The 85,491-nt window shown below is 69.2% G+C and carries 75 protein-coding genes, 1 tRNA gene, 3 rRNA genes and 3 pseudogenes; 58 read left to right on the forward strand and 24 right to left on the reverse strand.

Annotated elements, in window-relative coordinates; genetic code table 11:
- The 4 genes from KY462_09300 to KY462_09315 all read left to right on the forward strand — a co-directional run.
- Positions 1–1,028 (forward strand): 16S ribosomal RNA (locus KY462_09300); the annotation flags it as partial.
- Positions 1,029–1,408: 380 nt separating this feature from the next.
- A 23S ribosomal RNA gene (locus tag KY462_09305) occupies positions 1,409–6,043 on the forward strand.
- 109 nt (positions 6,044–6,152) lie between these two features.
- A 5S ribosomal RNA gene (gene rrf / locus KY462_09310) occupies positions 6,153–6,269 on the forward strand.
- A 410-nt stretch (positions 6,270–6,679) separates the two neighbouring features.
- Positions 6,680–7,420, forward strand: a complete 741-nt coding sequence (locus tag KY462_09315) for a tetratricopeptide repeat protein (protein ID MBW3577916.1) — start codon at positions 6,680–6,682, stop codon at positions 7,418–7,420.
- Positions 7,421–7,451: 31 nt separating this feature from the next.
- Here the strand turns inward: KY462_09315 and KY462_09320 are convergent, their stop codons facing one another.
- The gene (locus KY462_09320) at positions 7,452–8,423 is read right to left on the reverse strand and encodes an MBL fold metallo-hydrolase (GenBank protein ID MBW3577917.1); all 972 of its coding nucleotides are present in this window, start codon (positions 8,421–8,423) and stop codon (positions 7,452–7,454) included.
- Between the two features lie 185 nt (positions 8,424–8,608).
- On the opposite strand from KY462_09320, the gene KY462_09325 reads away from it, so the two are divergent.
- Positions 8,609–9,538 carry a cation diffusion facilitator family transporter gene (locus KY462_09325; GenBank protein ID MBW3577918.1) on the forward strand — a complete coding sequence of 310 codons (930 nt, stop codon included), beginning with the start codon at positions 8,609–8,611 and terminating at the stop codon, positions 9,536–9,538.
- Between the two features lie 30 nt (positions 9,539–9,568).
- On the opposite strand, the gene KY462_09330 is transcribed toward KY462_09325, so the two are convergent.
- From KY462_09330 to KY462_09345, 4 genes are all read right to left on the reverse strand, one after another.
- Complete coding sequence (locus KY462_09330) at positions 9,569–10,516, reverse strand: succinylglutamate desuccinylase/aspartoacylase family protein (protein ID MBW3577919.1); 948 nt, start codon at positions 10,514–10,516, stop codon at positions 9,569–9,571.
- A 65-nt stretch (positions 10,517–10,581) separates the two neighbouring features.
- The gene (gene rimK, locus KY462_09335; protein ID MBW3577920.1) at positions 10,582–11,568 is read right to left on the reverse strand and encodes a 30S ribosomal protein S6--L-glutamate ligase; all 987 of its coding nucleotides are present in this window, start codon (positions 11,566–11,568) and stop codon (positions 10,582–10,584) included.
- Positions 11,565–12,134, reverse strand: a complete 570-nt coding sequence (locus KY462_09340; GenBank protein MBW3577921.1) for a RimK/LysX family protein — start codon at positions 12,132–12,134, stop codon at positions 11,565–11,567. The genes rimK and KY462_09340 overlap by 4 nt, the downstream gene beginning before the upstream one ends.
- 89 nt (positions 12,135–12,223) lie before the next feature.
- Positions 12,224–13,486, reverse strand: coding sequence for a DUF1015 domain-containing protein (locus tag KY462_09345; protein ID MBW3577922.1), 1,263 nt, complete (start codon positions 13,484–13,486; stop codon positions 12,224–12,226).
- Positions 13,487–13,624: 138 nt separating this feature from the next.
- Here KY462_09345 and KY462_09350 point away from each other — a divergent pair, with 138 nt between their 5' ends.
- Positions 13,625–14,845, forward strand: a complete 1,221-nt coding sequence (locus tag KY462_09350; protein ID MBW3577923.1) for an HAD-IIA family hydrolase — start codon at positions 13,625–13,627, stop codon at positions 14,843–14,845.
- A 59-nt stretch (positions 14,846–14,904) separates the two neighbouring features.
- Here KY462_09350 and KY462_09355 read toward each other — a convergent pair whose 3' ends face one another.
- A complete protein-coding gene (locus KY462_09355; protein MBW3577924.1) occupies positions 14,905–15,690 on the reverse strand; it encodes a rhomboid family intramembrane serine protease in 786 nt (261 codons plus the stop codon).
- Between the two features lie 48 nt (positions 15,691–15,738).
- On the opposite strand from KY462_09355, the gene KY462_09360 reads away from it, so the two are divergent.
- From KY462_09360 to KY462_09415, 12 genes are all read left to right on the forward strand, one after another.
- Positions 15,739–16,488 (forward strand): pyrimidine reductase family protein, encoded by a 750-nt coding sequence (locus tag KY462_09360; protein ID MBW3577925.1) that lies wholly within the window; start codon positions 15,739–15,741, stop codon positions 16,486–16,488.
- Between the two features lie 41 nt (positions 16,489–16,529).
- Positions 16,530–17,000 carry a hypothetical protein gene (locus KY462_09365; protein MBW3577926.1) on the forward strand — a complete coding sequence of 157 codons (471 nt, stop codon included), beginning with the start codon at positions 16,530–16,532 and terminating at the stop codon, positions 16,998–17,000.
- Positions 16,997–17,290 carry a hypothetical protein gene (locus tag KY462_09370; protein MBW3577927.1) on the forward strand — a complete coding sequence of 98 codons (294 nt, stop codon included), beginning with the start codon at positions 16,997–16,999 and terminating at the stop codon, positions 17,288–17,290. Before KY462_09365 ends, KY462_09370 begins: the two co-directional genes overlap by 4 nt.
- The gene (locus tag KY462_09375) at positions 17,241–18,101 is read left to right on the forward strand and encodes a TlyA family RNA methyltransferase (protein ID MBW3577928.1); all 861 of its coding nucleotides are present in this window, start codon (positions 17,241–17,243) and stop codon (positions 18,099–18,101) included. Before KY462_09370 ends, KY462_09375 begins: the two co-directional genes overlap by 50 nt.
- 21 nt (positions 18,102–18,122) lie before the next feature.
- A complete protein-coding gene (locus KY462_09380; protein ID MBW3577929.1) occupies positions 18,123–18,974 on the forward strand; it encodes an NAD(+)/NADH kinase in 852 nt (283 codons plus the stop codon).
- A 115-nt stretch (positions 18,975–19,089) separates the two neighbouring features.
- Positions 19,090–20,778: a DNA repair protein RecN gene (recN, locus tag KY462_09385; protein MBW3577930.1), complete on the forward strand. Its 1,689-nt coding sequence runs from the start codon at positions 19,090–19,092 to the stop codon at positions 20,776–20,778.
- A gap of 80 nt (positions 20,779–20,858) precedes the next feature.
- Entirely contained in the window at positions 20,859–21,722 is an 864-nt protein-coding gene (locus KY462_09390) for a M23 family metallopeptidase (GenBank protein MBW3577931.1), read from the forward strand.
- 172 nt (positions 21,723–21,894) lie between these two features.
- Positions 21,895–22,593 carry a M23 family metallopeptidase gene (locus KY462_09395; protein ID MBW3577932.1) on the forward strand — a complete coding sequence of 233 codons (699 nt, stop codon included), beginning with the start codon at positions 21,895–21,897 and terminating at the stop codon, positions 22,591–22,593.
- Positions 22,594–22,770: 177 nt separating this feature from the next.
- Positions 22,771–23,625, forward strand: coding sequence for a M23 family metallopeptidase (locus KY462_09400; GenBank protein ID MBW3577933.1), 855 nt, complete (start codon positions 22,771–22,773; stop codon positions 23,623–23,625).
- Positions 23,626–23,830: 205 nt separating this feature from the next.
- Positions 23,831–25,606, forward strand: coding sequence for a CTP synthase (locus KY462_09405; protein ID MBW3577934.1), 1,776 nt, complete (start codon positions 23,831–23,833; stop codon positions 25,604–25,606).
- Positions 25,607–25,635: 29 nt separating this feature from the next.
- On the forward strand, positions 25,636–26,163 hold the full coding sequence (locus KY462_09410; protein ID MBW3577935.1) for an NUDIX hydrolase: 528 nt from the start codon (positions 25,636–25,638) through the stop codon (positions 26,161–26,163).
- A 115-nt stretch (positions 26,164–26,278) separates the two neighbouring features.
- A complete protein-coding gene (locus KY462_09415; GenBank protein MBW3577936.1) occupies positions 26,279–26,680 on the forward strand; it encodes a sugar transferase in 402 nt (133 codons plus the stop codon).
- A 1,012-nt stretch (positions 26,681–27,692) separates the two neighbouring features.
- On the opposite strand, the gene KY462_09420 is transcribed toward KY462_09415, so the two are convergent.
- Positions 27,693–28,652: a hypothetical protein gene (locus tag KY462_09420; GenBank protein ID MBW3577937.1), complete on the reverse strand. Its 960-nt coding sequence runs from the start codon at positions 28,650–28,652 to the stop codon at positions 27,693–27,695.
- A 503-nt stretch (positions 28,653–29,155) separates the two neighbouring features.
- Here KY462_09420 and ald point away from each other — a divergent pair.
- The 30 genes from ald (at position 29,156) to KY462_09570 (ending at position 57,207) form a co-directional block, all read left to right on the forward strand.
- Positions 29,156–30,283: an alanine dehydrogenase gene (ald, locus tag KY462_09425; protein ID MBW3577938.1), complete on the forward strand. Its 1,128-nt coding sequence runs from the start codon at positions 29,156–29,158 to the stop codon at positions 30,281–30,283.
- Positions 30,284–30,336: 53 nt separating this feature from the next.
- A complete protein-coding gene (locus KY462_09430; protein ID MBW3577939.1) occupies positions 30,337–31,257 on the forward strand; it encodes a site-specific tyrosine recombinase XerD in 921 nt (306 codons plus the stop codon).
- A 25-nt stretch (positions 31,258–31,282) separates the two neighbouring features.
- The gene (locus tag KY462_09435; GenBank protein MBW3577940.1) at positions 31,283–31,636 is read left to right on the forward strand and encodes a TraR/DksA C4-type zinc finger protein; all 354 of its coding nucleotides are present in this window, start codon (positions 31,283–31,285) and stop codon (positions 31,634–31,636) included.
- Between the two features lie 363 nt (positions 31,637–31,999).
- The gene (locus KY462_09440; protein MBW3577941.1) at positions 32,000–32,782 is read left to right on the forward strand and encodes an AAA family ATPase; all 783 of its coding nucleotides are present in this window, start codon (positions 32,000–32,002) and stop codon (positions 32,780–32,782) included.
- Entirely contained in the window at positions 32,766–33,017 is a 252-nt protein-coding gene (locus KY462_09445; protein ID MBW3577942.1) for a hypothetical protein, read from the forward strand. Before KY462_09440 ends, KY462_09445 begins: the two co-directional genes overlap by 17 nt.
- Positions 33,018–33,159: 142 nt before the next feature.
- A complete protein-coding gene (locus KY462_09450) occupies positions 33,160–33,996 on the forward strand; it encodes a segregation/condensation protein A (protein ID MBW3577943.1) in 837 nt (278 codons plus the stop codon).
- A gap of 14 nt (positions 33,997–34,010) precedes the next feature.
- Positions 34,011–34,913, forward strand: coding sequence for an SMC-Scp complex subunit ScpB (scpB, locus tag KY462_09455; GenBank protein ID MBW3577944.1), 903 nt, complete (start codon positions 34,011–34,013; stop codon positions 34,911–34,913).
- Positions 34,910–35,668: an rRNA pseudouridine synthase gene (locus KY462_09460; GenBank protein MBW3577945.1), complete on the forward strand. Its 759-nt coding sequence runs from the start codon at positions 34,910–34,912 to the stop codon at positions 35,666–35,668. Before scpB ends, KY462_09460 begins: the two co-directional genes overlap by 4 nt.
- Entirely contained in the window at positions 35,665–36,117 is a 453-nt protein-coding gene (gene aroH, locus KY462_09465) for a chorismate mutase (GenBank protein ID MBW3577946.1), read from the forward strand. The genes KY462_09460 and aroH overlap by 4 nt, the downstream gene beginning before the upstream one ends.
- 8 nt (positions 36,118–36,125) lie before the next feature.
- Entirely contained in the window at positions 36,126–37,274 is a 1,149-nt protein-coding gene (locus KY462_09470; GenBank protein ID MBW3577947.1) for a prephenate dehydrogenase/arogenate dehydrogenase family protein, read from the forward strand.
- Positions 37,275–37,411: 137 nt separating this feature from the next.
- Positions 37,412–38,758, forward strand: a complete 1,347-nt coding sequence (aroA, locus tag KY462_09475) for a 3-phosphoshikimate 1-carboxyvinyltransferase (protein ID MBW3577948.1) — start codon at positions 37,412–37,414, stop codon at positions 38,756–38,758.
- Positions 38,755–40,833, forward strand: coding sequence for a ribosome biogenesis GTPase Der (der, locus tag KY462_09480; GenBank protein MBW3577949.1), 2,079 nt, complete (start codon positions 38,755–38,757; stop codon positions 40,831–40,833). Before aroA ends, der begins: the two co-directional genes overlap by 4 nt.
- A 164-nt stretch (positions 40,834–40,997) precedes the next feature.
- Entirely contained in the window at positions 40,998–41,555 is a 558-nt protein-coding gene (locus tag KY462_09485; GenBank protein ID MBW3577950.1) for a DUF2330 domain-containing protein, read from the forward strand.
- 107 nt (positions 41,556–41,662) lie between these two features.
- Positions 41,663–41,932: a hypothetical protein gene (locus KY462_09490; protein ID MBW3577951.1), complete on the forward strand. Its 270-nt coding sequence runs from the start codon at positions 41,663–41,665 to the stop codon at positions 41,930–41,932.
- A gap of 515 nt (positions 41,933–42,447) precedes the next feature.
- Positions 42,448–42,521 (forward strand) — tRNA-Pro (locus KY462_09495).
- A gap of 189 nt (positions 42,522–42,710) precedes the next feature.
- Positions 42,711–43,355: a CDP-alcohol phosphatidyltransferase family protein gene (locus KY462_09500; protein MBW3577952.1), complete on the forward strand. Its 645-nt coding sequence runs from the start codon at positions 42,711–42,713 to the stop codon at positions 43,353–43,355.
- Positions 43,356–43,476: 121 nt separating this feature from the next.
- Positions 43,477–44,682 (forward strand): sn-glycerol-3-phosphate ABC transporter ATP-binding protein UgpC, encoded by a 1,206-nt coding sequence (ugpC, locus tag KY462_09505; protein MBW3577953.1) that lies wholly within the window; start codon positions 43,477–43,479, stop codon positions 44,680–44,682.
- Positions 44,683–44,714: 32 nt separating this feature from the next.
- Entirely contained in the window at positions 44,715–45,656 is a 942-nt protein-coding gene (locus KY462_09510) for a sugar ABC transporter permease (protein ID MBW3577954.1), read from the forward strand.
- Complete coding sequence (locus KY462_09515) at positions 45,653–46,528, forward strand: carbohydrate ABC transporter permease (protein MBW3577955.1); 876 nt, start codon at positions 45,653–45,655, stop codon at positions 46,526–46,528. The genes KY462_09510 and KY462_09515 overlap by 4 nt, the downstream gene beginning before the upstream one ends.
- 114 nt (positions 46,529–46,642) lie before the next feature.
- Complete coding sequence (locus KY462_09520; protein MBW3577956.1) at positions 46,643–47,920, forward strand: extracellular solute-binding protein; 1,278 nt, start codon at positions 46,643–46,645, stop codon at positions 47,918–47,920.
- Positions 47,921–48,008: 88 nt separating this feature from the next.
- Complete coding sequence (gcvH, locus tag KY462_09525) at positions 48,009–48,437, forward strand: glycine cleavage system protein GcvH (protein MBW3577957.1); 429 nt, start codon at positions 48,009–48,011, stop codon at positions 48,435–48,437.
- Between the two features lie 108 nt (positions 48,438–48,545).
- Entirely contained in the window at positions 48,546–49,043 is a 498-nt protein-coding gene (locus KY462_09530; protein ID MBW3577958.1) for a zinc-ribbon and FHA domain-containing protein, read from the forward strand.
- A 2-nt stretch (positions 49,044–49,045) separates the two neighbouring features.
- Positions 49,046–49,771: a MerR family transcriptional regulator gene (locus KY462_09535; protein ID MBW3577959.1), complete on the forward strand. Its 726-nt coding sequence runs from the start codon at positions 49,046–49,048 to the stop codon at positions 49,769–49,771.
- Positions 49,772–50,801: 1,030 nt separating this feature from the next.
- On the forward strand, positions 50,802–51,527 hold the full coding sequence (hpt, locus tag KY462_09540) for a hypoxanthine phosphoribosyltransferase (protein ID MBW3577960.1): 726 nt from the start codon (positions 50,802–50,804) through the stop codon (positions 51,525–51,527).
- A 38-nt stretch (positions 51,528–51,565) separates the two neighbouring features.
- Positions 51,566–52,066: a bifunctional nuclease family protein gene (locus tag KY462_09545; GenBank protein ID MBW3577961.1), complete on the forward strand. Its 501-nt coding sequence runs from the start codon at positions 51,566–51,568 to the stop codon at positions 52,064–52,066.
- Between the two features lie 267 nt (positions 52,067–52,333).
- A complete protein-coding gene (locus tag KY462_09550; protein ID MBW3577962.1) occupies positions 52,334–52,876 on the forward strand; it encodes a MerR family transcriptional regulator in 543 nt (180 codons plus the stop codon).
- A 6-nt stretch (positions 52,877–52,882) separates the two neighbouring features.
- Positions 52,883–53,443, forward strand: coding sequence for a hypothetical protein (locus tag KY462_09555; protein MBW3577963.1), 561 nt, complete (start codon positions 52,883–52,885; stop codon positions 53,441–53,443).
- A gap of 66 nt (positions 53,444–53,509) precedes the next feature.
- Entirely contained in the window at positions 53,510–56,572 is a 3,063-nt protein-coding gene (locus KY462_09560; GenBank protein MBW3577964.1) for a PAS domain S-box protein, read from the forward strand.
- Positions 56,566–56,937, forward strand: a complete 372-nt coding sequence (locus tag KY462_09565; GenBank protein MBW3577965.1) for a response regulator — start codon at positions 56,566–56,568, stop codon at positions 56,935–56,937. The genes KY462_09560 and KY462_09565 overlap by 7 nt, the downstream gene beginning before the upstream one ends.
- A gap of 51 nt (positions 56,938–56,988) precedes the next feature.
- Positions 56,989–57,207, forward strand: a complete 219-nt coding sequence (locus tag KY462_09570) for a helix-turn-helix domain-containing protein (GenBank protein MBW3577966.1) — start codon at positions 56,989–56,991, stop codon at positions 57,205–57,207.
- Positions 57,208–57,606: 399 nt separating this feature from the next.
- Here KY462_09570 and KY462_09575 read toward each other — a convergent pair whose 3' ends face one another.
- The 3 genes from KY462_09575 to KY462_09585 form a co-directional block, all read right to left on the reverse strand.
- Complete coding sequence (locus KY462_09575) at positions 57,607–59,553, reverse strand: cation:proton antiporter (protein MBW3577967.1); 1,947 nt, start codon at positions 59,551–59,553, stop codon at positions 57,607–57,609.
- A gap of 53 nt (positions 59,554–59,606) precedes the next feature.
- Entirely contained in the window at positions 59,607–61,646 is a 2,040-nt protein-coding gene (locus tag KY462_09580) for an aconitate hydratase (GenBank protein ID MBW3577968.1), read from the reverse strand.
- A gap of 95 nt (positions 61,647–61,741) precedes the next feature.
- Complete coding sequence (locus KY462_09585; protein MBW3577969.1) at positions 61,742–62,509, reverse strand: deoxyribonuclease IV; 768 nt, start codon at positions 62,507–62,509, stop codon at positions 61,742–61,744.
- A 39-nt stretch (positions 62,510–62,548) separates the two neighbouring features.
- On the opposite strand from KY462_09585, the gene gcvPA reads away from it, so the two are divergent.
- The 3 genes from gcvPA (at position 62,549) to KY462_09600 (ending at position 66,056) form a co-directional block, all read left to right on the forward strand.
- Positions 62,549–64,012, forward strand: a complete 1,464-nt coding sequence (gene gcvPA / locus KY462_09590; GenBank protein ID MBW3577970.1) for an aminomethyl-transferring glycine dehydrogenase subunit GcvPA — start codon at positions 62,549–62,551, stop codon at positions 64,010–64,012.
- Entirely contained in the window at positions 64,012–65,529 is a 1,518-nt protein-coding gene (gene gcvPB / locus KY462_09595; GenBank protein ID MBW3577971.1) for an aminomethyl-transferring glycine dehydrogenase subunit GcvPB, read from the forward strand. The genes gcvPA and gcvPB overlap by 1 nt, the downstream gene beginning before the upstream one ends.
- A gap of 128 nt (positions 65,530–65,657) precedes the next feature.
- The gene (locus KY462_09600; protein MBW3577972.1) at positions 65,658–66,056 is read left to right on the forward strand and encodes a response regulator transcription factor; all 399 of its coding nucleotides are present in this window, start codon (positions 65,658–65,660) and stop codon (positions 66,054–66,056) included.
- On the opposite strand, the gene KY462_09605 is transcribed toward KY462_09600, so the two are convergent.
- The gene (locus tag KY462_09605) at positions 66,010–67,536 is read right to left on the reverse strand and encodes a leucyl aminopeptidase (protein MBW3577973.1); all 1,527 of its coding nucleotides are present in this window, start codon (positions 67,534–67,536) and stop codon (positions 66,010–66,012) included. The two genes, KY462_09600 and KY462_09605, sit on opposite strands and share 47 nt — an antisense overlap.
- 39 nt (positions 67,537–67,575) lie before the next feature.
- Between KY462_09605 and KY462_09610 the strand changes: the two genes are divergently transcribed.
- Both KY462_09610 and KY462_09615 read left to right on the forward strand, forming a co-directional pair.
- Positions 67,576–68,019, forward strand: a complete 444-nt coding sequence (locus KY462_09610; protein MBW3577974.1) for a transcriptional repressor — start codon at positions 67,576–67,578, stop codon at positions 68,017–68,019.
- 91 nt (positions 68,020–68,110) lie between these two features.
- A pseudogene (locus tag KY462_09615) lies at positions 68,111–68,341 on the forward strand (hypothetical protein).
- Here the strand turns inward: KY462_09615 and KY462_09620 are convergent.
- The gene (locus tag KY462_09620) at positions 68,312–68,773 is read right to left on the reverse strand and encodes a plasmid pRiA4b ORF-3 family protein (GenBank protein MBW3577975.1); all 462 of its coding nucleotides are present in this window, start codon (positions 68,771–68,773) and stop codon (positions 68,312–68,314) included. The pseudogene KY462_09615 and the gene KY462_09620 overlap by 30 nt on opposite strands.
- Before the next feature lie 126 nt (positions 68,774–68,899).
- Between KY462_09620 and KY462_09625 the strand changes: the two genes are divergently transcribed.
- A complete protein-coding gene (locus KY462_09625) occupies positions 68,900–69,172 on the forward strand; it encodes a hypothetical protein (protein ID MBW3577976.1) in 273 nt (90 codons plus the stop codon).
- 326 nt (positions 69,173–69,498) lie between these two features.
- Here KY462_09625 and KY462_09630 read toward each other — a convergent pair whose 3' ends face one another.
- From KY462_09630 to KY462_09650, 5 genes and pseudogenes are all read right to left on the reverse strand, one after another.
- Positions 69,499–70,314, reverse strand: coding sequence for a hypothetical protein (locus KY462_09630; GenBank protein MBW3577977.1), 816 nt, complete (start codon positions 70,312–70,314; stop codon positions 69,499–69,501).
- A 487-nt stretch (positions 70,315–70,801) separates the two neighbouring features.
- A pseudogene (locus KY462_09635) lies at positions 70,802–70,987 on the reverse strand (translational GTPase TypA).
- A gap of 332 nt (positions 70,988–71,319) precedes the next feature.
- Positions 71,320–72,168: an aldo/keto reductase gene (locus KY462_09640; protein ID MBW3577978.1), complete on the reverse strand. Its 849-nt coding sequence runs from the start codon at positions 72,166–72,168 to the stop codon at positions 71,320–71,322.
- Between the two features lie 1,112 nt (positions 72,169–73,280).
- Complete coding sequence (locus KY462_09645; protein ID MBW3577979.1) at positions 73,281–73,724, reverse strand: pyridoxamine 5'-phosphate oxidase family protein; 444 nt, start codon at positions 73,722–73,724, stop codon at positions 73,281–73,283.
- A 154-nt stretch (positions 73,725–73,878) separates the two neighbouring features.
- Positions 73,879–74,217, reverse strand: coding sequence for an alpha/beta hydrolase (locus KY462_09650; protein MBW3577980.1), 339 nt, complete (start codon positions 74,215–74,217; stop codon positions 73,879–73,881).
- 82 nt (positions 74,218–74,299) lie between these two features.
- Between KY462_09650 and KY462_09655 the strand changes: the two genes are divergently transcribed.
- The 3 genes from KY462_09655 to KY462_09665 all read left to right on the forward strand — a co-directional run bounded on the left by KY462_09655 (position 74,300) and on the right by KY462_09665 (position 76,283).
- Positions 74,300–74,641, forward strand: coding sequence for a carbon-nitrogen hydrolase family protein (locus tag KY462_09655; GenBank protein MBW3577981.1), 342 nt, complete (start codon positions 74,300–74,302; stop codon positions 74,639–74,641).
- Between the two features lie 793 nt (positions 74,642–75,434).
- The gene (locus KY462_09660) at positions 75,435–75,785 is read left to right on the forward strand and encodes a PGPGW domain-containing protein (GenBank protein ID MBW3577982.1); all 351 of its coding nucleotides are present in this window, start codon (positions 75,435–75,437) and stop codon (positions 75,783–75,785) included.
- A gap of 261 nt (positions 75,786–76,046) precedes the next feature.
- Positions 76,047–76,283 carry an antibiotic biosynthesis monooxygenase gene (locus KY462_09665; GenBank protein MBW3577983.1) on the forward strand — a complete coding sequence of 79 codons (237 nt, stop codon included), beginning with the start codon at positions 76,047–76,049 and terminating at the stop codon, positions 76,281–76,283.
- A gap of 143 nt (positions 76,284–76,426) precedes the next feature.
- Here the strand turns inward: KY462_09665 and KY462_09670 are convergent, their stop codons facing one another.
- Positions 76,427–77,020, reverse strand: a complete 594-nt coding sequence (locus KY462_09670) for a protogloblin ApPgb (protein ID MBW3577984.1) — start codon at positions 77,018–77,020, stop codon at positions 76,427–76,429.
- Between the two features lie 249 nt (positions 77,021–77,269).
- Here KY462_09670 and KY462_09675 point away from each other — a divergent pair, with 249 nt between their 5' ends.
- The gene (locus tag KY462_09675; protein ID MBW3577985.1) at positions 77,270–78,148 is read left to right on the forward strand and encodes an integrase core domain-containing protein; all 879 of its coding nucleotides are present in this window, start codon (positions 77,270–77,272) and stop codon (positions 78,146–78,148) included.
- Here the strand turns inward: KY462_09675 and KY462_09680 are convergent.
- From KY462_09680 to KY462_09705, 6 genes and pseudogenes are all read right to left on the reverse strand, one after another.
- Positions 78,094–78,864, reverse strand: a complete 771-nt coding sequence (locus KY462_09680) for a class I SAM-dependent methyltransferase (GenBank protein ID MBW3577986.1) — start codon at positions 78,862–78,864, stop codon at positions 78,094–78,096. The genes KY462_09675 and KY462_09680 overlap by 55 nt on opposite strands.
- A 131-nt stretch (positions 78,865–78,995) precedes the next feature.
- Positions 78,996–79,382, reverse strand: coding sequence for a RidA family protein (locus KY462_09685; protein MBW3577987.1), 387 nt, complete (start codon positions 79,380–79,382; stop codon positions 78,996–78,998).
- An 861-nt stretch (positions 79,383–80,243) separates the two neighbouring features.
- Positions 80,244–80,780 carry a hypothetical protein gene (locus tag KY462_09690; protein ID MBW3577988.1) on the reverse strand — a complete coding sequence of 179 codons (537 nt, stop codon included), beginning with the start codon at positions 80,778–80,780 and terminating at the stop codon, positions 80,244–80,246.
- A 31-nt stretch (positions 80,781–80,811) separates the two neighbouring features.
- Entirely contained in the window at positions 80,812–81,036 is a 225-nt protein-coding gene (locus KY462_09695; protein MBW3577989.1) for a hypothetical protein, read from the reverse strand.
- Positions 81,037–81,615: 579 nt separating this feature from the next.
- Positions 81,616–82,191 carry a hypothetical protein gene (locus tag KY462_09700; GenBank protein ID MBW3577990.1) on the reverse strand — a complete coding sequence of 192 codons (576 nt, stop codon included), beginning with the start codon at positions 82,189–82,191 and terminating at the stop codon, positions 81,616–81,618.
- Positions 82,192–82,379: 188 nt separating this feature from the next.
- Positions 82,380–85,364 (reverse strand): annotated as a pseudogene (locus tag KY462_09705) (Tn3 family transposase).
- Positions 85,365–85,491: the final 127 nt, after the last annotated feature.

Raw genomic sequence — 85,491 nt, forward strand, 5'->3', positions numbered from 1 at the left:
AAGGATCGGCTAACTCCGTGCCAGCAGCCGCGGTCATACGGAGGATCCAAGCGTTATCCGGAATTACTGGGCGTAAAGAGTTGCGTAGGTGGCATAGTAAGCAGGTAGTGAAATAGTGTGGCTCAACCATACTCACATTATCTGAACTGCTAAGCTGGAGTATATGAGAGGTAGTTGGAATTTCTAGTGTAGGAGTGGAATCCGTAGATATTAGGAGGAACACCGATGGCGTAGGCAGACTACTGGCATATTACTGACACTAAGGCACGAAAGCGTGGGGAGCGAACGGGATTAGATACCCCGGTAGTCCACGCCGTAAACGATGCAGACTAGGCGTGGGGGGACTTGACCCCCTCCGTGCCGGAGCTAACGCGGGAAGTCTGCCGCCTGGGGACTACGGCCGCAAGGCTAAAACTCAAAGGAATTGACGGGGGCCCGCACAAGCGGTGGAGCATGTGGTTTAATTCGAAGCAACGCGAAGAACCTTACCAGCCCTTGACATGGGCGTCGCGGCCGGGAGACCGGCTTTCAGTTCGGCTGGACGCCACACAGGTGCTGCATGGCTGTCGTCAGCTCGTGTCGTGAGATGTTGGGTTAAGTCCCGCAACGAGCGCAACCCTCGCCCTCAGTTGCCAGCGGTTCGGCCGGGCACTCTGAGGGAACCGCCGGTGATAAGCCGGAGGAAGGTGGGGATGACGTCAAGTCCTCATGGCCCTTACGGGGTGGGCTACACACGTGCTACAATGGCGGTGACAGTGGGTTAATCCCCAAAAGCCGTCTCAGTTCGGATTGTCGTCTGCAACTCGACGGCATGAAGTTGGAATCGCTAGTAATCGCGGATCAGCAACGCTGCGGTGAATACGTTCCCGGGCCTTGTACACACCGCCCGTCACGTCATGAAAGTCGGGAACACCCGAAGCCGGTGGCCTAACCCGTAAGGGAGGGAGCCGTCGAAGGCGGGGCCGGCGATTGGGACGAAGTCGTAACAAGGTAGCCGTACCGGAAGGTGCGGCTGGATCACCTCCTTTCTGGAGCACTGAATACGGCGTCACGGGAGGTTCGTTCCCGTGCACGGCCGTCGGATGCGACGTAGACCACTGGCTATTCACGTCGCGGCAGTCGACCCCCGCCCGGGGAACCTCGCCGATCCCGTCCACGGGATCGGGCAAACCGAGGGATGACCGGGCCGTGGGAAGACTCCTCGACCGTGGGCACGCTATGCAGCTTTGAGGGATCGGAGATCCTTCACACGACGCTGTCTCCGATCATCGGAACCGCCCGGCAGGTCCGGGCAGGCCGGTCCGTCGGAGACGTTGCGTGACCCTTGAGAACTCCATAGCGAGCGCGAGCATCTAATAACACACAGTTCACTCGAATTGTGAACGTGGCCAACTCTCAGAGTTGGTTACGGCAAGCGAAAAAGGGCACTCGGTGGATGCCTTGGCATCAGGAGCCGACGAAGGACGTGGGAGCCTGCGATAAGCCCTGGGGAGCTGGCAACCAAGCACAGATCCAGGGATGTCCGAATGGGGAAACCCGGCTGGGGTCATGCCCAGTCGTACCCGCCTGAACACATAGGGCGGGTGTCGGGAACCGGGGGAACTGAAACATCTCAGTACCTCGAGGAAGAGAAAGAAACATTCGATTCCCCTAGTAGTGGTGAGCGAACGGGGAACAGCCCAAACCGGAGCCGTGCGAAAGCTGGCAGGCGTTGCGGCGCCGGGGTTGCGGGACCATCCAGAGGGGGCTGCCACCCTCTCAGGGAGTTACCAAGTGCGCGTGTAGTCGAACGGGATGGAAAGCCCGGCCACAGACGGTAAGAGCCCGGTAGATGAAGCACGACGCACCTCCCGGATGGGATCCCAAGTAGTGCGGGGCCCGTGAAATCCCGTACGAATCTGCGAGGACCACCTCGTAAGGCTAAATACTCCCTGATGACCGATAGCGGATAGTACCGTGAGGGAACGGTGAAAAGAACCCCGGGAGGGGAGTGAAAGAGAACCTGAAACCGTGTGCCTACGAACCGTCGGAGCTCATCTTCGGATGGGTGACGGCGTGCCTTTTGAAGAATGAGCCTACGAGTTCGCTGTCAGTGGCGAGGTTAACCCGTCGAGGGGAAGCCGGAGCGAAAGCGAGTCCGAATAGGGCGTCCAGTCGCTGGCACGAGACCCGAAACCGAGTGAGCTACCCATGGGCAGGTTGAAGCGAGGGTAAGACCTCGTGGAGGACCGAACCGTTGTAGGTTGAAAACTGCTCGGATGACCTGTGGGTAGGGGTGAAAGGCCAATCAAACTCGGTGATAGCTGGTTCTCCCCGAAATGCATCTAGGTGCAGCGTTGCGTGTTCCGTACTGGGGGTAGAGCACTGTTTGGGCTAGGGGGCCTACAAGCTTACCGAACTCAGGCAAACTCCGAATACCAGTACGCCACAACGCGGCAGTGAGACTGTGGGGGATAAGCTCCATGGTCGAAAGGGAAACAGCCCAGACCGACAGCTAAGGTCCCTAAATCAAGGCTAAGTGGTAAAGGATGTGGGATCGCAGAGACAACCAGGAGGTTGGCTTAGAAGCAGCCACCCTTGAAAGAGTGCGTAATAGCTCACTGGTCAAGTGATCCTGCGCCGACAATGTAACGGGGCTAAGCCTTGTACCGAAGCTTCGGGTTTCGCGAACACATCTGGCGTGTAGGGGAGGCCCTGCACGTTGGATTCGCGGAGCGGTAGGGGAGCATCGATACGCGGGTGAAGCGGCGGGGAAACCCAGTCGTGGACGCGTGTCGAGAGAGAATGTAGGCATGAGTAGCGAAAGGGGAGGGAGGAACTCCCCCGCCGATTGACCAAGGGTTCCTGGGGAAGGTTCATCCGCCCAGGGTAAGTCGGGACCTAAGGCGAGGGCGAGAGCCGTAGTCGATGGATAACAGGTTGATATTCCTGTACCACCATCTCCGCGCTTTTGCCGAACGCACCGTGCTAACCGCCTCTACGGAGGTGGGACCCCGGTGCAAGTAGGCCACCGAAGGGGTGACGGGGAAGGCTAGGGGATCCCGGGCGTTGGTTGTCCCGGGGTAAGCGTGTAGGCCGGGGTCCAGGAAAATCCGGACCCCACACAAGGCCGAGGCGCGATGCCGACCGATGAGGGAAGTCCCTGAAGCCATGCCCCCAAGAAAAGCCTCTAGGGAGTGGAGATGGTGCCCGTACCCTAAACCGACACAGGTGGTCAGGTAGAGAATACCGAGGCGATCGAGTGAACTCTGGTCAAGGAACTAGGCAAATTGGCCCCGTAACTTCGGGAGAAGGGGCGCCATCGGTGGTGACGGACTTCGCGTCCCGAGCTGCTGGTGGCCGCAGTGACCAGGCCCAAGCGACTGTTTACCAAAAACACAGCAGCGTGCTAACTCGCAAGAGGATGTATACGCTGTGACGCCTGCCCGGTGCCGGAACGTTAAGCGGAGGGGTTAGCCCGAGAGGGCGAAGCTCCAAAGCCAAGCGCCGGTAAACGGCGGCCGTAAACACCGTTGCGGCTCCAGTGGGGTAACCCGCTGGAACAAACCCTGCTATATGCTGGAAACCCCGAGCATCCGGCGGTACTCGTGCACGGGAACGTCACACCCCGGTGGTTCGATACGTGAACCAGCGGAGGTGACGACGTGCGCAGTGACAACCCGTCCGGTGCGGACGATCAGCAGGAAAGGCCCGGTCTTCGAGACTGGCTGGATGTGATCCCGTCTGACGTAGGCAACTACGTGGCGGGGTTCGTCGACGGAGAGGGAAGCTTCAACGTCCCAATCCGTCGAGAGCGTGATCGTGGTCTGCCGTTCCGAGTGGGACTGTCCTTCAACGTGTCCCAGATCGGTGATGACCTGCCGCAGTTACTGCGGCGCGTCTTCATCGTCGGAACGGTGCGAGGTCGCGGCGATGGCGTCTTCTACTACAGAAGTCACCAAGCCCGACGATCTCATCTCGCGTGTCTTCCCGTTCTTCCAGCGGTTCCCGCTGCGAGGGACGAAGAGACGCGACCTCGAGATCTTCGAGGAGATCGCGTGGCTCGTCCAGACAGGCCGGCACCTCACGCGCGAGGGCATCGAGACGGTACTCCGTCTCCGTGCACCCATGAACCGCGGAGGGAAGCGTCGGCGCAGCGATGAAGCGATCATCGCAGCGCTCGAGGAGTGGGAATCCTCAGAGGCCATACGCAGGGCTCCCTCGTGAAGCAGAGGGATGAAGATATGGTCCACGCCCCATAGCGATATGGGGGTTCCGTGAACTATAACGGTTGGATACCACTAGCTACCGATACCGGCCGTTGTAAAACCTGGCTATATGCTGGAACACCCCGCGCATCTGGCGGTACTCGTTCATGTCACACCCTCTCCGTAGGGTTCGCTCAATCGGTAGATGGAGCGGGAACATGAGCAGTGACAATCTGACCAGTGGGGACGATCAGCAGGAAACTGCGAGCACACCGTTCGATCCATGGTGGGTCGTGGGGTTCGTGGATGGAGAGGGTTGCTTCTCCGTCTCGGTCCATCACAACTCACGGTTCGCGCTACGAACGAGGGGATGGCAGATCGCCCCTGTGTTCCATGCCTACCAGCATGAGAACCACGGCGAGATCCTCCATCGACTCCGAGACTTCTTCGGTTGTGGGCATATCCGCCCGAAGGGACCTCGAAGTTCCGTGTTGACGTACGCGGTCCGCGCACGTAGTGACCTGATCGGGAGCATCATCCCGTTCTTCGAGCGGTACCCGCTTCGGATAAAGATGGGCGACTTCCGCATCTTCGCTGAGGTAACACGGGCGATGGAGCGGAAGGAGCACTTGACCGACGCGGGCTTCGAGCGCATCATCCGCCTTGCGTACTCGATGAATGAGAACGGCAAGCAGCGGAAGCGATCACTGGAAGACATCCTCGCAGGATCCTCAGAGACTGTACGCCAGGGAGGGCTCGATCTCGGAAGAGAAGAGCCCGGAAGATACAGTCCGATCCTCATGGCGACATGAGGAGTCAGGCAGAGATGACCTGACCCGCTCTCCGGCGAGCCAGTCGGAGTAGGCGAGTAACAAGGATGCCTAAGGTAGCGAAATTCCTTGTCGGGTAAGTTCCGACCTGCACGAAAGGCGTAACGACTTGGGCACTGTCTCGACCAGAGACTCGGCGAAATTGCACTGTGAGTAAAGATGCTCACTACGCGCAGCAGGACGGAAAGACCCCGGGACCTTTACTGCAGCTTGGTATTCGGATTCGGTACAGCGTGTGCAGGATAGGTGGGAGGCTGTGAAGCTCGGACGCCAGTCCGGGTGGAGCCAACCTTGGAATACCACCCTCGTTGTGCTGGGTTCGTAACCTGGACCCGTTATCCGGGTCAGGGACAGTGCCTGGCGGGCAGTTTAACTGGGGCGGTTGCCTCCTAAACAGTAACGGAGGCGCCCAAAGGTTCCCTCAGACCGGTCGGCAATCGGTCGTTGAGTGTAAAGGCACAAGGGAGCTTGACTGCGAGACCGACAGGTCGAGCAGGTGCGAAAGCAGGGCTTAGTGATCCGACGGTGGCAAGTGGAAGCGCCGTCGCTCAACGGATAAAAGGTACCCCGGGGATAACAGGCTGATCTTGCCCAAGAGTCCATATCGACGGCAAGGTTTGGCACCTCGATGTCGGCTCATCGCATCCTGGGGCTGGAGCAGGTCCCAAGGGTTCGGCTGTTCGCCGATTAAAGCGGTACGCGAGCTGGGTTCAGAACGTCGTGAGACAGTTCGGTCCCTATCCGCTGCGCGCGTTGGAGACTTGAGAGAGGCTGCCCCTAGTACGAGAGGACCGGGGTGGACGCACCTCTAGTGTGCGGGTTGTTCCGCCAGGAGCATGGCCCGTTGGCTACGTGCGGAAGAGATAAGCGCTGAAGGCATCTAAGCGCGAAGCTTGTCTCAAGATGAGGTCTCCCACTCCCTCGAGGAGGTAAGGCCCCCAGTAGACGACTGGGTTGATAGGCCGGAGGTGGAAGCACGGCAACGTGTGCAGCTGACCGGTACTAATAGGCCGAGGGCTTGCCGTAGCTCGCGCTCGCTATGGAGTTCATCGCAGGGTCTGCGGGACCGAAGGTCCGCGGCCCTGAGGGTGACGCATCGCACCGTCGCGGTGCGCTGACAACTTCAGAAGTGTGTTTCCGTGGCCATAGCGGAGGGGGTACACCCGGTCACATTCCGAACCCGGAAGTTAAGCCCTCCAGCGCCGATGGTACTGCGCTGGCAACGGCGTGGGAGAGTAGGTCGCTGCGGAAACCATCTCTTGATCGACGCCGCCCGCCACCGCGGGCGGCGTCGCTGCATTTGTGGCCCGCGTGAGCGGTCGTCGGGCCGGGGCCGAACCAGGGTCGGGAGTCGTCTGGCCGAGCGCTGGCGCCGCGCCGGGACGGCAGCCGACACACCCTGGGGGAGGGCAAGGCAGCAACAGCGAGGGACAGGAAAGGCCGGTGACGAGCGACCGACCACGACCAAGCGGCGGGCGTGGCGGTCAGCGTCGCGACCGGCAGGCCGGGAAGCCACCAGAAACCGGTGCGGACCGTGGGCATCTGGACCGCGACCGGCAAACGGAACGCCAACGCGAGGGCCGTGACCGTGGTGGCCAGGGTCGCGGCCGCGACAAGGACGCCGGGCACCAGCGGCGTGGCGGCCAAGGCGCGCGGCGGCCCGTGGGCATCGACCGCGCCGAGCGGACCGCCGGTGCGCCGCCGCTGCGTCGCGACGACCCGACGCCAGCGCCACCCAAGCCCGACTTCCCCAGCGACGTCGAGCCCGACCTGCCCGGGGGCGTCCTGCGAGAGCTCCGGCGGCACAGCCAGGACCCCGACGAGGTCGCCAGGGCCCTGACCCTCGCGGTCGCTGCGGTCGATGCGGGCGCCCCGGACCGCGCGCGTCCCTACCTGGAGTGGGCGAAGGCTGCCGCGCCCCGCGCGCCGAGCGTCCGCGAGACCCTCGGGGTGGCGCTCTACCACGCCGAGGACTGGTCGGGCGCACTCAGCGAACTGCAGACCTACCGGCGGCTGTCGGGCCGCAGCGACCAGAACCACTTGATCGGCGACTGCTTGCGTGGGTTGGGCCGGTCCGTGGGTCGGGTGGCTGAGGTCGTGCAGGAACTCGATCCCGACCGCGACGGCGAGGACCGCTACGCCGAAGGGATGATCGTTTGGGCCAGCGCTGTAGCCGACCACGGCGACCCCGGCGCGGGCCGGGCGGTGATCCGCCGGGCGCTGGACCGTCTCGGCCAGCCCACGGATCCCCAGGAACACCACCTGCGCCTGTGGTACGTCGCCGCGGACCTCGCGGAGCGTGACGGCGACCGCGACGACGCGGAACGGTGGTTGCGGCGGGTCGCAGCCGAAGACGACGACCTCTACGACGTGCGACAGCGCCTCGCGCGGCTCGCTGGGTGACGACCCACCCACGTTTCCGGGCCAGCGCGGATCACCCGACCGGGGTCAGCGTGCCCTCGTCGCGTCGGCGGAAGTACCGCAGGAACCCGGCAGCGTTCGAGCGGAACCCCGACAGCAGCTGGACCCGTTCCTCGGCGTGCGGATCGCCGGGGACGAGCCCCGGGTCGACCTCGTCGGCGAAGCGCTGCACCAACGTCTCGGTGACGTGGTCGAGCTCGTCGTGCTCCTGGTAGGCGGCCTCGGCGGTCGCCGCCCACAGATGCAGCCGCTGGATGGCGTCCTGTAATGCGTCCACGGGCGGGTCGAGAGGGCCGTAGTGCGCCAGGTACAGGCGGGTGAGGTCCCGCTCGAGGTAGCGGCTCAGCGACCGCGTCGCCGCCTCCAACTGGAAATCCGGAGGCGGGGTCGCGGGGCGCAGCTCACGCATCCCCGGCAGCTTCACCCCGACCGAGTCCCCGGCGAAGATCGCGCCGGTCGCGTGGTCGAAGATGCCGATGTGGTGCTTGGCGTGGCCGGGGGTGTACAGAAGCTCCAGCGTGCGGCCACCGCCGAGTTCCAACGTGTCCCCGTCTGCAACCGCCAGGAGCCGGTCGCCCTCGATCGGGGTGCAGGCGCCGTAGACGCGGTCCATGACCTCGCCGTAGACGCGCCGCGACGACTCGTTGAGCTTCTCGGGGTCGTGCAGGTGGGGAGCGCCGACCTCGCTCACGACGATGGTCGCCGACGGGAACGCCGCGGCGATGTCACCGGCCCCGCCGGCGTGGTCGAGGTGGATGTGGGTGACGACCAGGTATGCCAGGTCGCTGGGATCGAGGCCGATCTCGTGCAGCGCGGCGACCACGTGCTCGATCGACAGCGCCGGTCCGCACTCGATCAGCGTCGGGCGCGGCGCGGGCAACAGGTACCCAGCGGTGACCTGCGTCATCCCGCCGGTCATCGTGTCGATGCCGACGACGTCGTCGGCGAAGTGCTCCACCCGCGTGCGCGAGACGTCGTCGTTCACTTCCAACCTCCGGGGCGGCACTGGGACCTGCGTCCGCGTCGCGTGGTCCGACGCTACTTCAGCAGCTGCCTCGGTTGCTGACGCGGGCGCCATGGACGACGTCGGGCCGACCGGAAGGCGTTTGCGCGCGATCAGCGGCGTGCCCATGCTGCGACCGACAACGTTGGCCGACCGTGGGAGATGCCGTGGCGCAGCGTCACCGTCTGCCCGCCGCGGGCGGTGTGGCCGGGATCCGCCACCGTCAGCGGCGTGCGCTGGTCGTGGCGCTGGTCGCCAACGGATCCTTCCTCGTGGTGGAGTTCGTCGGCGGTTTGCTGTTCCGTTCGCTGGCGCTCCTGGCAGACGCCGCGCACATGCTGTCCGACGTGGCCGCGCTGACGATCGCACTGGTGGCCCAGCGCCTGATCGAACGTCCGGCGACCAACCGGCACAGCTTCGGACTGCAGCGCGCGGAGGTCCTCGGCGCGCAGGCCAACGGGCTGGTGCTGTTCGCCGCGTCCGCGTGGATCCTGTACGAGGCTGTCCGCCGCATCGGCGCGCCACAGGAGGTCCGAGGAGGCGGTCTGGTGGCGGTCGCCGCGGCAGGCCTGGTGGTCAACCTCGCGTCGGCGTACGCCTTGCACCGGGTGCGCGACCACAGTCTCAACATCCGCGGGGCTCTGGCGCACCTGCTGGCCGATGCCGTGGGGTCGGTCGGGGCGCTCCTGGCGGGGGTCGCGGTCGTCTTGTGGCGGGCCAACTGGGTCGACCCGGCCGTGTCCATGGGCGTCGCGCTGCTGGTGCTGTGGTCGGCGTACCGGCTCCTGCGCGAGACGACGCACGTCCTGCTCGAGGGAACACCCCAGCACCTGGACATCGACGAACTGCAGGCCGCGATGCTCGAACACGCGGGGGTCGAGGCGGTGCACCACCTGCACGTGTGGAGCATCGCGTCCGACGTGCCGTCGCTGTCGGCGCACGTCGTGCTCCGTGAGGAGCTCAGCCTCCACGACGCCCAGATCCTTGGCGACGAGCTCCGAGCCCGCCTCGAGAACGACTTCGGGATCGGGCACACCACCCTCGAGCTCGAGTGCCACGTCTGCGGGCCAGAAGCCGACGACGAGCTGTTGTTGTAGCAGGCGACGCCAGGAGTCGATCCTGAGCGGTCACGCGGGATGGTCGTCCTCCACCTGGTCCTCTTCCTCGCTGGGGTCGTCCTCGTGGGGCGGACGCTCGCCGACCAGCCCGACGTGCAGGACAGCGTCGCCGGGTGAGACCAGCGGTAAGGTCGTCGCACCGATCACCACGCCATCGTCGGGGCTGTCCACCGCCGATCGTTCGTGGCCGAAGGGGTCGGTCGTCGCCCACAGCGTCTGACCGACCCGGACCTGATCGCCGGGTCCCACCTGCAGATCCAGGATCCCGCCCCGTTCGGCTCGGATCCACCGCGAGTCGTGCATCACGACCGGCGGGTCGTGCGGCGGCTCGGGGGCCGCGTCGGTCATCTGCAGATGGTGCAGCAGCCGCAGGATCCCCTCGGTGGCGACCTGGATCGCGTCGGTGTCGAAGCGCAACGCCTCGCCGCCCTCGAACGTCAGCACGGGCACACCCCGGTCTGCTGCGACCTCACGCAGTGACCCGGGACGGGTCGCGGCCGACAGGATGTAGGGCGCACCGAACGCCTCGGCGAGTCGCAACGTTTGCGGATCGGCGGTGTCGATCCTGACCTGTGGCACGTTGGTGCGTCGGTTGGCAGCGGTGTGCAGGTCCACACCCAGGTCGCTGGCGACCACGATCTCGTCGAGGACCACCCGGGCGATGCGGGCCGCGAGCGACCCGGTCGGCGATCCCGGGAAGGCGCGGTTGAGGTCACGGCGGTCAGGCAGGTACCGGCTGTGCAGCTGCACACCCAGGATGTTGACCAGCGGCGCGATCAGGATGGTGCCACGCAGGCGCTGGGGGTCCAGACTCTGGATCAGCTCACGGCACGCCGCGACACCGTTGAGCTCGTCGCCGTGGACGGCCGCCGTGACGAACATCCGCGGACCGGTCTGCGCGCCGTGAAACACGGCCACGGGGATCGACAGGCGGTCGCCGGTGTACGACTCGGACACGGCGCACGACAGGTCCGCTCGCGTGCCCGGTGAGACCTCCTCCCCGGCGACACGAACGGGCGCGATCACCGCCGGCGGGCGGGCCCGTCGTGAGCCCGCCCCGCCGCAGCCCGGGCCTTCGCCGCCGCGGCGCGGCGCTTGGCGGCGGCCCGCCGGGCCTTGAGGCCGGCGTGGTGCTTGGCGGTCTCCGCCTCGACGTGGTGCATGAGGACCTCACCCAGGTCGATGCCGCTGGCCTTCTCGATTCCTTCCAGGCCCGGCGAAGAGTTGACCTCCAGCACCAACGGACCGGCTTCCGACTCGACCAGGTCCACCCCCGCGAACCCCAACCCCAGCGTCCGCGCCGCCCGGACGGCCGTGCGCCGCACGGAGGCGTCGGGTCGCACGGCCTCAACGCTCCCGCCGCGGTGCACGTTGGAGCGGAACTCGTCGCCCTTGGCCTGACGGCGCATCGCGGCGACCACCTGGTTGCCGACGACGATCACGCGCAGGTCCGAACCCCCAGCCTCGGCGATGTACTGCTGCACGAGGATGTTCTGGCCGACCGAGTGGAACGCGTCGACGGTCGAGTTGAAGCCCGACCTGCTGTCGACCTTGATCACCCCGGCGCCCTGCGTGCCTTCGAGGAGCTTCACCACCGCGGGCGGCCCGTCGACGAGCTTCAACAGCGAGCGGGCCAGGTCGGTCCGCCTGGCCAGTCCGGTTGCGGGGATCGGGATGCCGTGCTGGGCGAGGATCTGCAGCGAGCGCAGCTTGTCACGGGAGTTGAGGATCGCATCGGCCGGATTGACGACGTACATGCCCATCATCTGCAGTTGACGGACAACCGCGGCGCCGTAGAAGGTGATCGACGCCCCGATGCGCGGGATCACCGCATCCACCTTCGGGAACGGCTTGCCGCGCAGGTACGCCTCCGTGCCGCGCGACGACACCATCATGGTGATGTCCAGTGGATCCATGACCTGCACGGTGTGTCGCAGGCGCCGTGCTGCGCTGGCCAGCCGTCGCGTCGAGTACAGCCGGCGGTTGCGCGAGAGGATGGCGACCTTCACCGGTGTCTCTTCCGGTCGGGAACGCTGGGGTGGTCGCCAGGGGGGCGGCGCGGTGGCGGAAGCACCGCGCGCGGCGGCGTGCGGCGTTGCGGCTCGACCGCTGATCTGCGTGGTGGTGCTGGCGTGGACCGGTACCCGCGCCCCGGATCGACGAGGTAGCCCTCAAGGGTGCTCCTGCCCAGGATCATGCGGAAGTTCATCCCGGTCCGGTCGGTGACGGTGATGTCGGTGATGCGGTCCAGGGGCCCGCACACGACCCGGGTTCGCACGACCGGACGACGCTCGGCCCTGGCGCCGGTGTCACGGACGCGGCGGAAACCGACGGCCGGGGCCGTGACGATGCGCCGACGGGCGTGGCGGTCGCGCCCCAGCATGACCGCGAAACGCAGGATCGGTAACTCGCGGCCGTCCACGACGTGGTGGCCAACGACGGTGAGATCTCGGACGTGGACGGCGCTGCTGCGCGCGCCGGTGTCGAGCTTGACACGCAGGCGTCGGATCCCCCACCCGGGCAGCGACGCCTGCTCCTTCCATCCCAGGACAGGCGTCGGCTCACGTGTGGGCACGGCAGCTCCGGGTCCGGCGGGAGACGATCCGAGCCGGTCGCGCGGCAGCCTAACCCAGGCGCAACGACCGGGACCCGCCCCGCACGGGTTTATTCCAACGGTCGCAGCACCAGCCCGGTGCGTGGTTTGGGGAAGAACGACGTCGTCTTGGGAGGCATCCGCGCCCCGGCGTCGGCCACCGCGCGAACGTGGCTCACCGTCACCGGTCGGAGCACGAACAGTGCGTCGGCGTCTCCCGCCATGATCTCTTCGGCGGCGGCTTGAGCATCCGGGGTGTAGCGCACCCCTTGGGCTTGATCCACCTCCAGCGGGCCGCTGAGCACGGCCTGAAGGACGGCGACGTCGAGATGGCGCACCTCGGCCGGCAGCTCCCGTGGCACCAGCGCCTCAGCGGCGACATCGTCGAACTCGACGAGCGTTCGCTCCTGACGGGTCAGTAGCCCGAACCTGGCCGTTGGCCGCTCGTCGAGCACGGCGACGATCCGCCGGGGGTTGGCGTCTTCATCCGCGACCGGGACCAGCCGCGCCCCGACCTCGGCGAGTCGGCGTCGGGCGTCCGGCGCGAGCCGGCGGACCAGGCGGTGCATCGCCCGCACCACCGGCCCGGCGCGATCGGTGCCGCCGCCCGGACCCACCACATAGGCCAGGATGCGCCCGGTGCCGGGCCCGGGTCGCGTGTCGTGGTGCTGCAACGCGCCGGTGTAGCGGTGGTGGCCGTCAGCCATCAGCACGCGTGCCGGTGCGTAGCCTGCTCGGACCGCCGCCGTCACGTCGCTGTCGGCGACGACCCACAGCCGGTGGGTCACGCCCTCCTCGGGATCGGTGAACACCGCGTCGGCGCGCCCTGCGCTGACCTCATCGAGCACGGTTGTGACCTCAGCAGGTTCGGCCCGAGCCAGGACGTAGATGGGGGAGGTATTGACCGGCAGGGCTGCCAGGAGCCGCAGCCGATCCTCGACCGGCGGCCGGAAGATGTGCTCGTGTGGCAGGACCTCACCCGATCCCCACGGCACCAGGCGGAGCGCGGCCAGGACGCCCCGCTGGTGGCGTTGCTCGCCGCTTTCCATGTACTGCTGCTCGTAGACGTACAGGGCCGGACCGGGATCGCGGGCGACAACGCCTGCCTCGAGCCAGCTGCGGTAGGTGTCCGCCGCCAGCTCGTAGCGGTCGCGGCCGGCACGATCGCGCCCGTGGGGCTCGGCGCGCTCCAAGCGGACCACGTTGACCGCACTGCGCTGGTGCAGCCGGTGTGACAGGCCCGGGTCGATCGCGTCGTACGGCGGGGCGGTGACGTCGGCCAGATCGTGGCTTGGTGTGTACCGGACCCCCCGGAAGGGCGCGAGGTCCACCACCAACGTCTCCTAGGCAGCCCGCCAAGGTCTACCACGCGTGAGGAGCGACGAGGGCGGCACCGACCGCTGGCCCGCCTGGAGTGCTCCCGAAGGTGCGACGTTGCGCGCGCCTTCCCGAGGTCTAGCCTCCCTGGCGGCATGGCGCTCCTGGATCGCTACGACGGCCTAGTCGTCGACCTCGACGGCGTGGTGGTGCGCGTCGAGGACCCGATCCCGGAGGCCGTCGCGGCGCTGTCGCAGATCGAGCAGCCCACCGTGTTCGTGACCAACAACGCGACCCGCCGACCCGACCACTGGGTGGAAGTCCTGGAGCGCGCCGGCTTGGCGGTCGACCCGGACCGGATCCTGACGAGCGCGATGGCGGCTGCCTGGCTGGTGGGCGGCCAACCGCCGCCGCGCGTCCTGGTGATCGGCGAGGAGGGCTTACGCGCTGCCTTGACCGACGCCGGGATCCCGCTGGTCGACGCGCCCCACCACGCCGACGCGGTCGTCGTCGGGTGGGACCGCCAGCTGACCTGGGAGCGGCTGCGCGACGCGACCCTGGCGATCGCCGGCGGCGCCCGGTTCGTCGGGACCAACGCCGACCTCGTCTACCCCGCCGACGAGGGCCCCTGGCCGGGCAACGGCGCGGCGCTGGCGTACCTGCGTGCCGCCACCGGCGTTCGCCCCGAGATCGCCGGGAAGCCGGAACGGCCGCTGTTCGCGCTGGCGGCGGAGCGCCTGTCGCTCGGCGATGGACGCATCCTCGTGGTCGGCGACCAGCTCGACACCGACGTGGCCGCCGCCCAGCGGATGGGATGGGACGCAGCGCTGGTCCTGACCGGCGTCGCCCGCTGGTCGGACCTGGTCGGTGCTGCGGCGACCCCGACCTGGGTGGTGCGCCACCTGGGCGAGTTGACGGGGCCGGAGCCGGCCACGATCCGCAGAGCCCAGCCGGGCGACCGTCCCGCGATCCGCGCACTGCTCGAGGACGCCGGCTGGGGCCTCGGCGGGGCGGCGCCGCGACCGGATCCCATCCTCGTCGCGGTCGCAGCCGACGACGACATCGTCGGGACGATCGGATGGCAGCGAGACGGCGACACGGCCAGCCTGCAAGGCCCCGTCGTGGCTGCTTCCCAGCACGGCCGGGAGACCGGATCACACCTCGTCGCGCAGGCACTGCACGAGCTGCGCGGCGCCGGCGTGCAGCTGACGTACCTGCTGGCGCGTGACGGTGACGCCAGCTTCGAGCAGCTGGGGTTCGAGCCGGCCGAGGTCGACGACGTCCCCCACGATGTCCGCGCCGACGCCGGATCCCACCCGGCCGTGCGGGTGCGCGACCTCGGCAGCGAGGCTCCACGGCGGAGCACGCTCGTGTAGCGCGGCGGCGACGTCGGCCGTCCCACCGGGCCGTCGAAGTCGACGATGACCGCTCCAGGCTAGCCGGGAGTCGGTGTGGTCCGGGTGGCCCCCAGCGACCGCAGGACCAGCGTGCCCGCGACGCCGGCGATGAACCCGGCGACGTGCGCCTCGTACGCCACCGGGCCTCCGGCGGCCTCGTTGAGCGCCAGAAGCTGCGTCGCGAACCAGACCCCCAGGACCAGCCAGGCTGGCAGGTCCACGATCGCGAAGAAGAAGAAGAAACCCAGGATGCGCGCGCGTGGGATCACCCAGGCCAGCAGGTACAGCGGGAAGGGCACGTAGGTCTGGACGCGCGCTCTCGGGTGCAGGACGAAGTACCCGCCGAGCACGGCGGCGATCGCTCCCGACGCCCCCAGCAGTGGAACGATCGCGGTCGGGTTCAACAACGCGAACACGTACACCGACACCAGGCCGCCCAACAGGTAGAACAGCAGGTAGGTGCCGTGGCCGACCTCGTCCTCGACGTTGTTCCCGAAGATCCACAGGAACAGCATGTTGAATCCCAGGTGCCAGATGCTGCCGTGCAGGAACATCGACGTCAGCGCCGACAGGAACACGTTCTTGGCGGCCAAGGCCGCCGGGAGACACGCCGGGGCGTCGGCTGGGACCACCGACGGGTCCAGCGATTGCAGGCGCAGAAGTTCCACCGGGATGGCGGCCCAGCGGAAGATGAAGCACTGCAGCTGCGCCTGTGGGAGCTGCGCGTTGAACGCGAAGAAGATGGCGACGTTGACCGCGATCAGCGTCACGGTCACCACCGGTGTGCGCCGGGTCGGGTTGCGGTCGCCGACCGGGAGCACCATCAGCTGCCCTCGATCTCGGCCACGGCGCTGACGCTAGTTTACGGGCCCGTGCCGCGAATCCATCCCGACGTCCACGACGAGACGCTCGACGAGCTGTACACGGAGCTGGCCTTCCCGCCACCAGCGACCGATCGGCCTTACGTCTACCTCGACATGGTGGCGAGCGTCGACGGTGCCGCGACGGCGCAGGGTCGGACCGGGCCGCTCGGCGGCGAGGCCGACCGTGTGGCGTTCTCGCGTCTACGCGAGTGGTGTGACGTGATCCTGGTTGGCGCGTCGACCGTCCGTATCGAGGACTACGGCCCACCCCGACCGAGCGACGCTGCTCGGATGCGCCGGCGCAGCCGCGGCCTCGGGCCGGTCCCCCGCCTGGTGGTCGTCACCGCGACCCTGTCGTTGAACCCGGCTGCGCGTCTGTTCGCCGATCCGGCGCGGCAACCGCTCGTCCTGGTTCCCGAGGACGCCGACCCGGCCAGGCGGGCAGCGCTCGCCGAGGTGGCGGAGGTCAGCGGGGTCGGGCACGGTCGCGTCGACCTGGTGGCGGCGTTGCGGGCGCTGCGGGCCAGCGGGGTCCGCTACGTGTTGTGCGAGGGCGGACCGACACTCAACGGGGAGCTGCTGGCCGCCGGCCTGGTCGACGAGCTGTTCCTGACGATCTCACCGCGGCTGGTTGGGTCGTCGGCGTACCGGATCGTGCAGGGACCGCTGCCTGGCGCCCCGCAGCCGATCGAACTGCGGGAGGTGCGTGAGCACGGCGGCGAGCTGCTGTTGCGGTACGGCCTCACACCGGGTCGCTAGGCTCTGTGAGGATCCCCAGGAGGCCAACGCGGGAGGCCAACGTGAACGACGCGCTGAGCAGGTACATCGAGGCTGCGACCGGCATCACCAAGACCACCCGCGCCAGAGCAGAGGAGATCGTCAAGCGGCTCCTCCACCAGGGGGAGGCCGCCGCCCGCGACCCCAAGGAGCTCGTCGATCAGCTGATCGAGCGGTCGCAGGAGAACCGGGAGGCTCTGACCGCGCTGATCCGCAGCGAGTCGAGGCGCGCCGTCCGCGCGATGGGGTTGGCGACACGCGAGGACCTCGAACGTCTCGAGCGCCAGATCAGCGAGGCAAAGCGCACCGCAGCGGCGGCCCAGGAGTCCGCGGGTCAGTCTTCAGCCGGGACGCAGAAGACGCCGTCGGCGGCGAAGAAGGCGAGCGCGCGACCAGCCGCGAAGAAGGCAGCCAAGAAGACCGCCGCGACCAAGACCACTGAGGGGACCGGCGAGAGCGCCGGCGAGGGCGCCGGCGAGGGCGCCGGCGAGTGACCGACGGCCAGGCCGACCCCTTGCAGGCCGACCCCTTGCAGGCCGACCCCCTGCAGGCCGACCCCCTGCAGGCCGACCCCTTGCAGACCGACCCCTTGCAGGCCGACCCCCTGCAGGCCGACCCCCTGGACGTCGCCCGCGCGCACCTCGACGCCGTCGCCACCCGCTCACCGGCCGAGCGCAGCGACCTGTACGCCGCGGTCAACGACGTGCTGGTCGCCGAGCTCGCCGCGATGGACGATGCACAGGTGGCGCGGTCGACACGCGCCAACGGGAACGACGCGACGTAACGCCGTGGGCACGTCACGGCGGCGCCTCGACGCCGAACTGGTGCGTCGGGGACTCGTGGCCTCACGTGCGGAGGCGCGCGCGGCGATCGATGCCGGACGGATCACGGTGGACGGGGCGCCGGCGTGGAAGCCGACGACGCTGGTCGACCCGGCCCAGGCCGTGGTCGTGTCCGGGCCACCTCGCCGGTACGTCAGCCGGGGCGGCGACAAGCTGGAAGCCGCCCTCGATGGCTTCGGGGTCGACCCCGCCGGACGGCGCTGTCTGGACGTCGGTGCGTCCACCGGCGGGTTCACGGACTGCCTGCTGCAGCGGGGCGCCGCTCACGTCGTCGCGGTGGACGTGGGGTACGGGCAGCTGCACCAGCGGCTGCGCCGCGACGAGCGGGTCACGGTGATGGAGCGCACCAACGCCCGCGATCTCACCCGGGACGACATCCCCGCTCCCTCGCCTGATCTGGTTGTGGCGGACCTGTCGTTCATCTCGCTGACCCTCGTCCTACCTGCCCTGCGAGCGGTCGCATGCGAGGGCGCTGAAGCGGTGGTGCTGGTCAAACCGCAGTTCGAGGCTGGCCGCGACCAGGTCGGCAAGGGGGGTGTCGTCCGCGACCCCGACGTCTGGGCGCGCACCATCCAGCGTGTTGCCCGCGCCGCCACGGCGCTAGGGTGGGCTCCCGCCGGGGTGGCGCCGTCGCCACTCACCGGACCGGCTGGCAACGTCGAGTTCCTCCTGCACCTCGTGCCTGACCTGGGGACCACCGACGGCCTGGAGGAGCGCATCGATGCCGCCGTGCGGCAGGCCACCGCCCGCTGAACGTCGGTCAGGAAGACGATCGTGAAGGTCGGGTTGGTCGTCCATCACCGCCGCTCCGCGTCCCGCGAAGCGGCGGTCGAGGCGGCTGCGCACCTGCGGACGCTCGGGGTGGATGTCGCTATGGCCCGTCCCGACGGCGAACAGCCCGACGTCGGTGTCCCACAGCTGTCCCACGACGCCTTCGCGGACGGACTGGATCTGGCCATGTCCTTCGGTGGCGACGGGACGTTCCTCCGTGCCGCGCACCTGTGCCGGGGGGCCGGCGTCCCCATCCTCGGGCTCAACCTGGGTCGGCTCGGCTTCCTCGCCGACGCGGAGCTCGACGATCTCGACGAGGTCCTGCACGCTGTCGCCAACCGTGACTTCCGCATCGAGGAGCGGCCAACCCTGGAGGTGTGGTCGTCGGACTCGGAAGGACGGCGCCTGTCGGAGGACTGGGCGCTCAACGAGGTCTCGATCGAAAAGAGCGCCCGACAGCGGATTCTGCTGATGGAGCTGCACGTGGCGCGGTCGCGGTTCGCCAGGATCCCCGCCGACGCGCTGGTCGTTGCCACCTCCACCGGCTCGACCGCGTACGCCTTCTCCGCAGGCGGGCCGATCCTGTCGCCGGAGGTCCGCGCGCTCCTGGTCACGCCGGTGGCCCCCCACAGCCTGTTCGCCAGAACCGTGGTGGTTGGCGAGGACGAGCAGATCGACGTCGAGATCCTCCCGGAGCAGTCACCGGCCATCGTCAGCTGCGACGGACGCGAGCCCGTCACCGTCCCGGCCGGCGGGTGGGTACACGCCACAGGCGGTGGCCAACCGGTGCGACTGGCACGTGTGTCCTCGATCGACTTCTACGGCGTGGTCCGCACCAAGTTCGGGTTGCGGTGACCGACGCCGCGGGTCGCTGACTGCTGTGCGCCGCCTGCACCGTCACGTCGCAGCTGGCGGCCATACTGCGCACGTCGACCGCTGGAGACGACCACGTCGACCGCTGGAGACGACCGTGATCGACGAGCTCCACATCGCCGGCCTGGGGGTGATCGAGGACGTGACGCTCCCCCTATCGCCGGGCCTGACGGTCGTCACCGGCGAGACCGGTGCGGGCAAGACCATGGTGGTCACCGCGCTGCAGCTGCTCCTCGGCGACCGCGCCGACACCAGCCTGGTCCGGGCCGGCTCTGAGGCCGCAGTGGTGGAGGCCCGCTTGACACCCGTGCCGTCGAACGCGGCGGCGGGGGGGTGGGCGTCACCGGACACGACCGAGCTGATCATCTCCCGCGAGATCCTCCCCGGCCGCGCTGACGGCAGCGGCGGACGCAGCCGGGTCCGTATCGGCGGACGGCTGGCCGCGGTGTCCGCCCTGGCCGACCTCATGGGGGAGTTCGTCGACGTCCACGGCCAGGGCTCGCACGTGCGGCTGGGGCGCTCCGACGTCGCCAGGACGTTGCTTGACCGGTACGCCGGTGCACCGCACGCACGAACGCTGGCGGCCTACCGGCCCGCGTGGACGGCGTGGCAGGAGGTCAGCGGACAGCGGGCGTCGCTCCTCGCTGACGCCCGGGAGCGGGCCCGCGAACACGACCGGCTCGCCCACGAGCTGGCGGAGATCGACGCGGCCGATCTCGACCCGCAGCGCGACGCCGACCTGGGGGAGGAGCGCGCCCGCCTCGAACACGCCGAGCAGCTGGCGAGCGCGGCCGGACAGGCCGCCGCGGCGCTGGATGAGGACGGCGCCGGCCACCCGGTGGGCGTGGCCGTGGCCGCATTGCGGCGGGCCGCTGGCCACGACGCACACCTCGACGCGTTAGGGGAACGGACCGAGGCGCTGGCCGCCGAGCTCGCGGACGTGCGCGGCGAGCTGCGCACGTACGCCGAGACCGTCGAGGCCGACCCGGTCCACCTCGACGAGCTCCGTCGGCGTGAACGCCTCCTGGGTGACCTGACCCGCAAGTACGGGGCGGACATCCCCGGGGTGTTGGACTACTCCACGCAGGCCCGTGCCCGCCTGGCGGAACTGTCGCGCCACGAGGAGTCGGCGGCCGCGCTCGCCGAGCGCGAGGCCGATCTGGCGGCCCAGGTGCACCGCCTCGCCGGGGAGCTCCACCGAGGCCGGGACGCCGCCTCGACACGACTTGCCGAGGCGATCGAGGCCCACCTGGCCGACCTGGGGATGGCGCACGCACGGGTGCGGATCAGCGTCGAGGGCCGCCAACAGCCGGGCCCGAACGGTTGCGATCGGGTCTCGATCGAGTTGGCCGCGAACCCCGGCGAGCCGCGTCGGCCGCTGGGTGAGGGCGCCTCGGGCGGCGAGCGGTCGCGGGTGGCGCTTGCCGTGGAGGTCGCGCTCGCCGACGTCGAAGACGCTCGCGTGCTCGTCTTCGACGAGGTGGACGCCGGGGTCGGCGGGGCCACCGCTATGGCAGTGGGTGAGAAACTCGCCCGGCTGGCCGTCGACGGTCGCCAGGTGCTGTGCGTGACGCACCTACCGCAGCTGGCGGCGTTCGCGGACGTCCACCACGTCGTCGAGAAGGGCATCCGCGGCGGGCGGACGGTCACCACGTCACGCTCGGTTGAGGGAGGGGACCGGCCGGCTGAGCTCGCCCGCATGCTCTCTGGCGGGGCGGGACGGGGCGCCGGCGTCGCCCATGCCCAGGAACTGCTCGCCGAGGCGTCCTCGCGCCGCGCCGGGTGAGCGAGGTTTGTCGCGTCGGGTGGCGGTCCGGCTAAGGTCCTGCGCCGATCCCAGCCGTCACAGCACGCAGGACGATCAGCGTGACCCGACCGAGCGAGCCTGCGAGCCTGGCCGAGTCCTTCGCGGCGCACACCCGGCTCCAGGTCGGCGCGGCGACGCTCGACAGGATGAGCGGGCCGGGCGCGGTCCGAGCGCCACGACGGCGGCGCCGGGTCCGGCTGCGGCAGCTGGGCCTGGTGGTCGCGGTGGCGGCGGCCGTGGCCAGCTCCGTGGCGCTGGGCGCGTCGGTGGGGGAGCGGACGGGCACGCGGCGACCGCCGCTCGCCGCCGCGCAAGGCGGACCCCTCGACGTCAGCGACGCTGGCCAGCCGCGCTCGGCGGGAGCCACGGCCACCGCCGTGTTCGCCTCCTACTCTGACCTGCAGCTGGTCCTGCCCAGCGACCAGGTCCGCTTGGTGGGCTTCCACGAGGCCGCGCTCGCGGACGCGCTGCCGCTGACCCCGGCGGGCTCCCTGCGCGCGAACGACAACACCACCAAGTTCCGTCCGCCACCCGACGGCGACGGCGTCGGCTACGTGGTGCTGTCGTCGCGAGGTCGCACCAACCCGGCCACATCCGCGGTGGACGTTGCGCTTCCGCCGGGCATCCCGGTGGCGAGCCTGATCGACGGCACCGTCACGCTGGTGGAGCACTACCAGCTGTACGGACGTCACCCCGACACGCGGGTCGAGATCGCCCCTGCCGGGCGGCCCGACCTACGGGTGGTGCTGATCCACCTCACCGACGTCCGCGTGAGTCCGGGACAGCGGGTGCAGGCGGGGCGCACGGTGGTCGCTGGTGCCGCGAACCTGTTCCCGTTCGGATCTCACGTCGATCGCTACGTCGAGGGCGAGCCGGGCCCCCACGTCCACATCGAGGTCAAGCGACCCACCAGTGGGGCGTAGCAGCGTGGCGCCACGGCTCGCGCTGTTGGGCGACGGGGAACCTCCCCGGTACGTTCCCGGGCGCTCAGCGCCCAGACGGCAAGGTGTCCTTCGGTCCGTCGGTGACGGAGCCGATACCCACGGTCTCGGTCGCGCAACCCCCACCCGTGACACGACGCCCTGGAGCGACGCCGTGCCCGCACGCCCCGCCAACGACGCGTTCGCAGCCGTGTGCACCCGGCCCCGCGTCAACCGCTACGCGATCGCCGGACTCGCTCCGGTGCTCGCCGCGGCACTCAGCCTCCCGGCCGCCGTCGACCGGACCGCGGCTGCCCGGCCGAGCGCCGTCGAGGCACAAGCGATGTGGGTGGATGCCAGCAACGGCATGCCGAGGGCGCCGGCCCCCGAACCCGTCATCGAGCCGTTCGCGGCCGTCGAGGGGGTCCAGCTGGTCGAACCGGCCCCAACACCGGTCCTGATCGGGTTCCACCAGGCGAACGGCCCGCGCCCGATCGCGCTGACCCCCGATGTGGCCGCGCACCAGATCCTGCCCAGCCGCGGACGAGGCACCCACGCGACCTCCGCGGTCGACATCGTGCTGCCGGCGGCAGAGCCGGTCCGCGCCACCGTGTCCGGGACCGTCGTGGCCGCCAACCGCTACGCGCTGTACGGCCAGACGAGCGATGGCCTCGTGGAGATCGTCCCCCACGCCAACCCCGCGATCCGCGTTCGCCTCCTGCACCTCGCCGAGCTACAGGTAACCGCCGGTGAGCACGTCGTCGCGGGGGAGACCGTCGTGGCCGCCACCGCTCGGACACTGCCGTTCGGCTCGCAGATCGACACGATCGTCGGCCAGCGACTGCCTCACGTCCACGTCGAGGTGGTGCGGTGACCGTGCGCTCACCGAACGGTTCGCGCGGTGATTGAACCGGGGGGAACGGGCGGTCGAGGAGCGTTGTTGGGGGTACCGACTTCCGGACACCGTCCGGGATCGCGCACCAGTCCGACACACCACGGGGGGATCCCCCGCCGCGGGAGCGCCGCTCCCGAGACGGAGGAACACGTCGCCATGTCACCGCAGAACCGCAGCCGCGCCGCGCTGGTCAGCGTCGCGATCCCGGCGATCGGCGTGCTTCTCGCACTGCCGCTGTCCCCGGACGCTCCCACCGCGGCCACCGTCGCCGCGGGGACGGGCGCGGCCGCCGCCGAGGAACCGCTGACGCAGCCCACGGGCAGCCACCCCGTACCGGTGGCTGACCCGTCGGCCGTTGTGAACACGGATCACGCCCCGCCTCCCCCCGACGCCGTTCCTGCCGACGCAGCCGCGGTCGACCCGCACGTCGAGCCGGCCCAGCCCGAGGCGCCGTACCCGGTGGGACCGTCCCGGCTGTTCGCGACGTTCCAGGAGCTGCACCTGTGGACGCCGAGCGCGGATCCCGTCCTGATCGGTTTCCACGAGGCCTACTACGACGGCGCGCTGGCGATGCTGCCGATGGGGCAAGCCACCGCGCTGGACAACCCGCGCTTCCCCGGCACGCCGGACCGCGCAACCGGCCAGCCCTACGCGGTCCTGTCGTCGCGGGGCCGGCGGCCGGAGCCGACATCCGCAGCCGACATCGTCGTGCGTCCGGGAGAGCCCGTCCGCGCCGTGGTCACCGGCACGGTGATCGAGGCCCGGCCCTACCTGTTGTACGGCAAGTACCCGGACGGGCGTGTGGCCATCCGCTCAGCTGAGCGTCCCGACCTCGTCGTGACGATGCTGCACATCTCGGGCCTGCAGGTCCACGTCGGCCAGCAGGTCAACGCTGGCGAGACGATCGTGGCGGCACATGGCACCCAGTTCCCGTTCGTGTCGCACATCGACAACTACCTCGGCGGCAACCCCAATCCCCACGTCCACGTGGAGGTCGCTCACCGCGGGTAGCGGGTCACGGCGCGGGGCCTGGCTGGTTCGGCGGTGGAGCCGGCTGAGGTCGCGACCATGACCGTCGCCTCGACGGGGCCGCTGTGCGACGTGTGCGCGAGGTGTTCGTCGTCCCACGGGGCTGGTGTTACCGTGACGGGGGCCACGGTGTGGCCGCGTCCGGACAGACGGAAGGGCCCCGGTGGTGGACGGCATCGTTCGAGACATCGTCGCTGAGCCGACCCCCAGCCGCCGATCACAGCCCGCGGCCGGCACCAAGCACATCTTCGTCACCGGCGGCGTGTCGAGCGCGCTCGGCAAGGGCATCACCGCAGCGTCGCTGGGCCGACTGTTGAAGGCGCGAGGTCTGAAGGTCACGCTTCAGAAGCTCGACCCCTACCTCAACGTCGACCCGGGCACGATGAACCCCTTCGAACACGGTGAGGTGTTCGTCACCGATGACGGGGGAGAGACCGACCTGGATCTCGGCCACTACGAGCGGTTCGTCGACGAGAACCTCTCCCGCGGATCGTCTGTGACGTCGGGGCAGGTCTGGCTGTCGGTGATCAGCAAGGAGCGACGCGGCGACTACCTCGGCAAGACGGTCCAGGTCATCCCCCACATCACCGACGAGATCAAGTCGAGGATCCTCGCGGTCGGTCAGGACGCCGACGTGGTGATCACGGAGGTCGGTGGCACGGTCGGTGACATCGAGGGCCTGCCGTACCTGGAGGCGATCCGCCAGATCCGCCACGACGTCGGCCGTGACAACGTCTGCTACCTCCACGTGGCACTGGTGCCGTACATCGCTGCGTCGGGGGAGCTGAAGACCAAGCCGACCCAGCACTCGGTCCGCGAGCTGCGTGCGGTCGGTATCCAGCCCGACGCGCTGGTGTGCCGCTCCGACCGGCCCCTGTCGCCCGACCTGAAGCGGAAGATCGCGCTTCTGAGTGACGTCGACATCGAGGCGGTGATCTCCGCTGAGGATGCCGAGTCCCTGTACGAGGTCCCGCTGATGTTGCACCAGGAGGGCCTGGACACGGTCGTGTGCCGCCGGTTCGGACTCGCTGAGGTCGAACCGGACCTGGGCGAGTGGGAGACGATGGTCGGCCGGGTCCGCGCCGCCCGCGAGACGGTCACGGTCGCGGTGGTCGGGAAGTACGTGGAACTACCCGACGCGTACCTGTCCGTCGCGGAGGCGCTCCGCCACGGGGGCCTGGCCTGCGGCGTGCAGGTCGCGATCCGCTGGGTGTCCTCCGACGACCTGCTCGACGACGGCGTGGACCGCCACCTGGCCGACTGCCACGCGATCCTGGTCCCCGGCGGGTTCGGCGTGCGCGGCATCGAGGGGAAGATCGCGGCAGTGCGCTACGCCCGCGTGCACGAGGTCCCCTTCCTGGGGGTGTGCCTGGGGCTGCAGGTCGCCGTGATCGAGTTCGCCCGTCACGTCGCTGGCCTGGAGTACGCCCACTCGTCGGAGTTCGAGCCCCACACCCCCGATGCGGTGATCGACCTCATGGTCGACCAGCGTGACGTCACCGAGCTCGGCGGGACGATGCGGCTCGGCTCCTACCCGGCGAAGCTGCTGGACGGGACCCGGGTGCGTGACCTGTACGGCGAACCGGTGGTGTACGAACGCCACCGCCACCGGTTCGAGGTGTCCAACCGGTACCGCGCGGGGCTCGAGGAGCGCGGGCTGGTGTTCTCGGGGGTCTCGCCTGACGGGCGCCTCGCCGAGTTCGCTGAGCTCCCCGATCACCCGTGGTTCGTGGCGACGCAGGCGCACCCGGAGTTCAAGTCGCGACCCAACCGCCCTCATCCACTGTTCGCCGGTCTGGTGGCCGCAGGGTTGCAGCGTCATCGGGAGACCCGCGGGCAGCTGCCGGTCGACCTCGACGAGGTCGGCCGCACCGACGTCCCCGGGCGCGCGGCCGCCGCCGAGCTGGCAGACGCCGGATGGGCGGTCTCCCATGGCAACCGCCCGGTCGAGGTCGAACGCTGAGCGAGCCGGCTGCGGGGTGGTTCGAGACCGTGGCGTCCGAGACCGTGCACGAGGGCGTCTTCGCCCGGGTGCGCGTCGACCGCGTGCGGATGCCCGACGGTGAGGTGCTCGACCGCGAGGTCGTCGAGCAGGCGGACGCCGCGGGGGTCGTCCCGATCTTCGGGGACGGCTCCGTCATGCTGCTGCGTCAGTACCGGCAGCCGTTCGCCACGTATCTGTTGGAGATCCCGGCGGGGAAGCTCGACCGGGAGGGCGAGGATCCCGCAGCGGCCGCAGCACGCGAGCTGATCGAGGAGACCGGGTACCGCGCCGAACGACTCGAGCACCTGGTCACCTTCCGTAACTCGGCCGGCTGGACCGACGAGTCCACGCACCTGTACGTCGCCACCGGCCTCACGGCGGAGGGCGTCCCCGACGACTTCCACGCCAGCGCCGAGGAGGCCGACATGGAGATCGTCCGCCTCCCGCTCGACGAGGCGGTCGCCGCCGTCCGTGACGGCACGATCACGGACGCCAAGACGGTGATCGGCTTGCTGCTCGTCGGGGGCCGGTTCTAGCTCTGTCGCCGTACGGGCATTCGCGCGTCCGTGCAATCGCGGACCGGCGAGTTCGTCTACCCGGTCGCCGCCGCATGCAGTGACCGGCGCGACGAAAGCGACAATCTGCACCCTCATGCTGCTCCTGGCGCTCCCGCTGATGGCGGCGATCGCGGTCATCGTCCGGCTGCACGACCGGGGTCCCGCCCTGTTCCGGCAGACGCGTGTCGGCATGGATGGCCGCCCGTTCACGCTGTTGAAGTTCCGGACCATGGTCGAGAACGACGACAGCGACACACAGTGGGCGGTCGACCACGACGACGCGAGGGTCACCTGGATCGGCCGGTTCCTGCGGCCGACCCACCTGGACCAGCTCCCGCAGCTGCTCAACGTGATCCGGGGCGACATGTCGCTGGTCGGGCCGCGGCCTGAACGCCCGCACTTCGTCGATCGCTTCTCGGACCAGATCCCGCGGTACGAAGCGAGACGTTGTGGGCTTCCAAGCGCAGCCGGTTGCCTTGGGCCGCGGGATCGGTGAGCAGGGCGCGTTCGTGGACCTCCGGGAAGGTGCCCCACCCGCTGCCGAGCCAACAGAAGGTCGGACACTGGCGGACGGCGACCTCCCAGATCGCGGTTCGGCCTGTCGATCCACGCCTCGTGAGCAGACGATCGACGGTCGTATCGGGCACGACCGCCGCGCCGACCACCACCACGACGACCGCGATGGCGGCCACCCGCAGACGCCCTCGGCGCCCCGGGAGGTTGAGCATCAGCACAGCAACGACGGTGAGGGCGCCGAGGGCCCCACCACGGGAGGCGGTGCTGAGCAGACCGACGACGATCAGGAGGCTCGCCGCGAACCACCACCAGCGCGACGACCGTCTCTCCTGCACCACTTCGCCGAGGGCGACGGCGAGCGGCAGGATCAACGCCGCAGCGGTGATGTTGGGATCCGCCTCCCCACCACCACCGCCTCCGGCGACTCCGAAGCGGCCGGCACGTCCGGCGGCGAAGGCGCCTGTGGCCATGTCGACGAATCCGAGCAGCCCCACCATGACCCCGCCGGCGACCAAACCCCGCTGCAGGGTCACCCGCTCGACCGACCCGGCCGGGGCCATCACCGCGACGGCGTACAACAGCACGAGCGCCGCGAGGACCATGACGTCGTGCAGCGTCTCCGCGGGCGCGACCGACCAGAGGTAGGTGAGCAGGGTGAGCGCGAGCAGCATCAGCCACACGGGGAGGGCCGGATCCAGGCGTGGGGAACGCCGCCATCCGCCGGCGAGTTGCAGCACGAGCGCAGCGGTGGCCACCATGCCGAGCCAGCTGGAGAGGGTTCCGAGCCCGCCCGCGAGCCCCGGCACGCGCACCGCCGACCCGAAGGGGACGCTGGCCGCGTACAGGGAGAGGGCGATCCACGGTGAACGCGACACGGTGAGCCCGAGCCACGCGACCAACGGGACCGCAAGCAGCCCCAGGCCCAGGGCGACGACGAGGGTCACCCGGGCAGGATACCCGGGCCCTCAGAGCTCATCGGGATGGATAGAAGCTCATCCAGGAGGCTTCACCACCTGGAAGGCGTCGATCGGGATGTCGCAGAGGTCGCGGACGCCCAGCTCCCAGGGTTCGTCGCGGCCCGGCGCGTCCTCGAGCTTCAGCGCGATCGGGCCGCCGGTGGAATCGCCGATCACCGCCCCGTAGTCCTGGAGCGCTCGGGCGATCACTCGAGCTTGCGGGGACAGGTCGAGCCGGTCGAGATCGATGTCCGGCGCGATCCGGATCCGGGTGCCCTGCGGCGGCGCGGCGGGATCGTCGGAGTCCCCGTCCGACCCCACCATCGGGAAGACGTGTCCGCTCCCCGACTCCCTCACCGCCACCTTCAAGACACGGTCGATGCTGCCCGACGCCACCTCTTGGTACCGCACCGCGACGATGGCCCCGTTCAGTCCCCGGTGCGAACCGGTGTTCCGCGGTACATCCGACGCGGGCAGGCGACCGTCGAGGCCGTTGGACGCCAGGTAGGCGATGCTCCCACCTCCCGCGGACCAGCGGTCGTTGTGGCGGTCGTAGCGGGCGTGCCAGAACCATGCGACGTATCCACGATCGCGATCGAACACCACCATCTCAGCGTCGGAGTTGGCGCTGGGCCGAGCTGCCTCGGGGATGCGCAGACGCGCGAACTCGGGGGGCAGCTCGTAGCGGGTGGGACGCACCTCGTGCTCGGGATCGGCGGGGCGTGCGTGGTAGACGGGCTCGCCCCACGGGTCCCCATCGACGCCGACGAGGTGGACGCAACCGTCATCGACGTTGGTCCGACGCAGGAAGTCGATCATGTCATCCGAGGCCGGATGGACCGGTGCGTCCGCCTCGAGCGGCGTGTTCCAGTACGAGTCCCTGGTGAAGATCGGTTCCGCCCGGTCAACCGAGAGCAGCACTCCCAGCACCGCCACACCGACGACGGCGATGCCGATCGCCCACCACGCGGGCACGCTCCAGGCGCAACGCGGCAACCTCATCTCCGTTCGGGGGTCGGGGGCTCAGGTGGTACCTGGTCGACCGCAGTCTGGACCTCTGCGCGCAGGAGTGAGCGCGACCCCGAGGGTAGTTGCGCTCAACCCATACACCGATTGATGCGGTCGTGCAGAATGTTGCTCAAAGAGTCTTGTGAGGCGTGAGTGGCGTGGCTCTTGCGGTGTCACGCCAGGCAGTCGTCCCGCTGATCGAATCAGGTCAAAACTCGGATCCAGGCCGCGAGGGCGAGACCGGGGCTGGCGGTGGGGCCAGGGTCGCCAGGGGGCTGGCGGGGGGTCGCGGCCAACGCCAGGGACCCGCCCATCAACCCGCAACCGACGATCCCGACTCGGCGGAACGGCGTGGTTCACGCACGTCACGGTCCTTCGCGGCGGCGTCGAAGGCACGTCGACTCTCGCGCTTCAACACCGGGGCGCCCGTGGGTCCGGCCCGGCCTACCCTGCTGTCAGTACCACGCCTGACCCCCTGAGCAGGAGCAGTCGTGAAGGTCGGAGTCCCCAGGGAGGTGAAGGACACCGAGTTCCGCGTCGCGATCACCCCTGCCGGCGTCCGGGAGCTGCTCTTGGCGGGTCACGATGTCCTGATCGAGCGGGGCGCCGGCGCCGGATCGTCGCTCAGCGACGCCGACTTCCGCCGGGGGGGTGCGACCATCCTGTCGGACCCCGACGAGGTCTGGGGACAGGCCGACCTGGTCCTCAAGGTGAAGGAGCCGGTCGAGGCCGAGTACGGCTACCTCCGCGACGACCTCACCCTGTTCACCTACCTGCACCTGGCGGCCGACCGCAAGCTCACCGAGGTGCTGATGGCCACGGGCACGACCGCGATCGCGTACGAGACGGTCGAGGACCGGGCCCGGGACCTGGTGCTCCTGGCCCCGATGTCGGAGGTGGCGGGCCGTATGGCGCCCCAAGTCGGGGCGGTGTGCCTGGAACGCGAACGCGGCGGGCGCGGGATCTTGCTCGGTGGGGTCTCGGGCGTGTCCCCGGCACACGTCGTCGTGATCGGGGCGGGGACAGCGGGACGGAACGCCGCGTGGCTGGCCTCGGGCATGGAGGCGCGCGTGACCGTCCTGGACCTGGACGTCGGGAAGCTGCGCTACATCGACTCGATCCACAAAGGGCGGATCATGACGTTGATGAGCAACCGGCTGACGATCGAGGACATCGTGCCGACCGTCGACCTGCTGGTCGGGGCGGTGCTTGTCCCCGGCGCCAGGGCGCCGACCGTCGTCACCCGCGACATGGTGGCGGCGATGAAGCCCGGCGCCGTCATCGTCGACATCTCGATCGATCAGGGCGGCTGCGTGGAGACCAGCCGTGTGACCACCCACAGCGACCCGACCTACATCGAGCACGGGGTCGTCCACTACTGTGTGGGCAACATGCCGGGGGCCGTCCCCCATACGTCGACGTACGCGTTGACGAACGTGACGGTCCCTTACGCGGTCAGGCTCGCCGAAGGCGTCCGTGAGGCGCTGGCGGACGATCCCGGCCTGCTCAACGGCGTGAACGTCGCTGCGGGTGAGGTCACCAACGTCGGCGTCGCTGAGGCCCACGGGCTCCACGCGCGCCCTGCGGCGGTTGTGCTGGGCTTGAGCCCGCGGTCGTGACCGACGAGACGGGGGTCACCGTGGCAGAGCGCGAGGTTCGTCGCTCGCACGAGATGCCGTTGTCGTCGGCCGCTCTGGGCTACCTCGACCACCTGCGTGTCGAGCGTGGCCTGGCAACCAACACGCTGGCGGCCTACCGCCGTGATCTGCGCCTGTACGCCCGGTACCTGACCGACCGCGGGATCGCCGGGCCCCTCGCGGTCGCCGCCGACGACGTCGAGGGCTTTGTTGCGTGGCTACGCGAGCAGACGACCAGCAACGGCCGCCCGTACGCGTCGTCATCGGTGGCCCGAGCGGTGGTCGCGGTCCGGGGGCTCTACCGCTTCCTGGCACGTGAAGGGCTGGCTGACGACGACGTCGCCGCCGCTGCGCTCGACGTGCCGTCGCCTCCCCGGCCGCTCCCCAAGGCGCTGAGCGTCGAGCACGTCGAGCGCCTGATCGGGGCGGTGTCGGGTGCCGATCCTCGAGCGCTGCGCGACCGGGCCATGCTCGAGCTGCTGTACTCGTGTGGGCTGCGCATCGGGGAGCTCGTCGGGGCCGACGTCGACGACGTCGACCCGGTTGAACGTTCGGTCATCGTGACCGGGAAGGGGGCCAAGACCCGGGTCGTACCCTTCGGGACAGCGGCCGCAGCTGCGTTGGACGCCTGGCTCGTCCGCGGCCGAACAGCGATCACGCCACAGACGCCAGCCCTCCTCGTGAACCTCCGGGGTGGCCGTCTGACGCGCCAGGGGGCGTGGAAGATCGTCAAGCGCCACGCCGACGTGGCCGGGGTCGCCGGTACGGTGTCACCACACACCCTTCGCCACTCGTTCGCGACGCACCTGCTCGACGGCGGCGCTGACGTCCGGGTGGTGCAGGAGCTACTCGGCCACGCGCACGTCACGACGACCCAGATCTACACGCTCGTGAGCCGCGAGCGACTGCGGCAGGTCTACGACCAGGCACATCCCCGTGCCAGGCGGACCGGCTGACCGCACGACGACGGAAGGTCGACCGATGGACCAGGAGATGCTCGACCGGCTCCGCAAGCAGCTGGACGAGGAGCGCGAGCAGCAACTGTCCCAGCTGGAGACGTACGGCGCCGACCCCTACGGGGAGGCGGTCCGTGACCTCGGCGGGGCGGAGGAGGGGTTCGCTGACTCTGCGCAGGTCACCGAGCAGCGAAGCGAAGCCCTGGCCCACATCGACAACGCTCGCAACCGCCTCCAGCAGGTCGATGAAGCACTCGCTCGCATGGACGCGGGCACGTACGGGATCTGCGTCGAGTGTGGTGAGGAGATCGCGCCGGCGCGGCTCGAGGCTCGTCCGCTGTCGATCCGGTGCGTCGAGTGCGCCGCGCGTTCGGAGTGACCCGCCGGCGGGCGGCCCGCCTCGGTCGACGCGAGTGGCATCGGCTGCCGACGTGTCGCGTGGTGTGCGGTCAACGGACGCCGGTGCGCGGGACATCGCGGCGGGCTAGCGGAGCAGCGACCCGCCGAGTTACGGTCGCCCGCCTGTCGACGAGCCGCTGTAGCGAGATGTCGACACGTGGATGCGTCGACGGATCGATCGGGCGGCGTGCGAGGAGCGCACAGCGTGGATGAACACCCGCGTGCCGACAACCGGCGGCCCGAGGAGCCAGCATGGCCAGCGACAAGGCAGCCACAGGCGTCCGACCCCGATGCGTCGACGCCGCAGGGTCGGCCAGTGGTTGCTCCCGGTGGAGGCTCTTCGGTGCGTCGCCCAGCCCGGGTGATCGCCTTCGCCAACCAGAAGGGCGGGGTGGGGAAGACCACGACCGTGATCAACCTCGGTGCCGCGCTGGCAGAGTTGGGCAACCGAGTCCTCCTGGTTGACATGGACCCGCAGGGGTCGTTGGGCGTCGGGCTTGGCGCGGAGCCGCACGCGCTCGACGCCACGGTGTACAACCTCCTCCTGTCGGACGGCACCACCCCCGACGAGGTGGTGTGTGCCACCGCGATCGACCGGTTGCATCTCCTGCCGGCGAACATCGACCTCGCCGCCGCGGACATGCAACTGGTGCAGGAGGTGGCACGGGAACAGAGCCTGCGGCGCGTGACCGATCGGCTGCGCTACCGCTACGACTTCATCCTGATCGACTGCCCACCCAGCCTCGGACTGCTGACCATCAACGCGCTCACCGCGGCCGACGGCGTGATGATCCCACTGGAGTGCGAATACTTCGCGCTGCGCGGCATGACCTTGCTGATGAACACGATCACGAAGGTCAAGGAACGCCTTAACCCTGAACTAGAGATTCAGGGTATCCTGCCGACGTTGCTGGACGCCCGGACGCTCCATGCCAGGGAAGTCCTGGAAAGAGTGCATCAAGCGTTCGGGGACCTGGTGTTCAAGAGCACCGTCCCGAAGACGATCCGGTTCGCTGAGGCGCCGGTCGCCGGTGAATCCATCCTGACGTACGCGCCCAGCACCAAGGGCGCTGACGCGTACCGTGACCTGGCCCGGGAGATCCTGTCGCGTGAACCGGCGAGCTAGCCCGACGTCGCCGTCGATCGGGACGGCCAACGGGCGGACGAGCCACGATGCCAAGATCACGGTCTACCTCACCCAGCAGGAGCTACTGGACCTCGAGCAGGCCCGGCTCCGGCTGCGCGGCGAGTTCGGGATCTCGGTCGACCGCGGCCGCATCGTCCGCGAGGCGATCGCTGCTCTCCTCGCCGATCTGCACGCGACTGGTCCGGACTCCGCGATCGTCCGGGAGCTGACCTGATCGTCGACACGGGCCCGGCGGGTACTCGACCGCCGGGAGCCACCTGACTACCCTCCGGCCGACTTCGTCGCGCCGGGAGGTCCTCCTGCGACGCCGCCCCGACCTGCCCGCGCCATCCGCCTGTGTGGCGGTGGACGGTGGCGTGGCCGCGCCGCAGGGATCGGCGGGGGACGGCTACCACGTTCGACTCGAGGTGTTCGAGGGGCCCTTCGACCTGCTGCTGCAGTTGATCGCCCGCCGGAAGCTGGACGTCTCCGAGGTCGACCTCGCCGACATCACCACGGACTTCCTGGCCCACCTGCGGCTGGACAGCGACGATCCCGCGCTGGACCTCGACGGCGCCACGCGGTTCCTGGTCGTGGCCGCAACCCTGATCGAGCTGAAGGCCGCGCGGCTGCTCCCCGCCGAGGAGCGAGCCGAACTCGACGATCTCCTCGCTGACGCACGTGACGTCCTGTACGCGCGGCTGCTGGAGTACCGGGCCTTCCGCGAAGCCGGCCGGCAGCTGGTGGATCGGCTCGACGCCAACCGTGGCTTCGCCGGTCGCCACGTCCGGCTCGAACCTCGCTTCGCCGGGTTGGTCCCGGAGGTGGAGCTGGCCGTCGATCCGTCCGCGCTGGCTGCGATCGCGGCGGCCGCGCTGGGGTCCCGGGGTGAGGACCGCGTCAACGTCAGCCACCTGCGGGTGGCGGTCGTGACCCTGGAAGAAGCCGCCGGCCGGCTCCTGGACCGCCTGACGGCGCCGGGCGAACGGACGTCGTTCCGTACGGTCGTGGCCGGTCTGTCGCGGACGGAGCGGGTCGTGCACTTCCTTGCGGTCCTCGAGCTGTTCAAGCTCGGCCACCTACAGCTGCACCAGCCGGCGGCTTCGGGAGCGCTCACGTTGGAGCGACGTGCCGGTGGCGGCGATCTCTCGGCCGTGTCCGCCGCCGCGCCCCAGGCCACCGACCAGCCTGCGACCGAGGCCCGGAGCACGTGACGCACGAGGACGCCATGGAACACGTCAGCCGCCAGGCGCTCGAGGCGATCCTGTTCGTCGTCGACGAGCCGGTCGACGTCTCGACCCTCAGCCAGGTGTTGGAGGTGGGCCGGGCGGAGGTCGAGGCAGCGTTGCGCGCCCTCGCGGAGCGGCTACGCGACGAGCGGCGCGGCTTCGTCCTGCGGGAGGTCGGCGGCGGCTGGCGGCTGTACACCGCGCCCGCGGCTGCGCCGTACGTCGAGCGGTGGGTGCTGGCCGGCCGGAGCGGACGTCTCACGCAGGCGGCGCTCGAGACGCTCGCGGTGATCGCGTACAAGCAGCCCATCTCGCGGCAGGAGATCGGCGAGATCCGCGGCGTCAACCCCGACGGGGCCGTCCGCACGTTGCTGGGACGGGGCCTGGTCGAGGAGGTCGGTCGCGACCCCGGTCCCGGGCGCGCGGTCCTCTACGGCACCACCACGGCGTTCCTGGAGAAGGTCGGTCTCAGCGGCCTCGACGCATTGCCCCCTCTGACGGACTTCCTCCCCGAGGGTCCCGCTCCCGACGAGCCTTCCGACCCGGTCGACCTGCGGGCAGCGCGGCAGCGGCTGCAGGCGGGGCGCGACCTGGTCACGGCAGGGCGGCCGCGGTGGGAACCGGGCGCCGGAGGCGAGCAGGGCGCGGACGCCGAGGATGCTCCCGCACGCTCGGAGCCGGACGCGGCCGGCGGCAGGCGCGATCCAGCCCAGGACATGGACGCCCAGGACATGGACGCCCAGGACATGGACGCCCAGGACATGGACGCCCGGGAGATGGATGACCTGACAGCCGCGCTCGATCGCGCGACCCGCAACGCCGTGGCGGCGCTCGAGCATGCCGTGAGCTCCGCCCAGGAGCACGGGGAGGGCGCCCGTGGCGACGAGGACCTGATCCCGTGAGCGAGCAGCGGCTGCAGAAGGTGCTGGCCGCTGCCGGAATCGGGTCGCGGCGCGCCTGCGAGGACCTGATCGCTCAGGGGAGGGTCACGGTCGACGGGGACGTCGCCGAGCTCGGGCGGAAAGTCGACCCAGCGACCGCCGACGTCCGCGTCGACGCCGAGCGGGTCAACGTCAACCCGGAGCGGGTGTACGTGATGCTGAACAAGCCGCGTGGGGTCGTGACGACCGCCGACGATCCGCAGGGACGGCCGACGGTGTTCGATCTGGTCGACCTTCCCCAGCGCCTGTTCAGCGTTGGTCGTCTGGACATGGACAGCGAGGGGTTGCTGCTGCTGACCAACCATGGCGACCTCGCGCACGCTCTCACCCACCCCTCGTACGAGGTGCCGCGGGTCTACGTCGCCCAGGTCCAGGGAACGCCGGGGAGCAGTCACCTCTCGGATCTCCAGCGGGGGGTGCAGCTGGAAGATGGGTTCGCGTCGGCGCGGTCGGCACGCATCCTGGGCGAGGCTCGGGGGAAGGCGCTGGTCGAGGTCACCCTCACCGAGGGCCGCAAACGCGAGGTGCGCCGGATGCTCGACGCGGTGGGCTTCCCCGTCGAGCGGTTGGCGCGGATCGCGTACGGTGGCGTCGAGCTGGGGGACCTACGGCAAGGTCGCTGGCGGCCGTTGACCCAGGCGGAGATCGGCCGTCTCTTCGCCGCCGTGGAAGCTGGCCCGCAACCACCTCCCGGGAGTCGACTCTTCTCACGATGAGCCGACGACGAGACGATGGGACAGATCGACGAGGCGACGATGACTCTCTGGCAGAGCAGGCGTTGAGCACCTCGGCGGACGATGACCGCCGGGTGCGAGCCATCCGAGGGGCCACCACACTGGATGCCGACACCCGGGAGCAGGTGATCGCCCGGACCCAGGAGCTGCTGGGCGCCGTGTACGCACGCAACGAACTCCACGAGGAGGACGTGGTCAGCATCGTGTTCACCGCGACCGAGGACATCTCCAGCGCCTTCCCCGCGGAGGCCGCAAGGGAAGCGGGGATCAGTCACGTGCCCCTGCTGTGCGCTCGAGAGCTCGAGATCGACGGCGGCATCGAGCGGTGCATCCGGGTCCTGGTCCACGCATACACCACCAGGCACCGTCGGGAGCTGCGCCACCCCTACCTCCACGGGGCACGCCAGCTGCGTACGGACCTGCCCGAGTGACGCCGAGCGTGGCGCGGCACGGACCAGGCGGTGACGGCGGCGGCCACACGCCGTTCCGCCGAGTCGGGATCGTCGGTTGCGGGTTGATGGGCGGGTCCCTGGCGTTGGCCGCCAGGAGCGTTGCCGACGTGGAGCGGATCGTCGTGACGGACCGCGATCGCGAGGTCCGGCGGGCGGCGGCCCGACGGGGGCTCGGAGAGGTGGTCACCGAGCCCCAAGCGGTCGCTGCTGGGGCGGACGTCGTGTTCATCGCCGTTCCACTGGAAGAGATTCCCAAGGTCGCGGCCTCCGTCTGGCCGGTGATGCAGCCGAGCGCCGTTCTGACAGACATTGGGAGCGTCAAGTCTAAAGTTATGGCTGAGGTCGAGGTGTTGGCCGGCCGCTCCCCCGAGACCGGCCCGGTGTTCATCGGCGGCCACCCGATGGCGGGGAGCGAAAGGGAGGGTCTGGACGGCGCAGATGGAACGGTCTTCCAGGGGTCCGCATACGTCCTGACTCCGCCGGCGTCCGCGCCGACGGAGGCCTTCAACCGACTGGCGTCGTTCGTGCGGCTCCTGGGCGCGCGCGTCATCGCGGTGGACGCCGCGACGCATGACCGACTGGTGGGGATCGTCAGTCACCTGCCCCAGGTGGTGGCGTCCGCGTTGATGACGTTCGCTGCCGACACCGCCCGGGCCGACCCCGGACTCCTGGCGATGGCGGGCGGAGGGTTCCGGGACGTGACACGGGTGGCCGCCAGCAGCCCAGAGCTGTGGACCGGGATCCTGCGGGAGAACCGCGAGGCCGTGCTGGACGCGGTGGAGGGGTTCGCGGGGGTGCTGGGCGCGCTGCGCACTGCGCTCGGCGCCGGGGACTGGGCCGCGGTGAGGCAGGCACTGGGGGCCGGCCGCGACGCCCGCGCCCTGCTGCCAGGGAAGGCTGTCGACGCGCCGCTGATCGATCTGGTCATCCCGGTCCACGACCGACCCGGGAGCCTGGCAGCGGTCACGACGGCCCTCGGCGCTGTCGGGATCAACATCGAGGACGTGTCGATGCGCCACGCTGAGGACAGCCCCCGCGGCGCGCTGGTCGTTGCTGTCGCCGGCGATGACACCGCCGAGCGTGCCAGGCTGGCGCTGGCTGCCCGCGGCTTCGCGAGCCACCTCGAGACACGGTAAGCGCCGCACGGTCGCAGGCTGGTTGGCGCAGATGCAGCTGGTGTTCTCGGGGGTGGATAGCGGTAGTGACTTCAGCGCCGGCGTGGCACCCTCGACGGGTGCGCACTGAGAGCCCACACGGGCCGGCCAACGCAGCCATGACGGTCGCCGACCGTGTTCGCGTGCACCCCGGTCCGCTGACAGGTTCGGTGGTGGTCCCCGGCGACAAGTCGATCAGTCACCGTGCACTGTTGATCGGGGCGCTGGCGGACGGTGCGGTCAGCGTCAACGGTCTGGCTCCCAGCGGGGATGTCGCGGCCACGGCCGCAGCGCTGCGCCTGCTGGGAGCAGTGGTCGACGTGAGCGGAAACGACGGCGGCCTGGCTGGCACCGTCACCGGCCCGCTGGTCGAGGCCAGTGACGTCGTCGACTGCGGCAACTCCGGGACGGCGATGCGACTGCTCGCCGGGGTCACGGCGGGGATCGAAGGCCTGGCCGTGCTCACCGGGGACGCGTCTCTGCGGCGCCGCCCGATGGACCGCGTCGTCGCGCCGCTGCGCGCGATGGGGGCCCGGGTCGACGGCAGGGCCGGCGGGCAGCTCCCACCTGTGGTGGTCCGCGGCGGAGGCCTCCGTGGCGTTCGCCACGTCAGCCCGGTGGCCAGCGCCCAGGTCAAGTCGGCCGTGCTGCTGGCGGGGCTGCGCGCGGAGGGACCGACCGAGGTCACCAGCCCGGCCCGCAGCCGGGACCACACGGAGCGGCTGATGACCTATCTGGGTGGCGACGTGACCGTCCGCCATCTGGGTGACGGCCGCGAGGTCGTGGCGCTCCGACCGGGAGCGTTGCAGCCCCGACCGGTCGGGGTCCCCGGGGATCCGTCGAGCGCTGCGTTCTGGATGGTGGCCGCAGCCGCGGCGATCAACGGCCGTCTCGACGGCGTTGAGCTTCCTGACCTGTGCGCGAACCCGACGCGCTTGGGGGTCGTCAACGTGCTGCGGGCGATGGGCGCCAGGTTGGAGGTCGATCCGACCGGCGAGGTCTCGGGCGAACCGCGGGCCGCCGTGCGGGTGTGGCCTTCCGATCTCACCGGCGCCACCGTGGCCGGTTCCGCGGTCGTCGATGCCCTCGACGAGCTCCCGGTGCTGGCGGTCGCCGGCGCGCTGAGCCGAGACGGTTTCGTCGTCCGCGACGCTGCTGAGCTCCGCGTCAAGGAGAGCGACCGCATCGCAGCGCTCGCAGCCACGTTCCAGGCCCTCGGCGTCACGATCCACGAGCGCCCCGACGGTTTCGCGGTGCCAGGAGGTCAGCGTCCCGCCGCAGGCACGGTCGATGCCCGGGGGGATCACCGCATCGCCATGACCGCCTGCGTCGCGGCGACCTACGCCACCGGCCCGGTCGAGGTCCGCGGCTTCGGGTGCGTCGCGACCTCGTACCCCTCGTTCCTCGAGCACCTGCGCGCACTCGGCGGCACGGTGGAGGTCCTCGACCGGTCGGGTGCCCCGTGAACCGGGTGGAGGGCCGCATCGTGGCGATCGATGGTCCGTCGGGCGTCGGGAAGTCCACCGTCGCTCGAGGTGTGGCCGACGCGCTCGACGTGCCGCACATCGACACCGGGGCGCTGTACCGGGCGGTCACCTTGGCGGTGCTTCGTGCCGGCGTGGACCCCCACGACGAGGACGCCACAGCCCGTGTCGCCGAGCAGCGCCAGATCGAGCGTCGCGACGGCCGGACCTACCTCGACGGCGATGACGTGGACGACCAGCTCCGTGGAGATGGGGTCACGGCCGCCGTCTCGGCGGTGTCCGCCCACCCCGGTGTGCGCGCGGCGCTGATCGACGTGCAACGCGACGCCGTGCTTCCCGGCGGAGGTGTCGTGGAGGGCCGAGACATCGGGACCGTTGTGTTCCCCGATGCCGACCTCAAGGTCTGGCTGACGGCCGACGCCGACGAGCGCGCTCGTCGCCGCGCGGCGCAGCAGGACATCGCCGACCAGTCGAGCGTGGCCGCGGAGCTGGCCCGGCGTGATGCGACCGACGCCGGCCGCTCGCTGGCGCCACTGGCCAAGGCCGAGGACGCCTGGGAGATCGACACCACCGACATGTCACCCGGGGAGACGATCCAGGCGGTGGTCGCCCTGGCCCGGGCCGTCTGGGGACAGGAACCCCACGAAGAGCCGGAGGCACCCCCCCAGACGGAACAGCTCGACCAGGCGGCCCTCGACGCGGCGGCGCTGCGTGCGATCGCCCCGACGCGGCGCGCCCTGCCACGGGTCGCGGTGATCGGCCGGCCGAACGTGGGCAAGTCCACCTTCGTGAACCGGGTGATCGGCCACCGCGCTGCGATCGTGGAGCAGAAACCGGGAGTGACGCGCGACCGGACCGAGCACGTGGCGACCTGGCGCGGCAGGGCGTTCACGATCGTGGACACCGGCGGTTGGGAGCACGGAGCCGACGGCATGGCCGGCCGGGTGGTCGAGCAAGCCGAGAAGGCCGTGGCCGAGGCTGACCTCGCGATCTTCCTCGTCGATGCGACGGTCGGGGCGCTGGCGGACGACGAGCGTTACGCCAAGCTGCTTCGCCGAGCCGGCACCCCGGTCCTGCTGGTGGCCAACAAGGTCGATTCGCCGAAGCAGGAGCCGCTGATCCACGAGCTGTACGGGCTCGGCCTCGGAGATCCCCTGCCGGTCTCGGCCGCGCACGGGCGTGCCATGGGTGACGTCCTCGACGCGATCGTCGACGTTCTGCCCGAGGACACGCCCGAGTCGCCACCCGACGAGTCCGGGATCCCGCGGGTCGCGGTCGTCGGTCGGCCCAACGTCGGCAAGTCCTCGCTGTTCAACCAGCTCCTGGGTGAGGAACGTTCGATCGTCGATCCCGTCCCGCACACCACCCGGGACGCTGTTGACACGCTGGTCACGATCGATGGCGAGCCTTGGGTGTTCGTGGACACCGCAGGACTGCGGCGGCGCTACCGCCACGGCGAGGACACCGAGCTGTACAGCGCGGATCGGACCCGCCGGGCGGTCGAGACGGCCGACCTCGCACTGTTCGTCGTCGACGGTTCTGAACCGATCGGCGAGCAGGACCAGCGATTGGCGGCCATGGTCCGCGACGCCGGGTGCGGCATCGTGCTCGCCGTCAACAAGTGGGACCTGGTCGACGACGAGCGTCGTTCCGACCTGGAGCGCGAGCTCGAACGGCTGCTGGGTTTCGCCGGCTGGGCACCCCGGGTCAACGTCTCGGCGCTGACCGGTCGGGGAGTCGGGCGGATCGTTCCGTGGCTACGGAAGGTCTACGACGCCTACCGCACGCGGATCCCGACCGGAGAGCTGAACACGTGGCTGGGGGAGGTCACCGAGCGTGTCCCGCCGCCACCCGGTCCGGGGGGGAGATCCGCTCGGCTGAAGTACGTCACGCAGCCGGCCACCGGTCCGCCGACGCTCGTCCTGTTCGGTAGCGGCCAACTGACTCCCGCATACCAGCGCTACCTCGAACGCACGCTGAGGGAGCGTTACGGGCTGGTGGGCACCCCCGTGCGGCTGCGGCTGCGTGGCGGCCGCCGCGCTGAACGCAGCCGGTGACCGACGGCGGGGAACCACGCTCCGTGCTCGAACGTCCCACGGGACGCCACCGGGACCGGAGGGACCATGCGGCGGGTGCTCACCGCCATCACCCTGGTCGTCCTACTGGCGCTGGCCACCACCGCCCGATGGCCTGTGCGGCCCTGATCGGACCCAACGGATCGGTGAGTGTCGAGCGCACGACCACGCTCGCCGCCTACCAGGACGGCGTGGAGCGCTACGTGACCAGTTTCGCGTTCGCTGGCGGTGGCGCTGAGTTTGGAGCCATCGTCCCGTTGCCGGGTGTCCCCACGAGCGTGGTCCGGGGCGGAGACTGGACCCTCCAGCGCCTCGTCCAGGAGGTGACCCCAGCCGAGACGGTCGCCTTGGCGCAGGCCGCCCCCGACCGCGCGGGGGCACGGGTTTTGCGGGAGGTCCAGATCGATGCCCTGGACATCACCATCGTCGAGGGAGGCGGGGACGCGGTCGGGCGCTGGGCGAAGGACAACGGCTTCCGGCTCACACCCGGCTTTCCCGAGATCCTCGACTTCTACGCCTCCCGTAGCCCCATCTTCATGGCGGCTCGGTACGACCTGGCCCGCGCCGGCCCGGAGGGCCTCGCTGTCGGCGGCGGCACACCCGTGCACCTCACCATCCCGACGCCTACCCCTGGGTTCCGCTGCGCATCCTGGGGGCCGGCGCTGCGCCCGGTGACCGGGTCGAAGCCGACATCTTCCTACTGACCGGGGACGAACCTGCGCTCCTGCCGGCGCCGCGCCGCGGCGTGCAACGCACCACGTCGCGGCCCGCCTCAGCGGAGCTCCTGGCCGACCTCCGTTCCGACGACGGCATGGGTTGGGTTCCGGCCTCGATGTGGTTGACGCACTTCCGACTCGACATCCCGGCCGGCGACCTGACGTTCGACCTCGCCGTCGATGCGTCGAGCGCCGGTCAGCCGTCCGTGGTCGCCGCCGGACTGGCTGGGGTGGTCGGTGACGGCGGCGAGCGGGCCAACAGCTGGATGCGGTCGGTACTCCCGGCGGTGATCGTCGCGCTGAGCGGCCTGGTGCTGACCGCCGGGACGTGGTGGGTTTCGCGTGCGGCCGACGATGTGGCGTGACGATCATCACCCACCCGCGGGTCCTGGCGATCGCCAGCATCGCCGTCGCGGGACTGGTCGGGCTGATCGCCGGAGCCATCACTGCCGGGCCGCGGACCCGTCCACGTCCTGATCGAACACAGCAACTTCGTCGTCGAGGACGGCGCCCTGGTGGTGCGGGAGACACCCTGCGGCTGGTCGTGCACAACCGCGACCCGATCGATCATGAGCTGGTCGCCGGAGATCTCGATACGCAACTCCGGCACGAGCGCGGGACCGACCGCCACCACGACGGAGCGCACGGTGCGGTGTCTGTGGCGGCAGGGGACACGGGCGAGACCATCCACGTTCTCAGCGGCGAGCTCGTGGCTGGGCTGTCATCTGCCCGGCCACTGGGATTACGGGATGAAGCTCCCGGTCCGCGTGGTCGGTCGGTGAAGCGTCGCGCCGTCGCCCGCTTCGGGTCCGGCCGATCGGCTCGTCTGGGCGGGGTGGCTCTGGTAGCGTCGCGTCGCGGCCGGGATCCCGGCCGCGAACGGGCTGTGGCGCAGTCAGGTAGCGCACTCGTCTGGGGGGCGAGGGGTCGCCGGTTCAAGTCCGGCCAGCCCGACCGGCGCGTGAGGTCGCTTCCAGCCCGACCGGCGCGTGAGGTCGCTTCCAGCCCGACCGGCGCGTGAGGTCGCTTCCAGCCCGACCGGCGCGTGAGGTCGCTTCCAGCCCGACCGGCGCTCGACGGTCGTCGTCCGGGAACCTCCGGAAGGTGGCGAGTAGGCTGCCGCACGGCGACCACAGGACCGCGATGTCGGTGTTCCGGAGTGGCTCCCGCAACGACGGGTCGGAGGTCGTCACCGACCGCCTCTTGACCCTCCCGAACGTTCTCTCGGTCATCCGGCTCGCGGCGCTGCCGCTGGTGTACGCGGACATCGCCGGCGGGCGTGAAGCCCGTGGGCTGATCGTGCTGATCGTGGTGGCATCGAGCGACTTCGTCGACGGGTACCTCGCACGCCGTCTGGGTCAGGTATCCCGGTTGGGGCAGATCGCCGATCCCGTCAGCGATCGTCTCCTGGTGGTCGTGGTGGGGATCGCACTGATCGTTGGGGGGATCGTGCCGCTGTGGGCTATGGCGGTGATCTTCGCCCGCGATGCCTTCATGCTGGTCGGTGGCTCGTACCTGCTGTGGCGAGGTGTTGACCCGCCGCCAGTGACCGACCTCGGGAAGGCTGCGACGTTCGGGCTGATGGGTGCGCTGACGCTGTTCCTGGTGGCGCGCGTGTTCGACTCGACCCAGTTACGAGGTTCCGCGTGGGTCATGCTCGGCGGGAGCAGCGTCCTGTACTACCTCGCTGCCGGGCAGTACGTCCGCGCGGGTCATGCCACCATCCGCGCCCGCCGGGTGTCGCGTCGTCGTGAGAGCGAGCCGGTCCCCGCCGGCGATGAGCGGTGATCGGCGTGTCCGACGAGTGGGAACCGAGCAAAACCGTAGACCGGATACCGGTGCAAGCAGTACGGTCAGCACCGCAGTCGTCGTTCTCAGTGGCGCGGACGTCGACGCGGAGGTGACGATAGTGGCCGAGGTCACGCTGGACACGGTGGACAAGATCTACCCCGACGGGACGCACGCGGTGAAGGAGATGTCCCTCGACATCGGGGACGGCGAGTTCATCGTCCTGGTCGGGCCGTCGGGCTGCGGGAAGACGACCGCGTTGCGGATGGTGGCCGGTCTGGAGGAGATCAGCGACGGGCAGGTCCGCATCGGCGGGCGGGTGGTGAACCGGATGCCACCCAAGGATCGTGACATCGCCATGGTTTTCCAGAACTATGCGCTGTATCCGCACCTGACCGTTGCGGACAACATCGGTTTCGGGTTGAAGCTCCGCAAGATGCCCAAGGACGAGATCCGCGACCGTGTCGGCGACGCCGCGAAGATCCTCGGCATCGAGGACCTACTGGATCGCAAGCCCAAGGCACTGTCCGGCGGCCAACGTCAGCGCGTTGCCATGGGACGCGCGATCGTCCGCGAACCACAGGCTTTCCTGATGGATGAGCCTCTGTCCAACCTCGACGCGAAGCTGCGCGTCCAGATGCGTGCGGAGGTCCTGCGCATCCAGAAGGGCCTAGGCACCACCACCATCTACGTCACCCACGACCAGACCGAGGCCATGACGATGGGCGATCGTGTGGCGGTGATGCGCAAAGGGTTCCTGCAGCAGGTCGCTCCGCCCCAGGAGCTATACGACCGTCCCGTCAACCTGTTCGTGGCCGGGTTCATCGGTTCGCCCGCCATGAACATGACCATGGCGAAGGTCACGTTCGATGCCGATCGGGCGTTCGTCGAGTTCGGGAGCAACCGGCTGCGCATCGACGATCAGGTCCTCCAGCAGCGCCCCGCCCTGCGCGACCTCGACGGCCGTGACGTGGTGCTGGGGATCCGCCCGGAGGACATGGAGGACGCCGCGATCGATCCCGACACTGCCGAGGACCGCCGCATGCGCGCGGAGGTAGAGCTCACCGAGTCGATGGGCTCCGAGGTGTACGTGCACTTCACCCTCGATTCGCCGCGGGTCCTGACCGAGGACACCAGGGAGCTCGCCGAGGACGTCGGAGCGGGCGACCTCGAGGACCTCGGGCCCGGCGAAAAGGGAGAGACCGACTTCGTCGCCCGCTTCCACCCCACGACCGGGGCCAAGATCGGTGAGGTGGCCGACATCGCCGTCGACACCAGACGGCTGCACTTCTTCGACCTCGACAGCGGTCGGTCGATCTTCGACTAGGCGCCACCGCCCGGAGCGTGAGGGAGGGGAGCATGGCAGCTGGCGCTGAGGCGACCGCCCCGGGGGCTGGGACCGGCGCGCTGGCGGGATGGTTCCGCCACCACGCGTTCGAGATCGCGCTGGTCGCGCCGCTGGTCCTCTACGTGCTGGTCTTCACGGTCGCGCCCATCTTCGACACCTTCCGGATCTCTTTCACGGCGAGGTTCGCCGAGACCTTCCCGTCCGCCGCGAACTACCGGGCCCTCCTGGACGACCCCGTCTTCCGCGACGCGGTGATCAACACCGTGATTGTGGCGTTGCTGTCGATCGCCCTGGAGCTCGCGGTCGGCATGGCCACGGCGCTGGCCCTCCACAAGCGGTTCTTCGGGCGGGGTTTCGCCCGGACGGTCCTGCTGATCCCTCTCGGCGTGCCCACCATCGTCTCCGGTGCGGTGATGCTGCTGATCTTCAGCCGCTCGGGGTACCTCAACGCCGTCATGTTCCACGTGGCCGACCTCGTCAGCGTGATTCCCGGCCTCGAGTGGAGCTACCAGCCGATCAACCTCACGGTCGCCGGCGGATGGCGAACGCTGTTCACGGTCGCCGTCGCCGACATGTGGAAGGTCCTGCCGATCGTGACATTGATCTTCCTCGCGGGCTTGCAGTCCATCCCCGAGGAGGTCTACGAGGCCGCGGACATCGACGGCGCCACGGTCTGGCAGAAGTTCACACGGGTCACCCTGCCGCTGCTGGTGCCCTACATCACCATGGCCCTGATCCTGCGGGCGATCGACGCGTTCCGGATCTTCGAGCTAGCGCTCGTCCTGGCGGGACGGGTCGAGTCGATCCTGCACGTCTACATCTGGAACCGGTACGCCCCGCCGACCAACGATCCGTTCACCGCGGCCGCCGGCGCAGCCGTGCTGTTCGCGATCATCATGGTGTTCATCGTGCTGTACCTGAAGCTGGTCGGGACCCGGGCGGCGCAACGATGACCGCGGACGCCAGCAGCATCGGTCGAGGACGGGTCGCGGCCGGCGACCGGCGCGACCGCCTACAGCCGATCCTGAAGCTGGCTTTCCCCGTCTGGGTCGTCGTGTCTCTCCTGATCGTGCTGTTTCCGATCTACCTCGTGTTCATGGTGTCGGTCGCGCCCGGCGATGCGCTGTTCGGGGTCAGGCCGTCGCTGTTCGTGACCGAGCCGACGCTGCGGTTCTGGCGGGGCGTGATCGGCGGAGGATCGATGGTCCCCCCGCTGGTCAAGAGCCTCGTCGTGGCCACCGCCACGACGATCCTCGCGATCGTGATCGCCGCGCCCGCCGCGTACGTGATCTCTCGCCTGCCGGTCAGTTACCGCTACACGATCGTCCTCGGCCTGCTCGTGACCCGGATGTTCCCGGAGTTCTCGATCGGCATCTCTGTGGCGACGCGGTTCGCGGGGTTCGGCCTGATCGACACGTACCTGGGACTGGTCCTGGCCCACCTGATCGGTTCCCTGCCGTTCATCGCCTGGATCCTCGTCGGGACGTTCGAGACGATTCCGGCCGACCTCGAGGAAGCCGCGTTCGTGGACGGAGCATCGCGTCTGCAGACGCTGCTGCGGGTGGTGATGCCGCTGGCAGCCGGCGGGATCGCTGTGGCGTCGCTGTTCGTGTGGCTGTACTCCTGGAACGAGTTCCTGTACGCCCGGCTGTTGACGACCAACCAGAACACCCTGCCTCTGCAGGTATTCCAGGCGATCGACCGTGGTACCGCCCAGTCGATGGCGACGTTCGCGGCAGTGTTGACCCTCCCGATCCTGGTGATCGTCTACTTCCTGCAGCGCTACCTCAAGCCCGGCGCTTTGGGCGGCGCCGTGAAGGGCTGAGCGCACTCCGCTGGGTCAGGTTCTCTACTACCACTGTCGTTGGTAGGGTGCCCTCCCGGCGACGGGATGCACCACCGAGTTGAGCGAGCCACTGATCCGACGAGAGGACCAGACATGAGATCGGGACGTACGACGACCATCCTGCTGGCGGTCATAGCGCTCGTCGCGGCCGCCTGCGGCGACGGCGGTGGCCCCGCCGCGGGGCCGGGCACGGTGGCCACGGCCGACCTGTCCGGCACCGAGATCACGATGAGCGTCTCGCTGGCGGAAGAGGAGCAGTCGACCGTCCGAGACGTGCTCGACCAGTTCGAGAACCAGACAGGAGCAACCGTCAACCTGACCTCGGTCGCGTCCTCCGACCTGCCCGAGAAGCTCCGAGTGGAGGTCGAAGCTGGCCGACCGACCATCCACCTGTTCGCACAGGACAACCTGGCACTGCGTGTCCTGGTCGACCGTGACCTCGTCGAGCCGCTTGACGACGTCGAGATCCCCGACGGGGTGCTGGAGTCGATGATCCCCGAGCAGTTCGACGGGACGCAGTACTTCCTGCCCTTCCGTCCCAACGTCCAGGTCACCTACGTCAACTCCGAACGCCAGGAAGCCGCCGGCGTCGAGCTGCCGCATACGGTCGACGAGCTCGTCTCGGCCGCGCAGACCCTTCGGGAGGAGGCCGGAACCGGTGTGGTGACCCTGTCGCTCGCCGAGGGCGACCCCGCGGCCGTCACGCTGTCGGAGTTCATCGTGTCCTACGGCGGAGATCCGCTGGTGCTGAACGACGAGGGTTCCGTGGCGGCGTACGAGACGCTGCAGCGGATGTGGCAGGACGGCCTCCTGTCCGAGGAGTCGCAGCTCGCGAAGTTCGACACGCAGGTGGACTACCTGATCGGCGAGACGTCGTGGATCGGCAAGAACTGGCCGTTCACGTCGAACGTCCTACAGGAGCAGGGCCTGCTCGACCGCTTCACCGTCTACGAGGGTTGGCGCGGGCCGCAACGCGCCGCGCACGTGATCGGCGGTGACGTCCTGGGCGTCCCGCGGGGCGTCGAAGGTCAGCAACGCGAGGCCGCGGTGGAGCTGGCCAAGTTCCTGATGTCCCAGGAGATCCAGACTCAGCTGGTGGCCGAGAACGGGTGGCCGTCGGTGCGCGAAGACGCGCTCGCGGAGGTCCCGCCTGAGTTGCAGGAGACGTTCGAGGCGGTCCAGGCGGCCCTGGAGGACGGCTGGTACCGGCCGAACGTGGCGTACTGGTCGGACGTCACCGAGGCGATCAACGACGGGATCCGCCGGATCATCTTCGGGGGTGAGGACGCGCAGGCCACCCTCGACGAACTGCACGACAGCATCGCACAGGCGGCCGAGCGGGCCGGTGAGGAGTACCCGCCGAGCTCCTGACCAATCACGGGCCCAACACCCTGCCCCTGGGTAGGGGGCGACGAGACGACACCGACCGACTTGTCGGGCGTTGCTCGTACCTGCTGGAATGGGCGTCCTCATCGCCAGCAAGGGGAGGGGCAGGGTGGGTGAAGACTCGTACCCGGACGACCTGCGCTACACGACGGAACACGAATGGGCCCGCGGCGAAGGTGACCTGGTCCGCGTCGGCATCACCGACTACGCCCAGGAGCAGCTGGGTGACGTCGTCTACGTCGACCTTCCGGCACCAGGCGCGAAGCTGGAGCGGGGCCAGCCGTTCGGCGAGGTGGAGTCAACCAAGTCCGTTTCCGACCTGTACGCGCCGGTCTCCGGGACCGTTGAGGAGCGCAACAACGACCTCGAGGATCGACCGGAACTGGTCAACCAGGACCCGTACGGCGAGGGCTGGATGGTCGCGATCCGCCCCGAGGACGTGGACCCTGGCCAGCTCGAGGGGCTGCTGACCGCAGAGGAGTACCGGTCAAGGATCGAGTGACCGGCTGCCGCCGCCTGCTGTGGGCGGACGTCGACTTGCTACCCTGCGGCCCCGACGCAGGGTCAACCCGTAGTCGAGGGTGAGCCTGCACCGCTCCACGGAGGTGCGATGTTCTGTCCCCAGTGCGGCTCGAGGCTCGTCGAGGGCGCGAACTTCTGTTCCCAGTGCGGCGCCCCCGTCGATGGCGGCCGAGAGGAGCCCCAGGACGTCGACAGCACGACCGCCGCGATCGACGTGGGCGCTCTCGACCCGACCACCACGGTCGAGGGCGCGCCTGACCTCGAGCCAGGGACAGGCATGCTGGTGGTCGTTCGCGGTCCCAACGCCGGCGCCCGGTACCTGCTCGATCGCGATGTGATCACCATCGGACGCCACCCCGACTGTGAGATCTTCCTGCACGACGTGACCGTGTCGCGCCGCCACAGCGCTGTCCACCGCGAGGACGATCGGTTCGTCCTGCGCGACCTGGGCAGCCTCAACGGGTCCTACCTCAACGGCGACCGGGTCGACGAGGAGACACTGAGCAACGGCGACGAGGTTCAGATCGGCCGCTTCAAGCTGCTGTTCCTCGGAGGCGACCTCGGCACGCCGGGAGCGCTTCGGTGAGGATGTACACGATCGGTGAGGTGCTCAACCGCCTGAAGGACGAGTTCGACGACATCACGATCAGCAAGATCCGCTTCCTCGAGTCGGAAGGCCTGATCCATCCCGACCGCACCGACTCCGGGTACCGCAAGTTCACCGACGACGATGTCGAGCGCCTGCGTTACGTGCTGCGCACCCAGCGCGATCGGTACCTGCCGCTGCGGGTGATCAAGGAGGAACTCGACCGCCTCGACGCCGGACAGCCGATCGAAGTGCCGCTCCCACCGGTTGAAGGGACGTCGGCGACACAGGCGCTGGCTCCCGAGAGTGCGGTGCATCCGGCACCACGCGATGGCGTGTCGTTCATGGACGCGGCCCCAGCCGAGGTCGAGCTGACGTTGTCCGAGCTGTGTGATGCGACCGGCCTGGAGACCGCCGACGTGCGCGCTCTGCGGGACCACGGGCTGATCCGCAGTGAGGCGAGCTTCGACGGAGACGACCTACAGGCCGCGCGCGCGGCCGCGGAGCTGATGCAGCTGGGGCTCGAACCACGTCACCTGCGGATGTACCGACAGTTCGCGGACCGCGAGGTCGCCCTGTACGAGCAGCTGGTCACGCCCCTTCTCAAGCAGCGCAACCCCGACGCGCGCGCCACGGCAGCGTCGCAGGTCGAGGAACTGCTCCGTCACGGCCATCGCGTGCACCGGGCACTGCTGGCCCGCGAGTTGCGGACGCTGCTGCGCTCGTGAAGCACCCGGTCGCCGTCGCCGTGGCCGCTGCGGTGGTCACCGCTACGTTCCCGGCCCAGGCCGCCGACGTGGTCGCCGCCCCACCGGCGCCTCCGTCGACCGTCGGTCGCCTGACCACGCCGCAGGGATGGCCGGGCGCACCAGACGTGACCGCCGACGCCTACCTGCTCACCAACCTCGACACCGGACAGGTCCTCGCGGCCAAGGCAGCCGACCAGCGCCGGCCGGTCGCGTCGACCGTCAAGGTCATGACGGCCTTGACGGCGCTGCGCCGAAGCTCACTCGAGGCGGCGATCCGCGCCGGAGGAGAGGTTGCCCCGGCGCGCAGCGACGGTGCCGGTGTCGGGCTCGATCCGGGCGAGACCTGGACGGTGGAGGACCTCCTCGAGGCGGTCGTGGCGCGCTCCGGGAACGACGCCGCACGGGCCCTGGCGGTCGGCGTCGCCGGCAGCATCGCCGACTTCGTCGAGTTGATGCGCCAGGACGCCGCCGCCCTGGGCTTGCACGGCGTCGTGCTGCACACCCCGGAGGGCCTCGACGACCGCAACCGGTTGTCTGCCCACGACCTGACCGTCATCACGCGCGCCGCGCTGGCCGACGGGACGTTCGCCGCGATCGCGGAGCGCCCGTCGGTTGAACTTCCCGGCCTCGGCACCGTGACGTCCCGCAACGAGCTGCTCGGGACCTATCCCGGCGCGATCGGAGTGAAGACCGGGTACACGGCGGCGGCTGGTCGTTGCCTGGTCGCCGCCGCCGTCCGCGACGGGCGACGGCTGCTGGCGGTCGTCCTGGGCAGCGACGGGCCGCGGGACCACTTCGACGACGCCCGGGCGCTCCTCGACCACGGCTTCGCGGCATTCGCTGACGTCCACGTCACACCGCGCATCGAGCTCCGCGCGCCGGGTCAGTGGGTGACGCTCGCATCGGATCCGGTCGTGGTTCTGGCACCGGCCAGCGATGCCATCGTCGCGCAGACGGTCAAGCTGCCCGTGGAGGTCGCCACGTCACCGACGGCGACGGTGCGCCTGACATGGCACGACGCCGAGGTGGGCCGCGTCGAGCTGCACGGACGGCGATCACTCATCCAGGACGTGCACGGCGGTGCGGCGGTCGGTGCCTGGCTCGCGGACCGGGCGTACGCGGCGATGCGCGCCGTCACCGCCGAGGACCGCTGGCCGCCGGCAACGTCACCGATGTGACCGCCCCCGTGGAGGTCCGGATCCCCCAGCAGCGGCTCCAGCGGCGGGTGGCGGTGCTCGCCGCGGACATCACGCGAGCCTACGCACGGACCCATCCGGTGTTCGTGACGGTCCTGAAGGGCGGCACCGTCTTCCTCGCCGACCTGGTGCGCCACGTTGGCCTCCCACTGTCCGTCGACCTGCTCGCGATCAGCGGTTACCGGGAGGCCGGGACCGCGCGGATCATGAAGGACCTCGACCTGGACATCACTGGCCGCCACGTCCTTGTCGTCGAGGACATCGTCGACACGGGTTTGACGATGGCCTACCTGTTGCAGGTGCTGGCTGCGCGGCGGCCGGCATCGCTGCGGGTGTGCACCTTGCTGGATCGATCCGTTCGCCGCATCGCGGACCTCCCGCTGGACTGGGTCGGGTTCGAGGTCGGCGATGAGTTCCTCGTCGGCTACGGGCTGGACTGGAACGAGCGTCTTCGGCAGCTGCCCGCCATCCTCGCTGTGCACGACGCGTCCGCGCTGGAACCGGACCCCGAACGGGTCGCGAAGCAGGCGTTGCGGTAGGGTCCCCAGGGCGGACAGCGGACGAGGAGCTGGTCGACGTGATCGAGGTGGAGCTCGTCGGTGTGCGGGTCGAACTCCCCGCCAACCAGCCGATCGTGCTGCTCAAGGAGAAGACGGGAACCCGTTACCTCCCGATCTGGATCGGTGCGGTTGAGGCGACGGCGATCGCGTTCGCGCTCCAGGGTGTGGAGACCCCACGGCCGCTGACCCACGACCTCATCGTCGACGTCCTCCAGGACCTGGGCGTCGAGCTCCAGGCCGTTCACGTCACCGAGCTGCGTGAGGGCACCTTCTACGCCGAGCTGCATTTCGTGCAGAACGGCCGCGCCCACACGGTCTCGTCGCGGCCCAGCGATGCGATCGCGATCGCGTCTCGCCTCGACACCGTGCCGATCTACGCCGCCGAGGACGTCATGGATGAGGCGGGTCTGGAGATCGAGGCCACCGAGGAAGGCGACGAGGTCGCGGCCGAGCAACAGCTGCGCGCGTTCCGCGAGTTCCTCGAGGGCGTGACCCCGGAGGACTTCCGGGAGGTCTGACAGACCCCGATCACCGTCACCGTCCGTGAGCTGACGCCGCGTCACTGACCTCCGCCTGCGCCCATCGGTGGAGGGATCCAGCCACAGTGCCTCCACATGGGGCTTCTTGTGGAGTGGGCTCCTGGATATGCAAACCACCCTGGCCGTATGCAGGCCGGGGAGCACGTCCCCGCAGGAGCCCTCCACCCCGTTGACATCGGCCCGGCGTCGGGCCTAGCCTCATCGGCGTAGTTCCACCGGTGTGACCGGCTGCGGGGAGGCCCGCCCATGGCAGATCGACTCGCGTCCGACCGCGAGGACCAACTCAGCCTCTGGAGCGGCGCCGAGCACCGGGTCGGCTTCCGGGGGCCGACCGTCTGCAAGATCGTCGGGATCACCTACCGTCAGCTCGACTACTGGGCACGGACGGGGCTTGTCGTCCCGTCCGTCCGTCAGGCCCGCGGCTCGGGGAGCCAGCGCCTGTACTCGTTCGATGATCTGGTGGAGCTGCGAGTGATCAAGCGGCTGCTCGACACCGGCGTGTCGCTGCAGCGTGTCCGTGAGGCGGTCGAGGAGCTGCGCAGCCGCGGCCAGACTCCCGCCGACGTGACCCTGCTCTCGGACGGCTCGACGGTGTACGCGCTCGACGACAACCAGCAGGTGATCGACCTGCTCGCCCGCGGTCAAGGGGTGTTCGCCATCGCACTGGGCCCGGTCGTGGAGGAGCTACGCGGCGAGGTGACGCGCTTCCCGGTGGAGGAGGTCGACGCGGTCCGGCCGGCCGACGATCCACGCGATCAGGGATCGGCTGACGTGCGCGCCGTCCGCTGATCCTGGGTGCCCCACGTTCCCCCGGGCGGGCTGCCAGGCGCGCGGGACGACGTCCCACCGGCACCGGACGGTAGCGACCGCAGGGTCGGTGACCTACGCGAACCCGATCCAGCGCCCGTCCGCGGTCCGGCAGCCGGTGTCCCGGATCTGAGTGAGCTCTGGCTGTTCGGCCGACTCTCCGGGGGGCCGCGGCTCGGGGCTGCCGACCAACGTCGACCCAGCGACGACGTCGCGTTCCAACACGCCTCCGAAGCACGATTCGCACGGCTGTTGGACTTCTACGGCCTCGCGTGGGAGTACGAGCCCGACGCGTTCCCGATCGAGTGGGATGAGGACGGGTCGCCGACCGCGTGGTTCCGGCCGGACTTCTACCTCCCCGCCTTCGATCTGTACATCGAGATCACCACCTCCCAACAACGGCTCGTGACGAAGAAGAACCGCAAGCTGCGCCTGCTGCGCGAACACCACCCGGCGGTGCGGTGCAAGCTGTTCTACCAACGCGACTATCTTGCGCTGGTGCGCAGGTTCGGATTCGACGACCACGACGGTGAGGACGAACCGGATTGATCCCCGGCGTCATCCGCCGAGCGGCCGTACAGTTCGGTCTTCGTTCGCATGCCGGCAGGAGAGGGGATGGGCGACCGACCGGCGACGGCTCAACGAGAGCGGCTCGCCCGCTTCTTCGACTTGGCCTTGGAGCTGGCCGCGATCTTCGACCTCGACGGCCGCTACGTCGAGGTGAACCCGGCCTACGAGAGGGTGCTGGGTTGGCGCTCCGCCGAGCTGATCGGACGTCCCTTCCTGGACGACGTCCACCTCGATGAGCGCGACGCGACGGGTGCCCACTTCAGGAGGCTGATCAGCGGCGCGGTCGACGACCTGCGCCGCGACGTCCGGCTGCGCCACCGCGACGGTTCTCACCGGTGGATCCGGACCGCCGCACGGCTCCAAACCGAAGACGGGCTGGTCTACGCCGTGGGCACCGACATCACCGACGACAAGCTGCGGGAGCATGCCGTCCGCGAGCGCCAGTCGTTCATCGAGACGCTGCTGGACTCGTTGCACGACGGGATCGTCGCGTGCGATGCGGACGGTGCCCTGACGCTGTTCAACCGCGCGTCACGGGAGCTCCACGGCACGGGCTTCGAGCCGATTCCGGTCGAGCGCTGGGCTGAGCACTACCGGCTGTACGCGCCGGACGGGGTGTCGCCCCTGCCGCTGGACGCCGTTCCGCTGTACCGGGCGCTTCGCGGTGAGGTGCTGCGCGACGCCGAGGTGGTGGTCGCCGCCCCGGACGGACCGCGGTTGCTGAGCGCCAACGGTCAGGCGCTGGTGGATGAGGACGGCCGGCAACTGGGAGCCGTCGTCGCCCTTCGTGACGTCACCGACCGCCGGCGCGCTGAGCAGCAGGCACGCCGGCTGGCGGCGATCGTCGAGAACACCAGCGACCTGGTTGCGCTCGCCGACCTGGACGGGAATGTCACCTTCCTCAACCAGGCTGCCCGAGGGCTGCTGGGCATCGACGAGGTCGCTGGGCGGCGGGTGCGGGACTTCTTCACCGAGGCGACCTGGGCGAGGCTGCGGCAGTCGGTGTTCGCGACCGTGCTGGAGGATGGCAGCTGGACGGGGGAGGGCCAGCTACGCCATCTCGGTAGCGGTGAGGTGATCGATGTCGACATGAGCGTCTTCGCGATCCGCGCGGCGGAGAGCGGCGAGCCGGTGGCGATCGGGACGGTGCAGCGCGACGTCCGCGGGCGGAAACGAGACGAGGCGGCGATCGCGGCGCTCAACCGGGAACTGGAGAGCCACGAGGCCCGGTTCCGCAGCATGGTCGGCAACATCCCCGGGGCGGTGTACCGCTGCGACGCCACCCTTCCCTGGCGGATGCACTACCTGAGCGACGGCATCGAGGCCGTGGCGGGGTACCCGGCGGAGGACTTCCTCGCCGGCCGTCGCCACCATGTTGACGTGATCCACCCCGACCACCTTGACCGTGTCGGTGACGTCATCCTGGGCGCGACGCGGCGACGTGAACCGTACGCCGTCGAGTACCCCGTCCGCCACGCTGACGGGACGGAGCGGTGGGTCACGAACCGAGGTCACGCCGTCTACGACGATGCGGGCCACCCCACCCTCCTCGAGGGAGTGGTGCTCGACGTGACCGAACACCACCGGACCCAGGAAGCGCTCGCACAGAGCGAGCAACGCTTCCGGTCACTGTTCGAGCACTCCCCGATCGGGATCTCGGTCATCGACCTCGACGGGCGCTTCCTGCGCGTCAACGCCACGTTGACGCGGACCCTCGGCTACTCCGAGCAGGAGCTGCAGCAGCGGACGTTCCTGGAGGTGACTCACCGCGGCGACGCTGAGGAGAGCCGCCTGGCGTTCGCTGAGCTGGTCAGCGGTGCCGGCGACGTCGTGACCCTGGAGAAGCGCTACTGCGCCCGGGACGGCGCCGTCCTATGGGCCCGGACGACCAAGTCGCTGCTACGTGACGCCGAGGGCGACCCGCGCTTCGTGATCGGGGTGATCGAGGATGTGTCGGAGCGGCGGCGTCTGGATCAGCTCGAGGCGCGGGAGCGCGAGTACCGTCTCGCCGCGGAGTACACCGCCCAGTTGCAGGGCCTGACCCGCGCGTCACTGGTGATCAACGCCCGGATCAGTCTCGAGGAGATCCTGGACGAGGTGACCCGCCAGGCCGGCGGGCTGATCGGCGTTCACCGCGCCGAGACGTGCCTCGTCGACGGCGCCGAGGATGCGACTCCGCTCGTGGTCGTGCACGACACCCGGTCGGGTGGACCCCACGGAGCGACGCCGGCCAGTGGCGGTGACCCTTCCGACGACGCGGCCCTGTCCGCTCCCCTGTTGGCGCGCGACGGCGCGACGCTCGGCCACATCAGCGTCCGCGACCGGCTGGACGGAAGCTTCACCGAGACCGACGAGGCGCTGCTCGTCCAGCTGGCGCAGCTGGCGTCCGCCGCGATCGAGAAGGCGCGCCTGTACCAGCTAACCGCAGCCCAGGAAGCCGCGCGCTTCCGCGAGGAGCTGCTGGCCGGTATCTCCCACGACATGCAGACACCCCTTGCCAGCATCGCGGGCTTGACCGACCTCCTGGCGGCGGACCCGGAGATGCCCACGGACCAACGCCGACAGTTGTACGCGACCCTGGCCCGACAGTCGCGGAACCTGTACGGGCTCGTGCAGCAGTTCCTCGACTACTCACGGCTCGAGGCGGACCGCAAACTCGCGGTACGCCTCCGCCCGACCGACGTGGTGGAGTCGATCGAACGGACCGTCGACCTGCTCAGCCACCGGCGCGAGATCGTGATCGGGGCTGCCGCGGAGCTGCCCATGGCCACGGCCGACCCCGAGCGGCTGGACCAGGTTCTCGTGAACCTGCTGTCCAACGCGATCAAGTTCTCCGGCGGGGCGGTCCGGGTCGTGGCGCGGCACCGACCGGGACAGGTCCTGATCGACGTGGTCGACGACGGCTGCGGGATCCCTCATGAGGACCTCGAGCAGTTGTTCAACAAGTTCCACCGTGGCTCCAACGTTGCCGGGACGACGGGAACGGGTTTGGGCCTGTACATCAGCAAGGCGGTGATCGAGGCCATGGGCGGCACGTTGACCGTCCACAGCCAGGTCGCTTCGGGGACACGGTTCACGGTCAGGCTTCCGGCGGTGGAGCCGTGGTAGGCATCGACGTCGAACGCCGAGTGCTGGTCGCCGACGACGAGCCCGACGTGCGCTTGATCGTCCGGCTGCAGTTGCAACGGGCCGGCTGGGTCGTCGACGAGGCCGCGTCCGGCGAGGAGGTCCTGCAACGGTTCCAAACCGGCGAATTGCACGCGCTCGTCATCGACCAGCGCATGGCCGGGATCAGCGGGCTGGACACGGCACGGGCGCTGATCGATCTCGGCTACGACCTCCCGATCGTGCTCTTCTCCGCGTACCTCACGCCGGACGTCGAGGTCTGTGCTCGCGACCTCGGATTGATCACGCTGGCGAAATCGGAGATCACGACGCTCGCCGACACGTTGCACGCGCTGCTCGAGTGCTGACGTCGGTGGCGCGGCGCTAGCGTTGCCTGCCACCGTCTGGAGGGAGCGCGGTTGTCGAAGATCGGTGAGCTGGTCCGACGAGCCAGGCTCGGCAAGGACATGACGCAAGCCGAGCTCGCCGAGCGCCTCAACATGAGCGAAGCGCGTATCGACGACTTCGAACGAGGCGATGAGACGCCATCGCCCGACACACTTGGCGATATCGAGGACGCCCTGGGTCTCTCTCCGGGTCAGATCGCGCGGGAGGCCGGCGTGGTGGAGGGACCCTGATCCGGCTCGAGCGGGCGGCCCGACCGACCCCGCTCGGGCATGGCGAACGGTGAAGCACCTCCGACATGGTCGACGACCCACTGTGCCGTGACGTCGCGCTCACGTGCGGTCAGCCGGTACGCGGCCACAGCAGCGGTGCCCGTGTCACGGGGCCGCGCCGGATCGGCGACGATCCTGACCACCAGCGAGACCTCGCCCCGGCGCCCGGTGCCCTCCTCAACGGAGGTCTGCCAGCATCTCCGCCGCCGGCTCACTGACCGCTTCGAGCTCGCGTCGGTCGAAGATCACGACACCCGGCCCGTGGGCGGACGCCGTCGTCGCCGACGTCCGCGATCGCGTACTCGCAGTAGGGCAGCGCCGGTCGGGACGGGCAGCCAGAAAGCGGCGTGCCTGTGATGATCACCGCCGCACGGCCACGATCACGGTGCGATCTGGAACCGAGCGGGCGATCCGCTCGGAGTTGTGACCGATCCCGGGACGGGTCGGTGGTGTGCCCAACACGACGATGTCGCCTTCCAGGGTGCGCTGCGGAAGCGACTCGGTCGGGCGGCGCGGATCGAGGACCCGGTTGGTCTCACGTTGCTCTCCGAGCCGCTCGCGAACTCCCTTGTCGTTCACCGGCATGATCACCAGCAGAGGGACCCCGCCTTCGTCGGCGAGTCGGGTCGCCACCTCGATGGAGAGGTCGAGGTCCAGACGTCCCGCCGGGGTGAGGTCGGCGCGGGTGACGGCGAGCACGATCCGCTCGACCGCCTCGTCGGTCCCGGGCCGGCAGACCAGAGCGGTCACGCGGACCTGGCGCAGGACCGTGTCGATGATCCCACCGAAGAAGTTCTCGCGCGCGTTGGCGTAGCCCTTCCACCCGAGTAGCACGCAGGAGGCGTCGTTCTCCACGACCGTGTGGAGCACCCCTTCGGAGGGCGACGAGTCGATGCGGACGAGCGAACGAGCGTCGGCTCCGCGGCTGCGAGCGAGTTTCTCCGCCGCCTCGGTGGCGGTGCGATGCTCGTCCAGCTGCTCACGTGACGCTTCGAACCCGAGGACGTTGACCGCGAGCACCTCGCCGCCGTCGCCGACCGCGATGAGACCCGCGAGTTCCGCGAGCGGACCGACCGAATGCGGGTTCGCGATCGGGACCACCACCGTCCTTCCCAGCGGTGGGATCTTGCGCGCAGGGCGTTGCATCCTCGGAGCGGAGCGCTCCCCGATCAGCACGCTCCCGATGCAGGTGAGAAGGATGACGAGGATGACCGCGTCGAGCGCACGCTCCTGGAGGAGGCCCACCTCCACGGCGACGAGCGTGACCGCGAGGGCACCCGCCGCCTGAGCTCCGGTGAGAGAGATCATCATCCCGAGCTCCGGGCGGCTGTAGCCGAGGACCCTCGCCGTCACCCCGGCCGCCGCCGTCTTCGCTCCGAAGGCTGCCACGGTGAGGCCGAGCCCGAGCGCGATACGTTCGGGAGCGGTCACGACGGCGATCGGATCGATGATCATGCCGGTGGATACCAGGAACACCGGCACGAGGAACGACTGGCCGAGGAACTCGACGCGGTCGCGCAGCCAGCTCCCCGCCGGCACGAATTTCGCGACGCCGAAGCCGGCGAGGAACGCGCCGACGATCGCCTGGATTCCGGTGATCTCCGCGAGCGCGGCCGAACCGAAGAGAACGACGAGCACGAAGACGAACCGCGCGATGCGGTCCTGGCCGAGTCCGGCGAAGAACCATTTGGTGAGCCGGGGCAGACCCCGGAGAACGAGGAAGAGGAAGACCACCAGGATCGCGACGAGCTGGATCCAGAACACCGGAGGCGCGACATCGTCGCCGATCGCGGCGACGATCGCGAAGACGAGAAGTGCCCCCACGGTCGAGATGAGCGTCGCGCCGATCGTCGCGATGACCGCCGGGTTGCGCGCGAGCCCGAGCCGCTGCACGAGCGGGTAGGTGATCGGCGTGTGCGACGTGAACGCGGACGCGACGATGAGCGCCCCCACGAGCGACAGACCCAGGCCCACGCCGGCGCCGGTAACGAGCAGCATCGGAATGACGAACGTCGCCGCCGCGAACACCAGGGACGGGCGCCGGTGCTCCGCGAAGCTTTCGCGGTCGAGGTCGAGCCCGACGAGGAACATGAGATAGAGGAGTCCGGCGTCGCCGAGCACCTCAATGACGCCCTCGCGTTCGAGCAACCCGGTCGTATGCGGTCCGACGAAGGTTCCCGCGACGATGAGCCCGATGAGCCCGGGAACGCCGAGGCGTTCAGCAGCGATCGGCGCGACGAGCATCACGCCGAAGACGACGATGAAGACGAACGCAGGGTGCGTCAGCGGCAGCTGTAGCACATCCACGCGCGGTTCCCCCGCTTCGATACGGGCGCGACTCGGTCAGGTTCCTTGACGGATCACCGGCCGGGCTCGGCCTCGACCACTGCGATGTCTGCGGTGTCGCTGGCGCTGAGCCGCTGCTTCATCCACGGGATGATGCCACCCTGCAGCAGCACGTCGACCTGCCGCTCGGACAACTGGTGGGTCGCAGGGAAGCTGGTGCCTTTGGTGACGTTGTCGACCTCGATGTCGTTCCCGGTCGCGACGGCCTTGCGCAAGCCACTGATCCGCAGCAGGTCACCTTGAGCGATGCCGTCGTGGTCGGCCTCGTCCACGAACGTCAACGGCAGCAGCCCGAAGTTGATCAGGTTCTGCCAGTGGATGCGTGCGTAGTCCTTGGTGAGGACCAGGCGGAGCCCGAGGTAGCGGGGCGCCAGCGCCGCGTGCTCCCGTGACGATCCCTGCCCGTAGTTCTTCCCCCCGACGACCGCGTGTCCGCCGGTCAAGTCGATCCCGTTGGCCTGCCCCGGTTCCCGGACCTCGAGCGCGCGGTCGTGGTAGGTGCGATCCAGGATGTCGAACGCGAAGCGACTGATCGCGGGGATGTTGGAGCGGAACGGGAGAACGCGCGTCCCCGCGGGGAGGATCTCGTCGGTCGAGACGTTGTCGCCGACCTTCAGCAGCACCGGGACCACGACGTGGTCGGGCAGCGGCTCCATGTCGGGGATCGACGCGATGTTGGGGCCCTTGCGGATGGCGACCTGGCGGGCCTGGTCTCGAGGTGGCGGGGCGAGCAGCATCTCGGCGTTGAGGATGATCTCGTCGGGTTCGTCGATTCGCGGGTAGGCCATCGCGAACCCGTCCTCGAGGTCACGCGGGTCGGTGATCACGCCGGTCAGCGCCGACGCGGTGGCCGTCTCGGGGCTGCACAGGTACACCCTGTCCTCGCGTGTCCCGGTCCGCCCGGGGAAGTTCCGCGGGACCGTCCGCAAGCTGATGACGTCGGTGGCGGGCGCCTGACCCATTCCGATGCAGCCGTTGCACCCGGCTTGGTGGATTCGCGCCCCGGCATGCAGCAAAGACAGCAGGTGCCCGTCACGGGCCAGGTTCTCCAGGATCTGGCGGGAGGTGGGGTTCACGTCGAGCGACACCCGCGGGTGCACCTGGCGCCCCGCCAGCCGACAGATCTCCGCGGCCACGGCGAAGTCGCGGTAGCCGGGGTTGGCCGACGAGCCGACGTAGGACTGCGCGATGTCCTCACCGGCGACCTGGCGCACCGGGACGACGTTGCCCGGGCTGGTCGGGAGCGCGATCAGCGGCTCCAACTGCGACAGGTCGATCTCCTCGTGCTCGTCGTAGGTGGCGTCGTCGTCAGCAACGATCTCGGTGAAGTCGTCGGCGCGGCCCTGCTGTTCCAGGAAGCGACGGACCTCGGCGTCGGCGGGGAACACCGTTGTGGTGGCGCCCATCTCCGCGCCCATGTTTGCGATCACGTGCCGGTCCATGCACGACAGCGCTGCGAGCCCCGGTCCGTAGTACTCGACGATCTTCCCGACGCCGCCGTCCACGTCGTGGCGGCGGAGCATCTCCAGGATGACGTCCTTGGCCGACACCCAATCGGGCAGCTCCCCGACGAGCTTCACGCCCCAGATCCGGGGCATCTTGATCCGCAGCGGCTCGCCGGCCATGGCCAGGGCGACGTCCAGGCCGCCCGACCCGATCGCCACCATCCCGATCGCGCCCGCGGCAGGGGTGTGGCTGTCCGACCCGGCCATGGTCGCTCCGGGCTTGCCGAAACGCTCCTGGTGGACCGGGTGTGAGACGCCGTTCCCGGGCCGGCTGTACCAGATCCCGAACCGTTCACAGGCCGACTTGAGGAACAGGTGGTCGTCGGGGTTCTTGTGATCCTCCTGGATGACGTTGTGGTCGACGTACTGCGCGGACAGCTCGGTCTTGACGCGGTCGAGGCCCATGGCTTCGAGCTCGAGCATCACCAGGGTTCCGGTTGCGTCCTGTGTCAGCGACTGATCGATCCGGATCCCGATCGGGTCGCCGGACTGCATGTCGCCTTCGACGAGGTGAGCCTGGATGATCTTCTTCGCGACGTTCAGACCCACGGTGTGGCCTTCCGTTCGCGAACAACGTCGGCCGCGACCCTATCAGCGGCTGTTGCACCCAACTTCGGCGCGATCGCCGTCCGAGTCGTGAGGCGCTACAGCTGCTCGCGTAGCCACGTGATGTCGGCCGACTGGTCGGCGGGGGAGTCTCCGGGCGTCTCGACGATGACGGGGGCGCCCGCTTCGCGGACCGCGGCGACCAGCAGCTCCGGTTCGATGCGGCCCCGGCCCAGGTTCTCGTGACGATCCCGGCCCGTTCCGGGTGCGTCCTTCGAGTCGTTGCAGTGGACGAGGTCGATGCGACCGATCAACTCCTTGACCCGTTGCACCGCCGTGGACAGGTCCTCACCTGCCGCGTGGGTGTGGCAGGTGTCGAGGCAGAAGCCCAGCGGCACGTCCAGGTCGGAGACGGCTTCCCACAGCCGGCCGAGCACGTCGAAGTGGCGGCACATCGCGTTCTGACCGCCGGCGGTGTTCTCGATGTACACCGGCACCTCGGTCTCGAGCTGCTCCAGGGCCTTCCGCCACCGCGCGAAGCCCACCTCGGGTTGCTCTTCGAGCTCGCAATGTCCGCCGTGGACGATGACCGCTTCCGCGCCGATGGCCGCAGCCGCGATGCACGTCTCCTGCAGCAGCTTCCGCGAGGGGTGCCGCACCCGGGGGTTCGTCGCCGGGATGTTGATCAGGTACGGGGCGTGGATGTACACGGGGAGGTTGGAGGCGACCAGCTCGTCGGCGTCGTCGCGGGTCTTGGGGATGCGCCACCCCTTGGGGTTGCTGAGGAAGAACTGGACCGCGTCGGCGCCGCGTTCGGCGGCGGCAGGCAGCGGGGTCTTGGACGAGACGTGGGCACCGACACGCATGACGTCACCCTATCGGGGGCGGCATGTGGCCTTGGCGCGATGCGGCACGCGCGGCTCGGCTGTTGCCGTCCGCGACGTCCGCCGTGCACGGCGCCCGTCAGCTCGCTTCGACGGCGCGCGAGCGCTGTGGGAGGATGCCCGCTCGGTGCGGCTCGCACCAGGAGGTCCCGCGTGCAGTTCGCCCCGCACACCGCCGAAGACGTCGCCCGCATGCTGGAGGTCCTCGGCCTCGAGTCGCTCGACGACCTGTTCGCGCACATCCCCGACTCGGTCCGTGCGCGACGCGCGATCCACCTGCCCGATGCCCTGTCCGAGGACGAGGTCGTCCGACGCATGCAGGGCTACGCGCGGCGCAACGACGCCGACCTGGTCTGTTTCGCCGGCGGGGGCGCCTACGACCACTACGTCCCGGCGGTGATCCCCGCGATCCTGTCCCGTGGGGAGCTGTACACCAGCTACACCCCGTACCAGCCGGAGGTCAGTCAGGGTGTGCTGCAGGCGCTCTTCGAGTACCAGACGGTGATCTGCCAGGTCACGGGGTTGGAGGTGAGCAACGCGTCGCTGTACGACGGGGCGTCGGCGGCCGCCGAGGCCGTCAACATGGCCATCGGCGCCACGGGCCACTCGCGGGCCGTCCTGGCGGGAGGTGTGCCACCGGCCACAGCCGAGGTGATCCGGACCTTCGCCCATCCCCGCGGCCTGGACGTCACCGACGCGCCGCTGGCGGGCGACGGGCGGAGCGACGTCGCGGACCTGCCGCAGACGACCGCCGCCTACGTCCTCGCGCAGCCCAACCACCTCGGCGTGATCGAGGACGTCCGGGCGCATGCGGCGGCGGCCCAGGCGGTCGGCGCGCGCTTCGTGGTGGCCTACGACGCGACCGCGGCAGGGCTGCTGCCACGCCCCGGGGAGCAGGGGGCCGACCTGGTGGTCGGCGACGGTCTGCAGCTGGGCAACGGCCTGAACTTCGGCGGACCGTCGTTCGGCTTCCTCGCCGCGCGCCTGACCGACGTGCGCCGCCTGCCCGGCCGCCTGGTCGGCGAGACCGTGGACATGCGCGGCACGCGCGGGTACGTGCTGACGCTGCAGGCGCGCGAGCAGCACATCCGGCGCGAGAAGGCCACAAGCAACATCTGCACCAACCAGACCCTGAACGCCCTGGCGGGGTTGCTGTACCTGGTGTGGCTCGGACCGCGGGGTCTGGCCGAGCTCGCCACCAGCTGCTTGCAGCGCGCCCACCACCTCGCCCGCCGGCTGACCGCCGTGCAGCGGGTGCGGCTGGCGGTGTCCGCCCCGTTCTTCAAGGAGTTCGCGCTGCGGGTGCCCGGCGACCCGGCGACGTTCGTGGAGCGCATCGCTGACGAGGGGTACCTGGTCGGACCGGTCGTCGAAGGTGGTGCGGCCGACGGCGCGGTCCTCGTCGCGGTCACCGAACGGCGGACCGCCCAGGAGGCCGACGGGCTGGTGCAGGCGGTTAGCCGGGTCGCCAAGGAGGCCGCGTGATGCTGTTCGGGGATCGGACCGCCACGGAGCCGTTGATCTTCGAACGCTCGTCGCCGGGTCGGCGAGCCGCCACGCTGCCGGCCCTCGACATCGAGGAGCGGCCGGTGGAAGAGCTGCTGGCGGGTGTGGAGCTGGCACGAGCGCCGACACCGTTGCCCGAGGTCAGCGAGCGTGAGATCGTCTCGCACTACACCCGTCTGTCGCAGCGCAACCACGGCATCGACCTGGGCTACTACCCGCTGGGCTCGTGCACCATGAAGTACAACCCGAAGGTGTCCGAGCGGGTGGCTGCGCTGCCGGGCTTCGCGGCGCTGCACCCGGCCACGCCGGCGTCGCGCGCGCAAGGCACCCTTGCGGTGCTGCACGAGATCGAAGCCCTCGTCTGCGAGCTGACCGGGATGCACGCCGCGACCCTGCAGCCGTCGGCCGGCGCCCAGGGTGAGCTGGTGGGGCTGATGATCATGCGGGCCTACCACGAGGACCGTGGCGGTCCCCGCAGACGCGTGATCATCCCCGATTCGGCTCACGGCACGAACCCCGCATCGGTGACGCTGGGCGGGTACGAGACGGTCACGGTGCCCTCGAACGACCGCGGACAGGTCGACGTGGATGTCCTGGCCGACCTCGTCGACGACGACGTCGCGGGGCTGATGCTCACCAACCCCAACACCCTGGGGCTGTTCGAGACATCGATCGAGCGGATCGCCGAGCTGCTGCATGCGGTCGGGGCGCTCCTGTACTACGACGGGGCGAACTTCAACGCCATCCTCGGCCGGGTCCGCCCGGGCGACATGGGGTTCGACATCGTCCACCTCAACGTGCACAAGACGTTCGCGACCCCACACGGCGGCGGCGGCCCCGGCGGTGGGCCGGTGGGAGTCGCCGAGCGGCTGGCCCCGTACCTGCCGGGCCCCACCGTCGCCCGCCGCGACGATGGCACGTACGGCTGGGAAGTGCCCGAGCGGTCGATCGGGCGGGTCCACGGCTGGTACGGCAACGTCGCGATCATGGTCCGGGCGTTGACGTACCTGCTGGCGCACGGTGGTGAGGAGCTGCGTCGCGTCTCGGAGTTGGCGGTCCTCAACGCCAACTACCTCGCCGCCCGGGTCGAGGCCGGCTACCGCCTGGCCTTCGGAGGCCGGCCGATGCACGAGTTCGTGGTGGTGCCACCCGATGGGCTGGACAACATGGACCTGGCCAAGCGGCTGATCGATCTGGGGTTCCACCCCCCGACCGTTTCCTTCCCGCTGATCGTCCCCAACTGCTTCATGGTCGAGCCGACCGAGACGGAGACCCCCGAGACCCTCGACGCCTTCGCCGACGCCATGCTGCAGGCGGCGGATGACGCTCGCCACCGTCCCGACTCAGTCCGGCGCGCGCCGGTCACAACGCCGGTCGGGCGCCTGGACGAAGCCCGTGCGGCGCGCGACCTGCGTCCGCGGTGGCAGCCGGACGAGCCCGACGGGCAGGACGCGCGCGGGGTCGCCGCGGGACGGCGCCGCAACGCCCCCGGCTGAGTGCCGCGACGACCGACAGGTGGCAGCGCCGACCGCGGGCAGCGCGTTGCGGGCGTCTGCGCTCAACCGGGAGGAGGCGTAGGCTTGCGCGGTCGTGCCCGGCGCGTGAGGCGATCAGCGAGGACGCGGTGGCGGAGGGTGGGGTGACGGTCACCCTGGTGATCGTCGATGACAACGCGGGTATCCGCACGCTGCTGCGTGCACTGGCCAGACGTGATCCGCGCCTTGACGTGGTGGGCGAGGCTGAGCACGGCGCCGAGGCGATCGATGTGGTGCGCCGCTTCCAACCCGACGTGGTCATCCTCGACGTGATGATGCCGGTGATGGACGGGTTGGAGGCGATCCCCGGGATCCTTCAGGCCTCCCCCCGCACACGGATCGTGATGTACTCCGCCTACGCCGAGTCCCGCGACGAGGCGATGCGGCGGGGAGCCCACGGCTGGTGCCTGAAAGGCGAGCCGTGGGACACGATGTCGGACATCATCTTCGCGCAGATCCAGGTGCGTGACGGGACGGCGCCGGCCTGACCGGGCTCGCCAACTCCAGCCACCGCAGCAGCGTCCGCACGCCCGTCCCGGTCCCCCCCTGGGGGAGGTGGTAGCGGGCGGTCTCCGCCCAGGCGGACGGCATGTCCAGGTGGACCCACGGCACGCCACGGACGAACCGGCGCAGGAACAGGGCCCCCATGGTCGCCCCGGCCCGGTCGTCGTGTTCCCCGTCTCCGGTGTTGTTGAGATCCGCGACCTCCGAGTCGAGGTTGTCCTCGAGCTCCGCCCACATCGGCAGGCGCCAGGTAGCCTCGCCCGCCGCCTGCGCCGCGGCGAGCAGCTGGCGTACCAGGTCCTCGTCGTCGCCGAACGCGGCGATGGCCCGCCGTCCCACCGCGTGCGCCGCCGCACCTGTGAGCGTGGCCACGTCGACCAGCCCCTCGGGGTCGTGCTCGACGGCGTACGCCAGCGCATCTGCCAGGACCACCCGGCCCTCCGCGTCGGTATCCAGCACCTCCACCGTGGTGCCGTCGCGCGTCGCCACCACGTCGCCTGGGCGCTGCGCGCGTCCCGACACGGCGTTCTCCGCCAGCGCGCAGACGCCGAGCACCTCCACGGCGACGTCGAGTTCCGCCAGCGCAGCGCAGGTCGCGATCACGGCTGCGGCGCCGGCCATGTCGGCCTTCATCGCCGGCATCCGGTCGGCGGGTCGTTTGAGGTTGAGCCCGCCGGTGTCGAACACGATGCCCTTTCCGACCAGCGCGATCCGGGCGACGGCGCCGTCCGGCTGGTAGCGCAGGATCAGCAGGCGCGGCGGGCGCTCCGCACCCTGCCCGACGGCGAGGATCCCGCCGCAGCGTTCCTGTTCCAGCCGGGTCTCGTCCCAGATCTCGACGTCGCAGGTCGCACCGGCCGCCTCGGCCGCGCGGCGCGCCAGGTCGTCGGGCCCGAGCTCCCCAGCGGGGGTGTTGACCAGGTCGCGGGCCGTGCACTGCGCCGCGGCGTGCACCTCCGCCCGGCGCAGGAGGTTCGTGACGTCGTCGGAGAACGCCGACGGGACGGCCAGATCGACGCGGCGCAGCCGCGGCGGCCTCGACCGGCGGTGGCCCTGGTAGCGGTACGCGCCCAGCAGCAGCCCCTCCGCCACGGCGCGGAAGGCATCGTCGGTCGGGTGAACGAGCGGCAGGGTGGTGGTGATGTCGTCGACCTCGGCGCCGATCGCCCGCGTCAGCGCCCCGCCCGCGCGGCGCAGCGCCTCGTCGCTGAGCGCGTCCATCCGGCCCAGTCCGATCAGGACGAGCCGTTGGACGCCCAGACCCGGCGCGGCGAGGCTGCGGACATCGCCGAGCGCGCCGGTGAAGTCAGCATCGCGGGGCACGCCGTCCAAGCCGACCGCCCGCAGCGCCGCTTCAGCGCCGGGCGCCTCGATGTCGCCCTTGAACACCGGGACGGCCAGGGCTGCCGTGCGCGACGCCAGCGGATCGTCGGTGGTGGCGCGGAGCGCCGGCAGCGTGGGCACGGCTCACCTCCCGCCTCCGCGCGAGCCTACACTGAGCCCGTGACCGCCGACCCGCGACCCCCCGCAACCGCCGCGGTGGGCGAGGTTCTGCGCGAGCACGGTTACCGCCTCACCCAGCCGCGCCAGCTGGTGTGGGACGTGCTCCGCGAAGCGGGCGACCACCTGACGGCTGAGGAGATCGCCGACCGCGTCCAACGCCGCAGCCCGGGCATCAACCTGGCGTCGGTGTACCGGTCGCTGGCGCTGCTGTCCGACCTGGAGCTCGTCCGCGAGTCACGGCTGGGGGAGAGCGGCGCGGCACGGTGGGAGCTGGCGCACCCCGACGAGCACTTCCACCTGGTGTGCGAGACCTGTGGCGAGGTCGCCCACCACGTCGGCAACCTCGTGGAACAGGTCCGCCAGCACCTGTCGGCTGGGCACGGGTTCCACGTCGACTCCGTGGAACTGGTCGTGACCGGTCGATGCGCCGAATGTGCCCCGTGACGCGCACGGCCGCGCGGGGCGCCCGCACGGCCGCGCGGGGCGCCCGCACGCAGCCCGATCTTCTGAGGTGTCGGTCTCAGCGTAGAGAAACAACGGCGCCGGGCAGCTTGGTGACGGTACGCTCGCCCAGCGGACCACGCCGGTCCCGGTGCAGGGGCTGACCGACGTCGTCGCGGTCGCCGCAGGTGGCTTCCAGGATCGCAGGGGCACGGCCTTGGCCCTCGAGTCTGACGGGATCGTTTGTGGGGAGACAAGAGCTACGACCAGCTCGAAACCCCGACGTCAAGCGTCGCTACCCATAGCTCCGACGGCGACGGCCTAAGCTAAGGGCAGCAAGACGGCCGGCGGGATCCACCCTCCCCTTCGCGTGGGACATCGCCGGACGTGTGCGCGGTGCTGGTGCACACCGCGCGACGGCCAGGACATCCTCGTAGCCGGGCAGGCCACCGCAGTCCTCGGGCGGGAACGCCCGAGCCCCATCGAGCAGCCGGCGCGTGAACTTCTCGTCGAGCGTCACGACCTTCTTCAGCTCGACCGTGTGCTCCCAGCCGTCACCGAAGTCGTACTCGTAGGCCACCTTCCAGTGGCGCTTGAGATAGGTGCCCGCCGGCAACCTTCGCGGCATCGGGGTCGGGTCGCCGAAGCCGAAATCGTCCGGGAGCCCCGCGACGACGTCTCCGCTCGCGTCGCGGAACGTGAACAGGTGCGCATTCTGCCAGCCGCAGGCGTCCTGGTTCGCGTGGTGTAGATCCAGGAAGCTGGCCCGGTCGCGCTACAGGAAGCGACGCCAGATGCGCGGCTCGACGTGGTCGAGACCAACCTCAATTCTTCGGCGTTCGATTTGCGCGGGCCATGGCGTGCTAACTACACGATCCGTGCCATGACGTGTATCCTTGAGCGCATGGCATCGCAGCGGCTGAACATCACCCTCGACGACGAACACGCCAGCAAGCTGGCACGCCTGGCGTCACGGGTCCACGTCAACGAGGGCACACTGGCACGATCGTTGCTCTCCTCAGCGCTCGATGACGCCGACCCAGATCCTGACACGGTCGTCGCTGTGCTTGACGGCATCGACCGGGCGTGGGAACGCGCGCAGCTCGGTCGCCGCCAGGCAGCCGAAGATGACACGGTCGACCTCGACGACCTGTAGCCGGTGGCGCGAGTCGAATTCAGCCGGGCGGCCGTCGAGGATCTCGATCGACTCATCGCTGTGCTCAGAGTAGGGTCGCACGATTCTCAGACAGTCACGCCAACGGACACGATGATCGGTGACTCGCCTACCTCGACATCTTGGTCCTCGAAGTACAGCGCTAGGGCTTCTGCGAAGTTGTCGTGGGCTTCGTCGACCGATGTGCCCTGAGACGCCACGTCGACTTCGAGGCACTGGGCGACGTACCAGTCAGTCTCGAGACGAAAGGGATGACGAGAGCTATGGGCGTCCCGGCCGTTCCGCGTAAACGCGCATAGCCACTACGGCTACGGCTCGTCCCGGCTCCGGAGAAGATCATCGATAGTCCACGACAGCTGGATTCCTGCAGTACCGACGACGGCACGCCAGTGCGCTGGCTCGTCGGGCGGCCCGCCAACCAAGAGGTGAGGGATGACGGTGTAGCCCCGCTCGCGAAGGGTGACTGCGTAATCCAGCACCTGGCCAATCCCGAGTCGCAAGACGGGAACGCTGTGCAGGGACTTGATCTCCACGACATGAAGCAGGCCCCGCGGGTCCTGCCAGGGTACGTCGAACGCACAATCACTTGACGCAGGAGTGAGAGGCACGAGACCCTCATGATCGAGACGCTCGGCCAGCTCCTCTTGCAGCTCTCGATGCCGATTGATCGCTTCAGTCAGGCCTCCTCCGGTCGTGTTCCACTCGTAGCCGGTCACCTCGACGTCCGGCTCGACGGGCCGGTAAGGGATGAAGTCGTCGGGGTACGCAACAGGGTCGGCATCCCTGGATAGTGGGTATGCCCAGCCACCATCGAGGAGGGCGAAGAAGCCATCTTGGTCGATGATCCGGATGGACGAGCCTTGCGCTTGTAGGTCCAGGACGCGCTCCTCCTGCGCCCCATAGTCTCCGTGCTTCCACTGCGCAGACGAGCCGATGACAAGAAGGTCGTCCGAATAGGAGGCTCGCGCACGCTGTGGTCGCGGCTGAGCGCCGGCAAGCTCGGCCATCCGGCGCGCCTCGTCGCGCCGTACCCATTCACCGTCCCGCTCGAGACGCCCTGTGATCACGACCGACAGCCCTTCGAGGGTGCGGACGGGTTCAGGCAACTTCCGCCGGCGAATCATGTCGAGAACGTTATGCGCCGTCTGACCCCAGCTGCAGCCATTGGCGTGCCACACGCAACCACTGCGATGCTGACAGCGGCTGCTCGTCCTGCCAGGGTGAGCGCCCGAGATGTCCGCCGCCGGTCTGACCCGCGTAACCACTGGACCGTGTGTCTTGTAGCCGATCCGTCGTCCGGTGGGCGGCATCTCGCAGGCACAGCGAGGGCCGGGCCTCCGTGACCTGATTTACGGCGCTGCCACGCTGGAGCAGGACGGCGACGTCGTCCGGGACTCGGTCAACCGGTGAAGCGACCCCGAGAACCCCGGCTTGCGCGATGAGCTCGGGCGCGGAGCTGTCCGCGAGGAGAGGCGAACAGGAGCACCACCACCAGGATCGAGCGGACCATCCACGCGCCTCTCAGGCGGGGACGGCGCCCGTCCTGGCGCGCCTGCTGTGGCGCGGATGCGGTCTTGAGCGTCGAGGATGACCTTGCGCAGCCGCACGGCGCGGGGTCACCTCGACGGCCTTCTCCTCACGGATGAACTCCAGCGCCTGATCGAGCGACAGGCGCTAAGCCGCGGCGAGCCGGACCAGCTCCTCACCGGTGGAGGAGCGCACGTTGGTCAGCTTCCTCTCCTTGGTCGCGTTGACGTCCATGTCCTCCGCGCGAGCGTTCACGCCGACGATCATCCCCGCGTCCGCGGGCATGAAGGTCGAGCGGCGGGTAGGTCGATCCGCGACAGAACGGGGAGGTCCGAACATCCTCGCAGGTCACGGGCTCCACGTTCCCGGTAGCGTCGGTCGATGTTCGCCGTCCGCTGCGGAGATGACCGTGCAAGAGGACGCTGATCGCGTCGTCACGAGGTCACCTCCGTCCCACAGCGGGACGCCCCGGACAAAACGCGGTCACGGCGTGTGGGACAGGATGGACAGACGGAGACGAGGCGGGACGGTGAGCTCTCGGACGCCCTGCTCAGCGGCATGACCTGGGACGGGATGGGACAACGGTACGGCGCCCGACCGGCTCATGGCCCGACGCGTTCGATGGCCTGCATGTCCGCAGCCGTCAGCTCGAATTCGTACACGGCCAGGTCCTCGGCCATGTGGCGAGGATTCGTCGTGCCCGTCAGCGGGATTATCCCGAGCTGGAGCGCGAAGCGGAACACCACCTGCGCCGGCGTCTGCTGGTGACGTCGAGCGATGTCTTGCACGACCCGCCCGCGCATCATCATCTGGTTGGCGGTAAGCAGCGAAAAACCCTGGTAGACGAGCCCTTCGCGATCGCAGATGGCGCGCACCGCCGCGTCCCACCCAAGCGACGCGTAGCAACGGTTCTGCACGAACGTCGGTCGCACGCCCGGGCGCCGAAGTAGGGCCGCGAGCTGATCGGGAGTGACGTTACTCACGCCGAGAAACCGCGTCTTGCCTTCGTCGTGGAGGGCCTGCATCGCGGCCCAGGCTTCGATGTCGGGGGCCGCGAGTCCTTGCCGTTGCGAGGGGCCGTGGAGCAGGTAGGAATCGATCCGCTCCACGCCGAGGTGGGACAGTGAACTCTCGAAGGACTGTGCGACCTGCCGGGTGATGGGCGCCGCCGGATCGTAGGGCAGCCGATCGTCCTGCGACACGCGGAAGGTGAACTTGGTCTGCACGAACACGTCTTCACGGCGCAGCGTTCCTCGAGCGAACTCCGCGAGCAGCGCGCGTCCGACCTCTCCTTCGCGATAGTGCTTGCGCTGGTTCGCGGTGTCGAGCCCGCGGAAGCCCGCCCTGAGGGCCTGGGTCACGAGGTCGGCGGTTCGCTCCTCCTTCCACGCGGTCCCGTAGATGAAGGTCGGAACGTCCACTCCGGCGACCTGTCGCATGCGGTCCGTCATTCTTACTCCCACGTGGCGGTGGTGTTGGGGTGCGCGAGGCGTACGCGCCAACCCGGCCTCAGGCGGGGTGCCGCTGCGCACGACCGTCGAGTCGCCGGCGCACCCCACCATCGATGCCGTCCAGTTGTCCCAAGCGCTCCGCCGTTACCCCGGAGACCCTGAATAGCCGATCGTTCATAGCAGGTCTCCGAGAGCGATGGCGCCCGCACGGTATCCATCGGTGGTCTTCGGGACAGGCGGGTTGCTCGGCATCCACTGCCCACGTCAAGTCGTTATGAGCGGGGACGCGGCCACCGACATCCCCATCAGCCCCACGCAGCCACGGCTGTGTGCACATCAGCGATCGTCAGGGTTCAGCGTGTGCTTCTGACTGGCGATTGGTTCGCCGGTGATAGTGGTTCGTCGAGAACCGTCAGAAGTCTCACCGTGGCGTCGCGGACTTCTGGCACAAAGTTGCCCTCGCTCGTCGAGCTCCTCGGCTTCGGTCCATCGCCATCTTCTGTGAACTGCAATGCCAGGGCGAAGATGGGCGACGCGACGACCTAGGCCATCTAAGAACGACTCGAGTCGGTCATCATCGTGGACGCTTGCATAGCCATTCTCCCATAGCCATGGCCATAGTCCAGTCCGGACTTCGTCGTTGGGGATGAGACTCGACCCGGTTCGTGATCGGACACGACGTAGTGCATGGTCCAGTGATTGCTCCAGCGCTCTAGATCCGTCACCGTGAATAGGGACCCGTCGTCCAGTCGCGGCGCGCGTGGAGCCCGGACATGCCCGCGAACTCCATCTGGGTCCCCCTGGTGGAAGTCCGAGACACGGTACTCCCCGAAGGGATGAGTAGCGACGGGCGCAACTTTTCGCCGTTCCGTCCCCCGAGCGCGGCTCAAGCGGCGTGCGCTACACGCTTCCGGCGTTCGCATCGGCCGCCGAACGCGGTACTTCGCGCGTCGAGCGCTGTTCGCGAACCCGGTAGTTGCGCCATACGCCCGATCCGGCTGGCCAAGAGCGGTTCAAGTGCGCCGCCCCGTAAACGATGGCGATCGCCTCCCGGTAATGCGCCTTGGCTACGCGACCATCGTCGCGTAGCGGTTGGATACCGGTGATACCCGTCAGCCCCCTGCTCGCCACCTGTGCCGAATGGGACTTCCATCTGCGTCGTACGTGGTGCTGAACGCGCCATCGACCAAGAGCTCGAACAGCACGTAGTCATCCGAGGGTACGTAGGGCGCATGATCAGTCACCTGCTCGCGCAACGCCGTGTCGTTGACCTCTCGTGCGGTCCCACGCACCCGGAACTCGCCGCCACCACCCTCGTCGTCTTCGACCGAGCAGTGGAGGGCGTACCTGCCCCCGCGGCGAAGGTCATGGCCCTTCGGCGACGTCGGTTGCATGAACACCATCAGCCCCTGCGGCGTGACGATCGGGGTTACCGGGTGGACGCGTGGTGATCCATCAGCATCGACGGTGGCTAGGTACGCGACCCGTGATCCGAAACGGCGTTCCCCGAACGCGGCGAGCTCAGGCTCGTGCTCCTGCAACTCCTGCCAACTCATCTGACTCTCTTCGCGAAGAAGTCCGACCGAGACTAGAGCGATGTCAGGAATCTGGAAGCCGGCATCATCGCTGTGCGAATCAGTCGCCACGTCACTATGCGCGCCTGAGCATCGCGGACCGCCTGCGCCGTATCCACGGCTTCCGAACATGCCTCTACATGGGATGTCGCTTGAGAAACGTCGCTAGGACCTCGGCGATCTGTGGAGCGTGGGTGAGGGCAAGGGAGTGGTCGGCTCCATCCATTGCGACGTCCTCGATGTCAGCAAGCCACGCGAGCATCACTTCGCGGATCTCAGCGAACCAGGTTCCGCTGGCGGTCCCCCCCACGTACAACACTGGGCATCGGATGCGAGACGCGTCCCCGGGCCCGAACCGCCAGGCCAGTAGCGCTGCCAGATCGGTGTCGAAGAACGTGCGGGTGTCCTGCCGCATCTGCGCTGCCGAGCCCGGTAGCTGTTGCTCGGCGACCTGCTGCCAGTCAGGTCCGATCACAAGGGGTCTGGGTTTCCCCCCTGGGCCGGACACCGGCTTGTGCGGCCATCGGTGTCCGGCCCGACGGGGGAGGTCCACAGGCGTGCTGCTGTGCACGGAACTGTGGTTCACCGAGCATGCTCGCAGCTACGCCCGCCAGGGGGTGGAGCTGCTGGCGGTGCCGCGGGCGACGGAACGCGGTTCGCTGGAGCAGTGGACGGTGGCGGGTCGTGCTGCGGCGCTGTTGTCGGGAGCGTTCTGTGTGTCGAGTAACCGGGCCGGCTCCACAGCCGGCATCGACTGGGCAGGCGGCGGCTTCATCATCGACCCCCACGGAGAGGTGCTGGCCTTGACCACCGACGTGCAGCCGGCGGTGACATGCGACATCGATCTCACCGCGGCCGCACGGGCCAAATCGACCTATCCGCGAACCGTCCCGGAGTGAGTGCGTGGCGGTCAACTACCGAAACAGCCATGTCATCGACCTGCCTCGGTGACCACCACATGACCCAACGCACGAGCGATGCTCAGGTCCGCGCCTTAGCGGTTTTCTACGGGCAACTATCCCGCTGCTCGTAGAGGCGCTCGCCTTCGACCACGAAGAGGTTGCCACGCCACCCGTCTGGGTCGCCATCGAGCAATCCGACCTGCGGTACTACGTCGGTGGCGGCACTGGTGACCATCAGCCCGGCGTCGTGTCGACGCTGTGCTACCCGTCTGCGTGCGCGAATTGGTCTAGCGCCCGACCAAGGTCGGTGACGTTGCGCGCCGCGGCGTCGGCATCATCCTCGGACCACAGCCGCAGGTAAGCGGCACGTCCCCCGCCAGGACTCCTGTCTCGTCGGTCACGACGTAGTCGCGCCGCTGCAACACCGCGAGGCCGGCCGTGGGAGCCTGGACGGTATTACCGACGTCGCCATCATCCTCGTCGTCCTCGAGATCCGCGAACTCCTTCAGCGCTCCGAACGGGAAGCCGTTGCCGATGTGGCCACAAGCTGTCCTGCGGAAGTGCGGTAGTTCGCCGCTCAGCGACCGGGGCCGACTGCGGCAGTGGCGCCATACAACTGCAGTGATCGTCCTAGGGGTCGCGCTCGCAGCGGCCCCGCCGCCGGCCGAAGCGCTGGCCGGCCGTCCCGCCGGGATCGCACATCGGCGCGGCCGAAGGGCCCCCCGAGCCGCCAAGGGGGCACCGTTCCGGTCGTACGCTCGGCCCCGCGACGACAGACGGAGTACCCGCCGTGGGCGACGAGGCACGTGACAAGGCGGAGCGTCGCATCGATCGCGTTCGCGACGTGTACGACCGCCATGGCGTCGTCTTCCACATCGCCTGGATCGCCGCGGCCGTCATCCTCATCCTCGCCGGACTGGCCATGACCGTCTTCCCGGGACCGGCGATGGTGGTCCTGCCGCTGGGCGTCGCCATGCTCGCGGTCGTGTTCGGCTGGGCGCGGCGACTGCTGCTCTTCGGGGCCGACGAGGGAGCCGACGCCGCCCACGCCTGGAACGACGCGAGCACGTGGATCAAGGTGGCGACCGTGGCCACCTTCGCGGCCGTCGCCGGTGCCATCGCGGCGTGGGTCCTCATCTGACGTCGACCGCCGGAACACCGGGCCGAAGCCCAAGGCGATCATGATCGACCGTGACAGGACGCTGACGGCGGTCAGTTCCTAACGAGGTCGCGCTGGCACTGCGGTTCGCACCGCCCAGGATGGTCGAGCAGTCCTTGGCGGCGTGGTGGCTTTCGGTCCCGGCCGGGCGGCCGGGACCGGAAGGTGATATGGCGCCCATGTTCGTCCACTGTGATCTATGCGACTACGTGTAATGCGTGCGAGGGTCACCTCTTGCAGGCTTTGCGAGAGCTCGAGGGCGTGTCGACCTGCCATCTGTACTTGGTCAGCCGCGTTCCCAGCGATCCAGCTGTCGTTCACGTCGTGGAGGTCTGGGACGATGAGGATGCGCATCGGGCATCGTTGGAACTCGAACCGGTCCAGCAGCTGATCAGCAGGGCACGGCCGATCATCACCGCCATGGGTGATCGGGTCGAACTACGTCCGCTGGGAGGCAAGGGGCTGGCTCCCGGCCTGTGACGCCGTCCGGTTACACTGTCCACTACGGGCAGCGGGTCTGCAGCCAGGTCGTGATCGCGGCGAGCATCTCGGTCGTGGCTCCCGCTCGGCGCCCGCCCCTATCCACGTTACGTGACGCTGTGCGCGATGTGTGTAAGGGCAGCTTAGAAGTCCTCCTCGGCGACGTACGGGCGCGTCCAGAGGATGACCTGGAGCAGCACGGACTTGATCCAGGCCTGGTGCATGGCATCGACCTCGTCGTCGCTGTGGCCTTTGTTGCTCAGGAACGATTTCAGGGTGGCGGTGACTGGGTAGTGCAGCGCGAGCACGTAGCGCAGCGGGATGTGGTCGACCGCATCGACGTCGTCGGTGACGTTCTTCTTGGCGCGATGGTGACGCAGCCCGATCTCGTGCTGGTAGTCCAGCCAGGTCTGGTCGTAGTTGGCCGCTGCGGTGTCGAGGATCCACTGGCCGAACCGCTCACGCACCCGGTCGAGATAGCGCTGGATGGGCTCCCCATCGTCACGACTGGAGAAGGCCTCCAGCAGGTGCGGGGTGGAGGCGATGAAGTCGTACCAGACATCGAGCACGTCGAACACCTGGTCCGCCAGGACATCCCGTGAGGTCCGCAACGCGTCGACGTCCTCCTCGCCGAACGTCACCGTCTGTTTGAGCTGGTTGAATTCGTCCATGGACAGGGGCGAGCTCGCCACGTCCTCGTCGCCGTACGTGTAACCGGGGATGTCTGTCTGACTCATCGCGATGCTCCTACTGCTGAGAAGCCGGGCCTCCAGGGACCTCCCAGCAGGCCGAGGCGCGCGGAGAGGGAAGGCTCAAGGGCACTGTAGGTCGGTCGGTGCAGCCGGAGGGAAGTACTCAGCGGTCGCGCGGGCGACCAGCTGAGGATCGCGGCTGGCCGGAAAACTGTCAGGCCTTCTGGTAGACGGCGAAGAGATTGCTGAGTCGTTCTCCTGTGTCGGCGGTTGGTTGATCCAGCTGCCAGCGCGGTGGACACCGCCACCCGCGCCGCGGTGGTCGACCTGGTCGTTGACAACCACACCGTCGAAGCCGCCGCCGCGTTCATCGATCTGGCTATCGAGCGGTTCACCTCACACAGAGGATTCAACACGCCCCGACCGTGGGCCCGAGTCGTTGGCCGGCCGTTCCAGGACTACCTCGCTGAGCTCGACATCCAGCACACCAAGACCCCGCCCCGCTCGCCGAACCACAATGCGGTGTGCGAGGGGTTCCACGGCACCGTCTTGCACGAGTTCTACCGGCCGACCTTCCACCGGCAGTTCATCACGAGAGTCGACCGGCTCGACGCTGAGCTGCAAAGCTGGGTCCACCGCTACAACACCCACCGCCGGCGATCCCCAGCCGCCGCACGTAGTGGCGCACCACCAGCAGCGCACCGACCTCACGGCGCGTGCCCACCGGTGGGGGATCCAGGCGTGCGAACGCCCCCGCGAGCCGGTCCAGCTCCCCGGAGGCCTTCATCTGGTCCAGCCGGCCCAGGGTTGCCACAACCCGCTGGCGGACCTTGCCCTGCACGCGGCGGCCTTCGACCAGCTGCACGTACTCGTACACCTGGTCGCCGCGGCGGACACGCTTCACCCGTGGGTACATTGGCACAACCCTACGCTGCCCGTGCACCAAGCCCAAGCATCTCCTACCGCACCCTCACGCCACCCTGCGCTCATGTTGACACAACGCAGCTGGCGATCGGAAGCCAGAAACGCCCAGGAACCCACAGCAAGAACGGCAAACAGCCCGCTACGGCCACGACTTACGGCACGACGATGCGGAAAACGCGCCTAGTAGATCGTCGCTATCCCGCCATGTCTGATTCCACACGACGGAACAGTTGCACGTCCGTGGAGTAAGGTAGGTCGACGTGGCCTCCGAGCTGTTGAGCGAGATCGCGAACACGCCGCTCGACGTCATGCCGCTCCCGTTCGGGAAGTGCCGCGATGAAACTCGTGGACAGCACACGGTCCGCGAATCCATCCTCGTCGAGCGCCTGGACGTTCAAAAAACTGCGGTTGCCATCAGCCTCGAACAGTGGGCTGCCACGCAGCGGCTGTCTCCAGCCCTCCTCCTTGTGGTAGCTCGGCGTCGAACCCCGGAACGGATCGACGATCGCGCTGACCGACGAATGAATCGGCTCGTCCAGAAGCCGGCGGTTCCACACGAGTGCAAGCTGCCCGCCTCGGCACAGCACTCTTTGGATCTCCGCCAGGGCGGCCGGCACATCGAACCAGTGGAACGCCTGGGCGACCGTGACCAGATCCACGCTTCCCGACAAAAGCGAGATGTCCTCGGCCGTGCCGTCGAGCACTTCCGCGCCTGGGACAAGATCGACCAGGAGACGCCGCATACCATCGACTGGTTCAACGGCGATGACCTTCGCACCGGAAGCGACCAGCAGACGGGTCAGCTTCCCAGTGCCGGCTGCAAGGTCGACCACGACCGACGTCGCGGTCACAGCAGCTCGCTCGACGAGCCAGTCGATGGCTGGCTGCGGATACGAAGGGCGACCTCGCTCATAGGCGATGGCCGCTCTGTCGAAGCCGGATGCCGCGGCCTCATGAACCATCATTACCCCCGACCCCGTCGGACGAAGCCTGACCATAATGCTCCATCAGTGGCGGCAGTCGAGGCCACCGCGATCGGCGGCTATGGCTTAGGTGCGTGACCGGCGCGATGCATGTCTGGCGAACTGATCGTTGACTACTCGGCGATGAGGGCCTGCGCCTCCATTTCGATGAGCCACCGCGGGTCAACGAACCCTGAGACGACGATGATCGCGTTCGCCGGCCGAACATCCTTGAAGACCTCACCGTGGGCGCGTGCCGCCTCCCGGAAGTCGGCGGCAGGGGTGATGTAGATGCGTGTGCGTACAACATGTTCTGTGCGGGCGCCCGCCTGCTCTAGCGCCGCGAGCATGATTTCAAGGACACGACGAGCCTGCCCGTAGGTATCGGAAGGCGGGTCCACATCCCCAGGCATGGTGGGGGCAGTCCCCGAAACGAAGACGTGAGGCCCGACCCTGACCGCTCGGGAGAAGCCCACGACCGGCTCGTACGGAGAACCAGACGCGATGAGCTTTCTTATCATGCCCGGAAGTATGCGTCATCGGCGATCAGCAGTCGCGGTAGTGCGGCACATCGTTCCCGCGAGGGCCATGTGGAGGTTAGGGCTCGTGGAGGATGGTGACGGCCGGTCGACGGCGATCATCAAGCGCCACAGTGCCTGCCCCAGCCACCTGACCATGACCGGGGGCTGACCCGCACGGTCGTTCCGACCGCGTCCGCCGCGGTCATCAGGATCAGCGCGGCGCCCACGACCAGACCTGAGATCCCCACCTGGAGCTGCTCCCCACACCCGCCGCGGGCGACGACCTGCCGTAGAGCCACCATGTCGACCGCCGATCGAGTTGCCGGCCGTCAGTTTCCATCCCGCGAGGCTAATCGGACGGAGGCTGGGTACGGCCGCGACCACGGTCGGCGTTTCGGGAGGTGCTCAGCGGTCCCGCGGCCGGGGCGACCAGCTGGGATGGCGGCAGGCCGGAACCTGCAAGCTCTTCGTAGACGTGCAGGGAAGGAATTGCTGAGCCGTTCTCCTATGTCGAGGTTGGTTGATCCAGCTGCCAGCGTGCAGCGTCGGCGGTTGGGCTGCCGTGCAAGCGCGGTTCCGGGTAGCGAACGTTCGCCGGACTGCGGCACTTCGCGCATCCGAACGCTGCTCATAGGGCGGTAGTTGCGCCACACACCCGATCCGCGGTGGCCGAAGCCGGGGGACGGCCGTAGCGGGCGTTGTTTGCGGAGTTGGCCGGACTACCGCATTCACGGTCGTGCAGCTTGACCTGAACCCGCGCGACATCCGCCGTTCTGGGCAGTCGACGGTGCGACGTCCCTAGAACTGAAGCGCGCGTAACTGTTCTCCGCGGTAATCGCCGCATGCTGGCACAGGTGGAGGTCATGCGCCGCGTTGCAGCAGCCGCTCGCTGCCGGCGACCTCGCGCCAGAGGCCTTCCTGAACGCTGACGCCACGGCGTATGACGCTGATCTCGCCGCTGCGTTCAAGGACCACCGCGAGCGTGTCTTCCAGGGAGGCCAGGCCCTGAAGGCGAACGGCTTCGTACACCTCGAGGTGGCTCGTGTGCGCATCCCGCAGTGCGGCGTCGAGTACCTCCCCACCGTGGGCGAGCAGTATCGGTCGGTTCTGGGTGAGGCGGTGGAAGGCGGGGACGTGATGATGGAGCCATCCCGTGGCGGCGTGCAAGCAGAACAGCACGACAAGGCCTAGCACCGCAGCGGCGAGCGATACCCGGACAAGGATGACACGCCCGATGAGCGAACCGATGGCGAAGACGAAAGTCAAGTCGTAGGTCGTCGCCTGAGTGAACTGTCGCTGGCCGAAGATGCGACTGAGGAGCAACATCGCTGTGTAGGTGCCGAAGGCGGTGATCACTACCAACCCGGCCTCTGTCCAAGTGAGCCCGAGTGCGTGCATGTACGGTCCTCCGAGGGGCGAGGATGGCAATCTACGCTTGACGCAGAGGGAGCTGCGCCTGAAACACCATCACGCGCCGGTGAAGTGAGCGAATCGGCGTAGGTTCTCGTGGTGTGGGTTGGAGACGCCGCACCAGATCGACCCCGTCGTACCCGTCGTACGCGACCTCGACCTCGAAGCCCTCCGACCGCAGCCGCGCGGCCACCGACCTGGCGATGGTCGGCTCGACCTCAACGATGGCGATCGTGTGCGGCATCGACCGGGAGTCTCCGAACGGGGTTCGCAGCTGCGATCCCGTAGATGTCAAGGTTCTGTGGACCTCGAGGAGACTCGATCGACCACGGACGGATCAGACCTGTCGATCCAGCTCCAACCACCCGGTCGCAATCCAGAGCAACATTCCGCTAGCGAGCACCTCCGTGAGCATGTCCGCATCGCCCCCGTAATCGCGGCCCCCGCGAGCGACACCTGCCGACACTACGGTCCACGGTCCACGACGACGGCATAAACGACCGTCCACCGCGGCGTGTTGTTCGACTGTTGCGCCACACACCCGGACGCGCGGTGGCCAAGCCGGGGGAGGGGCCGTAGCCGCGTTTGTTTGCGGAGCCGCCCGCTACCGCATTCAGGAGTTGTGCAGGTGCTTGCGCTGCACTACCCGATCACCGCCACCTGCAATCGTTCCTGGGGAACAAGGGTCATAGCGACGACGAGGTCGAGGGCATGCACCAGGCTTGGATCAAGTCGGTGCTGCTCCAAGTCCTCTCTGGACGCGCCCATACGCATCCGAGGAGGATTTCTGAGGCTCAGTCACGCCGACCGGGCGGCCGTCGGGTCAGCCCGGTCGCCCGACCCACCTGCGCAGCAACCACGAGATGAGGATCGCCAGCAGCCCCCCGACGACCGTGATCACCCACGGCCGTGTCAGGACCACCCCGAGCGGCTCACCCGTGATCAACGTCGCAATCACAACAACCGCTACGGACACGGCGAGGAACCCCAGCACCGCCGGGCCCCAGGATCGGTCCGGGCTCCCGGCGGTCGTCGACATGGTTTGGACGACGCGCTGAATGCGTCCGGCGAGCTCCTCGACCTCGATCGCATCCCGTCCCCAAGCGACGACGGAGCCGCCTGACTTGCCCAGCTCGACAGTGCAGGAGTACGCCGAGCCGTCGGCGCGCAGGATCACCTCCTCGACATGCCCGGCGCCCTCGGCCTCGGCCGCCTCCCGGGCCTCCCCGACCGAGCCCGCCCGATGCTCACCAAGCCCGTCGGTGACCGTCACATGGTACGACCCGTCGTCCCAGTCGTCGGCACGTGCCGCCAGGACGTCCTCGATCCGCCCTAGCAGATCCCAGTCGCCCTCGTGGCCGCCTGGCAGTGAACGCTCGGTGCGCGTCGGCCCAACCATCAACCCTCCCCACGCCGCGTCGACCGGGCGAACCGATCGTGCCTCACCTGGCCGCGGCCCACCCCGACAGGCCCCGCCCGGCGGTACGACGTTGGCCTCGTCGGGGTGGTCCGTGGCGCCTGTCAGGCACCCGGTCACGCTGCCCTACTCGGGCCCCGAAGAGAATTGGAACAGAAAACCGGTCTAAGCTAAGGAGCGGTTGAGCAGAGGCTGCGGAGCTCACCTCTGGCCACGGCGTCCGAGGGGGTGAAGTAGTAGCGACCGTGCAGGTTGATGTGGTTGTGGCGTAGCGGCGACAGGCGTTCGACGTCCTCGGCTAGGACGTGGCCCTCGTTGGCTCGCAGGTGGTCGAGGGCGGCGGCCATGTAGCGAGTGTTCCAGAGAGCGATGGCGTTGACGACAAGCCCGAGGGCGTCGAGTCGGTCCTCTTGGCCCTCCCGGTAGGGCTGGCGCAGCTCGCCGCTGTGGCCGTGGAAGACCTTGCGGGCCAGCGTGTGGCGTGCCTCGCCCCGGTTGATCTGAGTGAGGATGCGGCGGCGGTAGGCCTCGTCGTCGAGGTAGGCGAGCAGGAAGATCGTCTTGGCGATGCGGCCGACCTGGGCGAGGGCTCGTCCGAGGGCGGGGGGGCGACCACCGCCATGAAGGACCCGCAGCAGCTGCGACGCCCGCACCGAGCCGGTGAGCAGGGACCCCGCCACGCGCAGCAGGTCGTCCCAGTGGGCGGCGATGATCCCCGTGTCGATGCGATGGCCGGCGACCTGGTCGAGGGCGTCGTAGCTGGCGTTGCGATCGATCCGCCAGAAGCGGGTGGCGCCGATGTCGGCCAGGCGGGGGCTGAACTGGTAGCCGAGGAGCCGGAACAGCCCGAAGATCTGGTCGGAGTAGGAGGCGGAGTCCGTCATGACCTCCGTGGGCCGAAGGCTGGTCTGCTGCTCGAGGAGCCCGTCGAGGATGTAGAGGCTGTCGCGCAAGGTGCCGGGGATGACGGCCGTGGAAGCCGCTGAACTGGTCCGAGGTGTAGTTGAAGTAGGTGACGCCCCGGCCCACGCCGAAGTAGCGAGGGTTGGGCCCCGCGTTGATGGTGCGCACGGGCACCACGAAGCGCAGTCCGTCGGCCGAGGCCACCTCGCCGCCGCCCCACGCCTGGGCCAACGGCAGGGTGGCGTGGTAGTCGACCAGGCGGGCGTTGGCGGCCACGAGGGTGTCGGCCCGCAGGTAGTTCTGCGCCACCCATGAGAGCCGCCCCGTGGTCAGCGCGGGTACGTCGGAACGGGCGAGAGGGCCGAACCCGACGTTGGCGGCCTCCGCCACCAGCACGGCGCACACGCTGGTGGCGAGGTCGTCGACTCTGGCGCCGGCCTCGGACACGTGTCTGAACTCCTCGGGGAACCCCGTCCACGCCGCGACCTCGGCGAGTACATCGGGCAGGTCGATGCGGGGCAGGAGCGCCGACACGCGCTCCCGCAGTGAGCACAGCGAGTCGGGCTCCTCGAGGCGGTCCAGCGCAGAGAGCTTCACCTTCCCGTCGGCCAGCTCCACGGCGGCATTGGCAGCCAGCCGGCCCGAGGTGCGGCGGTAGGCCTCATCCAACTGGGCGGCGAGGGCGGCGAGAGCGGGCGATGGCTCGATCGACAGGCCCAAGGTCCGACAGACCTGAGAGCGGGCGGCCTCCCAGGCGGAGGAGGCAAGAAGATTGGTCCTGGGGTCGCACCACCGCTCGCTGCGGCTCACGAACACATCACGGGTGCGCAGCGCTGCTCGCAGCCGCTCCAGCACCGCAAAGGTGTAGGCGCGGCGGTTCAGCTGCCCGTTGGGCGCGGCCACGAGCCGGCGCCACGCCGGGCGGACGAGCTCAGTTGGAACCTCCTCCAGGCTCACCTTCTTCCGCCCTTCGAGGGTGCGCAGCGCATCCAGCGCCTCCAACACCGGCTGACCGGCGGGCCCGGCCTCGAACCCGATGGTGCGCAGCATCGCCGGCAGGAACTGGCGCACCATGGCGTAGCGGGAGAGGAGCTCGGCCTCGAAGTGATCGTCGGGCGGACGGGCCAGGCGGTCGCACTCGGCGACCGCAGCCACCAGCGTCGCCCGCTCGACCCGACCGAACACTGACGCCCGCACCTGGTCGTCGGGCACGCTGGGGTCCAGCAGCACCGCCACCGCCTCCCGCAGCCGCAGCGCGGCAGCGTCGAGATCCGCAAGGGTATCCAGCCGCTCGGCTCGGCCTCGACGCTCCACCCGAGCGCTCAGGCCCCGCAGCAGCTCGCAGAACAGGTCCAAGGCGTCGTCGGTGGCCCTCGTCTCGGTGACCACGGCGAAGGCGAGGAGGACGGCGACGCGACGGTCGAGGGCCAGCTGGGCCAGGTCTCGGGCCCGGACGGTCGTCGCGTGACGTGCGAGTGCGGCGATGCGGCCCGGCGGCAGGCCCGACAGATCGAGTTCCGACACGTCGTATGCGCGTAGCTGGCCGATCCGCTCCACCGCCGCCGCCAGGGCTCGGGCGGTGAGGTCGGTAGGCGGGCGACGGAGTCGCTCCAGGAGCGAGACACGCTCGCCCTCGGGCACCTCGAGCAGCCCCTCCAAACGTCGGCGGTGTTCATCGTCCACCATGCCAGCCAGGCGAGACCACAGCCGCGTCGCCGCCCGCTCGCGCACCCTGGCGACGATCCGAGCGAGCACGCTCGCTCCCGGCAGCAGCACCTTGGCCTCGACCAGCCGGGCGGTAGCCAGGTCGAACAGCACGCTCGGTCGCTCCGACGCCACCCACGCCCGGGCATACAGCCAGCGGAGGAGCCCGAGCTGGACGCCTGGCTCGCTGAACTCCCGGTAGCCGAACCGCGACCGGATCTCGGCCTGGTGGTCCCAACGAACCTCGGCGTCGCGGTACAGCTTCAAGCCTCGCATCGCCCCCGCCACGTCTCCCGCCAGTCCCGCCACCCTCAACTGTTCGGCCACGTGACGTACCGCGCCAGGGGGCACGTCGGCAGGGTCCTCCAAGAACGTGCCCAAAAAGCGCACAGTTGCTAGCTGGACGCCACGCCCAGGCGGTTGTGATCCCGCCGGCGAGTGGCGACGAAATCGAGATCGGTCTGGTCCAGGTGAAAGAACCGGCCCAGCTGCGGCGACGTCGGTTCGCCTCGGAAACGGCCGTAGCGACGGCACTGCTCGGCAGTCAGAACCCCACCGGCACGACCAACCTCCCCGATCAGCGCGACAACCGCGGCCTAGGGGAAGCACGGGAAGGATACCGCATGGACACCGCAGACCCGCGGATGCTGTGCCCGCCAGCCAGCTTGCCCTCGT

The sequence above is a fragment of the Actinomycetota bacterium genome, from assembly GCA_019347675.1.
In the GTDB taxonomy this organism is placed as follows: Bacteria; Actinomycetota; Nitriliruptoria; order Nitriliruptorales; family JAHWKO01; genus JAHWKW01.

Excerpts from the sequence above, each read along its gene's own strand:
- KY462_09550 (MBW3577962.1), top strand. The coding sequence starts at position 52,334 with ATGGCAGATCGACTCGCGTCCGACCGCGAGGACCAACTCAGCCTCTGG.
- KY462_09375 (MBW3577928.1), top strand. The coding sequence starts at position 17,241 with ATGCACAGGTGGCGCGGTCGACACGCGCCAACGGGAACGACGCGACGT.
- KY462_09500 (MBW3577952.1), top strand. The coding sequence starts at position 42,711 with ATGTCGGTGTTCCGGAGTGGCTCCCGCAACGACGGGTCGGAGGTCGTC.
- KY462_09490 (MBW3577951.1), top strand. The coding sequence starts at position 41,663 with ATGGGTTGGGTTCCGGCCTCGATGTGGTTGACGCACTTCCGACTCGAC.
- KY462_09350 (MBW3577923.1), top strand. The coding sequence starts at position 13,625 with ATGGCGCTCCTGGATCGCTACGACGGCCTAGTCGTCGACCTCGACGGC.
- KY462_09435 (MBW3577940.1), top strand. The coding sequence starts at position 31,283 with ATGGACCAGGAGATGCTCGACCGGCTCCGCAAGCAGCTGGACGAGGAG.
- KY462_09535 (MBW3577959.1), top strand. The coding sequence starts at position 49,046 with ATGTACACGATCGGTGAGGTGCTCAACCGCCTGAAGGACGAGTTCGAC.
- KY462_09670 (MBW3577984.1), bottom strand. The coding sequence starts at position 77,020 with ATGAGTCAGACAGACATCCCCGGTTACACGTACGGCGACGAGGACGTG.
- KY462_09585 (MBW3577969.1), bottom strand. The coding sequence starts at position 62,509 with ATGCGTGTCGGTGCCCACGTCTCGTCCAAGACCCCGCTGCCTGCCGCC.
- KY462_09695 (MBW3577989.1), bottom strand. The coding sequence starts at position 81,036 with ATGCCGCACACGATCGCCATCGTTGAGGTCGAGCCGACCATCGCCAGG.
- KY462_09520 (MBW3577956.1), top strand. The coding sequence starts at position 46,643 with ATGAGATCGGGACGTACGACGACCATCCTGCTGGCGGTCATAGCGCTC.
- KY462_09645 (MBW3577979.1), bottom strand. The coding sequence starts at position 73,724 with ATGAGTTGGCAGGAGTTGCAGGAGCACGAGCCTGAGCTCGCCGCGTTC.
- KY462_09430 (MBW3577939.1), top strand. The coding sequence starts at position 30,337 with ATGCCGTTGTCGTCGGCCGCTCTGGGCTACCTCGACCACCTGCGTGTC.
- hpt (MBW3577960.1), top strand. The coding sequence starts at position 50,802 with ATGGCACGACGCCGAGGTGGGCCGCGTCGAGCTGCACGGACGGCGATC.
- gcvPA (MBW3577970.1), top strand. The coding sequence starts at position 62,549 with ATGCGGCACGCGCGGCTCGGCTGTTGCCGTCCGCGACGTCCGCCGTGC.
- KY462_09515 (MBW3577955.1), top strand. The coding sequence starts at position 45,653 with ATGACCGCGGACGCCAGCAGCATCGGTCGAGGACGGGTCGCGGCCGGC.
- scpB (MBW3577944.1), top strand. The coding sequence starts at position 34,011 with ATGGAACACGTCAGCCGCCAGGCGCTCGAGGCGATCCTGTTCGTCGTC.
- aroH (MBW3577946.1), top strand. The coding sequence starts at position 35,665 with ATGAGCCGACGACGAGACGATGGGACAGATCGACGAGGCGACGATGAC.
- KY462_09685 (MBW3577987.1), bottom strand. The coding sequence starts at position 79,382 with ATGATAAGAAAGCTCATCGCGTCTGGTTCTCCGTACGAGCCGGTCGTG.
- gcvH (MBW3577957.1), top strand. The coding sequence starts at position 48,009 with ATGGGCGTCCTCATCGCCAGCAAGGGGAGGGGCAGGGTGGGTGAAGAC.
- KY462_09560 (MBW3577964.1), top strand. The coding sequence starts at position 53,510 with ATGGGCGACCGACCGGCGACGGCTCAACGAGAGCGGCTCGCCCGCTTC.
- KY462_09680 (MBW3577986.1), bottom strand. The coding sequence starts at position 78,864 with ATGATGGTTCATGAGGCCGCGGCATCCGGCTTCGACAGAGCGGCCATC.
- KY462_09630 (MBW3577977.1), bottom strand. The coding sequence starts at position 70,314 with ATGATTCGCCGGCGGAAGTTGCCTGAACCCGTCCGCACCCTCGAAGGG.
- KY462_09415 (MBW3577936.1), top strand. The coding sequence starts at position 26,279 with ATGCTGCTCCTGGCGCTCCCGCTGATGGCGGCGATCGCGGTCATCGTC.
- aroA (MBW3577948.1), top strand. The coding sequence starts at position 37,412 with ATGACGGTCGCCGACCGTGTTCGCGTGCACCCCGGTCCGCTGACAGGT.
- KY462_09690 (MBW3577988.1), bottom strand. The coding sequence starts at position 80,780 with ATGCACGCACTCGGGCTCACTTGGACAGAGGCCGGGTTGGTAGTGATC.
- KY462_09510 (MBW3577954.1), top strand. The coding sequence starts at position 44,715 with ATGGCAGCTGGCGCTGAGGCGACCGCCCCGGGGGCTGGGACCGGCGCG.
- KY462_09700 (MBW3577990.1), bottom strand. The coding sequence starts at position 82,191 with ATGGTTGGGCCGACGCGCACCGAGCGTTCACTGCCAGGCGGCCACGAG.
- KY462_09530 (MBW3577958.1), top strand. The coding sequence starts at position 48,546 with ATGTTCTGTCCCCAGTGCGGCTCGAGGCTCGTCGAGGGCGCGAACTTC.
- KY462_09400 (MBW3577933.1), top strand. The coding sequence starts at position 22,771 with ATGTCACCGCAGAACCGCAGCCGCGCCGCGCTGGTCAGCGTCGCGATC.
- gcvPB (MBW3577971.1), top strand. The coding sequence starts at position 64,012 with ATGCTGTTCGGGGATCGGACCGCCACGGAGCCGTTGATCTTCGAACGC.
- KY462_09640 (MBW3577978.1), bottom strand. The coding sequence starts at position 72,168 with ATGACGGACCGCATGCGACAGGTCGCCGGAGTGGACGTTCCGACCTTC.
- KY462_09625 (MBW3577976.1), top strand. The coding sequence starts at position 68,900 with ATGACGTGTATCCTTGAGCGCATGGCATCGCAGCGGCTGAACATCACC.
- KY462_09355 (MBW3577924.1), bottom strand. The coding sequence starts at position 15,690 with ATGGTGCTCCCGGTCGGCGACCGCAACCCGACCCGGCGCACACCGGTG.